Source organism: Methylophaga pinxianii, assembly GCF_020447225.1.
GTDB lineage: Bacteria > Pseudomonadota > Gammaproteobacteria > Nitrosococcales > Methylophagaceae > Methylophaga > Methylophaga pinxianii.
This window is the reverse complement of the sequence record NZ_JAJAEO010000181.1, coordinates 1-81,472: the sequence shown is the minus strand read 5'-3', so window position 1 is coordinate 81,472 and position 81,472 is coordinate 1. Positions and strand designations below refer to the sequence as shown.

Genomic DNA, 81,472 nt, shown 5'->3' with positions numbered 1-81,472 from the left:
GAACCGTCAAAATGGCAGTCGCACGATTGTGCATTACCGGGATTGTCCGGAAGTGGACTTAGCAACCTTTCAGCAAATCGATTTATCCTCATTTGACTGGCTGCACTTTGAAGGGCGCAACGTCCCAGAATTAGAAAAAATACTGCAACATTGTCGGCAAAATAATCAAAATGTGCCTATCTCCCTTGAAATTGAAAAACCTCGAGAAGGGATTGAACATTTATTCGAATTCGCCGACTGGTTACTTTTTTCCAAGCATTACGCTCAGGCCAAAGGATTTAGCTCAGCAGAAGAGATGCTGACCATCCTTCCCGCAAACTATCAAGCGACGCTCACCTGGGGTGCAGAAGGCGCTTATGGCTGGCACAATGGTGAAATAATTTATTCAGCCGCTCCACAACTCGATCGGGTAGTAGATAGTCTGGGCGCTGGTGATACCTTTAATGCCGGCATGATTCATCGTCTGGTAGCAAACCGTTCGCTTAATGAAAGTCTGCAGTTTGCCAGCCAGCTCGCCGCCAGAAAATGCCAACAATATGGTTTTGAAAATCTCGTTTAATTATGATGAAAAAATTTGTTTGCCATACCAAAGACCTGAAAGACCATCAAAGCTATGGTTTTCAAATTCCCTTAGCAGAAGGTGAGCTGGATATTGTGGTGCTTCGTCAAGGCAAGCAAATTCGTACCTATCTGAATCACTGTCCGCATTTAGGCATTCCACTGAACTGGCAACCGGACAAATTTCTATCGCTGGAAGAGACGCATATTCAATGCTCAACTCATGGTGCGTTGTTTACTCTGGAAGAGGGTTACTGTATTTCTGGCCCCTGTCGTGGACAAAGTCTGACAGCCCTGAACACAGAAACAGATGAAAAAGGCGATCTTTACCTGGTATCAGAGCAATAAAATGCGTATAGCTTCGCGTAATTGACCCAGCAGATCCTGTTTACCTTTTAGATGTAGCTGTCTACAGACGTTGGATATGGGCTGTTGCTGCAGTACAAACATCAGACAAATACCTTGCAGTAATATAGATAACGATAAAAATCGCTGCTGCGCAACGCAATTCAAAACAAACTTTCTAAGTGCAATCTGACAGGCATCGTAGTGCCGCTTTTGAAAAGCAAAAGCGGTGATTTCCTCTTCATCAATCGCGCTTAACGCTAGTTCGGACTCAGGTAACAGCTGTGTTAATAACGGAATCAGGCTTGCTTCAAGCTGAGATAACTGACTATGTAATAAATCCGGCCATTGTTGCATCAGGCGTTGCTGGGTTTGTTCTATGAGCTGCCGCCCAGCAGGACTGATTGGTTTACCGAGAATCACCGCATGACGTCCACTGATATGATCACTATGAGCGCCGACTCGCATCAATCGAAAATCATTGTTTTGCCAGAAGCGCACCAGTGCTTCACTGGCCGCAAAGCTGCAACCTAATATATCGGTATTTTTCGGTAAATAACTATTCAAAGCATTTACTAAATACTGTCCTATGCCACGATTCTGCAGGGCAGGATGTACAGCAATCCGCACGATTCTCTGATAATGATATTCACCGGCAATACTCATGCCTGAATGAGCTAATAAGGTCTGCGGTAACAAATGACCATTTAGCCGACGTTCACCTGCAAATACTGCAGCAGCCAATCGAGGATTAATCGGGCCTTCGGCGACTAACCACGCACTGGCAACCAGTTGCTGCTGATTAAATACCCCAAGTAACCACATATCATCACGATCCAGCAGCATTTGCAGATCAGATGGCCGGGTACGGTAATGCGCCGTCACCATCAGGCCAAAGCATTGTCGTAATAGCGCTTTGTCCTGTAATAATTCTGCTGCAGTAAGCTTTTTAACCTGAAGCTTTTCTATACCCAGATCCACAATCAATTGTTCTGCGACCGGTTCGGCATCCAGCAAACAGAGCTCAAAACTGAACTGTTCCAATATATCACCTAAATTCCAGCGAACCGGTTGCATTAATTCAATTTGTCGCCAATCTGGTGTTTGCTGATCAAGGACTTGCTGGAACTGCAATTTAAATCCACGGCCACTGCCCTCGTAACCATGCAGTGTCGTCGCAAAAATAATACGTGAATAGCGCTGTAGCATCAGTTTGAGCATCGGCAAGGTCAGAGCTGCGGCTTCATCGACCAGCAATACATCGGCTTCCAGCTCATTCTCCAGCAGGGCATCCGGTGCAACAAACTGAATCTCGCTGCCATCGCTGAATAACTGCCCATGTCCAAGCTGAGCATTTTTTAATTCGCTGGCAGCGTGTTTAAACAAGGTTTCGACACTGGCATAGCTGGGTGCTGTGACTAAAATCTTTTGCTTTCCCTGACGAATCAGCTCCGCTGCCGCAACTCCCAGCAAGGCTGTTTTGCCACGACCTCTGTCAGAAGTAATTAATAAGGGTCGGCGCCGATGACCAAAGGCTGTTTTATGGATAAGACTTAATGCATTTTGTTGATCTGGGGTTAGTTGAAATGCTTTATCCGGGTTATGTTCCGGACGAAAGTCACCTGGCAGTATTCTGCCTGGCAGCCATTGATGAAACTCTGCAAAGTCAGCTTGATAACGCTCAATAATCTGCTCAAACCGTTGATACCAGTTGGAAGTATGGCTTTTTTCAGGTAGCAGCATAAGCAACAAACCACCCGCGCGGATAGTGCCAATAACGGCGGCAAAGCTATCAGCATTGAATTCCTGAGTCGCATCAAACACCACTACATCGAATTCTTGTCCGAGGAATTGACGTGCCTGTTGTTGAGTTTTTTTATCCGCTGATGCCTGTGAAGCATCGGTGAGCCAAATATGAGAGTCAGGCTGCCAGAATGCCAGCAAGGCTTCCGCAGTTTGATGAACAAGCTCAACTTCTTCTTTAATCAGCAAACATCGCCTGGGCGGCTTATTTAACTTCATCGACGCTGGACAGAATTAATAATGCGGTGGTGGCGGTTCATTCGCCTGCTGGATTAATTGATCTGCCTGCATGGCTTCCACCTGACCAAGCAGTTTTTCCATCCGCCGTTCCAGTCGATCTATCTGCTGTTGCTGATCGGTGACCACCTGATTCAGTTGTTCAATCACACCATCCTGAAACGCCATGCGCGTTTGAATATCTACGATATCTTCATGCATCGCTAAACCTCCCCTTTCTTATAATTAATGGGTTAAACACTGTTTTAAGAACGGGCTTTTTGGGTCATTCATTCATCAATCATCGCCATCATAGGATAATGCCGGCGCCAACCAACGTTCGGCATAGTCTAGTGACCAGTTTTTACGTTTTGCATAATCCTTGACCTGATCTTCACTGATTTTACCTAATCCAAAATAGCGGGATTCCGGATGGGCAAAATAGAAGCCGCTGACCGCAGCCGTTGGCAACATGGCAAAACTTTCTGTCAGGGTCATGCCGATACGTTTTTCAACATCCAACAACTCCCATAACAGGCCTTTTTCAGTATGATCAGGGCAAGCAGGGTAACCTGGAGCTGGACGGATCCCCTGGTATTTCTCATCAATCAGATCTTCATTTTCCAGCTGTTCGTCTTTTTTATAGCCCCAGAATTCCTTGCGTACCCGTTCATGCATACGCTCGGCTAAGGCTTCTGCCAGCCGGTCGGCCAGCGCTTTGACCATAATGCTGTGATAGTCATCATGATCGGCCTCAAAACGTTCAATATGCTCATCAATGCCAATTCCGGCGGTAACTGCAAAGGCGCCGATATAGTCCTCGACGCCACTTTCTTTCGGAGCCAGAAAGTCAGCTAATGCAGCATTAGGTCGGCCAGGCGGTTTCTCGGCTTGTTGACGCAATGAATGCAATTTCATTAATACCTGCTGACGACTGTCATCGGTATAAATTTCGATATCATCATCACCCACACTGTTGGCCGGGAATAAACCGATTACTGCGCGTGCTTTAAGCCATTTTTCATCAACAATCTGTTTAAGCATTTTTTTCGCATCTTCAAACAAATGCGTCGCATGTTCACCGACAATTTCATCGGTCAAAATACGGGGATATCTGCCGGCTAATTCCCATGACTGGAAAAATGGTGTCCAGTCGATACGATCCACCAGTTCCTGCAATGGATAGTCATCAAACACCTGAATTCCGATCTGGGCCGGTTTTACCGGTTGATAAGCCGGCCAATCGATTTTGGTTTTATTGGCGCGCGCCTGTTTCAAGGTCAGTAATCGGCGGGTGGATTTACGGCCTTTATGCTGATCGCGTTTGCTTTGATAATCGGTTTTGATTTTGTCAACAAAGTCATCGCGGGTGATTTTACTGACCAGATTCTGTGCCACACCGACCGCACGCGATGCATCTTTTACATAAATCACCGGGCCGTGATAATTCGGATCAATCTTGACCGCGGTATGAATCAGTGACGTGGTGGCCCCACCAATCATTAAGGGGATTTCAAAACCCAGGCGTTCCATTTCCTTGGCCATATGCGCCATTTCTTCCAGTGAAGGTGTAATCAAACCCGACAGACCGATAATATCGACATTTTCCTTGCGTGCCGTTTCCAGAATGGTTGCGGCAGGTACCATTACACCTAGATCAATGATCTCGAAGTTATTACACTGCAACACCACACCGACAATATTCTTGCCGATATCGTGGACATCGCCTTTCACCGTCGCCATCAGAATCTTACCGTTACTGCTACTGACGGTGCTGTCGTCTTTTTCCAGTTCGATAAACGGCATCAGATAGGCAACGGCTTTTTTCATTACCCTGGCGGACTTGACCACTTGCGGCAAAAACATTTTGCCTTCACCAAATAGATCACCGACCACATTCATGCCGTCCATTAATGGCCCTTCAATGACCTCCAATGGCTTGGCATATTCCTGACGCGCCAGCTCGGTATCTTCTTCAACAAAATCAGCAATACCTTTAACTAACGCATATTCCAGCCGTTTAACCACCGGCAGGCTGCGCCACTGCATATCTTCTTTTTTCTCAACGCTGCCATCACCTTTGTATTTATCGGCAATTTCCAGCAAGCGATCAGTAGCATCATTACGGCGGTTTAAGATGACATCTTCGACGCGCTCACGTAATTCTTCCGGTAAATCGTCATAAATCGCCAGCTGCCCGGCATTGACAATACCCATATCCATTCCGGCTTTGATAGTGTGATAGAGAAACACCGCATGGATTGCTTCACGTACCGGGTTATTGCCACGGAACGAAAACGACACGTTGGAAACACCACCACTGACCATGGCATGGGGCAGACTTTGCTTGATATCACGAGTGGCTTCAATAAAATCCACCGCATAATTGTTATGTTCATCAATGCCGGTCGCCACAGCAAAAATATTCGGATCAAAAATGATATCTTCGGCAGGAAAATGCACTTTTTCCGTGAGGATCTCGTAACTGCGGGTACAGATTTCCCGTTTACGCTCGCGAGTATCGGCCTGGCCATCTTCATCAAACGCCATAACAATAACGGCTGCGCCATAACGACGGACCAGTTTGGCCTGTTCAATAAACTTGGCTTCGCCTTCTTTTAAGCTGATGGAGTTCACAATGCCTTTGCCCTGAATACATTTCAGACCGGCTTCAATGATTTCCCATTTGGAAGAGTCAATCATAATGGGAACGCGACTGATATCAGGTTCTGCTGCGACCAGATTGAGGAAAGTCACCATCGCATCCTGCGAGTCGAGCATGCCTTCATCCATATTGATATCGATGATTTGCGCACCATTTTCAACTTGCTGGCGAGCAACTTCCAGAGCGGTGTCGTAATCTCCTTCCTTGATCAGTTTGGCAAACCTAAGAGAACCGGTCACATTGGTACGTTCACCTATATTTACAAACAGGCTTTCCGGTGTGATAGTCAATGGTTCCAGACCACTGAGACGACAATAATGTTTATTTTCAACCCGCTGGCGAGGTTTGATCCCTTCGACTGCCTCAGCAATCGCTTTGATATGTGCTGGCGTCGTGCCACAACAACCACCGATAATATTCAGAAAACCGGCTTCAGCCCATTCTCTGATGTGAATCGCCATCGCTTCAGGTGATTCATCATATTCACCAAACTCATTTGGCAGTCCGGCATTGGGATGGGCACTGACATAACTGGTGGAGATAGTGGACAGCTCTTCAACATACTGACGTAATTGCTCGGCACCCAATGCACAATTCAAACCGATGGATAACGGCTGCACATGTGATAATGAGTTCCAGAAAGCTTCAGCAGTCTGGCCGGAGAGCGTACGGCCACTGGCATCAGTAATGGTGCCGGATATCATCACCGGTAAATGTACATCGTGCTCTTCAAAATATTGTTCGATAGCAAATAACGCGGCTTTGGCATTTAACGTATCAAACACGGTTTCTACTAACAGCAGATCACTGCCGCCATCCACCAGCCCGCGAATTGCTTCCCGATAGGCTTCTACCAGCTGGTCAAAACTCACATTACGAAAACCGGGATTATTTACATCCGGTGAAATACTGGCAGTACGATTGGTAGGGCCTAATACGCCGGTGACAAAACGTGGTTTGTCGGGATTGCTGGCCGTAAATTCATCGGCCACTTCACGGGCAAGTTGTGCCGAGACTTTGTTTAACTCATACACCAGATCTTCCATCTGGTAATCCGCCATGGCGATTGATGTGCCGTTAAAGGTATTAGTTTCAACAATATCAGCACCGGCCTCAAAATACGCCCGATGAATATCGCGGATGATCTGCGGCTGAGTCAATGACAATAAATCGTTATTACCTTTAACATCACAAGGATGATTGGCAAAGCGTTCTCCGCGAAAATCCGCTTCGCTCAATTTATAACTTTGCAGCATAGTCCCCATGCCACCATCAAGGATCAGGATCTTTTGTTCAAGCAGACTGCGGATTTGATGAGAAGCTGTGGTCAAAACGATTTTCCTGTCAGAGAGTTATAAGGTCTGTTTTGTCGTATAGAGCCTCCAATACTGAAGGCACATTTTTTATCATAAGGGAGATAATGCGATGTCACTGTGCTATCAATTTCACTTACAACGCATTTGAGCTTAAAAATACCAGCCCCTGTTAGATAAAACGTCTGATTATAACAGATCATGTTGATGCTTCTGCCATGTTCAACTTCTATTAAGTAAGAGAAACTGATGCCAAATATTTTCGGCCTGGTAACTTTACTTGATCCATTATTTTATGACATTTAGTAATAAACAAGGCACTATAAAATTAAATTATCAAACTGCCCCCCAGCACCACGGGTATTGAAGGTATTTTCAACCAGATTATCTGAAGTAAGCTGATGAATTTATTATGAATGACAGAGTAAATTCTTTTCGATAAACAACCATTCCCAATGGAGTATTTATAAATGAATTTTCGGTATTAATAGCTGTCCAGATTAAACCTTGCTTAATAAAAGGATGATCTATGTCTGATAGCAACTCCCTGCCTCTATCTATACCACGTGACACATCCTTTGACAGTACTCTAGCTTTAAAACGAGAAGGTTATGACTTCATCCGCAACCGTTGTCAGCAGATGAATAGCGATCTGTTTGAAACGCGCTTACTGATGAAACCCACTATATGCATACTGGGTCATGAAGCCGCAAAAATGTTTTATGACGAAAATAAATTCCAGCGCGGTGGAGCAGCCCCTACCCGACTCAAAAAGACGCTGTTTGGTCAACAGGGGGTACAAGGCCTGGACGGGGAAGAGCATCGGCATCGTAAAGCCATGTTTATGAACTTAATGACCAAAGACTCATTGGATGAACTGGTGCAAATTACACATTCGTACTGGCGAGCCGCGATTAACGACTGGCATTTAAGTGATTCACCGGTAATGTTAAAAGAGGCTGTGGCAGAGTTATTGACCCAGTCAATCTGCCATTGGGCAGGTGTGCCCTTAGATGATGATAAGGTTAAGCAGCGTAGTCATCAGTTTATTCATATGATTGAAGGGGCCAGCAAAGTCGGTTTTCGTCATTGGCAAGGCCGCCATGCTCGGCGTTTAACGGAAAGATGGTGTCGAAATTTAATTCATCAAACCCGAACCAATCAAATAACTGCCGAACCGGAAAAAGCGCTTTATAAAATTGCCATGCACCAACAGCTGGACACATCGCTGCTATCTGAACAGGTCGCCGCGGTAGAGTTACTCAATGTGCTGCGTCCAACTGTGGCCATTACCTATTATGTAGTGTTAACGGCTCTGGCCTTACATCAGTTTCCCCATGAAACCGAACGATTAGATAGTCATATGGCACGACATCGTTTTGTGCAGGAAGTCAGACGATTTTATCCTTTTTTTCCAGCAGCTGTGGCTGAGGTAAAGCAAACATTTGAATGGCAAGGTTATACTTTCCCACAGGGCCGCCGGGTGATGCTCGACCTGTATGGAACAAATCATGATCATCGGTTATGGCAAAATCCTGAGCAGTTCTGGCCTGATCGTTTTCTGTCTAACAACAGCGATGAGTTCAGTTTGATCCCTCAGGGAGGAGGCGATTATTGGCAGCATCATCGTTGTGCTGGAGAATGGCTGACACTGGCAATGATGGAACTCGCATTAAAAGTACTCACTCAGGAAATCCAGTATGAAGTGAATAGTCAGAATCTGTTTGTGCCCCATAACAAAATGCCAACCCTGCCAGAGAGTGGTTTTAAGTTATATAAAGTCAGGCAGGTTTCAACAGTCAGTTAAGCCGCATCACTGGGGAGGAATGTTTCACATTCATCCCCAGAATCATTTTAAGCGTGAGACAACTGATATATCCAGCGTGAGATGGTTTCCAGCTGTCTGCTGTCTTCTTCAAGTGCCTGGTTAAATTCTTCCGCCAAATCTAACAATCCCAACGTGGTGAATAATCCATGCAAGGTATGCCACTCAGCGTTATCGTTTGTCGCGAAGATCAGGACGGACTCCAGACATGATAAAACACTGCTACTTTTTTGGGTGAATACTTTTGGAATCTGCAAGCTTGAAAGCAGACTGGAATCAGCATCAGGAAGCCATTCGTCTGGATCAAACCCTAAAGTTTCGATGGCTGTCTTGAGTAACCGACTGTGCTCTACTTCTTCATCACGAAATTGTCGCAGTTGATCAACGGAAACCGTTGTTTTCTTGCCATTACGACTGGCTAAACATTTAAAGATCAATGCTTCATAAAGTCTGACACTGGCACGTTCAAACGCCAGCCGTTGACCCAATTTGTGCAGCAGCAACTCGGTATTATGCTGATGCACTTTTTTAATATTGCCCACTTTCCCATCGGGAAGCGATTTGCTTAAGGCTTTCATCGCCGTTTCATCAATCGTAAATTCGGGATGAAGCATAATTTTTGCTTTACTGTTTGAGGCAGAATGAGTAATCAATTCATCCGCCTTGGCGGATTTAGCAAATTGGTGAGTACGGTTTTCAACCGTATGAGTATCTAGTTTTCTAGCATGTGGCATGGCAGTGTCCTTTTATCTGATTAACCTTGATAGAAGTTTCATTTATGACGCCAGTCTGTATGGAACAAAAATTCACTGCGTCAGCTGTTTTACCTGAAGTTTTAAAGCTTTCTTTATCATCCTTCATCTACATTACGGTGATGTTGAATCCGGATAGGCATCCTCCGGATATGTGGTATCAGGGTATGAAGGTGTTGTGGTCGATGGTCCCAGACTCCCCGGCGAGTCAGGATCTGTTGATCGGGGTGTTTGTGGAATATTACGTGTTGGTGGTGGCGGTGGTTCAGGTGTCATCACCGAACGTGAAGGCGGATTCGCCGGCAAAGGCTGTGTAGCGGGTGGATTGACTATGGTAGCTGAATCGTTTTGTTTAATCTGGCTATCAATCCGATTATCTATGGGCTGACCAACCTGATTATGTTGTTGCTGATTAATCGTAGAACGATGATCTTGTGGCTGGTTTAAATCCTCGGCCAAAGCCGGTGTTGTTGCAAATACCGCCGAGACAATTGCAGAAAGAAATAATTTATTAAACATTTCTTTTTCCTTATTTAAAATAGTTATCAAAAAGACAACTTGTTATAAATCTTTGTTTCAAATCTTCCTTGAAAACCACCTGTTTTTTTTCATTCAATTTGTTCGATTGCTGACTCAATCCAGACACGGTGATGGCGAACATCACCTAATGCCTGTTTCAATTTAAGCTGGATATAGCCTGGGAAAATTTCGTCATTGGCATTTTCGTACAATCTATTGGTCAGGCTTTCGTTGAGTAACATCGCCTGCAAAATGGCTTTATCTCCACCGATACCCGCCAGTACAACTGGCCCTTTCGTCAAAAACTGTTTGTAATCGCCACCGTCAGGTGGTGTACCGCCCTCCTCGATAATGGCATCACATAATTCCATCAAATGACGTTCATGCTCACCGAGAAATTCCGTGATTTTTGCTCGATAATCCAGATCTTCCAGCCGTTCAATCGCTGCTTCATAGGTTTCAATGGCATTAAACTCCAAGGCCACCAAATCTCTCAGTTTGCTAATTACATCAGCAGAGTTCATGACATCATTCTCATTAATAATTTGCATCATATGCTCATCACTTTTCTCAAGTGTTAGTTTCATTTGGTTATCTCATTACTTTATAAACAGCTATTCACTTTAATTCAGGCCGCCATTTTTCGACATTCGTTGGCACAGGCCTCACAGGCGGTTGCACATTGCTGACAGTGATCGTGGTCATGTTGGGCACATTCTCGTGCACACGCTTCACAAATATCCGCACACAATTGGCAAATTGCTTTGGAAAACTCACTGTCACGAACCATGGCACTGACTGCCAAACGACACATAGCTGCACAATCGATATCCAGCCGAATACAGTTCGCCATAGCGGCGACATTATCTTCCTGCAGACAGGCGACCGAACAGGTATCACAGGCATCAGCACAATCCTTACAGGCTTCTATACATTCTTTATATTTCTCATTTAACATGACCATCACCTTACGCTAAGCTGTATGTCTTTTTTCAGTTACGCCTTTGAGCATTTCTCCCACCAGCTCGGGATTGAGGTATTGTGCCAAATCACCAATACTGACAATTCCCAGTAATTGTTTTTCATGATTGACCACCGGCATTCGGCGAACCTGCTCATCACTCATATGCCTGGCAACCTCATCGACATGCTGAGTATCTTCGCAACATAAAACTTCGGAATTTAAAATATCGCCTACTTTAGTTGCCTGCATATCCATGCCTTGACTTACTGCTTTAATAACAATATCTCTATCGGTTAACGTGCCTTGCAAATTCCTGCCCTGCCCCACGAGCAGGAACCCAATTCTGTCGCGCTCCATTCTGGCGGCAGCTTCTTTCAAACTGGTTGAAGCACTGACCATTTCAATTTCTGCATTCATGATTTTTCTGATATTCATAATTTTCTCCTGAAAACAGATTTTCCTATGGTGATAACGATATATGACAATTAATGCCGTAGATCGTCGCGTGCATTGATCTCAATTGAACAGTTACATCGCAAACTCTGTGCCAGAGAGTGATTGAAGATGGGAAGCTGCGCTTTTGCTGATATTGGCAAAACACTTTCGGGTTTTAACCTTTCATTACTGTATATCTGCACATATAAAAAATTCCTGGCCTCGGTAATTTTTACTTGGAATAAAGATATTTCATAGCATCAATACTTCGGGATTGATGAGCGTAACAACCGTTTTAGAGCCATCAATTCCAAGGAATAGCTTTTGCATTATTGGTTAATCACCCGATCGCACTGCGCGTATTTACTGTTTAGTCACCGTCGAGGAGTTCAAAATGACACATTCATCAGCGAACAGATTTACCGATCCCAGAAGTCGTTATCCCCGCCCCGAGCTCGACATCCAGCCCCAAAAACTACCTGGGGAGGAAAGCAAAATGAAACCAATGCCAGATCATGGGGAAAAGACTTATCAGGGATATAACCGATTGAACGGAAAAGTTGCTTTGATTACTGGCGCCGACAGTGGCATCGGAATGGCGGTTGCTCTGGCTTATGCCCGGGAGGGAGCCAATATCGTGTTTACTTATTTGAGTGAAGAAGACGATGCACACGAAACTGAACGCCTGGTTCGTGAAGCGGGAAAAGAAGTCATTTCAATTAAAATGGATCAATCCAATAATCGCAAAGCTTGTGATCGAGCAGTTGAGGTGTGTATTGAAGAGTTTGGGCGGCTGGATATTCTGGTCAATAATGCGGCATTTCAGCAAACCTATAACTCGATACAGGATATCCCGGACGACGAAATCAGCTATGCGTTTCAAACCAATATTGAGGCTTTTTTTCATTTTTCCCGGGCAGCGTTAAACTACATTCCGCCGGGTGGGTCGATTATCAACACCACCTCCATTCAAGCATTTGAACCGAGTAGCAACCTGGCCCCCTACGCTGCAACTAAGGCGGCAATCGCCAACTTTACCTTGTCACTAGCCTCAGAAGCGATTAACCAGGGTGTCAGAGTAAACGGCGTTGCACCTGGCCCGGTCTGGACACCACTCATTCCCACCACAATGCCCGATGAAAAGGTCAAAAACTTTGGTGCCAATACTTTATTTGGACGCCCTGCACAGCCTGCTGAGCTGGCTCCCGTCTATGTCTTTCTGGCTTCAGCAGACGCCAGTTATATTACTGGTGAAATATACGGTGTGACTGGTGGTCGCATACAAATGTAACAACCAGACCATGCCGGAGGTGAGTGAAGCTTATTGCGGCTCCGGCATGGCCAGTTTTCCACTCTCTTCAATATGAATAAATGGCATTAGGCTGCCTACGTCGAGTTTAGCCTTAAACGTGTAATCGAGGCTTTTTGCCTGGCTGTTTAATAACCGGTTGAGCAGTCGTGCACTACCCAGTAAATCCGGACTTGCTTCAATAGTAAAGTCTGCCATCCCATATCCCGGCACACGCGGTAAATCCGGTGTGGCACCGCTTAAAACACGATTATTATCGACTTCGACCGAATAACTCATCCCTTTTAAAGGTAAGGCATTGCGATTGGGATTTATCACCTGCAAACCAATGAGAAATCGTGGAGCAATGCCTGCGGTTTCAGGTGCCAGTGAGAATGAAGTGATATTAACTTGTGGTGTTTCGTAATTGGGCGACCAACCGGCACACCCGGATAAAGAAACGATGGTGATTAGACAGAAGAGTAAAAAGCGCATGTTATTCCAGCCAATTTTTTACATTCAGTCTAAACCAAATGGTGGAAATAGTTTCAAGCAAAATGCGACAGAACCTGAGAGCTGGTGAGTTCGCTGCCTCATAGATCTGTCGCAATCTATTTACTGATGGAAATGGATTGGCTTATTGACCACGTTTTTGAACAGGTTCCACTTCATCCATTTCATGAGCGGGATGCATAGAATTACCCGCTTCTTCCGCATTTAAACGGTTTTGCTGATAATTCTCTTTTGAGTCTTTATTGATACGTTCAGCAGACTCGCCCATCTCATGGGCAGGATGATTACCATCTGATTTATCTGCCGCCTTCTCTTTCTGCCACTGATAGTCTGCTTGTTGATCTATTTCAGCGGCTTTGGGTGAAACCGATTCATCCATTTCATGGGCTGGGTGTTTACTCGTATCCTCCTGAGCCGCAAAGGCAGGGCCAGAAAGCAATAAGGATGTCAGGGCTACGCTGTAAAAACATTGTTTTAACATAGTGGCCTCCTTGATAATCATTAGAAAAACAGTTTTTAACGAACTCGCTATCAACTGTTTTTCTACCATAACGAATTTGAATTACTTCTTCAAATCAGTCAGAAACCCATAAAAACCTTTTAAATCAAAATGTTAACCATACAAGCCGGTCAAACTCAGTATTATCACCAAACAGAATGTGAAAGAATTCCTTTAGGTTTATTGTCTCGTCAGCAGTACCGAAGGCATATGCCTTAAGCCGCTTCTGACTGTACAGAAAGAAAACGGTTGACCCCATTGATAATGGCTTTAATCGCTGCCCGGCTAATATTTTTATCTTGTCCCACACCAAAAACCGGTTGTGCATTTCCCACTTTCATTTCAACGTAACTCACTGCCAAGGCATCCGAACCACTACCAACACCATGCTCATGATAATCAACGATAGCAATCGGTTGATTAATGTGTTCGGCCAAAGCTGTCGCCACAGCATCTATTGGTCCCGTTCCTTTTGCCTTAAGAGTAAATGAGGTGTTGCCATGTTCCAATTGCAATTCAGCCATCGCAGAGTCCTGAGATTCATCCACTACGCTGCTGCTTTCGAAGCGATATGGTGTATTCACACTGAGATAGGCTTTATCAAATAACTGCACAATGTCGGCCGCATTGACTTCCTTTCCACTGCTGTCACTTTGCTGCTGAATAAGTTTACTGAACTCAATCTGTAACCGCCGCGGCAATTCAAACCCCGCATGCTGTTGTAACAGAAAACTCACCCCGCCTTTACCAGATTGGCTGTTAACACGAACAACGGCGTCATAACTGCGATTCAAATCGGCAGGATCGATCGGCAAATATGGCACTTCCCATACACCCTGAGGATCCTGTTTGGCCAATCCTTTTTTGATTGCGTCCTGATGTGAACCCGAAAATGCGGTAAATACTAATTCACCAGCATAAGGATGTCTTGGGTGTACCGGTAACTGAGTACATTCTTCAGCCAATTGACGGATCTGGTCTATCTGACTGAAGTCCAGACCGGGATCGATCCCCTGAGAATATAAATTCAGTGCCAGTGTCACTAAATCCACATTGCCGGTACGTTCACCATTACCAAACAAACAGCCTTCAACTCGATCAGCACCAGCCATCACCGCCAATTCTGCTGCAGCTACGGCAGTGCCGCGATCGTTGTGCGGATGCACACTCAAAATAATGCTGTCCCGATGATTTAAATGGCGATGCATCCATTCAATCTGGTCAGCATAGGTATTAGGTGTCGACATCTCGACCGTTGCCGGTAAATTAAAAATCATTTTGCGTTGTGGCGTAGGCTTCCAGATAGCGGATACGGCATCGCACACCTCTTTGGCAAACTCCACTTCGGTACTGGAAAAGACTTCTGGCGAGTATTGATAAACCCATTCGGTTTCCGGATGCTTTTCAGTCAATTCTTTAACCCAGCGCGTGCCGCGTTCTGCGATTTCTTTCACACCGGCTTTATCGGTGTTATAGACGATTTTGCGGAATGTCGGCGCAATCGGATTGTACATATGCAGAATGGCCCGGCGCGCCCCTTTCAATGAGTCGACTGTGCGTGCGATCAGATCCTGGCGGGCCTGGGTTAACACTTCAATCGTCACGTCTTCAGGGATAACATCTTCTTCGATTAACCGACGTACCAGATTAAAATCGGTCTCCGAAGCTGAAGGAAATCCTACCTCTATTTCCTTGAACCCCATTTCCATCAACGCCTTGAAATAACGCATTTTGGTATCGACCGACATCGGATCAATCAAAGCCTGATTGCCGTCACGCAAATCGGTACTCATCCAGATTGGCGGCTTTTCAATCACCTGATTTGGCCATTGGCGATCCGGCAACTTGATAGGCTCAAAGCGGCGGTATTTTTGAGCGGGATGGGCAATCATGATCTGGCTCCTAAACTCTTTAAAGATATATAAAGTTGCCTGATCATCACTCTATTTAATGATATGTCCGCTAAATTTATCCAGCTAGGATTGGAGGGTTACCAATCTTTTTTCAGTCACCGCCACCCACTTTTGATGAGTTTGGGATAACTGCGTTGAATAAAGCTTTTGACTCACAACTCAGCGTTTCAGGCATGTGAAATAGTATAGAGGCTCAGCAGTAGAATTAAATTGCTAAAGTTGCATTAAATCGCCACAAATACAAATATAATTGCTGATAAAGTTAAATTTTAAGCATAAAATGCTTTTAATATAACTTTTCGGAGTCAATCATGACTGAAAAACTGGATCGCTATGATCAAATGATTCTCGATATTCTGCAAAAACAGGGGCGTATCTCTAATCAGGAACTGGCCGAAGCCATTAACCTCTCTCCATCTCCGACTTTGCGCAGGGTCAAACAAATGGAAGAAATCGGTCTAATAGATGGCTATGTCGCCCTATTAAATGCACGTAAACTGGGATTAACTCTGATGGCATTTATCGGCATCAGCATGGATAAACATACGCCGGAACGCTTCAGTGGCCTGGAAGAGAAGCTTGCCGGTTATCCAGAAGTATTGGAATGTCATTTAATCACCGGACAGACGGCTGACTATTTATTGAAAGTCATCGTTAAAGATATGGATGCCTATCAACAGTTTTTGTTGCAGAAACTCACCCGCATTGAGGGTGTGACGGGAGTGCATACCTCGTTTGTAATGAAGTCACCGATAAAATCGACGGCTTTACCATTAACCTAAGAGGACAAATTTCAAAAATATAACGTTAGGATTCCGGAAAATCTTTATTGACCCGCCACAGACCATCCGCAAAATAACCTTGCGAATCTTGCCAGTTGTTCAAGACAGTAAAGCCGGTCTGATCGGCCAGTTGCTGCATATCGGATAATAAGTATTTATGCGAAAGCTCCAAATGGATTGCTTCGTAGGGTTTAAATTCAAAAGTTTTTTCCAGTGCGCCGATATGGACTTCCTGATGTTCCAGAGAAATCAGATAACTTTCCATCGCTCCGTGGCGCGGGTTATACATACCATGATGGGAAAACCTGCTGACGTCAAAGTCTCCAGCCAATTCGTTATTAATGCGGGTTAACACATTCAAATTAAAGTCGCGGGTGACCCCTCTTTTATCGTTATAGGCTTTGGTAAGCACTTCAATATCTTTTTTCAGATCGAAGCCTATCAGGAAAAGATCGTTATGGTTTAAGCATTTCCAGATACTGTGTAAAAAACGTTTGGCACTGGGAAAATCAAAATTTCCAATATTAGACCCCAACAGTAATACTAACTTCCGGCTATCAGAGGTATTTTCCAGATGGCGAATACTGGCAAAGTAATCACCAACAATGCCATGAGTTGTCAGAGAAGGATGAGATTGATTCAATGACTCAACCAGATTTGCTATTGCAGTCTCGCAGATATCGATGGGGATATAGGAAAACTGCTTTGTTGTCTCCAATAACTGCGTTAGTAACACTTTGGTTTTTCGACCATCCCCCGCCCCCAGCTCAACAATTTCAAAAGGTTCATCCTCTAAGAATTCCGCCAGCTCACCACCAACTCTGTTAAGGATCTCAAATTCACAACGGGTAGGATAATATTCCTCCAGCTCTGTTATCTGTTCAAAGAGCCGGCTGCCTTTGGCATCATAAAAATATTTACTGGGCAGATATTTGGCAGGGGCAGAAAACCCCATCAAAACATCAAACGCAAACTGTTCGTTCAGCGCATCTTCTGTTTGGTGACGTAAAGAATCTAAAACCAGATAAGTCATTACAAATCCTTCGCCAGACGAATGCCAGTAAATGCCCAACGATCAGACGGACGATAGAAATTCCGATAACTTGCGCGCATATGATGCTTTGGTGTGGCCACGCAACCGCCTTTCAAGACATATTGGTTGGCCATAAACTTGCCGTTATATTCGCCCAATGCTGTATTAGTGGTTCTAAAACCGGGATATGGTGAATAGGCACTGTTAGTCCACTGCCATAATAAACCGGTATCAAATTCATCACAGGCTCGACGTGGAGAGGGATAAACCGCTTCAGAGGGATCCCAGAAAGCCGTTTCTTTTTCAAAAAGCGCTTTATCCTTTGAACAATAAGCCTCTATTTCAAACTCGGTAGGCAATCGAGCATCCATCCAGCGGGCAAAAGCATCGGCTTCATAAAAACTGATATGACTAACCGGTAAATTCGGATTTAACGGTTCCAAGCCTCGCAGCTGATACTCTTCCCAATGATGATTTTGTTTACGCCAATAAAGCGGATGACCCATTTGATTTTTCTGCACCCAATCCCAGCCATCACTTAACCAAAGCTCTGGCCGTCGATAACCGCCATCGGTCATAAAATCCATGTACTCACCATTATTTATTAATCTATCCGCAAGTTGAAAACCGCTTATCCAGCGTCTGTGGCGAGGCCGTTCATTGTCATAGGAGAATGCATTTAAATTCGCACCAAACAACGAAATATTTTCTGTCGATTCCAGCCATCCCAGCGCTCTGGCAGGAAGCAGATTTTTATCTAAATCAGCTACCGATTCGTATGCTGCTGGCCAGGGTTGATGGCCTAGGATAAATTTGATATCCATCAACAACAGTTCCTGATGCTGTTGCTCATGCTGAATTCCTGTGGCGATAACTTCTATCTGTTTTTTTGAAAGTGAGTTCGATTCAAACAAATCGACAATAGCCCCGGTAATCTGCTGGCGATAAAGCATGATTTCCTTAACCGTAGGCCGTGACAGTTGACCACGCTCGGATTGCAGCCAATGCTCACCCTGACTTTTATAGTACGAATTAAATAAGTAATGATATTTAGGAGACTGGCTTGTTTGAGCCAGATTGAGAGGTTCGAGTACAAAACAATCAAAAAACCACGACGTGTGCGCCAGGTGCCATTTAGGCGGGCTAACATAAGCGGCGGGTTGCACCACCAAATCTTCAATTTCCAGATGAGCACATATTTGTTCTGTTTGTCGGCGGACTTCTGTAAATGCTTCGAGTAAAGAGGTTTTTTGTTCTGTGTTTTTTTGCCCCAAGTTGGTTGGGTCTAAGGATCTATTATTACTTGTCATTGATTCAACTCCATTCTTGGGGTTTATCAACTACCTGACCTGTTCGAAGTCGCGATAAGCTGGTTAACTTTTTAGCCAAGAGCTCATTAACAAATGTCTGCGGCTTGCAGCGGCGTGAAAGTGAGATTATTAAGAAGTATTAACGAGGTCGTTTTACCGACCCCGTTAATGTTTGGTTGCTAAATCTAAAGCAAAATAGCCAATAAAATAATGATGGGAATTGGCACACCTAAGAACCATAAAAGAATGGATCGCATGTTTTTCTCCTTAAAAAATGATAGATATCAGCTGTAAATTACTGAACGATGGAGTCACGCTGACGACCACCAACTGTCGCCATGAAACTGGCGATATAGGCCCCAATCAGTAGCGCTATAAATATCCATAAAGAAGCAAAGGTTGCACCTTCCAATGCGGTGTCAGCGGCTTCACGAGCTGTCTGTTCAGCATCTGTAGCGGCCTGCTGTGCACTTTCAATCACCTCATTCACACGCTGTTCGGCTCCAGCCTGATCGAGTTCGGTGTAGTTCGCTACTAATCCCACTACATATTGTTTGTCGTTTTCATTTAGCTCACCGTCACGGAGTGCCTGTACTAAAATATTGGACAGTTCGTCACGTACATTACCATCTGCCCGTTGCGCAATTTCGGCACCCGGTTCTGTACGTAAAAGAGCATCGGTAAAATAATCCGATGATTCGGAGACCGCTTCGCTAAGAGTCGGAACGGCAGAGGTTGCCCCCTGGGCTACCGAAGCTCCCGCTTTGGCAGTCCCACTGATGACCGCTCCCACACTTGAAAGTATTAACAGCGCGACCAATAGCGTAGCGACGGCCCAACTGATCAAACCATGTGCAGTGTCACGAAAATAGACTTCATCAATATTAATGTCGGTCCATCGAGTTCTTAACCGCCCGGCGATATAGCCCCCCAAACCGGCGGCAACCAATTGTGTTACCGTCAGCCAGATAATCGTCGACCATCCTATGGTTTCCATACTGACGCCTTCATTCTGCCAGGGCGATATCACTGAAAAACCTAATCCAAAACCGAGGATTAACATGAGTAATGTCATGGCTGCTGCACTGACAGCTCCAGCGAAGATGGCTGCCCATGACACGCTGCTGTTGTTTGCTGAGAGAGTTTCCATATTGCGTTCCTTATAATTTGCTTTCAAATCCGGATTTGCTTTGTATAAGTAGATTGACTTTGGCATGACTGCTAAAAAAGTATCTTTTGCATGAGCCCGATTATTTACTCAGGCCAAATGAATAAAACAGAATGTCAACAGATGCACTCAGTCATAATAAATATGCCAAAGGCACCGTAGTGCCTGTATTGACGACACCACGGGTTTAAGGTAGCAAGGTAATATGTACGCAGATATTACATAGGTTAAAGTTCACTGAAATATTCAACCCGATAGCCTGTCATTCAAATAAGGATTGAGATAATTCAATCAATAACCCGTCATCAACAGGTGTCCGGTCAGGGCCAGGCAAAAACCCAGCACAGCACCTAATGGGGGAGCCCAATGTTTTTCCAATCTGGATTGCGGTGCTATATCCTGAAAAATGAGATATAAAATGCCTCCAGACGCAAACAACATAATGGCACCTAGCAAACTTTGATTTTCTGATAAAAACCAATACCCCAACAATCCTGCCACCGGCCCAAGCAAAACAATTGCTGTCATTTTGGAAATGACATGACCGTGTTGGTTATGTTGTTTAAGCTCTCGGTATGCATTGAACCCTTCTGGTAAATTTTGCATTCCAATCAACAGTGCCAGTAAAGGCCCCGTCTCTGGATTTAATGCGATCAAACCGCCCAGTGCAATTGCCTCCGGCACATAATCCAGAATCATGCCCATCAGTTGGGGTGACTCATTTTTATGCACTCCCAGCAGTCGCTCGATATAGAAAAAAACCAGACCACCCGATACCAGGACGGGAATACTCCAGAGAGATTGATTCATGTTTTCTATGCCTTTGGGAACCAGCACTATGGTCACCGCACCCAATAATATTCCACCCCCAAAAGCAATAATGAAATGTCTTAATTCCTTTTCTAACCACTGTGAGTGGACCCGTTCAAAACTGGCGACAAAACCGCCAATCGGTATACAAATACCTGCCGCGCCAGTCAGTAGAACAATCTTCAATACAGCGTCAATATCCATTTAATTCCTGTTGCGTTATGAGTTAAATTCATTTGGCTGGAATGAATGGTGAATTTTTCAGCACTTTTCCTTCACCCTACGGTCAACATCTTACATAATCTCAAACGCAAATTTGGAGAGTGACCATGTTCCCCATCCAACAACTCACCTTTAATGTTTTTTCTCTGACGGGTTCTATTGCAATACTTCTGTGCATGTTAACCAGTGGTCATGTCATGGCCAATGAAAATTTACAAAAACATCTTCTGCCGGCAGAACAAAGAATCTCTCTCGATTTCACCGAATGGCAGGTGAGTTGGAAAAACAGCCGACCTCGCGATCCGTATGTGAGTCCTAATGGTGATGTCTGGTTTGTAGGTCAGATTGGTGATTATGTTGCAAGGCTGGATCCCCTGTCGGGAGAAATGCAGCGTTATGAGATTCCTCAGGCCGGCCCGCATACTGTGATTGTCGATGGGCAAGGTTATCCTTGGTATGCCGGTAATAAAGATCAACATATTGGCCGCTTGGATCCTGAAACTGGTCAGGTAACCCGTTTTGACATGCCTGAGGGGGTCAATGATCCCCACACTATGGCATGGTCATCCGACGGTAATATCTGGTTTACCGTGCAACGATCAGGTAAGGCCGGTTTTATTGGGAAATTACGGGTGGAAACAGGAGATGTCGAACTTATTGAAGTCCCTGGGACGCATATGCGCCCTTATGGACTTGTAGTGGATAGCCAAGATCGCCCTTGGGTAGCCTTTATGGGAAGTAACGCGATTGGCAAAGTTAATCCCGACTCAATGCAATTAGAGATTATCGCCACACCCCATGAAGAGAGTATTATTCGACGAATTGGTCTGACGTCGGATGATAGAGTCTGGTGGGTGGACGCAGGCATGGGCTACGTCGGTGTTTATAACCCCCAAGATAAATCGATGCGACAATGGCAAACACCTGGCGGAGAAGCCGCAGGTTTATATGCCATGGCTGTCGATAATCAGGATAGAATCTGGTATGTCGAAACCGGTCTGCAACCGAATCGTTTTATCGGTTTTGACAGTCAAACAGAACATTTTATTTCGATAAACGAGGTTCCTTCAGGAGGCCAGACCGTAAGAAATATGGTGTTTGATGAAGCGAGTAATGCGTTGTGGTTTGGTACAGATGCAAATACGATTGGTCGAGCTGTGGTTCCGGACTAGGCCGACGGTAAACTGATGAGGACTCTACCGTCTTTTCGACATAACAGAGAGTGATATCCCTTTAAACTGTTTGTCGTCAAAATAGGTTGGCGATGATAAGCCAGACAGTAAGCCCAGTCAGGATAAATGAAAATAATGCCAAAAGCCCATCTCGGGCGATCAAGGCCAAACCAAAAGCCACCAGTGCGAGTCCACCCGCATTGGCACTGAAGGGAATAACCTCCATAAACGGCAACATTAAGGCAATTAAAATACAGACCACCGCGATAAGATATTTCGCTATTCCATTCACAAATAACGGCAAACGGGGGCGTATCAATTTATCGATATAGTGTGCCGGCTTTCGCAACCATTCAACCGCTTTAATCAGCTTGTCAGCAGGAACCGCACGTTGTAATAACCAATTTGGCAGCCAGAAATGTTCCTGACCAATTAACAGCTGAATGGCCACCAAAAAGATGAACATACCCATGATACTTGGCACGCCGGGTATATCCCCAATAACCGGAGCCAAGATGATCAGTCCGGCCAGCAATAACAACGGTCCAAAAGAACGACGGCCTATCATATCCATAATGCTGTCTATCGAGACTTTTTCGTGAGTGTTTTGTGCAGCAGCTTCACCGATGCAATCGAACAATTCTTCAAGATCGGTGACAGGTTGCTCCTTACTCATAAATATTCACTTTTCTCTGCAAATAACCGCTTGGGCACCCACCATAAAAACATCATCATGCCGATCAATTCGACAAGCGATTGAAATACAATCACCACCACAGTCATTTCATAACCCGTTGGTAATGCCAATGCCAGGGGCAGCATCACAAAAGAATTGCGGGTGCCAAAACTGAAAACCAATACTCTACCTTGTCGATATGACAGTTGTAATAACCTCGATAAACATTTGGCCAGCCAGCCAACAATCACCAAAAATAAAACAAATATCAGCAATAAAACGGGTAGTAATGAGAGTGAATCAAGTACTACAGGCACTTGTGACAGCGCAATAATAAACATGACGGTTGCCAACAGAATCACCGGAAACCAGCCCAGCTGATTGATGAACGTTTTAACCAGACGCTGTTGTTCAGCTATTTTCTGCGTTAGCCACGCTAAAATTAATGGTGTAATGATTAATCCGACAAAGGCCCAGACCATCTTGTCTTGTGCCGAATTGAAGCTGAATTCATCGCCCAAGAATAACCACAGATAGAGCGGCAATAATACGATTTGCATTAGCAAACTTACGGGAGCAAAGAGTATGGCCTGCCGGGTATCTCCCCCAGCAAGCTGAGTAAAGCTAATAAACCAGTCGGTACAAGGCACCAAAAGCACTAATAATATGCCTAGACGTACCGCAGGATCATTTGGCGCAATAAATAATAGTCCTGCCACAACAACAGGAATAAGCACAAAATTCCCAGCCACAGCGGCCAAAAAAAATCGTGGCTGGCAAAGACCTTCGCGCAGATGGGTCAACGGTACCTGACTAAATGTGGAATATAACAGCAAACCCAGTAATGGCCAGACAGCAATGTCCAGATAGCTTCCTGCCGTGGGATACTTCATTCCTAACAGCAATCCCAGTGATATGGCCAGCAGATAAACAAATAGTTGATTTTTTTCCAGACTGAGACGTATCAAAACGATGTTTTCCCTAACCGTCTGTTAAGAAATCGCATTTTCTTCGTTTTCTTCATCCGTGCTTTTTCCTTTGCCGGAGAAATCTTCGGTAAAGACTTCCGAGAGGATCAGTTGCTCAATATAACTGCGCTGAGATGATCGCACCGGAAAACGCACCACTAAATGAATCTCAGCCGCTGTGGGTATTTGGATAGTCACTCGCGGATCGACAGAACTCGCGTCGAGACCTCGTTCATCACTGAGTTTCTGCATGTAAATTCGCGCATTTTCCAGATAGGGTTTGCAATGTTTTGAAGCAGCCGCCAATAGCGCTTGTTGTGCAGCCTGCCATTTATCCGTACGTTTAAAGGGCACAGTGAATACATGCAGCACATACTGACGGGTGTAGCTCTCATTAATCACCGGTTCAGACACAAATAATGCGTTGGGAATGACGGTCATCCGCCCTGTACGCTGATGTGTCAACTTGCCGGGACCGACTTCCAGAATCGTAGTCGCAAGCAAGGTTTGATCGATAACGTCACCACGAAAGTCTTTAATTTGAATACGATCCCCAATATCAAACGAGCCAGCGCCGGTTTTCAATAATGACCCTGTGACACACAAAATCAATTCTTTCGTAGCAACCACAAAAGCCACGGCTATCGCCACCACCGAAAGTGCCAGGGTTCTGAGCTCTTCGCCCCAGATTAAAATCAGGCCAAGAAGGAAGATCAGAATAATACCATTACGGCTTTGTACCAGCCATTTTCGGCGTAACTCTGAGGAATCAATCGATCGACGAATAAACCGTGAAACCAGCGAATTTAATAACAGTACCACCATGAACAGTATAAAAGTGCTACCAAATAAACTGATAATCGGTAAAAAAAACGCAAAGGTTTCGGGGGAAACCCCAACTTTTTCAAGCATTTAAAGCCCTATAAATAAACCATAATTATTGAATTCTATCCCAGTGGCTCACTATGCTACAGCATGAAAATAGACAATGGGTCGTGATTATTCTGAAAGAGAGATTGCCAGTGGGCATGGTTCGGCCTTCCTTTTCTTTGCAGAACAAATCAAATAACGACGCCGCAATTTGGTAAAAAAAGCGGTTTTAAACAATAATTTTTATCAGTTTCAATGACCTATTTGATATGGCTGACCAAAACCTGTGAAACACCCTTTGCAGATGCCGATTCTTCGATCATAATCAAACACAGGCACGTCAATACAACAAGAGGATCTACTCCGAATGATTAAACGACCCGACGCGACAAAACGTCTGTTTGTGCTTGATACCAATGTGCTGATGCACGATCCCACTGCTCTCTTCCGCTTTGATGAACACGATATTTTCCTGCCGATGGTGGTATTGGAAGAACTCGATAAAGGCAAAAAAGGTTTATCCGAAGTCTCTCGTAATGTGCGGCAGGTCAGTCGTTTTCTCGATGACTTGCTGGAACAGGCAGAAGATAATGACGCTATCAACTCTGGCATTCCACTACCGAGTGTGACCAATAGCGATGTACCTCAGGCAAGTGGTCGTTTATTTTTCCAAACCCGGCAAATGGCGGGTGAGTTACCCAAAGAGTTACCAGGACATCAGGCTGATAATGCCATACTGGCTGTTGCCATTAATCTGCAACAAGCGCAGGTGGATACCAATGTAATTCTGGTTTCCAAAGACATTAATCTGCGTATTAAAGCCACGGTTCTAGGCATCTGTGCTGAAGATTATTACAACGATAAAGTGCTGGACGATGTCGACTTGTTATATCGCGGATCCAGTGAACTCAAAGCCGATTTCTGGGAAGACTTGAACCGGCTCGAATCCTGGACGGAAGATGGACGTACGTTCTATCAGGTTGAAGGCGACGTTGTTAAAGACTGGTATCCCAACCAGTTGATCTATTCACCTGGCGAAGAACGGGCGATTGAAGCAGTGGTTCGTAACAGTAATGAGACGACTGCGGATATTGAGTTAATTCATGATTATCGTCGTGAAAATCATAGTGTTTGGGGCATCACTGCACGTAATCGGGAACAGAATTTTGCACTGAATCTGTTAATGGATTCCAATATCGATTTTGTCACCCTGCTTGGTCAGGCCGGTACCGGTAAAACCCTGCTGACACTGGCAGCGGCATTAACGCAGTGTATTGAACATAAACGTTATGGTGAGATCATCATGACACGTGTCACGGTTCCAGTCGGTGAAGACATCGGTTTTCTGCCAGGCACTGAAGAAGAAAAAATGACACCATGGATGGGCGCACTGATGGATAACCTGGAAGTGCTCAATAAAACAGATGGTGGAGATTGGGGCCGTCAGGCAACAAATGATCTGTTGCAACGCTGGATTAAAATTCGCTCTTTGAATTTTATGCGAGGTCGTACCTTCCTGAACCGTTTCATTATTATAGATGAGGCCCAAAACCTTACTTCCAAACAAATGAAAACCCTGATTACCCGTGCAGGTCCAGGCACCAAAATTGTCTGTCTGGGAAATATTTCACAGATTGATACGCCCTACTTGAGTGAGACCACATCAGGCCTGACCTATGTCGTGGATCATTTTAAAAACTGGCCTCATAGTGGTCACATCACTTTATTGAGAGGTGAACGCTCACGTCTGGCTGACTTTGCCTCAGAAAACTTGTAATCTGTTGCGACTAACTGTAATTGAACGGCGCAAATACCATGTTTGTGCCGTTCTCACTTTTTTATTTTTTTAGCTCTAAACAGCATTGATTCATCAAGTGGATCATGGGCAGACAGGAAGGCATACAATGAACGATACCACCCTAACCGGCTCTGACCGCCGGGCTTTTTTTCGTATTAACGATCGTCTGGTTATGTCTTTCGTCCCCCTTACCGGGGTTGAAGCTGAACAAATCGGTAATGCGATTATCGATGCCACGCCTGAAGCAGGCCAGCTAACTCAACAAATGTCGTCAATTCAGAAAAGCTTTAATCATCTGGTTGATCAAATTGGCCACAGTGACAGAGATATCGCCAGGGCATTACGGATGCTGGATGAAAAAGTCAATTTGCTGGCACAGAATGTTCAGTTATTACACACCCCGCTTAATCCCGAATCGGCAATTGAAGTTAACCTTAGTGCCGGAGGATTGGCATTCATGACAGATATTGCATTTGCTGCTCGTTCCCCGATGGAGATCAGAATGCAATTGCTACCTGGTGGTTTACATATCCGGGCAATTGCCAAAGTGATTGCCTGCGATCAGTTAATAGAGAGTATTCAAGGTAAAAGTTTCTATTTACGTATGGCGTTTACTCATATGAGTGACATAGACCGCAACATTCTGGTTAAACACACCCTGAACCGCCAGGCAGAAGAACTGCGTAACAGTAAACAGATTTAATCGCACCGAGGGTCTAACAAACTTACGTTGTTCTTCTGATTTTATGGCACACCATCAGCATAATCATGAAGGACTTACTATGTCAGCTAATTACCCGATTTTTTATAGCTTCCGGCGCTGCCCTTATGCCATGCGTGCCAGGCTGGCGCTTGTCATGGCCGAGCGTGAAGTCGAACTACGCGAGGTTGTGTTAAAAGACAAACCGGCTGAATTACTGAAAATATCCCCCAAGGGCACGGTTCCGGTGTTGTTTGATACTGACCAGAATGTCATTGAAGAAAGTTTGGATATCATGCTTTGGGCAGCTGAACACCATGCCATTTGGCAATCGCTGGATGAACAACAACGTAAAGAAGCGTTTATCCTGATTGAAGAGAATGATGTCAGTTTCAAGCAAGCGCTGGATCGTTATAAATATGCTGATCGTTATCCTGAGCATAGCGAACAGTATTATCGCCAGCAAGGAGAGCAATTCTTATCCAAACTGGAATATCGTCTCAATCAGCAGATTGGTTTAATGAGCGATACCCTGACCTTAGTGGACTTTGCCATATTACCTTTTGTCAGACAGTTTGCTTTGGTCAATTGGGACTGGTTCAGCAACGCGGATTACCCAAGGCTGCAAAACTGGTTAAATGGTTTTCTTCAGTCAGATCTATTCACCCAAATCATGCATAAATATCCCCAGTGGCATTCAGGCGATGAAATCATCCTTTTTCCGGCTGCACCGAATCAGTAGACAACGTTAAATTCAGATAGGCACTGGCGTCTTCGCCATCTTTCAGCTTGGGTACAACTCCCAGACAGGGCGAGTCTATACGTTGTGTCAGACTGCGAATAATAGCGGTTGACTGATCATCCTGTAAAAAATCATTGGCAACCCAGCCAGCCAGCATCAAGCCTGAATTCGCAATCGCCTGAACAGTCAATAAAGCATGATTAATACACCCCAGCTTTATTGCGACCACCAGCACCACGGGTAACTGTAATGTTTTTGCCAGATCAGCCAGGGTTTCTTTCTCATTCAGTGGCACCAGCCAGCCACCTGCGCCTTCCACTACGACGGCATCCGCTTGTGATTTTATCGCGGCAAAATGAGCATGAATTACGTCAATATTAATGGTTTTTTTGGCCTGCTCAGCCGCCAGATGTGGCGCAATCGCCGGTTCAAATGCGTAAGGATTAATCTGTGAATAAGGTAATTTAATATCGGCCTGTTGGCTGAGCGCCAGCGCATCTTCGTTCTGCCATTGCCGCTCCAGCCATTCACAACCACTGGCGACCGGCTTCATTGCTGCAACCTTCAAACCTTGCTGCTGTAGTACTTTGATTAATCCTACACTGATCCGAGTCTTGCCTACTTCGGTATCAGTACCGGTGACAAAGAGCGATTTTTCCATCAGCGGTTGCGCCTCAATTGATCGAGGTTGATGGGCACACACTCCTCATCCATTCTTTGTCTAGAATACTCGCCAGCCCAGGCATGACCATAAATCACTTCATATGTCGCTGGTAGTTGCCCATTTACCCGAAATTGCTCACTGGCTGCCTTCACTTGGTTCAATGTGCGTTTGCCAGTCAAACCACGTCGCCGCCCCTGGTTGACGTTACGGGCTCCTAATTGTTGTAAATCACGCATCATGCTAATCAGTTCTGAATACCACAGTGTATGGCGGTCGCTATCCAAAACCGGATCGCTCAAACCTGCAGCAAACATCGCTTCTGCCACATCATGCATATCCAGAAAAACATTAATATGTGCAAAACTATCTACTGCCGCCCAGCTTTGCCGAAGTTCTTGCAGGGTATCAGGCCCCAGCGTGCTGAACATCAGTAATCCACCAGGACGCAGTATGCGTTGTATTTCCTGAAATGCCGGTCTCAAATCACACCATTGCAATGCCAAATTGGCATAGACCAAATCCACACTATTATCCGCCAAGGGTAATTGTTCAGCATCGCCAGTTATAAACAGGGGAGATTTCTGCCCGGGCAACCAGCGGCGCACTCCCTGATCTTGGCGATAACGTTGTCTTGCATGTTTGAGCATAGCTGGCGCAATATCCACAGCGACTTGTTGGGCACCGGGATAACGCTGCTGCAATAAACTCAGATTGCGTCCGGTCCCCGTACCCAGATCAAGGATCTGTTGCGGTTTGATTTTGACCAACTCCAGACGATCCAGCATTTCATCAGCAGTATCACGTTGCAGTATCGCCACATCATCGTAGCTGTTAGCTGCATTGCCAAAGCTTCGTGCGACACGCTTTTTTTCCGGGCCTGATGCTTGTTCAGTCATTCAGAAATCCGCAAATATGGTTGGCACAAAGTTGAGGCTGCGAGATAAAAGGTGCATGGCCTGCACCCGCAATTCTATCAATAACAACTTGGGGCTTTAACGTTGGCAGACTTTCAGCCAATGAAATGGGAACCAGCTGATCCCGCTCTCCCATAATGCACTGTACCGGTTGCTCCAATTGACTTAAAGCCGAGCGTAAATCCAGTGTTTCCAATAAGTTCAGACCGGCTTGTAACGCTTCTGGGTGTGCGACCTGATCGGCGGTTTGTTCAGCCAGCAACTGGATGGTTTCGCGACTGCCTTCAGCACCTCGTGCCTGTAACATCACGAACCGTTTCAGCGTTTCCCGTTGACTGGTGCTGAGCTGACCAGCAAAAACGGTAAACACCGCTTCATCCATCGCATCAGGCCAGTCCTCCGCTGTTACAAATTTTGGATTGGCGGCTATCAGAATCAGTTTGCTTACTCGCCCTGGATAGCGCGAAGCGAATGCCAGAGCTAACTGCCCTCCCAATGACCAGCCCATCCAATGCGCCGTGGCTGGAACACGTTGTTCCAGTTGTTGGAGAAGATTGTCGATTTGCAGTGCATCAGAATGCCAGGCAGATTTACCGTGTCCTGGTAGGTCGACCAGATGTAATGTGAATTGTTCAGCCAGTATCTCGGCTAAGGGTTGCCAGACCCCACTGTGCATACTCCAGCCATGTAAAATGACCAGGTCCGGTCCTTGTCCCATTTGTCTAATGAACATAACTGCGCTCCAGTGCATGGAGTAACTGATCAATATGAACAGCCTCGTGAGACGCTGACAAAGTGATGCGTAACCTGGCAGTGTTCTTTGGCACTGTCGGTGGTCGAATAATACCCACTAAAATGCCATGCTTTTCCAGATCCTGTCCCAATTTGAGTGCCTTTTTATCATCGCCGATTAACAGCGGTTGAATCGCTGTTTGTGAGGGCATTAATGGCAATCCCAGTTGGGCCGCCCCATCGCGCAGCTGTTTGATACGTTGCTGTAACGTTTCACGTCGCCAGTTTTCTGCTTTGACCAGCTTTAAACTCGCTAATGTCGCGGCGGCAATGGCCGGAGGTTGAGCTGTGGTATAAATAAAGCTGCGTGCCTGCTGGATCAGTGTTTCAATCACCATATCATCAGCTGCGACAAAAGCGCCTGCCGTGCCAAAGGCTTTACCAAAGGTGCCGACGAGTATTGGCTTTTGTCGGGATAACGCATAATGCTCGATAACACCGCCGCCGTGTTGACCTAAAACACCAAGACCATGGGCATCATCAATCAACACGCCAGCTTTGTGCTGTTCAGCCAAGTCCATGATTTCTGGTAATGGCGCAATATCTCCGTCCATACTGAATACACCATCACTGACAATCAATTTATTTCGGGAACCCGCGGCGGTGTGCATCCTTTGATGCAACAAACTCATATCAGCATGAGGATAACGTATTTGTTGTGCATCACTAAGACGTCCGCCATCCAGTAATGAGGCATGATTCAATTTGTCTTGTATCACCACATCCGTTTTGCTCAATAACCCATCAATTACACCGATATTCGCCATATAGCCAGTCGAAAACAGGAGAACTCGCTGTTGACCGGTAAACTCTGCCAGAGCTTCTTCAAGCTGGTGATGATATCTGCTGTGCCCGGTCAGTAAATGTGCTGCTCCACTACCGACGCCTTCACGTTCCAAGGCATCAATAAAGGCTTTCTTTATGAGTGGATGGGCTGCCAAACCAAGATAGTCATTGCTACTGAATGACAGCATTTTTTGACCGTCCAGCACAACTTCCACACCCTGCTCTCCATCACGCAACCGTGAACGACGGTATAAACCCGCAGCTTTTCGTTCATTTAGTGCATGTTGAAGTTGGGATTGCCAGGGAAGTTGTGACACGAAAGCGCCTCGATAAATCAGCTACGTGAAAGAAGTGAAAAGACGATTGCCTTTAACTGAAATGCTCTGTGCAGGCTGGCTGCACAGAGCATCCGGTTTTTTATAAAAAGTTTTAGGCGGCAGAACAGTGTTTGTCTTCCTGTTGTGGCTGCCCCACCTGTAAAGGTGTGATACCCAGGCGATTGAATAAGCGCTGATCATGATCAGTATCCGGATTATCAGTGGTCAGCAGTTTTTCACCATAGAAAATCGAATTGGCACCGGCCAGGAAGCTCATCGCCTGCAATTCATCAGTCATGTTTTCCCGACCAGCAGAGAGTCTGACAAACGATTGCGGCATCATAATGCGCGCGACTGCGATGGTGCGAACAAATTCAAACGGATCCAGATTATTGATACCATCAAGCGGCGTACCTTCAACTTTCACCAATAAGTTGATGGGAACACTTTCCGGATGACTTGGCAGATTCGCCAGGCTGATTAACAAACCAGCGCGATCTTTACGGCTCTCGCCCATCCCGACAATACCACCACTACACACATGAATACCGGCTTCACGAACGTGACTTAAGGTATCGAGACGATCCTGATAAGTACGCGTTGAAATGATTTCACCATAAAATTCCGGTGAGGTATCGAGGTTATGATTGTAATAATCCAGACCAGCGTCTTTCAGACGTTTGGCCTGATGATTTTCCAGCATACCCAATGTGACACAGGTTTCCAGTCCCATATCTTTCACGCCTTCAATCATCGCCACAACCCGATCGACATCGCGGTCTTTCAGGTTACGCCATGCGGCCCCCATACAAAAACGGCTGGCACCGGTTGATTTGGCCTGAGCAGCAGACTCAAGCACTTTATCCAGCGGCATTAATGGTTCCGCTTTTACTGCGGATTCATGATGTGCACTTTGTGGGCAGTAACCACAATCCTCGGCACAACCACCCGTTTTGATACTCAGCAAGGTACTGATTTGTACAGCATTGGCATCAAAATTCTGCCGGTGAATGGTTTGAGCTTTGTACATCAGATCCGCAAATGGCAAATCAAACAAGGCTTCAATTTCCGCCTGCTGCCAGTCATGGCGAAGCGGTGCGGTCTTTTCTGCTATATTTTCAGTCATGGGCTTCTTCATCAGATTTAATGGATTAATAACATGATGGCCAGAAACTTTGGTGCCGTATTGACGCATCGTTTGGCAGAATTATACAGCAAACTCTTGCCGATTCCCTGCTTCCTCTGTGGGGAGTTTAGTTTTCAGGATGCACTTTGCAAAGCCTGTACCGAGGAATTGCCATGGCTGGGAGCGCATTGCCGGCAATGTGCCATGCCGTTAAATGTCAGTGGCATTTGCGGCCAATGTCTGCAACATCCCCCTCCTCAGCAAGCCAGTTTGGCGTTATTCCGTTATGAAACCCCGATTAATCACTGCATAGCCGCCTTCAAATTTCACCAACAGTTGGTATTTACACATTTGTTTGCCAAATTACTGGTAGATAAGATTGAGCAGCGACAGCAACCACTGCCGGAAGTCATTATCCCTATTCCTTTACATTCCAGCCGTTTGCGTCAACGGGGTTACAATCAGTCCGCTCAATTAGCCGATAACCTGGCGAAACGTCTGGGAGTGACAGCCGATAAATATAGTTTGATCCGGCAGCGCAACACCAGTCCGCAGGCAGGACTCAGTCGTAAGCAACGTAAACGTAATTTAAAACAGGCGTTTGCCGTCATCAAACCCTTGCCATACAAACGTGTAGCATTGATTGATGATGTGTATACCACAGGCCATACGGTCGCCGAAGCAAGTCGGTGTTTACAGCAAAATGGTGTGGAAGAGGTAGAAGTGTGGACAATTGCCCGCGCAATACGCCATTATTAGGCAATGTTGGTCTATCAAAGGCAGTAATGTAAAGATCAACTTACCCTAGGCTCCATAACACTTATTTCAGGGCTCAAGGCTGTTGCATGCCTCAAAAAGACGTGACGACGCTCCAAGATCGATTGGATGATCTGATTCGTATTGCCAAAAGCAATGAGCGAAAACAGCTCAACTTTCAGCAATACGAATTAAGCTTACTAAATAGCAGCGGCCTGGAGCCGTTACTGAAACTTATTCTTGAAGAACACAAACAACGGTTTCAGCTGACAGCCGTGACACTGATGTTGCATGACCCTGAATATGAATTTCAACGTTTGCTGGAATCATTACCGGACACACGGCACTGGCAGAATGATCTCTTGTTTACCGAATCTGTGCAGCGTCTTGAACAGTTTTTCAGTTTGCGACGCATTCCTCGTCTGGTCAGCTTTTCGCCGCATCAACATCAACAACTTTTTCCTGATTATCCTGAATTAGGTTCGGTTGCTTTATTGCCATTGATAAGACAAAATCAACTGATTGGCAGCCTGAATCTAGGTAGCCGCAACCCCAACAGATTTCAATCCAATATCGGTACACAATTTCTTCAGCATCTAGCTGCTGTTGTCTCTGCCTGTATCGAAAATGCCCGTTTGCATGAAGAAGTCAAACTGGTAGGGCTGCGTGATCCTCTGACAGGAGTGAATAATCGCCGATTTTTTGATCAACGCATAACCGAAGAATTCAGTCGCTCCAACCGGAATAAAACTGCCCTGTCCTGTTTATTTATTGATTTGGATTACTTCAAACGCATCAATGACGGACATGGTCACCAAACCGGCGATCAGGTACTCAAGCATGTTGCGCAACTCCTTAACGACAGCTTACGCCAAGGTGATGTGCTGGCCCGGTATGGTGGCGAGGAGTTTGTCGTTTTATTGGCTGATGCCAGTCGTATGATTGCCGCAGACATTGCCGAACGGATGCGAAAAACTGTGGCAGAAACACATTTCATGGCCTCTTCCGGTAAAACGTTACGTGTCACCTTATCGGTCGGCGTGTCGACTTTCCAACCCGGCAGTAATATGACAATAAAACGCTTATTACAGTCGGCTGATCAAGCGGTGTATGCTGCAAAATTATCGGGCCGCAACCAGGTAAAGGTCAGTGCTGAAATGTGAGAGCGGCTTGTATGCGGGGCTGTAGTCCGTACAATCAATTTTAAACCACAGTAAAGAGGATACGGTGAATCAACTTAAAGCGTTTTCGGATGCGTTCATTCATGCATTGAAAAATCTGTTGCCCATCGTTGTTGTGGTCGTTATTTTTCAAACCTTTGTAATGCAAAGCCTGCCGAAAGATACTCTGTCGATCAGTATTGGTCTGTTTGTTGTTGCTATCGGTGTAGCTTTATTTCTGCGCGGTCTGGAACTGAGTATTTTTCCGGTAGGCAAAAGCCTTTCCAATCAATTTACCAAACGTGGTTCATTGTGGATTCTGCTGTCTTTCGGTTTTGCCTTGGGATTTTCTGCGGTGATTGCCGAACCGGCTTTAATCGCTGTAGCCGAACAGGCTCAGGAGATCAGCCAAGGTCGTATTGATGCACTGATTCTCCGTTTTCTGGTGGCGACTTCTGTGGGCTTTGTCGTTGCGCTGGGAGTATTTCGAATTCTCTTTGGTTACCCACTGCATTGGTTCATGATTATTGGCTACCTGGTTGTAGTTCTCATCACTTTTTTTACGCCAGCGGAAATTGTCGGTCTGGCTTACGATTCAGGCGGTGTGACCACAAATATTGTCACGGTGCCATTGATCGCTGCATTAGGTATTGGACTAGCCTCTTCCATTCGTGGACGTAATCCACTGATCGATGGGTTTGGCATCGTAGCTATGGCGGTGATGGTGCCAATGATAACAGTGCAGTTGTATGGAATCGTCGTGTTTCGCAATACGGAAGCTACACCGTCAACCGATTTCAGTATTGATACCGCTCAGCAAGAAGCGATTTCCGGCCCGATGACGATGTTAATGGATTTGCTGGGCATGGTGGGCGATGTATTGCCTATCATTATCACTATTCTCTTTTTCCAATATCTGGTACTAAAACGCCCGTTAAATAATCCACGTAAAGTGATTCTTGGGTTTGCCATGGTGTTGTTTGGTTTATATGCCTTTGTTGTCGGTCTAAAGATGGGCTTGTTTCCTATTGGCAGTAGCATGGCTGAACAGCTGATTAAGAATCAACATATTGTCTATGTTTATCTGTTTGCTTTTGCCATTGGTTTTGCTACCACTATGGCGGAACCGGCTCTGATTGCTATTGGGCAACAAGCCGAGGAAGCAGCCTCAAGCAAGATAAATGGCAATGTCATTCGGATTTTAGTGGCTTTCGGGGTAGCGATTGGCATCACTATCGGCGTACACCGGATTATCGCGGGTGATTCGATCCATCATTATATTATTGGCGGTTATTTTATCGTCATTATGCTCACTTTGATTGCACCGAAATATATTGTCCCTCTGGCTTATGACTTAGGAGGGGTCACGACTTCAGAAGTCACTGTGCCATTAGTTACGGCACTGGGTATCGGCCTGGCAACAAATATTGAAGGTCGTAACATTCTGATGGATGGCTTTGGTTTGATTGCCTTTGCCTCTATCTTTCCAATCATAACGGTCATGCTCTATGCTATTGCAATGCATTTCATGACGACATTGAAAAAGGTAAACGCATGAAATTTTCTGTTCTAGTCGCTATTGTTCCCGAAGAGAGCGAACAAGCTGCCATTGACGCAGCCAGAGATTTGGGAGCGGGAGGTATTACGTTGATGTCGGCCCGTGGTATTAGCAATAACGCTAAAAAAACCTTCTTTGGCCTCAGCTATGACGGCAGCCAAAGTGTTTTATTGATGGTGCTGGAGAAAGGCTTGTCACTGCAAGTACTCAAAGCCATTCAAAAAATTCTGATGCCGGATAATCGAGATTCAAATGGTCTGGTTTTTACTTTGCCGTTGGAACACCTGGCAGGCATTGATACGTCTCAGGTTGAAAAATTCCAGCAGCATTTATTACGAGAAACTTCTTAATCATTAAGGATTGCGCGAGATGCGATTAGTTAAAGATATTATGATTACGCAGGTAATAACCATTTCACCATTTGCCAAAATGCGTGAAGCGCTCAGCCTGATGAAACGGCACAAAATCAAATCTCTGGTAGTGGATAAACAAAATCATCATGATGCTTTTGGTTTGATTACCTACAGCGATATTTTGAAAACCGTAATTGCTGAGGAAGGTGACATTGATTTACTGAATGTTTACGATATCTGCGCCAAACCGGTTATTACCGTCGGTGAAGATTTATCCATCAAACATGTTGCAACGTTGATGACCACCCATCGTGTAAAACGATTATTGGTCGTAAATAATAACGATTTGATCGGCTTAGTCGCCATGAATGACATTATGGAACAGTTACTGAGCGAAATTGAGTAACGTCTGGTTCAATCCTGACTATCGAACTGGGATGATGCACAAACAGATGGTAATTTTCACCGCGTTTCGACATCCAGCCCCGGACTTCGAGCGGTTGGTTCAAATAGTCCTCTAAAGGCGAAAACAGTGCCTGATGTTTTTTAGCAATTCGCAGACTTATTTTGTCGTTGACCTTTAAAACCCAATAATCCCGGGTTTGCGAACGGGATTTAGCGGTTAATCGCCAACGCTGCCATCCACGGTAGGCATTTTCATTAATCGTTGTAGCCTTGCGTGGCTGATAATGTGGTTCTGCCCATAGACCTTTATTGGCTTCTATGGCCTGTTGCTGGGCGGCTATCAATTGATCGGCATACTGTAAATTGGGCGGCTGCAAGCTGAGAGCAGCCAATCCTTGTTGCAGTAATTCTTCATTAATAAAGTCACCGTCCGGGGTCCAGGCATAAGCTAAAAGACGATCATATCGATCATGCTTTTCGGCGTCATATTGCAAATACACCTGCCCCTTTTTTAGGCGTTTTTTTAACCAATCCCGTGCTTCATTACCACCGGGCTCTGCTTCACGATGCCGCGAATTGATTTCCGGAGTGTTGACGCTGAGTAATCTGACCCGTTCATTATTTTCCAATACCAATGTATCGCCGTCATAGATACGTTTTACATTAAATAAATATCGATTCGAATTGGGTGTGACATCAAGAATTTCTGCTGCAGGATCGGCCGGCTGATCGGAAAATATCTGTTTTCCATGATCATCCGTCCATTGATAAATTTCAGTTGCACTGGCATGTGAGACCAGTAAAAAGCTGAACCAAAACAAAGTAACAATACGCAACATCAAATCCGTCAACCCAGCTGGTAATGCAGCACAATCCCTAAAAATACCACCGCACCAACCCAATTATTATTGAGAAATGCTTGTAAACAGGCATTTCGCTCCCGTTGTCTGCTTAAGCGTAACTGGTAAATAAATAGCATGGCAGCCATAACCAAGCTGACATAAAACACCATACTAAACTGCAACTGCAGCGCTACCAGAATCATAATCAGCAAATAACCAAGTTGTAATAAAGCCTGTAAAACCAAGTCATAGCGGCCGAATAATATTGCTGTTGATTTCACCCCGGCTTGCAAATCATCTTCACGATCAGCCATCGCGTAAAAGGTGTCATACATGGTGGTCCAAATAATATTGGCGACAAAAAGCCACCAGACAATCACCGGTAACGTATTGGTTTGAGCAGCAAATGCCATCGGAATTGCCCAGCCAAACGCCATACCTAACACCAATTGGGGAAGATAGGTAAAACGTTTCATAAAGGGATAGATCGCTGCCAAAACAGCTGCAACCAAGGAAAGTGCAATTGTAAATGCATTCAGCTGCAACACCAGAATAAAAGCCAGTAACACTAGAACAGCAAATGTCATTAGCGCCTGCTTTGCCGTTAGTGCGCCAGTGGCCAACGGCCGGTTTTCAGTTCGCCAGACCTGCCCATCAATATGTCGATCGGCGTAATCATTAATGGCACACCCTGCTGCACGCATCAGCACAACACCAGCGACAAAAATCACTAAAACCGGCATATCCGGCACACCGCCTGCAGCAATCCATAAAGCGCTTAACGTTGGCCATAACAGCAATAAAATGCCAATAGGCCTATTCATTCTGGTCAATTGCCAATACGGCTGAATGCGTTGATATAAGCTTGTCATACAGCCCAATCCTGATCGGGTAAAAACATTTCACAAACCAATAAGCTGTTTTCTGCAAAATAAAAACAGGAACGTCTGGCCCACATAACGGCGTTGTCGTCTAATGCAATATCATGCTTTTTTGCCAATTCAAACAAATGATTTCCAGAACGTAAGCTGGCGACTTCCAATGGTCCGCGTTTAATTGCAGGGTCCGTAAACAGAATTTCCCCTAACGAACGGTTGCCCAGATGATGAATCTGCAGGTGTGCCTGCAATGCCTGATAACTCACTCGCGGCACAACGGTACGCGCAAAAACGCGTGCCTGTTCGCCATCTTTCAATATGACTTCACGGCAATAAGCGCGTTGAGCTAAAGGCTGTTCAAGCTTCAAAGCCTCTTCTGTTAATGGTTTTTGCCAGCCGGTTTGCAACAAATCTACGTGAAACTGCTGCAAGCTGGTTTGTTGCAATCGTAAGGTCAACGAGTTTTTATCAGTTAACCAAGCGGCTAATTCACCGGGCAACTTTAGTTTATTTGCAGGATACCAGTGTGCCTGACCGTTTATCATATTCAATCTGGAACTCATACTTGTCCGAAGTTCAGTTTGGTACCAAACCAGCGATGAATTAAGGGCGCGACATTTTCCGGATGATGATTTATTAAAGTTTCAGCCGCCTTGCTTACGGCTGGCAATAAATCCTGATCAGCCAATAAATCCGCCACCCGGAATTGAGGTAAACCGGTTTGTCTGGTGCCCAGAACTTCTCCGGGACCACGAATCTCCAGATCGCGCTGGGCAATCACAAACCCATCATTACTCTCACGCAAGCAAGCCAGTCTGGCCAGACCATTTTCCGACAAAGGCGGATGATACATCAGTACACAATGACTCTGTACCGTACCACGACCTACTCGGCCACGTAATTGATGTAATTGCGCCAGGCCCAACCGTTCGGCATTCTCAATCACCATGAGACTCGCATTGGGGACATCGACCCCCACTTCAATTACCGTCGTCGCCACCAGCAAGTCAACGTCACCCTGTTTGAATGCCTGCATCACCTGTTCTTTGTCGACTGACTTCATTCGGCCATGTACCAGCGCAATGCGTAAATCAGGTAATGCCTGTTGCAATTGCTCTGCGGTATCTTCTGCTGCCTGACATTGTAAATGCTCAGATTCTTCAATCAAGGTACAGACCCAGTAAACCTGACGTTTTTGCTGACAGGCTACATGAATGCGTTCGATCACTTTCTGACGTCGATTATCCGCTACCACTACGGTGGTGACAGGCTGTCTGCCGGGCGGTAACTCATCAATAATTGATACGTTTAAATCAGCATATGCCGTCATGGCCAAAGTACGGGGAATAGGTGTGGCTGTCATCACCAATTGATGAGGCAACACATCGACTGCTTTACCTTTATCACGTAACGCCATACGCTGGTGTACACCAAATCGGTGCTGTTCATCAATAATCACTAATCCCAGACGATTAAAGGTTACTTCATCCTGAAACAAAGCATGAGTTCCGACAGCGATGTTGATGGAGCCTTCAGCCAATGCAGCAATTATCTGCCGTCGTTGCGCGGCGGTTTGCTTACCGGCACACCATCCCACCTCAATGCCCAATGGCTCAAGCCAATTACGAAAGGTCTGATAATGCTGTTCAGCCAGTAATTCTGTTGGTGCCATCATTACCGCTTGATAGCCACTCGAAACCGCCATCAATGCTGATAAAGCAGCCACCACCGTTTTGCCCGAGCCGACATCTCCCTGTACCAATCGCTGCATCGGAATATGTCGTTGCAGATCGTCACGAATTTCTTTGATAACACGTTGTTGAGCACCGGTTAACGGAAACGGCAGTTGCTGTAAAAACTTTTCACTAAAGCTGTCCGTGTTAAACACAGGAGCTTGATGTTGCTGGGTGCGATAACGGATTTGCCGCATACTGAGCTGCTGGGCCAACAGTTCTTCAAATGCCAGTCGTTTCTGAGCGGGATGTTCGCGAGACATTAACTGCCCAATGTCACTGTCCGGCGGCGGTAAATGCACATATTTCAATGCCTCCGTCAGATCAAACCGGGCCACGCGTGGATCTAACAATGCTTCCGGCAAATAGGACGACATGGTTTGCTGTTCGAGCAATTTGAGTGCTTGATTCAACAGTTTCCGCCATGACAATTGATGCAGTCCTTCGGTAGTGGGATACACTGGCGTTAAGGCTTCATCAACCGCGAATGGCATATCGCCATGGATTAGCTGATATTCCGGATGCACCATTTCCAGGGCGGACGGACCACTTCGTACTTCCCCAAAGCAACGTATACGTTGGCCTCGAGCTAATTGCTGTTGCTGGGTTTTGGAAAAATGAAAAAACCGTAACACCAGAGCCCCAGTCCCGTCACTGATATGACAAAGCAAGGAACGCCGACGGCCAAACTTGACCTGGCTGAGCTGAATCACCCCTTCGACCAGTTTTTCCTGTTGCGGCCGCAAACTGCCAATCGGCATTAAACGTGTGCGGTCCTGATAACGAAGTGGTAGATGAAACAGGAGATCCTGAATATATCGGATCCCCAGCTTCTCCAGCTTTTCAGCCAACTTTTCTCCGACCCCTTTCAACGAGGTGACCGGGTCGGTTATGGCCAGTTCAGTCACCTGTTCGGCCACTTAAAGTTAAATTTATGCGCCCAGATGCAAAATAGCATCCATTTCAACCGGCACATCTTTAGGCAATGAAGCCACACCAATTGCTGCACGGGCCGGATAAGGTTGCTGGAAATAATCCGCCATGATTTCATTGACAGTACCGAAATAGGCTAAATCAGTAAGATAAATATTCAGTTTGACGACATCCTGCAAACTGCCTCCAGCAGCCGTTGCAACTGCTGATAAGTTATCAAATACACGTCGTACCTGAGTGGCAAAATCGCCCTCAACCACTGTCATCGTTTCGGGTACCAGGGGGATTTGACCGGAAAGATAGACAACATCACCAACTTTGACAGCTTGTGAATAAGTACCAATGGCTTCTGGCGCATTGCTGGTATGGATAATTTCTCGGGACATAAAAGCTCCAGCTAAGTCGTTATGATAGACGACAGATTAAACAAATCAGTTATTAATACGGTTAATGCGTTCCACCATTTCAAGTTGGCGTAAACGGCGGATAATGCGGGCCAGATGTTGACGGTTAGTCACTTCAATCGTTAATCGTAGATGGGTATATCCACCATCGCGCTCATCTACAACAACATTGTCAATATTAGACTCTGCTTCCGAAATCACTGATGCAATGGTTGCCAAGGCACCTCTCTGATTACGCAAATGCATCATTAAATCGACGGGGAAATCACGATTGATCTCTTTCGCCCAGGCAACATCCAGCCATTTTTCATTCTGTTCACGAAGATGGGTGGTATTTTTACAGCTGCGTTGATGCACGATAATGCCACGACCAGCACTGACAAAACCATGGATAGGATCACCGGGAATCGGATGACAACAGCGGGCAAAATTGACCACCATGCCTTCGGTCCCGGCTATCAGCAATGCCTGTGGTTCTTTATTCGGGGTTTCTTCTTGCAGTAATTTCTGTGCCACCAGTAAGGCTGACATATTGCCCAGCCCCAAATCCGTCAATAACTGGTCAAAACTTTCCAGCTCATATTCTTTCAGCAAGGCAGTAATGCGTTTGGTCGGAATGTTTTCCAACGCCGTCGAAAATGCTGTCAGATGTTTATTTAATAAGCGCTGACCCAGTTGAATTGCCTCTTCTCCCTGAAGATGTTTGAGATAATTCCGAATATTAGTGCGCGCTTTAGGCGTGACAACAAAATTCATCCATGCTGGATTGGGATGCGAGGTGGGTGAGGTAATGATTTCAACGGACTGGCCCGTTTCCAGCTGCGAGCTAAGCGGTACCAGATGGCGACCAACACGTGCCGCAACACAGCTATTGCCAACATCAGAATGAACGGCATAGGCAAAGTCCACCGCTGTAGAGCCTCTAGGCAAAGTCAGAATCTCGCCTTTCGGGGTGGAAACATAAATCTCGTCAGGAAATAAATCAATGCGCAGATTTTCCAGAAATTCCATTGAGTCGCCAGAACCTTTCTGCATTTCCAGAATACCGTGCAACCATTGTCGGGCTTTGCGATGCGCCAACGTATTACCCACGGCTTCACCGGTTTTATAAAGCCAGTGTGCGGCCACACCGGCTTCGGCCAGTTGATCCATATCACGTGAACGGATCTGAACCTCTATCGGTACCCCAAAGGGCCCAAATAACACCGTATGCAATGATTGATAGCCATTGGCCTTGGGGATTGCAATGTAGTCTTTGAATTTGCCCTGAACCGGTTTGTACAGGTTATGCACCACACCCAGCATGCGATAACAGGCATCCACATCATCCACAATAATGCGAAAAGCATACACATCCATCACTTCGGAAAATGACAGCTGTTTACTGACCATTTTTTTGTAAATGCTGTAAAGATTTTTCTCACGGCCCTGGATATCGGCACTGAGGCCTTCCTGCTCCATACGATTAAGAATCGAAGCCGTGATCTGGCTGACAATTTCTTTACGATTACCGCGAGCTTTGCGCACCGCGTCAGCTAGCACCCGATAACGAATCGGATAGAGAACATGAAATCCCAGATCTTCCAGCTCGCAGCGCATCAGATTCATCCCCAGCCGCTGGGCGATGGGAGCATAAATTTCCAAGGTTTCATGGGCAATGCGGCGACGTTTTTCGGGCCGTAAATGTCCCAAAGTTCGCATATTGTGTAAGCGATCAGCAAGTTTGACGATGATGACCCGAATGTCACGCGACATCGCCAACAGCATTTTTCGCAGATTTTCTGCCTGTGCATGCTGACGGGTTTCAAATGCCGCTTGAGCCAGTTTGGTGACACCTTCTACCAGTTCGGCAACCGGTTCACCAAACTCTGCTATCACATCACGTTTGGACATTTCCGTGTCTTCGATTACATCGTGCAGTAACCCTGCCATGATGCACTCATAATCCATATGCATCATGGCTAAAACATGTGCTACGGCCAATGGATGCGTAATATAGCGCTCACCACTGCGTCGGGTCTGTCCCTCGTGACATTGTTCGGCAAAATGATAAGCACGTCGAATTGAATCGACCTGACTGCTTTCTAAGTAATTGGAGGTCGCAAAACAGAGATCATCTATGGTGAGCTTGGGCTCAGACTCCTGAATGAAGTCGAGCTCAGAGGCAACAGAGGGTTTTGCGCTCACGATAATTAAATTTCGCTTTGCAGCTCTTCATCACTAACGATGCTGGTTTCAGCATGCTGACGAGCTGAGGTTTTGCTTAAAATGCTGCGATCAACCAAGCCAGCCGCGATTTCACGCAAAGCCAGAACGGTTGGTTTATCGTTATCAACTGGCACCATCGCATCATCACCCATGGCGATTTGGCGAGCGCGCTTGGCTGCTACCAGCACCAATTGAAAACGGTTATCTACATTTTCGAGGCAATCTTCAACTGTTGTACGTGCCATGATAATTTGTCCTGTGGTTAAAACATGTAATTTTACGAGAGATACGCAGCTTAAGCCAGTAAGTCAGCCAACAAGGTACTGTAATTAGACTGCTGAACGATCAATTTGTGCCGACTGGCGACCACGATCGCAGTCAGACTGGCAAGTGCGTGATCGAAGTCATCATTTACAATCAGATAATCAAACTCAACGTAATGTGACATTTCGCTTTCTGCATCGCGCATTCTGCGCGAAATAGTGGCTTCATCATCTTGTCCCCGGCCTCTTAACCGTTGCTCAAGCGCTTGTTTTGAGGGAGGCAAAATAAATATGCTGCTGCTCTCTGGGAAATTTTTTCTGACTTGCTGAGCACCCTGCCAATCGATTTCCAAAATCACATCATTACCGGCATGCAGTTGATGATGCACTGCCGCAGCGGAGGTACCGTAACTGTTATCAAAAACCGTTGCTGACTCCAGAAAATCGCCAGCATCACGCATTTTGCTGAAAATATCCTGACTGACAAAAAAATAATCCTCACCATCCGTCTCACCAGCTCTTGCCGCGCGGGTGGTATGAGATACTGATAAGCGGACATGTGGATCCTGTTTCACCAAGGCCCGCACCAGACTGGTTTTACCTGCACCTGATGGTGCCGCCACAATAAATAGACTTCCGGACATTTTTATACCTTGAAATTGCGCAGTTTCCATTTTGAAAACTGCATTTTGTTTATCAAAACAATACTGGTTTACGCTTTTTTGTGCCAGTTTTTTGCAACGCTAAAAGCAGGCTCTGTGCGAGCTAACTGTCGCCATCAAAGCTTTGCGGTTCATATTAGTCAAAGAAAAATTTATTACTGCTATTTCAAACAAAAATAAATCTCATTATCATTAGGTTAGTTTTTAACCACGGAGTGTTCTATGCGCAAAGCAGGTATTTTTCTGAGTATTTGGCTGGGTCTATCTGTCACGCTCATCACTGGGTGCAGTGATAATGGGAAAGACGAAGTACAAGAGGTCAATCTTTATTCAGCGCGAATTGAGTCTTTGATTAAACCTTTATTGGATGAGTTCACCGAAGAAACCGGAATCAAAGTCAATCTGGTCACTGGTAACGCAGATGAATTATTACAGCGGCTGCAAAATGAAGGGCGTAACACTCCGGCAGATATGTTGTTAACCACTGATGCAGGACGGTTGCACCGAGCCATGGAAGTGGACCTGGTTGAACCGGTTGAATCGGAAATCCTGCAAGAGCGAATCCCATCTTCGTATCGGCACCCTGAAGGTTACTGGTTTGGATTATCTCTGCGTGCCCGTCCGATCATGTACGTAAAAGATCGTGTTGATCCTGCTGAGCTTTCAACTTATGAAGCCTTGGTCGATCCGCGTTGGAAAAACAGAATCTGTGTTCGTTCATCAAGCAATATTTATAACCAGTCTATGGTGGCCTCCATGATTGTAGCCAATGGCGAAGCGGCGACAGAAGAGTGGGCAAAAGGACTGGTTGCCAATTTCGCTCGTTCCCCCCAAGGTGGCGATCGTGATCAGATTAGTGCCGCCGCAGCAGGTCAATGCGATATCGTTATTGCTAATACTTATTATCTTGCTGGCATGTTGACCAGTAACGATCCTTCCGAGCGTGAAGCAGCGGAAAAATTGGCAATTTTCTGGCCTAACCAGGATGGTCGTGGCGTGCATATTAATGTTTCTGGAGCCGCCATCATCAAAGATGCCAAACACCGTGATAATGCGATCAAACTGCTGGAGTTTCTAACCAGTGACACTGCTCAGCACTGGTACGCAGAAGCAAACGGCGAATTCCCGGTGCGAGCCGATATCGAAAAAGGAGAATTGCTGGAACAATGGGGAGAGTTCCGTGCCGATCCACTGGATATGGATAAATTAGGTGAATATAACGCCGACGCCTTGCGCCTGATGGATCGTGCAGGTTGGCAATAAGCAATTCGATGCGTAAAGTTGGCGGTTTTGCCAGTACAAACGCCAACTTTACAATTTCATGTCAAGCTTAAACCCCTACCGTCCCTACCCACTGTTTATTCTGGTATTGGCAGTCATACTGTCAATGCCGGTAGTGGTGGTCCTGGCTCATGTCTTTGTTCCCAGTGGTGATATTTGGCAACATTTAAGCTCGACAGTCCTACCCGACTATATCCGTAATTCATTATTACTGATGTTGGGTGTCGCCATAGGCACGTTATTGATTGGTGTCACCGCAGCCTGGCTGACTACAATGTGCCAATTTCCTGGTCGCGGCCTGTTTGAATGGGCGCTGCTGCTGCCAATGGCAATGCCAGCCTACATTATTGCCTATACCTATACCGGTATGCTGGATTTTGCCGGACCGGTGCAAATGACGTTACGTGAATGGTTTGGCTGGCAATATGGTGATTACTGGTTCCCTCAGATCCGTTCATTGAATGGCGCAGTCGTCATGTTGACACTGGTACTTTATCCTTACGTTTATTTGCTCAGTCGGGCAGCATTTCTTAATCAGTCCATCTGTGTTCTGGATGTCAGCCGTACTCTGGGTAATGGACCATGGAAAACATTTTGGCGAGTGGCGCTGCCATTGGCGCGGCCTGCCATCATTGCCGGCTTATCACTTGCATTGATGGAAACCTTAGCCGATTACGGGACCGTACAATTCTTTGGTATCAGTACGTTTACAACCGGTATTTTCCGCACCTGGTTTGGTATGGGTAGTGCGGCGGCAGCGGCGCAATTGGCTGCAGGGCTGATGGTGTTTGTTTTTGCCCTGGTTATTATCGAACGTTATTCGCGTCGTCAGGCGCGCTATCACCACACCAGCCGACGTCATCAGGATCTCCGTCGTTTTCAATTAACCGGTGGTCGTGCTTTTCTCGCATTCATTTTCTGTTTGATTGTGCTCTGTCTTGGTTTTTTATTGCCCGCATTACAATTACTCAGCTGGACCATTCATGTGGCTGATACCGTAATTGATGCCGAGTTTATGAGATTACTGGTTAACAGTCTTTCGCTTGCTGCCGCCGCTGCGGTATTGGCATTGGTTTTAGCCATTGTCATGGCTTACGCCCAACGACTTTATCCTGGCAAATTGGTTAGCGGAGCTGTTCGGGTGGCCGGAATGGGCTATGCGGTTCCTGGTGCCGTGATTGCTGTGGGGGTGATGATCCCGTTTGCCTGGATTGACAATACGATTGACGATCTGGCCCGTAGTCATTTTAATTATTCTACCGGCCTGTTGTTGAGCGGCACCTTGGTGGCCGTCACGTTTGCTTATTTGACCAGGTTTCTCGCGGTGTCATTGCAAACCGTCGATAGTGGTCTGACACGCATTACCCACTCAATGGATGAAGCCGGCCGTTCTTTTGGTTTTCGTCCATTGCAAATCCTTCGACAGATTCATATCCCGATGCTGAGTGCTTCATTAATGACTGCACTGCTACTGGTCTTTGTCGATGTGTTGAAGGAATTACCTGCAACATTAATATTACGCCCCTTCAACTTTAATACGCTTGCCGTCAAAGCGTATGAACTGGCATCAGATGAACGTCTGGCTGAAGCCGCCCCCGCTGCGTTGGCTATTGTGATTGCCGGTATTATTCCAGTAATTTTGTTGAGTAAAACGATTACCCGATCCCGCAAGCTAAAATTGGCTCATGATGAACATTGATACCTCCATACCAACGCCTCAATTACTCGTCGACAATATCAGCATTGGTTATGCTGGCAGGCCAGTTGTAGAAGGAATTTCCTTTCAGTTAAATGACGGTGAAATTGCTTGTTTACTTGGCCCATCCGGGTGTGGAAAAACCTCTGTTTTACGAGCTATTGCAGGGTTTGAGCCCCTAATGCAGGGCAGTATCGTATTACATGATCAAACCGTCAGTTCTGCTGATTTTTTTCTCCCTCCCGAAAAACGCCATATTGGTATGGTGTTTCAGGATTTTGCCTTATTCCCACATCTGACAGTGGCCAAAAACATAGGGTTTGGGCTACAAAAACTGCCGCGTAAGCAACAGCAACAACGGGTAGATGATTTACTCGAACTGGTTGAATTAACCGAGTCCAGAAATCAATATCCACATCAGCTTTCCGGGGGGCAGCAGCAACGTGTTGCGTTGGCTCGAGCAATGGCACCAAGACCTGATATTCTGCTGCTCGACGAACCTTTTTCCAGTATGGATTCGGAATTACGTGAACAACTTGCCAGGGAAGTGCGACATTTATTGCGACGTGATGGTATCACCGCAATCATGGTCACTCATGATCAACATGAAGCTTTTGCCATGGCCGATCAGATTGGCGTGCTGGGAAATGGCAAGTTATTGCAATGGGGTAATGGGTATGATTTATACCACCGCCCCAGCAGTCGTTTTGTCGCTGATTTTATCGGACAAGGTGTGCTGATACCTGGTGAAATTATTGATGATAATAAAATCAGCACGGAACTGGGTATTGTCAGTGGCAAAATGACTTCAGACGCGACAACGGGTCATAAGGTTAATTTACTGCTCAGACCGGACGATATTATTCATGATGACAACAGTCCGTTAAAAGCCGAGATTGTAGCCAGAGTATTTCGCGGTGCAGTTTATCTTTACACTCTCAAATTGCAGAGCGGCCAAAAGATCCTCTGTCTGGTTCAAAGTCATCACCAACATGACATCGGTGAGTATCTTGGAATACGGCTTGAAGCTGATCATCTGGCGGTATTTTCAAATTCGCCTGACAATGCTCTGGCATGATTACATCAATCAGCGCCTATCGGCAGGTTTCTCTGTTTGCTGTTTTGCATGACCAACATACAATGTCATTCAGGCTATAATTGACCTATGTTACCTAGGAATTTTTCACATTAAAAACCGGGAATTAGTACCAAGGTACAATATAAATGTTATGTACGGCCCCTTAAATTATAGGGTGTAGTTCACAACAATAACAAAATCCCTGGGGGGCACAACTTATGAAAATTATATTAAAACATTACTTTTGGTCGGTTTGATGCCATTTTGTGCGAGTGTAAATGCAGCATCATTAATATTAACCGGAACCGTCTCGTATGATGCGAATGGCTATAAAGGGAAAATCTCTGAGGTGCAAAATATCAATGATTTTTTGCCAGGAGCAACTGAAGGATTCTATGTTTCAAAACCCAATCCAACGGCAATGAATGCGGCACATTTACAAACTGCAATATCAGCAGCAGGTTCCAGTTTTCTGGTAACGGATTTTTTCAAGATAGAGAATCCAACGACCAATACTTTAAATACGACTGCCTTGAACCTGACCTTTTCCGGTTTTTTAATGAAGTATGGAACAACCACCCTAATCGGTTTATTCGACACTCCGATATCAAACCTGGACTTTCTGACGCATGATGGTAAAGATGTTTCACACTTCGCTTATTTTAATACTGCCCCCGTTTCAGAAGTACCACTTCCAGCAGCGTTATGGTTATTTGCACCAGCCCTGATGGGATTATTAGGCATAAGACGCCGCCTGATAATTTAACTTAATACTTATTCAAGAATTTTAGCCGTGCATTGCGCGGCTTTTTTTTGTCTGATTTTTTTATCTCCAACACCTTTTACAGTGCTATTACCCGCTTCCAGTTATCAATGCTGTCTCAGTCGCTTGCTCAGAATTTTTTAATTTAAGTTAAAGCTGGCCAATTTTATCCAAGGTAATGTTGTCAAAAAATTCAAATCAGACTGCCCTTAAAGCCCATATCTTTTCCTGCTCATTTAGCACGTCAGCAAGAACAAATAGCGGATGCACAGGCGTCTTCTTAGGAGTGATTGATGCTTAAAACTGTTAGTCGAAAGCCGCTGTATGTCGGTCTGGCAGCTTCAGCGGGTGGACTAGAAGCGTTGACTAGTTTGCTAAAAAACACCGAAAAGCATGACAGCCTCTGCATTGTGATTGCACAACATCTCTCACCTGATCATGAAAGCTTACTGGCAAATTTATTAGCCAGAGAAAGTAACTTCCCTATTCTGACAGCCAAAAATGGTATGCCCTTAACACCCGGAACCGCTGTGGTTATTCCGCCGGGATATAACGGCACGGTAAGCGCTGATAAAATATTTTTACAATCCACTCATCAACATGGCGTTCCCAAACCATCAGCCAACGATTTGTTTGTTTCCATGGCTGAGACCTACCATGAAAGAGCTGTTGCTGTTGCCGTTGTGTTGTCTGGTACAGGCACTGATGGCGCGCGTGGCTGCCGGGAGATTAAAGCGCGAGATGGTTTTGTGTTTGCTCAGCTGCTTAGTGAAGCCAAATATGAAGGCATGCCAAAATCCGCAATTGATACAGGCTGTGTGGATCGGGTTTTAAGTGCGGCACAAATTGCGAAAGAGCTAATTCGTCTGTGCAATTATGAAGAAATAAGTAAACCACCCAAAACAACAGATAATCAGTTTGACTCGTTTGACAGCATACTGGGGCTATTGGCCAAACATACTGGGGTGAGCTTTTATAACTATAAAGACAATACCTTACGCAGGCGCATTCACCGCCGATTGATGGCTACAGATACGGCCAGCTGGATCGAATATGAACAATATGTTCAAGCTCATCCAGATGAGTTGAATAATCTCTATCAAGATCTGCTGATCTCGGTAACAGCTTTTTTCCGCGATGAAACCGCTTTTAATGAATTGGAAAAATTGTTGCGCCGAATTATTGAACGCAAACAAAAAGGCGACGAAATTCGCATCTGGGTGGCTGGCTGTGCTACCGGCGAAGAAGCATACAGTATCGCCATCCTATTACGCGAAATACTGGGGCACGAACTGGATGACTATCGGGCACAGATATTTGCCACAGATATTGATATGAAAGCGCTGGCTATTGCTCGTAAAGGAAAATATGAACAGGCGGCAATAAAGGGTTTGTCACAGCAGCGTTTAGACCGTCATTTCACGCATATGAGTGATGGTTATGTGGTCAAAAAACCATTACGGGATATGGTATTGTTTGCCAAACAAAACCTGGTAGAAGATCCGGCTTTTTTAAGACTCGATATGGTGACCTGCCGGAATGTTCTAATCTACATGAAATCCCAGTTACAGAAACAAGTTCAAGCGACCTTTCATTATGCTTTGAATAGTGATGGTTTTCTGTTTTTAGGTAAATCGGAATCCTTACCTAACAATGAATTATTTGAGATCGACTCCAACGAGGGTCGGACTTTTTCACGCAGAAATGTAAACAGCCTGGAAGTTTATCGCAGACATCAGGTAAAACAGCAGCCGTCCAACAACTTAAAAAGCCAGCCCGTAAATACAGCTTCAAGACATATTGAAACGTTGGACGAGAGAGTTTTCAAAGCAGTTACCCAATTCATTATCTCCAATGCATTTGTGGTAGATGATCATATGGAGATCCGGTTTATCTATGGCGATATTTCACCCATTACTCAAATTGGACGAGGCCGCGCCAGTCTGAATGTACAAAGCATGGTTCGAAGTGAGTTCCAGATGGAGATCAAAGGACTGGTTTATCGTGCAAAAAAACAACCACAATCCTACCGTAGTCATATTATTCGTCTTGGCAGTGATGCCTTTATGTTTGAAGTGATGCCACTGCAAATTACTGAGTTAAATGATGCGTTATATCTGATCCGTTTTGAACAAACCGCGCTGGATAATGACCTTGAGGCGGAAACAGAATCCGCCAATTACGAACGTATCATCCAGTTGCAGCAAGAATTATCCTCCACCAAAGAACATCTGCAAACCGTCATTGAAGAATTAGAAACATCCAATGAAGAACTGCAATCGGTTAATGAAGAAATGCAGTCCGCCAATGAAGAATTGCAATCCACCAATGAAGAGTTGGAAACCTCAAATGAAGAACTGCAATCCACCAATGAAGAACTGACGACTGTTAATGAGGAAATGCAGGTAAAGAGTAATGAAATTATTTCTCTCAATACCGATCTGCAAAACATGCAGAACAGCTTGTCACATCCGTTTATGGTGGTGGATGACAATTTATTGCTGACTCATTTCAATCCCGCTGCAAAACAACTGTTTAATCTGCAAAGTGAAAATGTAGGTCTTCGCCTGACCCAATTACGCAGTAATTATCGTCTGCCTGATTTGGTCAAACTCATTGAAACAGCCCACGAAACAGGTGAAACCGTTACATTTCAAATTACCGGAGAGCAACATTATCTGCTTTCCGTAAATTCTTATCTCGATAATCAGGGCAATATCAATGGCGCCGTTTTATTGTTTTGGGAAAACACTGAGCTCATTCAAACCTATGAGCGCCTGAAACAATCCCTGATAGAAAATAATCTGCAAGCCCGAGCAATGGAAGCTGCCCAGCAAGGCATTATCATAGTTGATGCCCTCACTAAAGATATGCCCATTCTTTATACCAATGAAGCCTTTACCCGAATGACGGGCTATAAAAGCGAAGAAGTCATCGGTCATAACTGCCGTTTTTTGCAAGGTGAAGAGACTCAGGCAAGCGCTGTCGACTCTATCAAACAAGCGATAAATGAGGGTATACCACTGCAAACCACTCTATTAAATTACCGTAAAGATGGCACTTCCTTCTGGAACCAACTGAGTATTGCGCCAGTGTACGATAATAATCAGGTCACGCATTTTATTGGGCTGCAATCAGATATCACCCAGTCAATAAACGATAACCGTCAAATGTCGCTGGCACAATCGGTGTTTGATAATACTCAGGATAATATTCTGGTCATTAATCATAAGCAGCATATTCTCTATGCAAATCAAGCCATGTTGAACACCTTGAATATTGAGAATGATGAAATCCTGGCCACCAATATCAATGACTTTCTCAGGTGTAATGAAGAAAGTGGACTCACCTTAGCTCAATTATGGAAAACACTTTCGCTGATTGGCTCATGGCGAGGTGAACTCAATTTCTATTTCCAGGGCAAATTAAAACCGCAAATGGTCTCCATCAGTCGCGTTGAAGACCAGCATGATGGAGAAGTCTGTTATGTATTGCTGGCCAGCGATATTGCAGAACTAAAACGCCGCGAACAACAATTGCATCAATTGGCCCTGTTTGATGAATTGACCGGCTTACCGAATCGCATGCATCTGAATCAGATCATGAAAGATACCGTTGCACGTAGTCACCGCAAACAGGGTAAATTTGCAGTATTGTTTTTGGATTTGGATAACTTCAAACGTATCAACGATTCTCTGGGACATGCAGTAGGCGATGATGTCCTGCAATACTTTACCCATGTCATATCCGAGCTGGTGCGTGAAAGTGATACCTTTGCACGAATCAGTGGCGATGAATTTGTTATTTTGCTGGAAGAAATCGACTCGGAAGTCGATGCACAAGTTTTTGCCCAACGCATTATTGAAAGCCTGAAACAGCCTTATCTTGCCAATGGCCAAAATCTGTTTATTTCATCCAGTATCGGTATTGCGATTTATCCTGAAGATGGTGACTTACCCGATATTTTGTTGCGAAACGCCGATATTGCAATGTATCGGGCCAAGGAAAATGGTAAGGGTTATTTTGGCTTTGTCGATCCAGAGCGCTCTGATGAACTGCGAAAACAGCTGCAAATTGAAGCCGAGCTACAACGAGGATTAGTTGATGGGGAGGATGTGGGGTTACATCTGGTCTACCAGCCGATTTTTCATTGTAGCAATCCCGATATCGAAGCCTCACTGGAAGCATTAATCCGCTGGCATCATCCACAGTTGGGACATATTATGCCTAAAGAGCTGATCCCGATTGTGCAAATGTCTAAACTCACTGCAGAACTGGATGAGTGGGTTATCAATCAAGTTATTCAGCAGCGACAACAATGGTTAGAGGAGCATCCGGAAAAGGCAGAAAAGCTGTGTATTTCCATTAATATGCATCCCTCTCATTTAAATCGATTACATGATGCTGAGACGAGCGAACTGTTACTGAAGCTGCAACAACACGCTCCGCTCAATTGGCTGACCATTGAAGTCACCGAAGTAGCCCTATTGGCACATTTTGAAAATGCCAAACAGGCGTTAAAAAATCTCACCGAGCTTGGTGTTTCTATTGCCATTGATGACTTTGGTTCGGGATATTCCAATTTTGGTTATATCACCGAACTCAGTGAGATCAAGGTGGTAAAACTGGATCGTTCGGTGATTTATCAATTTGAAGAGGATCAACATAAACGCCGCAAGGTCAAAGCGCTGCTGACTATGCTGCATGAGATGGGTTATGAAACCGTGATAGAAGGAATTGAAAATCACGCTGCCATGCAGACCCTTTCTGACATTGGCTGCCAGAGCGTTCAGGGATTTTATCTCAGCAAACCGCTATCGGTCGCACAGCTAGACAAGCAATCAATGGATATTCAAAGAAACTGAGTCTGCTCAGTTTGCTTCACCCATCACAACACACAAAGCCATATTTCCTCCAATTGTGTTGCCATTTGACCAGGTTCACTGGTGACAGGGAGCTGATGACCAAATCAGCGACATCCGGCTCACACATCATTTTTATGGTTTAAATCATTCAAACAAAATACATACGTTTTTCTCAATCTGTTCCCACCGGCCAGTCATATCGGCTATCGCTTTGTTACATTCACATTTGAATTGTGGTAAATTCCTTAAAGTTTACATTCAATAAAAATAATAGCTAAACATATGAATAAATTGACATTTCATGGACTTGTGAATAGCGAAGCATGATGCGGTTTCAGCAATTTGGCGCGGGTCAATCTCAGTATTTATTCATAACAGCGTTATGGCTACTGCTTTTTTTGTTCCCTGCGACCAGCTTTGCGCAACAACAACTCACTGGTCAGTGGTATGAAGTCAAATCGGATTGGCAATTTCCCGAGCCACCTGTCGATAACATTGAGACGCCCTATTTAACCGGAGGACATTTTGTCTTTCGAGCGTCATTTGATATCACTAATGGCAATGAAACTATTGTCATTGATTTTAAAAATGCCAGCGTTTTAGGCCGCTTTCATCATTACATTTCCGATTCAACCGGTAACCTTGTTGCAGAGGCGCGCGGTGGCATCGAGTCAGATGCAGAAAATACTTTTTTTCTACGCCATGGGCGTGAATTCAAATTGCCTCCTGGCGAATATCAGCTCACTACCGAGCTGGTTTCCACCTATTTTATTGCTGAACCGCAACCCTACATGGATACACTTTCGCATTACCGAAAAGCGATTAAGTGGGGCACTGTTATCACTTTGGTCAGCATTGGCATATTGATTAGTTTGGGGGTGTATTACACGATTCTTGCCTATGTTCGAAAGCGCATCACCGAAACCATGTATGCCATTTTTATCTGGATGAATGTGCTCTTCAATGGCACCAGTCTACTTATCACCCCTGATTTGTTTGGTATTCATTGGTTCTTCCTCGCGGGCGCTCCAATATTAATCAGCAACATTGCTTATCTTTTATTTGCCAAGCACTTATTACAAATCAGGGCCAATACCCATCCCATACTGAATAATCTGGCTAAACTGATTTTAGCCATGCTCGGTGTATTGCTCGTGGTAGCGCTTTTCAACAAACATTTAATACTGGAATGTGCTCGCTATGGCGTTGGCTTGATGATGCTCTATGGTCTGATTGCCGCACTAGTACGTGCTTTTGAAGGTTACAAAATCGCCTATTTTTACCTGGTGGCGATCGCGGCATTTTTTATCATCGGTTCTATTGCTATATCGAGCAAAGATCTGGTGGGTGTTTATACCATCTATATCGAGCATATCGGCTTGCTGGCCGTCACGGTTGAGGTGTTACTAATCGGTCTGGTATTAGGCTATCAATTCGCCGAAATTTATCAGGAAAAAGAAAGTAACTTATCTTTGATCCAGCACAGTTTGCAAATCGCTCATCATGATGCATTAACCGGTTTGCCAAATCGTTATGCATTAGATCTTACTCTGGAAAAACTGCCGGCTAACGGCATGATAACGTTGTTAGATATGGATAATTTGAAAATCTACAATGACACCTATGGTCACCAGAAAGGAGATGAGATGTTACAGATGTTTGCCAATATACTCTCATCAAAACTCGGCGAACTGGGTGTGCTGCATCGCATGGGTGGAGATGAATTTGCCATCACCAGTGAAAGTATTGATCATGCCAAAAAAATCGAACAGGTCATCACGGAAACCATCAGCTACATGCAACAAAACGGGTTTGAAAAAGCCGGCGTCAGTCATGGATCAGCTTACATGATAGAAACCCTGAATGTCGATGATCTGCGGATGCTGGCGGATGAACGGATGTATCAACACAAGCGTAGAAACAATACTCCTCAATGGGCCTAACATCACATTAAAAAAGGACGGTTAATGAAAAGACTTGTTTTTCCTGTTTTGCTCGCATTATTGCTGCCACTTATCGCCAGTTGGTTTGCTTATCCTGACACGCATTTGCCTCCCGATTTCGGCGTATTTCCCCCTCAATATGTCGCCGACGCGCCTGGATTTAACCTTCTCGTGTTTTGTATTATCGCCTTGGCTGAGATACTTGTTATCACACTTTATTTAATACCTGCTTTATTCGGTTTTAAGAAAGTTGCTCCTGAACCACGCTCGCAAACCGTTGCTCTACCGATCTGGTTTTGGATAGGTTTAGTAGTGACGCTTTTTTTCTGGTGGCTGATGTGGAGTCGGGTAACGATATTTGGCGATCTGGTTTATTATGCGTTCACCCCGATGTGGTGGGGGTTTATTTTTGTATTGGATGGTCTGGTCTATCGTTACTCCAACCGACAATCCCTGTTTGCCAGCAAGCCCAAAACCTTTTTGATGACGGCGATTGTCTCTCTGGCTGGCTGGTATCTATTTGAATATTTTAATTATTTTGCGCTCGGCAACTGGTATTACCCTAACAGCACCATGCCAGAGCTGTCGCATCAGACTATTGTCATTATTTTCTTATTAGCTTACACCACCGTCTGGCCAGCTATTTTTCAGTGGTACACATTATTAAATACCTGTCCCCGGCTAGTCAGTCGGTTTAGTCAGGGACCCAAGATCAGCTTGAATGGCAACCTGCTAATCTGGCTAGGTCTGATCATCCTGGTATTGATGGTGTTCTGGCCCTATCCCTTTTTCTGGGCATTATGGATTGGCCCGTTATTAGTGTTTGCCGGTGTATTGATCCGCTCTAACATCTGGTCCCCCTTCTCAGCAATGGCAGATGGCAATTGGTCCCCTGCATTGCTGATGGCACTTTCCGCTATGTTAAACGGCTTCTTCTGGGAGTTTTGGAATTACGGCAGCGCTCATCCCGCCGAGCCTGTGACCAACCCGAATTATTGGGTCTACGATATTCCCTATATTAATGTCATCCATATTTTTTCAGAGATGCCACTGCTAGGGTATATGGGCTATATGCCGTTTGGTGTTCTCGCCTGGGTTATCTTTATCTGGGCGGGTAAGGTGTTTGGTTTTAACACTGATTTAATCAAGAAATAATGCAGTTTGTATGATGGTCAGTAGCTTACCATTGTCTACTGACCATCATATGTAACCATACGGCTTCATTGCGTAATTGCGCATCTGTCCCAAACGGTAATTCAGGATTGGTGTAATCCACTTTTTTACGAAAATCATACTCAATACCGCTGTACAAGGTCCATTCTTTGTTGAGCTGATAACTGCCACCAAAGGTTAGATGGTGATCAAAGATCCCTGCAACAGCCGGATTGATATGCTCGTCTGGAATTGGGTTTTTGCCGTAGTTGTAACCTGCATACAAGGTGGTTTTATCGTTGTAACGATAGGCCAAGCCGGTAGCAATCACGATTTGATTGTCCCAGTTCATGGTAGAAGTACTATTAATGTTCGGTAATGCAGGATTACTTGGTTTACTGGCACTTAATACACTTTGTTTCATCGCATCTGACCAGTTTATCCAGTTTACTTTTAGCGATAACAACAATTTATCATTCATTTGATAAGCAGCACCTACACCAATTTCCTCGGGTAAAGCCAATCCTTTCAACGTGACATCATCGTATTTCACTACGCCCAAACCGGATCCGCTCATATTAAGTTTTAGCTGCCCATCCGTTAATGGCAGCTCAGTCTTACCAGTGTAGGTTGCCGCTAATGTGAGTTTGGGTGTTGCCTGATATTGGATCCCTAATTTAAAACTGGTGCGTAAGCTGCTGGCATCTTCGATTTCGATACCGGAGAAAGTTGGCGGTACAGATGTATCAGCAAAAATCTTTTGTTCAGCCTGTGCGTAAACCAGACCAAAACTTCCGCCGATCGACCACTTGTCATTTACTTTACAACCTAAACCCGCCGTGAGTTTGCCGACTGCAAATAAGCCGGAATACTCATCCTCAGTGCCAAAGGCTGTGTTCATGTCTTCAAACACGCCACCCGAACCACCTTGGGCAAAAAGTCCCAGCCCGGCAGTACATGGTGTATTTTGCAGATTTTGTGCATAGCCCATCCCACCTAATCCCGTGTAGAGATTACTGGCATGCCTATCATTACCGAATTGATCTTCGTGTGAAAGATCCGTAATTCGTAATAAAGAACCATACAGGTCAAACCGTTTATTTTGGATTTGCGTCAGCCCGGCAGGATTGGTATTCAACGCACTGGTGTCGCGTGCAACTGCAATATCAGCGCCTGCCATTAAGGTAGACTCAGCTCCAAAGCCAATCAGATTGATACCATTTGTCGCGTGACTCGCCCCAGCAAAAAGTCCTAAGGAACATATTATTATTTTTTGCATTCGCCGCTCATCAATTAGGTGCTCGTTTATATATCCGTTTTGAGCCCTTTTAAAGGCAGAACCTCTTCATGAGCGTTCCGATGACTTCAGTCAGTAACGGCCACAATTGAAGAGTCTTTAATACTTATTCAAACAATTGCATCGCCTCAAAAATCAGCAGATATAAGGCTTTGATTAAAAATATTTTTTAACAGACACCATTAACAGGTAAAAATTACTCAATATTCTGGATCTGCTCTCGCATCTGCTCAATCAGGACTTTCAGGTCCACCGAATATCTTGTGGTGTCTGTATCAATTGATTTTGATCCCAAAGTATTGGCTTCACGGTTCAACTCTTGCATCAGGAAATCCAGCCGTCGACCAATCGGTTCATCTCGTTGCAGGACACGTTTCACTTCATCAACATGACTTTGTAACCGATCCAGCTCTTCCGCAACATCACTTTTTTGTGCGATCAGCACGATTTCCTGCTCAAGCCGCTCAGGTTCCAATGTAACTTCCAGTTCGGTGGCTTTTTGCAGCAAACGTTGCCGTTGTTGCTCCAAAATCTCTGGCATGCGATTTTTGACTGCAGCAGCGATTTGCAGAATTTCCTCACAACGCTGCAAAATCATTTCAGTCAAGGCTTGCCCTTCACGTTCTCTGCCACTGATAAAGTCTGACAATACCGTTTGTAAAGTATCCATCGCCTCTTGTTTCAAGGCAGCTAAATCTACTTGTTCCGTATCAGCTACGCCGGGCCATTGTAATAATCGTAAGGGATCAACAGATAAGGTTTGATTGGCCATTTGTGTCAGCTGCTCGCAGGCATTGATCACAGATTGCGCCAGATTTGTATTAATGCGTAAGGCGGTTTGTTGTTGAGAAGGTTGATATCGCAGACTTGCTTCAATTTTTCCGCGAGCCATGCGCTCGGCAAAAATCTTGCGGATATCCATTTCCAGCGGTCGAAACGAGTCTTCCAGCCGCAAAGCAAGTTCTAAATAGCGATGATTGACTGATCGGACTTCCCAAATCAAGGTACCCAGTTCAGTTACTTGCTCATGGCGGGCAAAGGCGGTCATGCTTCGTATCACAGTGATTATCCTATAGCGGTTGAGCGCCTATGGTAACGAAAACCGAACGTAAAAAGCACGCGGGACTTCGGTTGCATCAGTATAATCACCATATTTAATGTAAAGGATAAAGCAGATGCGTCCAAGTGGCCGACAACCCAATCAACTTCGTGAGATCACAATTACCCGCAATTACACAAAGCACGCGGAAGGCTCCGTATTGGTCGAGTTTGGTGACACCAAAGTCTTATGTACTGCTTCTGTTGAAGAACGTATTCCGCCATTTTTACGTGGTATGGGCGAAGGTTGGATTACCGCTGAATACGGTATGTTGCCTCGTTCTACGGGTACTCGCATGCAACGTGAGTCGGCTCGTGGTAAACAAGGTGGACGTACTATGGAAATCCAGCGTTTAATTGGTCGCTCATTACGAGCAGCCATTGATTTAAAAGCACTGGGCGAGCGCACAATTACAATTGACTGTGATGTTATTCAGGCGGACGGCGGCACCCGCACAGCGTCAATTACCGGTGCCTTTGTCGCATTACATGATGCAGTTGAACACCTTATCAAAACGCGTAAAATCAAAAAAAGTCCATTACATGGTCAAGTCGCTTCTGTCTCAGTGGGTATTCACAATGGCACAGCAGTATTAGATCTGGATTATGCGGAAGATTCCAACGCTGAAACAGACATGAATGTTGTGATGAATGATGCCGGAGCCTATATCGAATTACAGGGCACAGCTGAAGGTCATGCCTTCCGTGCCGATGAATTACAATCCATGTTGGATCTGGCGGCTAAGGGGATTGAACAGCTGATGATTAAACAACGCGAAGTATTGGCAAACTGATGTCGAAAATCGTTCTGGCCAGTGGCAATATCGGTAAGCTACGCGAGTTATCGCAAATTCTGAGCCCCCTTGGTCTTAAGCTTATCGCCCAATCGGATTTAAATGTTCCTGAGGCCGAGGAAACCGGCCTTAGTTTCGTTGAAAATGCCATCATCAAAGCCCGTAACGCGGCTCTATTTACCGGTTTACCCGCTATTGCTGATGATTCAGGAATAGAGGTCGATGCTTTACATGGTGCGCCTGGTATTTACTCTTCACGTTATGCCGGACCGGCTGCCTCCGACACCGACAATATCAACGCTTTACTCGATGCAATGAAGGCGGTACCGGAAACTGAGCGTACCGCACGCTTTCAATGTGTTGTCGTGTTTATGCGTCATGCTGAGGATCCAACGCCATTGATTTGTCAGGGTAGTTGGCAAGGACAAATTCTGCAATCACCTCTCGGTGATGAAGGTTTTGGTTATGACCCCATATTCTGGGTCTCTGAAACCGATTGCACAGCGGCGGAACTGAGTCCAGAACAAAAGCATGCTATTAGCCATCGTGGTAAAGCGATGCGACAGTTCATGGAAGAATTTAAATATACCCGCCATCAACCTTAAGTTACTCAGTGTTTGTTCTTCCTTTGATAAACGAGTTATTCAGTCTTGCAGAATAAAATTATTCCGGCTGACACAGTCAAGTTCGGCTTTAGCTCCCTGCCTCCTCTCAGCCTGTATATCCATGTTCCATGGTGTGTGCGTAAATGTCCTTATTGTGACTTTAATTCGCATCAGGCTGGGGCAGAGATCCCTGAAAAAGCTTATATTGATGCATTAATCCGCGATCTTGAGCAGGATCTGCCGCTGGTGTGGGGACGCACTATCCAAACAATCTTTATCGGTGGCGGTACACCCAGCCTGTTTAGTGCCGAAGCTTATGACCGTTTATTTTCAGCTTTGCGCGCCTTACTGCCTATCCGAGCCGATGCTGAAATCACACTGGAAGCGAATCCGGGCACCTTCGAAGCGGCTAGATTCACCGACTATCGAGCTGTAGGCATTAATCGCCTATCCATTGGCATACAAAGCTTTAATGGCGATTCCTTAACCGCTTTGGGCCGTATTCATGATGGCAAACAAGCCATTCGGGCTGCCGAAATTGCACACCAGGCCGGTTTTGATAATTTCAATCTGGATCTGATGTTTGGCCTGCCAAAACAGACAGAAAAGCTCGCCAGAGCAGATGTTGAAACCGCAATAGCATTGGAACCAACGCACATTTCCTACTACCAGCTGACAATTGAACCCAATACTTTTTTTCACCAGTCTCCGCCTCAGTTGCCCGATGATGAGCCGATTTATGATTGGCAGATTGCGAATCAGCAATATCTCGCTGAAGCGGGTTACGCTCAGTATGAAGTGTCGGCTTATGCAAAGAAAGGTTGTCAAAGCCGTCATAATCTCAACTACTGGCAGTTTGGCGATTATTTAGGAATTGGGGCAGGTGCGCATGGCAAAGTCTCCAGTGCCGCGTCACAGTCAATTGAACGGCTAGTAAAACAAAAGCAGCCTCAAGCCTATTTGGATAAGGTCGACAGCCCGCAACGCATTCTGAAACGGGAACAGGTTGGCATTGATGAAATTGGTTTTGAATTTATGCTTAACGCACTTCGTCTAACGGATGGCTTTGCCACCCCGTTGTTTATGCAACATTGTGGCGTGCCATTAGCCATCATTCAAAAGCAGCTGGCTGAAGCCGAAGCACGAGGACTGATTGAGTATTCAGTAGAATGGATCCGCCCAACAGTGTTAGGCCAACGTTATTTAAACAGTTTAATTGAACTATTTTTGCCGGAATAATATGCTTTGGCAGGACGTTAAGGGAATTATCATCATGTTGAAACGCTATCTTATAGCTTCTGGACTCGCCATATTTTCCGTGATGCCATTGCACGCTGATGTATTGTCTATCGCTGAGCCCACTTACAATACACCCAACTCTGAGTCAGGCGTTATGCGCCCTACACGTGGCATGACAATGCAACAGGTTGAACAAAAGTTTGGTGTAGCAGAGCAACAATATGCTCCAAAAGGCACACCTGCCATTACGCGCTGGCAATATTCTCGATTTGATGTCTATTTTGAAAATCAGTTGGTGATTCATTCGGTGGTTCATCGCGAACCGACACCATAAAAGAGAGACCTAGAGACCTTTATGACTCACCCAGAAACCGTCGCTTAGCCCAGGGGGGTAATGTGCCGACCCGTGCGTGATTGAGTGAGTCCATTTCAATGACTATCAATATCAATACGCTGACCAAAGTAGGTAAAAAGCTCAGCCCGCCAACCAGACCAAAAGCGGCTTCTTTCATCAAACCCAGATAGGTATAACTTATCCAGCCCAATGTGGCGACCGTCACCACTACAGATAATACGATGGCAAAGAAAAAGCTCCAGCGCCGGGCAATCTGCCAATGAATATAAACAAATTCGCTGTCTTCCCGTTTAATTCGACTCGAACGAATAAACGTATAGCCTAGAAACGAAAAAGATAACAACGGCACCAATACGATAAACTCAAAATAACTCTTACCCGTCGCAGCAATCGCTGTGAACAGTAAGATATGATTCGCAATCAGGTTCGTCAAAAAGATATCGTGCGGCGTTCTTGCCGCGGTTCTCTCGTGATCCTGTGGTGCCGCCATTTCAGTCATATTATCTGGCCAAGTTGTTGATGATTGCCTCGCGTACTGAGTCCAATGTAGCACTTACTGTAATGACTGGTGAACTACTTTGTTTAATAGCAATGTCGGGATCTTTCAAACCATGACCGGTCAGTGTACAAACAACCGTGCTACCTTCAGGGATTTTACCGTTTTTTATATCACGTAATGCGCCTGCAACGGATGTGGCAGAAGCCGGTTCACAAAAAATACCTTCTTTTTCTGCCAGTAATTTCTGAGCGGCCAAAATTTCTTCATCAGTACATTCGTCAAACCAGCCCTGAGATTCTTCTTTGACCTTCCAGGCCATATTCCAGCTTTGTGGATGACCAATGCGGATCGCAGTAGCCACTGTTTCAGGATCATCGACCATGGCACCACGCATAAAGGGAGCGCTTCCAGCAGCTTGATAACCGACCATTTTCGGGCGATTACCTACAATCGCGCCACCAGCATATTTACAATGACCATTGCAGTATGCACAAGCTTCGGTGACATGATCGCCAGAAGCAGATGAATATTCACAATAACCAATCCAGTGTGCCGTAATATTCCCGGCGTTACCCACTGGCAGGCAGTGATAATCCGGCGCACGACCTAATTCTTCAATAATCTCAAAAGCAGCAGTTTTCTGACCTTGCAGACGGTATGGGTTGATTGAATTTACAATGGTGACCGGAGCATGCTCAGCCACTTCTTTAACCAGTTGCATACCTTCATCAAAGTTACCTTTGATCTGGATAACCACGGCATTATGCATCATCGCCTGGGCAAGTTTACCCTGGGCAATTTTGCCATCCGGAATAATAACAAAGGCGGTGATACCAGCCCGGGCAGCATAAGCCGCAGCAGCAGCAGAAGTGTTACCGGTAGAAGCACAGATAATCGCTTTACTTCCCTCTTCTACAGCTTTGGTCACGGCCATGGTCATGCCACGATCCTTGAAGGAGCCGGTTGGGTTCAAGCCTTCGTATTTAACGTAGATATCAACATCTTTACCCATCAATTTAGGGATATTATTCAACTTCAATAATGGGGTATTCCCCTCACCCAGGCTGATCAGTCTGGTGTCATCATTAACGGGCAGGCGGTCACGGTAACGATCGATAAGGCCGGTGTAACGTGGACGAAATGACATAAATAGTTCCTCTTTAATTCTTTAACGGGCGTTTCACTCAGCCCAGCGATTCCATGCGAATTCGCATGATCGCATCTTTAACAGTATCCAATGCTTCGATTTGGGCAATCGCTTCATCCATATTTTTTTCAACCACCGGCTGCGTCAGCATAATGATAGGCACTGTGCCCTCTTCTTCTTCCGGTTGTTTTTGCAGGATAGCTTCGATATTGATGTCCTGCTCACTGAAAATTCGCGTAATGTCGGCTAACACGCCCGGCTTATCTTCTGTATTGATCCGCAAGTAATAAGATGTAATGACTTCAGACATCGGTAAAATTGGCGTGTCTTTTAATGAGTCAGGTTGGAAAGCCAAATGCGGTACCCGGTTTTCCGGATCGGTGGTCAACGCGCGAACAATATCAACAATATCAGCCACTACTGCAGAAGCAGTTGGCTCAGCTCCGGCACCAGCGCCGTAATATAAGGTTGGGCCGACAGCATCACCTTTCACCACTACGGCGTTCATCACGCCATTCACATTGGCTATCAAACGACGTTTTGGAATTAAGGTCGGATGTACACGCAATTCAACGCCTTGCACTGTTTTCTTGGCAATACCGAGATGCTTGATGTGATAACCCAGTTCTTCAGCATACTGCACATCTTCCTGGGAAATTTTGCTAATACCTTCGGTATAAGCTTTATAAAACTGTAATGGAATACCAAACGCAATGGAGGCCATGATGGTCAATTTATGCGCCGCATCAATCCCTTCGACATCAAACGTTGGATCTGCTTCGGCATAGCCCAACGCCTGGGCTTCGGCCAGTACATCGGCAAAGTTGCGACCTTTATCACGCATCTCGGTCAGGATGAAGTTGCCGGTACCATTGATAATACCTGCCAGCCACTCAATCCGGTTTGCTGCCAGACCTTCGCGGATCGCTTTGATAATTGGAATACCGCCCGCGACCGCTGCTTCAAACGCAATGGTAACGCCTTTTTCCTGTGCTTTGGCAAACAGTTCATTGCCATGCATCGCAATCAAAGCTTTGTTGGCGGTCACCACATGTTTGCCGTTTTCAATCGCCTGCATGACTAAATCACGCGCGATCCCTGTGCCACCAATCAATTCGACGACAATCTGAATTTCCGGATCATTGACCACAGAAAAAGCATCATCCGTTAAATCAATACCAGATAGATCACAGGTTTTAGGAGTGTCCAGATTTTTATCCGCTGCGCGCATAATTTCAATACCACGGCCAGCGCGACGGCTAATTTCTTTTGAATTTCGCTTTAAAACACTGACAGTACCACTACCAACAGTGCCTAAGCCAAGAATACCAATTTTGACTGATTGCACTTTTTGCCCCCTACCCTTTTTTCATCATGTCACGGATACCACGGATTGCTTGCCGGGTACGGTGCTGATTTTCAATCAGTCCGAAACGAACATATTCATCGCCATACTCTCCAAAGCCAATACCGGGAGAGACCGCGACTTTTGCTTCTTTAAGCAGCTTTTTACTAAATTCCAACGATCCCATTTCACGGAACTGTTCCGGAATTTTGGCCCAGACAAACATCGTTGCTTTGGGTTTTTCAACCGGCCAGCCGATTGCATTCAAGCCATCACATAAAACATCACGACGTTGTTTGTACGTTTCAACAATTTCCGCCACACATTCCTGTGGGCCATCCAGTGCGGTAATGGCAGCGACCTGAATGGGTGTAAACATGCCATAATCCAGATAGGACTTCATTCGTGCCAATGCGGCAACTAATGTCGGGTTTCCGGACATAAAACCAACCCGCCAGCCCGGCATATTGTATGTTTTGGATAGGGTATAAAACTCAACCGCAACATCTATTGCACCAGGGATCTGCAGAATTGACGGTGCTTTATAACCATCAAAAGTGATTTCACCATACGCCAAATCATGAACAACCCAAATCTGATGTTCTTTGGCAAAGTCCACCACGCGCTGAAAAAAATCCAGGTCAACACATTGCGTTGTTGGATTACCCGGGAAATTCAGCACCAGCATTTTGGGTTTCGGCCAGGAATCTTTGACCGACTTTTCCAGTTCAGCAAAAAAATCCACATCCGGGGTTAATGGTACATGACGGATATCGGCACCCGCGATAACAAAACCATATGGATGAATTGGATAAGCCGGATTCGGTACCAAAACAGCATCGCCCGGCCCTACGGTCGCCATCGCTAAATGCGCCAAACCTTCTTTAGAACCAATCGTAACAATCGTTTCTGAATCAGGATCCAATGTCACATCATATTTACGCTGATACCAGTCACAAATAGCTTTACGCAGACGGGGAATACCTCTGGAAACAGAGTATCGATGCGTATCAGGACGCTGGGCGGCTTCGACGAGTTTTTCCACAATGTGCGCGGGGGCGGGCTTATCCGGATTCCCCATACCAAAGTCGATAATATCTTCGCCGCGCGCACGCGCTTTTGCCTTCAAATCATTTACAATGTTGAATACGTATGGCGGAAGACGTTTGATTCTAGGAAATTCGTCGTTCAACTGAGCACCTGCTATTAGCTAAAACGGTTGGCAAACCAAGCAAAATAACTGAAAATCATTCACACTTCAAATTGATTTAATACCGTGGATTAATATGACCCAACAAGACCAATTGTACACGACGATTATTAATGATCTCCAAAAGGGGAAACTGGTGTTACCTACACTGCCTGAGGTTGCCCTCAAGGTTCGTGAAGTTGCCAATAACCCGGATGTCTCTGCGACGCAACTTGCAGAGGTCATTACGACCGATGCCGCGTTGTCAGCCAGGCTGATAAAAGTCGCAAACAGTCCTTTATATAGAGGCAGGGTAGAAGTTGAATCGGTGCAGACTGCGGTCTCCCGACTCGGGATTCCCATGGTTCGTAATCTGGTCACCAGTCTGGTGATGGAACAAATGTTCCGTCCCACCAATAAAAAGCTGGAAAAAAGGATGCGTGATTTATGGCAACACAGTATTGAGGTCGCTGCAGCCAGTCAGGTTATTGCCTCCAAACAACCCAATATCGCTAACGATGAAGCCATGTTAGCCGGTTTAATCCATCAAATCGGTGCACTGCCTATTCTGATGAAAGCAGCAGATATGCCTGAGTTGCTTGAAGATCCCCGTCGTCTTGATACATTAATTGACAATCTCTATCCGAAAATCGGCGAAGCCATTCTGCGTAGCTGGGAATTTCCGGAAAATCTGATTACGGTTGCGGCAGAACATGCCAATCTCAATCGTAATAGCCAAAACGGCCCGGATTTAACTGATGTAGTACAGGTCGCCCATTTACAAAGTTATTTCAATACCACTAAAGCACTGGACCCCAATACCCGTGATAAAGTCATGGCATTTCAAAAGCTGGGCATTGATACAGGGATCAGTGTGGTTGAACTGGATGAGAACAGTGAAGAATATGCCGCAGCATTGGCATTATTTCAAAATATGTAACTCAAGTGATTCAGCCAAAAGCTGAAAGCGAAGCGTAAAAAAAGCCCGTTGTGAAGACAACGGGCTTTTTATTACACGCAAATTATCCTGCTATGAATGATTATGATTGACGTTTAATCACGTTATCAACACTCCACGCGCCACCACCAGCTACAAATAAATACAAAAAGATAAAGCTGAACAGGGCAGCTAATTCGCCATTATTTAACAATGGCCAGAATGCTTGAGGGGCATGAGCGATAAAATAGGCAACTGCCATCTGGCCTGACAAAATAAAAGCGACCGGTCGAGTAAACAACCCAATCAGAATCAGAAAACCACCCACCAGTTCCAGTACACCGGCCACACCAGATAGTGTGAACAGATCAAACTCATATCGTTGGGCAGCGGGATAGCCAAATAGCTTTTGTCCACCATGCTGCATAAACATAAATGCTGTCACGATTCGCAAAATACTTAAGACCCGGGGCTGCCATGTCACGAAAAAACTTTCCATTTCTCTCTCCTTGTAAACTGATATTTTCAATAAAAACCTGATTACAAACGGTTATTTTATTAATTGAGATCGCTGTAATCCTTCAACACGCTCTAATAAAGAGCTCTGGTGATGTTAGCAGTAATCCCAACAAAATACACAGTCGGCCAACCATCGCCGAACTATTGTCAATTAAAGGGAGGAGGAAGTTTTATTTGCATTAATTAATGCTGTTAGCAGCTTCATTGTGGCCTTTTCATCCAGGCTGAGATATTTGCCGCGATAACGTTTGAATTGACGTCGAAAATAATCCAGTGTGCGGCCGCTTTCATATTGCAATATCACTTGCGGATGTATGTAATTGCTCCGACAAACGGCAGGCGTATTTCCCAGCTGTTCAGCCACATTTTTTACTGCTTCAACAATGTTGCTTTTATTCAGCTTTTCATCTTTTGCTGGCCCCAGTTTGTCGAGTGCAACTGCCATTAATACCGTTCCGGCCCAGGTGCGGAAGTCCTTAGCACTAAAATCCTCCCCCATCACGTCGGAAATATAATGATTCAAATCCTGGGCCGTGATTTTTTTACGACTTTTATCGGGCAAGGTGATATCAAATAATTCATAGCCTGACATTTTTTCCAGCGCTATCAACACTTCGCGTACCTGTTCATCCGTCACAGTACGAAATTGTTGCTGATGGCTTTTACCTTCATAGTCAAACTCAACATGGTCCTCCTTGATGGTCATATGTTTCGCCCGCAAAGTGGTGAGACCATAAGTGTGATTTTGACGGGTATAACTGGCACTGCCGGGTCGAAAAAAAGCATCATCCAGCATTCTTGTCATACAGGCGAGTACAGTAGTTTGATCAATGGGTCTTCGTTGAATATGTTGGCCGGTCACTCGCCGCATGGTTTCCAATTGCTCTGCAAATCGCAAGATACGTTTGAATTTCTGTTCACTGGCGGTTTCAACCCAGTCAGGGTTATAGATATATTGTTTCCGGCCTTGCTTATCACGACCAGTAACCAATACTTTGGCATCACGATCCTGCTGAATTTCTACTTCCTGCCATGCAGGTGGAATAACCAGACTTTTTATCCAGCGCTTAAGAGCAGCATTCTTAACCGTTTTGCCATTGGCATAACGATAACTGAACGTTTTGCCGTGGGGTTTCCTGTAGATCACTGGGTTGCTCATGGTCACTCCAAATCCGTAATCCCAAATTTGGCGCTATCATGGCACGGGAAGATAACGACTGACTTTAATGCAGATTATGTCTGCTGACGAAACTGCAGTGAATTATTCCGCCACCAGCACTTCAGACTTGTAAAAGGCACCACTATCGATGGCCAATCTGTTCACCAGTTTGGGTAATAACTGGCTCATGGTGTCCATGAGTTGCCAGGGTGGATTAATCACTATCATGCCTGAAGAGGTCATGCCGCGCTCATCCGAATCGGCAGTAACAGCCAACTCAAAGCGTTGAATATTTTTGATACCACTCTTGATAAATTGTTTTTCCAGCCGCGTAATCCTGCTGCGTTCTACCACCGGATACCACACCGCATAGGTGCCGGTAGGAAATTTGGCATAGGCTTTTTCAACCGTCTGAAACACCAGGTCATAATCTGATTTAATTTCATACGATGGATCGATCAATACCAGTCCACGACGTGATACAGGTGGCAGCAGAGACAATAGTCCTTTCAAACCATCTTCTCGCATCACTCTGGCACGTTTTATATTTTGGGTATTTTGTAACAGTAAACCTGCATCCTCAGGATGTAACTCATATAACCAGGCCCGGTCCTGACGCCGCATAAAATGCAAGGCAATAAATGGAGAGCCAGGGTAGTACAACAGCGACTTATCCGTATTTACAGAATTGATAACCGAAAAATAAGCACTTAACTCAGGCCAATCAGCAGCATCCAGCTTAGCAATACCGTTTTGGTATTCCTGTAATTTTTCGGCATGAACCGATGCCAGATGATAAAGCCCGGCCCCAGAATGCGTATCAATATAATCAAACGCTTTATCTTTTTTACCCAAATGCTGTAAAACTTCAATTAACACAATATGTTTCAGCACATCGGCAAAATTGCCGGCATGAAATGAGTGGCGGTAGCTTAGCAAGGGAAATCCTGATTATTTGATGAAAGACACTGAATTCGCTAGCAGCAAATTACGCTGCGCTGGCTGATTTGGCAAAACTAACTTTACCCATATTAAATTTTACGCTTCCCGATCCGAAATATGATTGATGCCGTCATTTACTCTGACATCACCCAACTCAAATGGGTTTACGCCATCCAGACAGGCCAGATTAAAACCATATAATTCTGGATTTGCTCGGGTTTGATGGTGTGTATAAATGCCACAAATCGAACAAAAATAGTGCTTCGCCGTCATGGTGTTGAACTGGTAAAGCATGAGCTTATCTATTCCTTTGGTGATTTCCAGGTCAGACAAGGCAACATATGCTGCAATAGCGCCCCTTCTTCGGCACATAGAGCAATCACAACGCCGTGGATCTTCAATCCCATTTGGCAAATGCACCACAAATTCAACTTCACCACAATGACATCTGCCTATGTGGTAAGTCTGTAACACAGTTCTACCAATCTTTTTGATCATCTCATCAGAACTAAAATCTTTATTCAAAAGTAGTCATTCTGTTATTCCAGCATCATAAGCATACTCACTAAAAAAGGCCCGAGAATAAGCAGGAAACCACCCAGAGGCACCAGAATTTTTAATTGCAGTTTTTTCATACTTTCTGCCATCTGTATGGCATCAAGCTCTCGTGCATCCTCAAATTCCTCGACACCCGCTGTGTTGGTGCGGTCCATTTTGGCCAGCTGCAACTGTTTGCCAATTCGAAAAGCTTTAACCAGACACCAAACGCCTAAAATGATGCTGGCGACCATACCGCCAAGCCAGAAAATGGCAAACCAGATCGTGTCACGGGTGGCCTGTTGCTGCTCGGCGATTTGTGTTTTATAGGCCGCCTGACTGGCTTCTTTTATTTGCAATTGTTTTTGATAAACCTCAAGAACGCTAGGTTTGAATAGCTTGGCTAAAGCAGCATCTGGCACAGAAGGACTGACGCGTCTTCCCGTATTATCTACACGACTGCCATCGGCACCACAGACTAAAGTGAATTCGCGGGCATTTTCGGCATCCTCAAGAGACTTCACTTCCCTGTCATAACGTTGCCGAACGTTTGCTATCGCCTGACGATACGTGTTTTTCAATTCGCTAACCAGAACCTGCGCCTCTGCTGGAGGCGCTATGCTATAACTTGCCGGCAAGTGTTTACCGGTCATCAGATTACTGTAAACAGCACATTGCCAGCCCAGCGTCTGTTCGAGGTTTTCGCCTTGAATTGTTGCCTCAACATCAGCAACGGTGGGCATATCTTTGATCCATTGCCAATCGTTGACTGCGGCATAAGATGGCCATGTTGATATTGAGCAAAAAACCAAAAAAATAACTGCTCTAAAACTGTTGATTAACGTTTGCATGACCATGGTCAATTCCTTGTGAAAAGGTTAACAACATCATCTTTATTAAGACATTTTCACAGACTTGTCCATTAATTCAGCAATCAGCAACACATATTTAACGTTAAGGACATCCCTGTCACTTAACTGATAGTTGTATCAGCGTTTAATTTTCAGGAGCATGATAACGGGATAACCAGTGGGCATAAGGTGCGGGCAACACCCAGGCAGGGTCGGCAATTTTTAATGTCTTGGCGGCATGGTAAGGCCAATGAGGATTGGCTAAATGCGCCCGGCCAACCATTACTAAATCCATCTGCTGATCGGTGATAACCTGATTTATCAGGTTAGGTTCATCAATACCCCAGGCAGAAGCAACGGGTAAACCCACTTCACGGCGCACGCGTTCAGCAATGGGCGCCAATAATGCAGGGCCCCATGGAATATTTGAATCCGGTGTGGAAAATCCAATACTGACATTGAGTAAATCCAGACCTGAAGCTTTGAATTGATGAGTTAATTCAATAGACTCGCTCACTGTTTCTTCATCTCGACCATCATATTCAATTACCCCAAAGCGCGCTGTCAGGGGCAGATTTTCCGGCCAGACTTCCCGCACAGCCTGCATGGTTTCAAGCAAGAATCGGCTGCGCCCCGCCAAGTCTCCACCATACTGATCGTCACGCTGATTGGCATGTACTGAAAAAAAGCTTTGTGCCAGATAACCATGGGCGAAATGCAACTCCAGCCATTCAAATCCTGCCGCTTTCGCCCGTTTGGCTGCAGCGACAAAGTCAGCTTTAACCCGCTCAATATCTTCCAGCGTCATTGCCTTGGGCACCTTGGGTAAATTGGCACCAAATGCCACTGCTGAGGGTGAAAGTGTCTGCCAGCCTTGTGGGTCATCTTCGGCTAAATGATCATCGCCTTCCCATGGCCGATTGGCACTGGCTTTACGCCCTGCATGGGCAAGCTGAATACCAGGACAGGCACCGGCTTTCTTTATCGCTGCTGCAATGGTTGCCATACCTTGCGCCTGAGCATCATTCCATAAACCGGTGCATCCCGGCGTGATTCGTCCTTCAGGGCTGACGGCGGTCGCTTCAACAATCACCAGCCCGGCACCACCCCGCGCTAGTTGGCTGTAATGCACCAGATGCCAGTCATTGGTCAGCCCATCTTGGGCACTGTATTGGCACATCGGTGGCACAGCAATACGATTACGTAATGTCACATCTTTAAGTGAAAACTCAGTGAATAAGGCGGTCATAAAAATCTCTTGTTTAAAATTAGGAACGCAAAAAACTTCGGATAAATTGTCCGGTTAGATATAAAACGGCTAAAGGTTTAAAAAGCGCTTTTGATTACACCACCATCGACTCGAACAGCTGCACCCGTTGTGGCTGATGCCAGTGGACTGGAGAGGTAACAGACAATAGAAGCCACTTCTTCGGTGGTCGCAAAGCGCTTGATCAATGATGTCGGCCGGACGTTTTCAAAAAAGTCTTTTTCAAAGGCTTCAATGCTTTGTCCTTCTTTGCTCGCCAGATCATTCACAAAGGTTTCCACGCCACGTGAACGGGTCGGTCCGGGCAAGACTGAATTCACCGTAATATTGGTTCCGGCAACATCCTCTGCCAGGCCCCGTGCAATGGCAATCTGGGCGGCTTTTGTCATACCGTAGTGAATCATTTCCTGTGGGATCTGCACACCGCTTTCACTGGAGATAAAAATGACCCGGCCCCAATTCTGCTTTTTCATCGCAGGCAGATAGGCCCGCGTTAAACGCACACCACTGAGCACATTTATATCAAAAAAACGAAGCCAGTCTTCATCCGGAATGTCTTCAAACGGCACTGGCTCAAAAATGCCCAGGTTATTAATCAGAATATCCACCTCCGGATACTGTGTGGTCAGTTTCTCCGCTTCGGCAGCCAGCGACAAATCACCAGCAAAGCCGTAGACATCGCCTTTAGCGGTCTTTTTTAATATTGCTATCGCTTGTTTTACCGAAGATTCAGAACGGCCGTTGATGATCACATTTGCTCCTTCATCGGCCAGGGCTTTAGCAATGGAAAAACCAATACCTGCCGTACTGCCGCTGACTAGCGCTGTTCTATTATTAAGTTGTAAATCCATAAAAACTCCTTTAAAAACTTACATTAAATAACATGATTATGACCTGCTGATTATCGGGAAAGCTGTTTTAATGTCGCGCTTAACGATGCTGCTGACACTTCTCCCATATGGCTTTCAACCAAATTCCCCTGCCCGTCAAAAAAGAGTGTGACTGGCAGCCCATAGGCGTCAAATATCTCTGCGACATCACCCGTTTTATCAAGAAGAACATGCTCAAATGTCAGATCATTGTCAGCCAGAAAATCTTTCACTGTTTCAGCTGACTCCTGCTGATTGAGCATCACAAAGCGAATATCCGGATGTTGTTGCTGTGACTTGGCAAAAGCCGGCATTTCACGTTGGCATGGTGGACACCAACTGGCCCATAAGTTAACCACTGTTATATGGTTTTCAGCGAGCTGATTCAGTGAGATTTTTTCACCATCTAATTGAGTTAAAGCGGTATCCGGTATGGTGTGCTGCCCAGGTCCGGTGTTGAGCAATACAGAAGCGACCGAAAAAAACAGTAAAATGGACAAGGCACCGCCAGACAGCGCAATACGCTGCTCAGGAAGACGCTTGATTTGCCATAACAGAAACGATGCCATCGCTATCATGCCGGAAACCCAATCCACTCCCCGATCACGAAAATCCAGCATTTTCCAGACAGAGTCATATTGATCTGCAAATCTGATGACAAACATAATACGCCCAATCACCAGCCCGAATAACAACATCATTAATAGCGGATCGGTCACTGAGCCAGCCCGCTTTGTCGACAGAACAGAAGACACTAAAATTCCAAACAAGCCACTACCAAACAGCAGCAAGGGTTCCAGCGGCAAGGCAAAGGGTCCCAGGCTAATCGACATCACGGTTGTTCAAACATCTTATTGATATCATCACGCATCGGCATACCCTCTATCAGACGCACATGGCCTTTTTCATCTTTATAGATACTGGTAGGCGTTGCCATAAAACCCAATTGCTCCATCAGTAAATTATTTTTTTCTACTAATAGTGCGCCATTTTTAGCTGTGTCTTCATTCCCGTTTTCAGCGGATTTATCAGTCTGTTGGATATGTTGTTGCAAGGCCTTTTCGGGAGACTCAGCACCCAGAATAGCTGCGGCTTTTTTTAAGCTGTTTTCCTGCAAAATACCCACCACAATATGCCGTAACTGTACGTCACCTTTTGCAATATAAGGATCGGCTATTTCACGTAGCTTTTGACAATAAGGACAATATGGGTCGGTAAAGGTATAAATGATTTTCTCGGCACTATTCTGGCCATCCTGAACCCAATCCGCCCGTTCCAACTGCTGCCAGACCTTTTCATTCTGAGGGGCACTGACCAGCTCGTACAAAGCCTCTTCGCCAAGATCTTCTCCTTCAGCATTTATCAGGTTTCCTATCACCGCATATTTTTTGTCTTCCGTCAGGTAAATACTTATTGGCTGGCCTTGAACACTTGCAGCATAGCCACGCAAACCGGCTGGTGTTTCAAAGCTATCGATGACAGTGACTCCTTGCTCTTTGATATAGCGGATCACCTCAGGTTCCTGTTGTTCGGCAAGTGCAAAATAACTGCCAAACCCAATAAGCAGGATGACCAGTGGGATAATAATTTTTTTCATTAATAACTCCGGGAAGCATTTACTGTGGGACAGTAACTTAGCAGGATTAAGTGGGGATTAATAAAGTGAATAGCAATGCCCAACTTGGTAACGTTGTGTGCAATAAATATCTTCAGAGACTGGACTCTGACGCACATCGTGTGAACACTTGTGGTAAAAGTTAGTTCAGCAACCCTATTCAAATGACAATTCACTTTATGATCACACCCTGGTTTTCGCTCTCCCCTCGCCAACGAGTCATTCTGGCCGGCATCTGTGCTTTGATTCTGACCGTTGGTATTGCACGTTTTGCCTATACCCCCTTTCTACCCATCATGTTAAATGAAACTTCTTTGGATAAATTGAGTGGCGGTTGGTTAGCGACCTTTAACTATATCGGCTATTTATCTGGTGTTGTGCTGATCTCTTTTTTATCCAGTTTGAAAACCAAGTTTCTGTTTTATCGGGTAAACCTCGTACTGGCGGTGTTAAGCACGGTGTTAATGGCGGTGACCACTGATATGGTTTTGTGGAGCATTCTTCGCTTTATTGGTGGTCTATCAAGCACTGCAGGAATTATTCTGGCTGCCGGATTTGTGATGGGCTGGTTGAAGCAAAATGGCTATAAATCAGCATTGGGAATTCACTTTTCCGGTTTAGGCCTGGGAATTGCCATACCCGGGCTGGTCATCGTACTCATAACACCCTATTTCAATTGGGCTGAACAATGGCTGATCATGGGGCTTTTCGGGATTTTGTTTTTCCTGCCCGCCTGGTATCTGATGCCGGCACCAGCCGTGCAACCCCCATCTGCAACGAAATTGGAAGCGCCCAATCACATATGGATGCGTTTAATGATCGCCGCTTATGCCTGCGCAGGGGTAGGTTATGTTATCAGTGCGACTTTTATTGTGGCGATTCTGGAAGAAATGCCCAGCTTAACGGGACATGGCAATCTTATCTGGGTCATGCTGGGTGTCGCGGCCATTCCCTCCTGCATTCTCTGGGACAAAGTGGCTGAACAGCTTGGTGAAACAAGTGCCATCCTCACAGCTTATTCAATTATCCTGCTGTCTATCCTGATTCCACTGTTTAGTGAATCTTTGCTGTTTAATGTCATCGGCGCCTTATTATTTGGTGCAACCTTTGCGGGTATTGTCAGCCTGATGCTGGTGTATGTGGGACATAAATTTCCCCACAACCCTGCTAAGGCCATGGCAAAACTGACCATCAGTTACGGTATTGCCCAACTTATCGCTCCCGCCCTGGCCGGATATCTCTCTACCCTTACCGGTAATTACCTTTCGGCATTGTGGATGGCTGCAACCATAATGATCATCGGCATTGTCTTAGTCTGGCGGATTCAGCAATTTGAAGGTAAAAAGCTGACATAAGTCAGAAAATGCATAGTTCTATACTCACTGCAGCGTTTCTTCTTTTAAGATCAGCCGAGTACCATCAGGCCGTTCCAGTGTTTTATCATCTATACGTTTGAAGGTCAGGTTAATATCCCCCGAGGTAATTACTTCATTGCTATCCACCTCATACGTAAAGTTATATGAGCCTGGGACACCACCAATCAACTGGCCCTGACCATCAGCGTTAAACTCATAGCCTGTTCCATATTGTGGATCAACATAGGCACCTTCCTGAAAATCGGATCCGCATGCGGTCAATGTAACCACCAGCATCAGCGGCAGAAAACGTGACAGACGGAGAGGTAGTGTGGTCTGAAGCAGCGATTTTATTTGCATTGTAGTGACCTCGTTTTTATTGATTAATCGAAAAGCTCAAGGCTTATCGGTTTGAGAAAATCGTTCCCGCAGAGGTTTGAAAGCCAGGATGGCTTCTTCCTTCAGATGATGTCTATCGATCATGCGTCCCAGCCGGAAACTGTTAAAGCCGATGTAGTACACCACCAGCTGCAGCAGAGCGACCAGCAGAAACAGAACGCTGCCGAGTGTAAGAGACAAAAGTAATGTCGCGATCAGATACACCAGACTGAGTGAAGCAAGATGATTTTTGTCGAGCAAAGTCAACTGGTGGGGAAACACAAAATATCCCAGCACAGCCAGGACAAATCCTGCCAGCGCCGCTACCGCCAGTGGCGGCAGCAATAATCCCCCTGCTGCACCAACCAGAAAAAGCACATAGGCATAATATGTGTATTTATCTTTGGCAATAAACCTCAGTAACGATTCGCCACCACTCGACTCGCCTGTTTTTTTGGACACATTCGGGGCTGACGCTGGCTGTTTATTCAACGCAAAAAATACCAGCACACCCGCCAACAGTAATATCAATCCCAGCCAGAAAACTACCGGGCTATAAGACGGGCTATCGCTTAAAAATGCAGCACCCTGACAGATAGGTGGTGAAGAATAGATACATGCAACCATTTGCATCATGACATCATCATCACCATATTGACTCATCGTATCCAGCGTGGACGCATAGGCGACATAAAACCAGACAATGGAAAGCAGCAATAACACTACCCCCGCCAGCATCAACAGCAGGCTGAGTTTTCTAACGCTCATTGATTGAACTCCTGTTCATGGATAGGGAAAACATGGATAGATAAGTAGGCCAGGCAAAAAGACAAGTCCCGCCAGCAGAGGGCTGAGAACTGGAAAGCAAGGTAAGGTTTCCGGGCGACTGGTGATAGCTGTTGATGCTTAGCTCATCATAAGTTGAATAAAGCTGAATCGGCACGTTACGTCTCCGAGAAACATTTTTGTGAAATATTTCACAATTTTCTTTTTGCCGCAAGCATTATTTTCACGGGTATTTACTATGAAAATTTTCAGCCTTAACAGGGATTTAGCAATTCATTAAACCAAATGGTTGACAATATTGTTTCATGAGCGGATATTAAACCTTATGGTTAAATATAACGCGACAAATTTAGATAATTTATTTCATGCTCTGGCTGATCCAACACGGCGTTCAATGTTGCAGGCCTTGGCTTTGCAAAATCTGTCGATCGGGGAGCTTGCCGAGCCGTTTGAGATGTCGCTGACAGCGGCTTCGAAACATATTCGGGTATTGGAACAAGCAGGATTAATTAATCGTCAGGTACAGGGCAGGAATCATATCTGCGAACTGAATGCAGCCCCGATGCATGGCGGTCTTGAATGGATACAACATTACCAGCGATTTTGGAATCTACAACTGGATACGCTGGAACAGTTGCTTCAAAAACCAGATTCGGATTCATGAACAACCATACTAGGGGTAAATGTCATGTCCCTGTATCTAACAGTTGCTGTATTCGTCCTGATTGCTAAGCCCAGACTCACTCACGAATCATAGAGCAGAGTTTTGATCAAACATACTGCCCGGCAGCATGACCGGAAGCCCAGGCCCATTGGAAGTTATGCCCTCCCAGGTGTCCAGTGACATCAACTACTTCGCCAATGAAATACAAGCCAGGATGATCCTTGCATTCCATGGTTTTCGAGGATAACGCATTGGTATCAATACCGCCGAGAGTCACCTCAGCGGTTCGATAACCTTCGGTACCCGAAGGTTTAACCGTCCAGGATTGGCATTGGGATACAATCTGTTCGATATCCGCATCGGAAAGCTGGCCGACAGGTTTATCATCAATCCATTGTTCACACCAAAGCTGTGCAACCCGGCGGGTCAGTTTTTCGGCAAGCAGCGTTTTCAAAGCAGTCTTGGGTTTTTCTCGGCGCATATCAGCTAAATATGCGGTGAGATCTATTTCTGGAAACATATCAATTTTCAGCGATTCTCCCGGTTGCCAATAACTCGATGCTTGCAGGATAGCCGGACCACTGAGCCCCCGATGGGTAAACAGAATATTTTCACGAAATGAACAGGTATCCGTTTCGGTAATGCTATCTAATGAAATACCGCTTAACTCAGTCAGTGGTTTAAGTTTGTGGTCATCCAGAACCACAGGTACTAAACCCGCCCGAGTTGGCAACACTGGAATATTCAGCTTGCGGGCCAGATCAAAACCAAAACCGGTCGCCCCCATTTTCGGAATAGACAAGCCACCGGTGGCAATCACCAACGAATCACATTGCAATTTGCCTTGTGGTGTTTGCACCACTTTGTATTCACCTGTTTCTATTACTTGAACCGGTGTATCCGTGCGGATGGTGACTCCCGCTAACGCACACTCTGCAAGTAACATTTGCAGAATATCCTTTGATGATTCGTCACAAAATAACTGGCCCAGCTTTTTTTCGTGATGCGCGATCTGATGTTTTTCGACCAGCTCGATAAAATGCCATGGGGTATAACGGCTTAACGCAGATTTGACGAAATGCGGATTGCTGCAAATAAAGTTTTCCGGTCCGCTATACATATTGGTGAAGTTGCAGCGTCCTCCACCGGACATCAGGATCTTTTTCCCCACCTTATTGGCATGGTCCAGCACCAGCACCCGTCGACCACGTTGGCCGGCTGCTATAGCACACATCAATCCTGCCGCACCGGCACCGATAATAATAACGTCAAATTCTTTGGAAGAGGTATCTAGGCTTATCATGCCAGGCATTTTACGTAAATTTGTTCGTGTCAGTTAACTGTTCTGTTATGTCAACGGCGGAAGGCCCAGCCAGCCTCTCCGTTTTCCCGTGGCCTTAGATGGGTAAAATATCTTTTCTTATCGGAACGAATAGTTTTTAATTTGTCTCAGATTATTTATAAAGCCAGTACCCCAACGCTCATGACAGAAATCGATAAATTATGTTTCAGCAAATCTGGTTGGCAACTGCGCTGGCTGATAACAATAGGTTTTCTGTTTCTTGCCGGCTGTCAAACCAGTCCGGTTTTACCTCCTCAAACCGATAATAAAGTGCAGATAACCAGTCCGGCCGATGGAATGGTTTATTACGATGAAATCCAAGCTATGATGCTGCTTTATCAGCAACATCAAGCCTGGCATGGCACCCCTTATCGTATTGGGGGTGTCAGCCGTTCAGGCATTGATTGTTCCGGTTTTGTACAAGTCACTTTCCGGGACTTGTTTGGCATGGATTTACCGCGCACCACCGATCAGCAATTACGGGTCGGCCAGCCTATTAATAGGGCACAACTGCAGCCCGGCGACTTGGTATTTTTTCGCAACGGTCGTCATGTGGGGATTTATTTAGAAGATCATAAATTTCTGCATGCCTCCACGACTCGTGGTGTGATGATTTCCAGCCTGAAAAATACCTACTGGTCCCGAAACTTCTGGCAAGCAGTCAAAGTACGTCGTTGAGATTTTCTCAGACAAAAACCACTTGCTGGTATCATGTGGATAATTTCGCATGACAGGTCGAATTTTCAGTAGATTCCAATCTGCTTGCACCATCAAACTGCCATTGTTAACTGGAAAAACAACTGTGACAAAGACTGCACCATTATCTCAACAAGCATATTTGGAAAAATGTAAAACGGCTGCCAGTAAGGGCAATGTTATTGCACAAAATACCCTCGGGTTTCTCTATTTAAATGGTCAAAGTGTCACTCAGGATTATCAGCTTGCTGCTAAGTGGTTTCGCCATGCGGCAGACAATCACTACGCTCCGGCACAATTTAATCTCGCCATCATGTACAAACTGGGTCAGGGTGTTGAACAAAATCACTCAGAATCCATTAAGTGGATGCAGCTGGCTGCCAATCAAGATTATGCCGAAGCGCAAAGTCACCTCGGTAACATGTATTATCAGGGACTGGCTGTTATGCAGGATTATCAGATGGCTTATATGTGGTGGTCATTAGCAGAACAAAATGGGGTAGAAGATCTGCAGCATATCAAAGCGGTATTGCTGGAGAAAATGACAGAAAGCGAAATCGATCAGGCCGAGCAATCCATCAAACAATGGCAAAAAA

General features: G+C 45.4%; 79 protein-coding genes. 30 read left to right on the top strand and 49 right to left on the bottom strand.

All coding sequences use genetic code 11. From position 1 onward, the window contains the following. Both LGT40_RS12130 and LGT40_RS12125 read left to right on the top strand, forming a co-directional pair. On the top strand, positions 1 to 559 hold a 559-nt coding region (locus tag LGT40_RS12130), incomplete at its 5' end, for a PfkB family carbohydrate kinase (RefSeq protein WP_226343209.1). A gap of 2 nt (positions 560 to 561) precedes the next feature. After that, complete coding sequence (locus LGT40_RS12125; protein WP_226075266.1) at positions 562 to 906, top strand: Rieske (2Fe-2S) protein; 345 nt, start codon at positions 562 to 564, stop codon at positions 904 to 906. Here LGT40_RS12125 and LGT40_RS12120 read toward each other — a convergent pair. The 3 genes from LGT40_RS12120 to metH form a co-directional block, all read right to left on the bottom strand. Next, entirely contained in the window at positions 895 to 2,895 is a 2,001-nt protein-coding gene (locus LGT40_RS12120) for a tRNA(Met) cytidine acetyltransferase TmcA (RefSeq protein WP_226075264.1), read from the bottom strand. The genes LGT40_RS12125 and LGT40_RS12120 overlap by 12 nt on opposite strands. Before the next feature lie 45 nt (positions 2,896 to 2,940). Beyond that, positions 2,941 to 3,144, bottom strand: coding sequence for a SlyX family protein (locus tag LGT40_RS12115; RefSeq protein ID WP_226075262.1), 204 nt, complete (start codon positions 3,142 to 3,144; stop codon positions 2,941 to 2,943). 75 nt (positions 3,145 to 3,219) lie between these two features. Continuing rightward, positions 3,220 to 6,918, bottom strand: coding sequence for a methionine synthase (metH, locus tag LGT40_RS12110; protein WP_226075260.1), 3,699 nt, complete (start codon positions 6,916 to 6,918; stop codon positions 3,220 to 3,222). Between the two features lie 511 nt (positions 6,919 to 7,429). Between metH and LGT40_RS12105 the strand changes: the two genes are divergently transcribed. Next, positions 7,430 to 8,707 carry a cytochrome P450 gene (locus LGT40_RS12105; RefSeq protein ID WP_226075258.1) on the top strand — a complete coding sequence of 426 codons (1,278 nt, stop codon included), beginning with the start codon at positions 7,430 to 7,432 and terminating at the stop codon, positions 8,705 to 8,707. 47 nt (positions 8,708 to 8,754) lie between these two features. On the opposite strand, the gene LGT40_RS12100 is transcribed toward LGT40_RS12105, so the two are convergent. From LGT40_RS12100 to LGT40_RS12080, 5 genes are all read right to left on the bottom strand, one after another. Beyond that, a complete protein-coding gene (locus tag LGT40_RS12100) occupies positions 8,755 to 9,459 on the bottom strand; it encodes a hypothetical protein (RefSeq protein ID WP_226075256.1) in 705 nt (234 codons plus the stop codon). Positions 9,460 to 9,591: 132 nt separating this feature from the next. Further along, positions 9,592 to 9,996: a hypothetical protein gene (locus tag LGT40_RS12095; RefSeq protein WP_226075254.1), complete on the bottom strand. Its 405-nt coding sequence runs from the start codon at positions 9,994 to 9,996 to the stop codon at positions 9,592 to 9,594. Positions 9,997 to 10,085: 89 nt separating this feature from the next. Beyond that, a complete protein-coding gene (locus LGT40_RS12090) occupies positions 10,086 to 10,583 on the bottom strand; it encodes a DUF2383 domain-containing protein (protein ID WP_226075252.1) in 498 nt (165 codons plus the stop codon). A gap of 41 nt (positions 10,584 to 10,624) precedes the next feature. Continuing rightward, positions 10,625 to 10,954: a four-helix bundle copper-binding protein gene (locus LGT40_RS12085; protein ID WP_226075244.1), complete on the bottom strand. Its 330-nt coding sequence runs from the start codon at positions 10,952 to 10,954 to the stop codon at positions 10,625 to 10,627. 15 nt (positions 10,955 to 10,969) lie between these two features. After that, the gene (locus LGT40_RS12080; protein WP_226075242.1) at positions 10,970 to 11,395 is read right to left on the bottom strand and encodes a CBS domain-containing protein; all 426 of its coding nucleotides are present in this window, start codon (positions 11,393 to 11,395) and stop codon (positions 10,970 to 10,972) included. A 394-nt stretch (positions 11,396 to 11,789) separates the two neighbouring features. Here LGT40_RS12080 and LGT40_RS12075 point away from each other — a divergent pair, with 394 nt between their 5' ends. After that, complete coding sequence (locus LGT40_RS12075) at positions 11,790 to 12,686, top strand: SDR family oxidoreductase (RefSeq protein ID WP_226075240.1); 897 nt, start codon at positions 11,790 to 11,792, stop codon at positions 12,684 to 12,686. A 30-nt stretch (positions 12,687 to 12,716) separates the two neighbouring features. Here LGT40_RS12075 and LGT40_RS12070 read toward each other — a convergent pair whose 3' ends face one another. The 3 genes from LGT40_RS12070 to leuA all read right to left on the bottom strand — a co-directional run bounded on the left by LGT40_RS12070 (position 12,717) and on the right by leuA (position 15,587). Then, positions 12,717 to 13,178, bottom strand: a complete 462-nt coding sequence (locus LGT40_RS12070; protein WP_226075233.1) for an LEA/WHy family protein — start codon at positions 13,176 to 13,178, stop codon at positions 12,717 to 12,719. Positions 13,179 to 13,320: 142 nt separating this feature from the next. Then, complete coding sequence (locus LGT40_RS12065; protein WP_226075231.1) at positions 13,321 to 13,677, bottom strand: hypothetical protein; 357 nt, start codon at positions 13,675 to 13,677, stop codon at positions 13,321 to 13,323. A 233-nt stretch (positions 13,678 to 13,910) separates the two neighbouring features. Then, entirely contained in the window at positions 13,911 to 15,587 is a 1,677-nt protein-coding gene (leuA, locus tag LGT40_RS12060) for a 2-isopropylmalate synthase (protein WP_226075229.1), read from the bottom strand. Positions 15,588 to 15,919: 332 nt separating this feature from the next. On the opposite strand from leuA, the gene LGT40_RS12055 reads away from it, so the two are divergent. Beyond that, entirely contained in the window at positions 15,920 to 16,390 is a 471-nt protein-coding gene (locus LGT40_RS12055) for an Lrp/AsnC family transcriptional regulator (protein WP_226075227.1), read from the top strand. A 25-nt stretch (positions 16,391 to 16,415) separates the two neighbouring features. On the opposite strand, the gene egtD is transcribed toward LGT40_RS12055, so the two are convergent. The 4 genes from egtD to LGT40_RS12035 form a co-directional block, all read right to left on the bottom strand. Continuing rightward, complete coding sequence (gene egtD / locus LGT40_RS12050; RefSeq protein ID WP_226075225.1) at positions 16,416 to 17,423, bottom strand: L-histidine N(alpha)-methyltransferase; 1,008 nt, start codon at positions 17,421 to 17,423, stop codon at positions 16,416 to 16,418. Further along, positions 17,423 to 18,733: an ergothioneine biosynthesis protein EgtB gene (gene egtB, locus LGT40_RS12045; protein ID WP_226075223.1), complete on the bottom strand. Its 1,311-nt coding sequence runs from the start codon at positions 18,731 to 18,733 to the stop codon at positions 17,423 to 17,425. The genes egtD and egtB overlap by 1 nt, the downstream gene beginning before the upstream one ends. Before the next feature lie 295 nt (positions 18,734 to 19,028). Next, positions 19,029 to 19,883, bottom strand: a complete 855-nt coding sequence (locus tag LGT40_RS12040) for a hypothetical protein (protein ID WP_226075221.1) — start codon at positions 19,881 to 19,883, stop codon at positions 19,029 to 19,031. 309 nt (positions 19,884 to 20,192) lie between these two features. Further along, positions 20,193 to 20,915, bottom strand: coding sequence for a ZIP family metal transporter (locus tag LGT40_RS12035; RefSeq protein WP_226075219.1), 723 nt, complete (start codon positions 20,913 to 20,915; stop codon positions 20,193 to 20,195). A gap of 125 nt (positions 20,916 to 21,040) precedes the next feature. Here LGT40_RS12035 and LGT40_RS12030 point away from each other — a divergent pair, with 125 nt between their 5' ends. Then, positions 21,041 to 22,105, top strand: coding sequence for a Vgb family protein (locus LGT40_RS12030; RefSeq protein ID WP_226075217.1), 1,065 nt, complete (start codon positions 21,041 to 21,043; stop codon positions 22,103 to 22,105). 76 nt (positions 22,106 to 22,181) lie between these two features. Here the strand turns inward: LGT40_RS12030 and LGT40_RS12025 are convergent, their stop codons facing one another. From LGT40_RS12025 to LGT40_RS12015, 3 genes are read right to left on the bottom strand one after another with little or no spacing between them, the layout of a single operon-like run. After that, positions 22,182 to 22,781: an exopolysaccharide biosynthesis protein gene (locus LGT40_RS12025; RefSeq protein WP_226075215.1), complete on the bottom strand. Its 600-nt coding sequence runs from the start codon at positions 22,779 to 22,781 to the stop codon at positions 22,182 to 22,184. After that, a complete protein-coding gene (locus LGT40_RS12020; protein ID WP_226075212.1) occupies positions 22,778 to 23,749 on the bottom strand; it encodes a bile acid:sodium symporter in 972 nt (323 codons plus the stop codon). Before LGT40_RS12020 ends, LGT40_RS12025 begins: the two co-directional genes overlap by 4 nt. Positions 23,750 to 23,773: 24 nt before the next feature. Then, positions 23,774 to 24,661, bottom strand: coding sequence for a mechanosensitive ion channel domain-containing protein (locus tag LGT40_RS12015; protein ID WP_226075210.1), 888 nt, complete (start codon positions 24,659 to 24,661; stop codon positions 23,774 to 23,776). A 325-nt stretch (positions 24,662 to 24,986) separates the two neighbouring features. Between LGT40_RS12015 and LGT40_RS12010 the strand changes: the two genes are divergently transcribed. The 3 genes from LGT40_RS12010 to LGT40_RS12000 all read left to right on the top strand — a co-directional run bounded on the left by LGT40_RS12010 (position 24,987) and on the right by LGT40_RS12000 (position 27,859). Then, a complete protein-coding gene (locus tag LGT40_RS12010; RefSeq protein ID WP_226075201.1) occupies positions 24,987 to 26,396 on the top strand; it encodes a PhoH family protein in 1,410 nt (469 codons plus the stop codon). Positions 26,397 to 26,523: 127 nt separating this feature from the next. Continuing rightward, the gene (locus LGT40_RS12005) at positions 26,524 to 27,120 is read left to right on the top strand and encodes a PilZ domain-containing protein (protein WP_226075199.1); all 597 of its coding nucleotides are present in this window, start codon (positions 26,524 to 26,526) and stop codon (positions 27,118 to 27,120) included. A 79-nt stretch (positions 27,121 to 27,199) separates the two neighbouring features. Further along, a complete protein-coding gene (locus tag LGT40_RS12000; protein ID WP_226075197.1) occupies positions 27,200 to 27,859 on the top strand; it encodes a glutathione S-transferase in 660 nt (219 codons plus the stop codon). Here the strand turns inward: LGT40_RS12000 and bioD are convergent. From bioD to bioB, 5 genes are all read right to left on the bottom strand, one after another. Then, complete coding sequence (bioD, locus tag LGT40_RS11995; RefSeq protein WP_226075189.1) at positions 27,828 to 28,520, bottom strand: dethiobiotin synthase; 693 nt, start codon at positions 28,518 to 28,520, stop codon at positions 27,828 to 27,830. The genes LGT40_RS12000 and bioD overlap by 32 nt on opposite strands. After that, complete coding sequence (bioC, locus tag LGT40_RS11990; RefSeq protein WP_226075187.1) at positions 28,520 to 29,419, bottom strand: malonyl-ACP O-methyltransferase BioC; 900 nt, start codon at positions 29,417 to 29,419, stop codon at positions 28,520 to 28,522. Before bioC ends, bioD begins: the two co-directional genes overlap by 1 nt. After that, the gene (gene bioH, locus LGT40_RS11985; protein WP_226075185.1) at positions 29,412 to 30,170 is read right to left on the bottom strand and encodes a pimeloyl-ACP methyl ester esterase BioH; all 759 of its coding nucleotides are present in this window, start codon (positions 30,168 to 30,170) and stop codon (positions 29,412 to 29,414) included. The genes bioC and bioH overlap by 8 nt, the downstream gene beginning before the upstream one ends. Beyond that, on the bottom strand, positions 30,160 to 31,332 hold the full coding sequence (gene bioF, locus LGT40_RS11980; RefSeq protein ID WP_226075182.1) for an 8-amino-7-oxononanoate synthase: 1,173 nt from the start codon (positions 31,330 to 31,332) through the stop codon (positions 30,160 to 30,162). The genes bioH and bioF overlap by 11 nt, the downstream gene beginning before the upstream one ends. Positions 31,333 to 31,444: 112 nt before the next feature. Then, entirely contained in the window at positions 31,445 to 32,458 is a 1,014-nt protein-coding gene (gene bioB, locus LGT40_RS11975; RefSeq protein ID WP_226075180.1) for a biotin synthase BioB, read from the bottom strand. Positions 32,459 to 32,491: 33 nt separating this feature from the next. Here bioB and LGT40_RS11970 point away from each other — a divergent pair, with 33 nt between their 5' ends. The 5 genes from LGT40_RS11970 to LGT40_RS11950 all read left to right on the top strand — a co-directional run bounded on the left by LGT40_RS11970 (position 32,492) and on the right by LGT40_RS11950 (position 36,691). Further along, positions 32,492 to 33,217, top strand: a complete 726-nt coding sequence (locus tag LGT40_RS11970) for a ComF family protein (protein WP_226075178.1) — start codon at positions 32,492 to 32,494, stop codon at positions 33,215 to 33,217. Positions 33,218 to 33,303: 86 nt separating this feature from the next. Next, entirely contained in the window at positions 33,304 to 34,377 is a 1,074-nt protein-coding gene (locus LGT40_RS11965) for a DUF484 family protein (RefSeq protein WP_226075176.1), read from the top strand. 64 nt (positions 34,378 to 34,441) lie between these two features. Continuing rightward, entirely contained in the window at positions 34,442 to 35,932 is a 1,491-nt protein-coding gene (locus tag LGT40_RS11960) for a DUF1538 domain-containing protein (protein WP_226075174.1), read from the top strand. Then, complete coding sequence (locus LGT40_RS11955) at positions 35,929 to 36,282, top strand: transcriptional regulator (protein WP_226075172.1); 354 nt, start codon at positions 35,929 to 35,931, stop codon at positions 36,280 to 36,282. The genes LGT40_RS11960 and LGT40_RS11955 overlap by 4 nt, the downstream gene beginning before the upstream one ends. A gap of 19 nt (positions 36,283 to 36,301) precedes the next feature. Then, the gene (locus LGT40_RS11950; RefSeq protein ID WP_226075170.1) at positions 36,302 to 36,691 is read left to right on the top strand and encodes a CBS domain-containing protein; all 390 of its coding nucleotides are present in this window, start codon (positions 36,302 to 36,304) and stop codon (positions 36,689 to 36,691) included. Here the strand turns inward: LGT40_RS11950 and LGT40_RS11945 are convergent. Genes LGT40_RS11945 through gmk form a run of 8 tightly spaced genes read right to left on the bottom strand, consistent with a single transcriptional unit; the run spans position 36,660 to position 44,595 of the window. Beyond that, a complete protein-coding gene (locus LGT40_RS11945) occupies positions 36,660 to 37,529 on the bottom strand; it encodes a thermonuclease family protein (protein WP_226075162.1) in 870 nt (289 codons plus the stop codon). The two genes, LGT40_RS11950 and LGT40_RS11945, sit on opposite strands and share 32 nt — an antisense overlap. A gap of 8 nt (positions 37,530 to 37,537) precedes the next feature. Next, the gene (ubiA, locus tag LGT40_RS11940) at positions 37,538 to 38,404 is read right to left on the bottom strand and encodes a 4-hydroxybenzoate octaprenyltransferase (protein ID WP_226075155.1); all 867 of its coding nucleotides are present in this window, start codon (positions 38,402 to 38,404) and stop codon (positions 37,538 to 37,540) included. Continuing rightward, the gene (locus LGT40_RS11935) at positions 38,401 to 38,973 is read right to left on the bottom strand and encodes a chorismate--pyruvate lyase family protein (protein WP_226075147.1); all 573 of its coding nucleotides are present in this window, start codon (positions 38,971 to 38,973) and stop codon (positions 38,401 to 38,403) included. The genes ubiA and LGT40_RS11935 overlap by 4 nt, the downstream gene beginning before the upstream one ends. Further along, on the bottom strand, positions 38,970 to 41,051 hold the full coding sequence (gene recG / locus LGT40_RS11930; protein ID WP_226075145.1) for an ATP-dependent DNA helicase RecG: 2,082 nt from the start codon (positions 41,049 to 41,051) through the stop codon (positions 38,970 to 38,972). The genes LGT40_RS11935 and recG overlap by 4 nt, the downstream gene beginning before the upstream one ends. Before the next feature lie 24 nt (positions 41,052 to 41,075). Further along, positions 41,076 to 41,462, bottom strand: a complete 387-nt coding sequence (locus tag LGT40_RS11925; protein WP_226075137.1) for a RidA family protein — start codon at positions 41,460 to 41,462, stop codon at positions 41,076 to 41,078. Positions 41,463 to 41,507: 45 nt separating this feature from the next. Then, positions 41,508 to 43,667 carry a RelA/SpoT family protein gene (locus tag LGT40_RS11920; RefSeq protein WP_226075135.1) on the bottom strand — a complete coding sequence of 720 codons (2,160 nt, stop codon included), beginning with the start codon at positions 43,665 to 43,667 and terminating at the stop codon, positions 41,508 to 41,510. A 5-nt stretch (positions 43,668 to 43,672) separates the two neighbouring features. Then, entirely contained in the window at positions 43,673 to 43,933 is a 261-nt protein-coding gene (gene rpoZ, locus LGT40_RS11915) for a DNA-directed RNA polymerase subunit omega (RefSeq protein ID WP_226075133.1), read from the bottom strand. A 50-nt stretch (positions 43,934 to 43,983) separates the two neighbouring features. Further along, positions 43,984 to 44,595 carry a guanylate kinase gene (gene gmk / locus LGT40_RS11910; RefSeq protein ID WP_226075524.1) on the bottom strand — a complete coding sequence of 204 codons (612 nt, stop codon included), beginning with the start codon at positions 44,593 to 44,595 and terminating at the stop codon, positions 43,984 to 43,986. 240 nt (positions 44,596 to 44,835) lie between these two features. Between gmk and LGT40_RS11905 the strand changes: the two genes are divergently transcribed. The 7 genes from LGT40_RS11905 to LGT40_RS11875 all read left to right on the top strand — a co-directional run bounded on the left by LGT40_RS11905 (position 44,836) and on the right by LGT40_RS11875 (position 57,394). Continuing rightward, complete coding sequence (locus LGT40_RS11905; protein WP_226075132.1) at positions 44,836 to 45,876, top strand: Fe(3+) ABC transporter substrate-binding protein; 1,041 nt, start codon at positions 44,836 to 44,838, stop codon at positions 45,874 to 45,876. Between the two features lie 58 nt (positions 45,877 to 45,934). Next, entirely contained in the window at positions 45,935 to 47,593 is a 1,659-nt protein-coding gene (locus LGT40_RS11900) for an ABC transporter permease (RefSeq protein ID WP_226075130.1), read from the top strand. Continuing rightward, a complete protein-coding gene (locus tag LGT40_RS11895) occupies positions 47,580 to 48,668 on the top strand; it encodes an ABC transporter ATP-binding protein (RefSeq protein ID WP_226075128.1) in 1,089 nt (362 codons plus the stop codon). Before LGT40_RS11900 ends, LGT40_RS11895 begins: the two co-directional genes overlap by 14 nt. Before the next feature lie 349 nt (positions 48,669 to 49,017). After that, entirely contained in the window at positions 49,018 to 49,434 is a 417-nt protein-coding gene (locus LGT40_RS11890; protein ID WP_226075126.1) for a VPLPA-CTERM sorting domain-containing protein, read from the top strand. Between the two features lie 290 nt (positions 49,435 to 49,724). Then, a complete protein-coding gene (locus LGT40_RS11885; protein ID WP_226075124.1) occupies positions 49,725 to 54,296 on the top strand; it encodes an EAL domain-containing protein in 4,572 nt (1,523 codons plus the stop codon). A gap of 323 nt (positions 54,297 to 54,619) precedes the next feature. Continuing rightward, positions 54,620 to 56,239 carry a diguanylate cyclase domain-containing protein gene (locus LGT40_RS11880; protein ID WP_226075122.1) on the top strand — a complete coding sequence of 540 codons (1,620 nt, stop codon included), beginning with the start codon at positions 54,620 to 54,622 and terminating at the stop codon, positions 56,237 to 56,239. 24 nt (positions 56,240 to 56,263) lie between these two features. Then, positions 56,264 to 57,394: a hypothetical protein gene (locus tag LGT40_RS11875; RefSeq protein ID WP_226075120.1), complete on the top strand. Its 1,131-nt coding sequence runs from the start codon at positions 56,264 to 56,266 to the stop codon at positions 57,392 to 57,394. Between the two features lie 25 nt (positions 57,395 to 57,419). Here the strand turns inward: LGT40_RS11875 and LGT40_RS11870 are convergent, their stop codons facing one another. Next, on the bottom strand, positions 57,420 to 58,670 hold the full coding sequence (locus tag LGT40_RS11870) for an OmpP1/FadL family transporter (RefSeq protein ID WP_226075117.1): 1,251 nt from the start codon (positions 58,668 to 58,670) through the stop codon (positions 57,420 to 57,422). Positions 58,671 to 58,884: 214 nt separating this feature from the next. Beyond that, positions 58,885 to 59,748 (bottom strand): YicC/YloC family endoribonuclease, encoded by an 864-nt coding sequence (locus tag LGT40_RS11865; RefSeq protein ID WP_319000268.1) that lies wholly within the window; start codon positions 59,746 to 59,748, stop codon positions 58,885 to 58,887. A 115-nt stretch (positions 59,749 to 59,863) separates the two neighbouring features. On the opposite strand from LGT40_RS11865, the gene rph reads away from it, so the two are divergent. Genes rph through LGT40_RS11845 form a run of 4 tightly spaced genes read left to right on the top strand, consistent with a single transcriptional unit; the run spans position 59,864 to position 62,758 of the window. Next, the gene (rph, locus tag LGT40_RS11860; protein ID WP_226075115.1) at positions 59,864 to 60,580 is read left to right on the top strand and encodes a ribonuclease PH; all 717 of its coding nucleotides are present in this window, start codon (positions 59,864 to 59,866) and stop codon (positions 60,578 to 60,580) included. Next, positions 60,580 to 61,185, top strand: a complete 606-nt coding sequence (rdgB, locus tag LGT40_RS11855; RefSeq protein WP_226075113.1) for an RdgB/HAM1 family non-canonical purine NTP pyrophosphatase — start codon at positions 60,580 to 60,582, stop codon at positions 61,183 to 61,185. Before rph ends, rdgB begins: the two co-directional genes overlap by 1 nt. 45 nt (positions 61,186 to 61,230) lie before the next feature. Further along, entirely contained in the window at positions 61,231 to 62,424 is a 1,194-nt protein-coding gene (hemW, locus tag LGT40_RS11850) for a radical SAM family heme chaperone HemW (RefSeq protein WP_226075111.1), read from the top strand. Between the two features lie 34 nt (positions 62,425 to 62,458). After that, positions 62,459 to 62,758, top strand: a complete 300-nt coding sequence (locus LGT40_RS11845) for a hypothetical protein (RefSeq protein ID WP_226075109.1) — start codon at positions 62,459 to 62,461, stop codon at positions 62,756 to 62,758. A 19-nt stretch (positions 62,759 to 62,777) separates the two neighbouring features. On the opposite strand, the gene LGT40_RS11840 is transcribed toward LGT40_RS11845, so the two are convergent. From LGT40_RS11840 to alaC, 4 genes are read right to left on the bottom strand one after another with little or no spacing between them, the layout of a single operon-like run. Next, positions 62,778 to 63,278: a hypothetical protein gene (locus LGT40_RS11840; protein WP_226075107.1), complete on the bottom strand. Its 501-nt coding sequence runs from the start codon at positions 63,276 to 63,278 to the stop codon at positions 62,778 to 62,780. Between the two features lies 1 nt (position 63,279). Continuing rightward, a complete protein-coding gene (gene thrC / locus LGT40_RS11835; RefSeq protein ID WP_226075098.1) occupies positions 63,280 to 64,425 on the bottom strand; it encodes a threonine synthase in 1,146 nt (381 codons plus the stop codon). 37 nt (positions 64,426 to 64,462) lie between these two features. Then, a complete protein-coding gene (locus LGT40_RS11830) occupies positions 64,463 to 65,773 on the bottom strand; it encodes a homoserine dehydrogenase (protein WP_226075096.1) in 1,311 nt (436 codons plus the stop codon). Between the two features lie 10 nt (positions 65,774 to 65,783). Continuing rightward, a complete protein-coding gene (alaC, locus tag LGT40_RS11825) occupies positions 65,784 to 66,962 on the bottom strand; it encodes an alanine transaminase (RefSeq protein WP_226075094.1) in 1,179 nt (392 codons plus the stop codon). Positions 66,963 to 67,056: 94 nt separating this feature from the next. On the opposite strand from alaC, the gene LGT40_RS11820 reads away from it, so the two are divergent. Further along, positions 67,057 to 67,899 carry an HDOD domain-containing protein gene (locus LGT40_RS11820; RefSeq protein ID WP_226075092.1) on the top strand — a complete coding sequence of 281 codons (843 nt, stop codon included), beginning with the start codon at positions 67,057 to 67,059 and terminating at the stop codon, positions 67,897 to 67,899. A gap of 100 nt (positions 67,900 to 67,999) precedes the next feature. On the opposite strand, the gene LGT40_RS11815 is transcribed toward LGT40_RS11820, so the two are convergent. From LGT40_RS11815 to dsbG, 9 genes are all read right to left on the bottom strand, one after another. Further along, positions 68,000 to 68,395, bottom strand: a complete 396-nt coding sequence (locus LGT40_RS11815) for a DoxX family protein (RefSeq protein ID WP_226075091.1) — start codon at positions 68,393 to 68,395, stop codon at positions 68,000 to 68,002. A 171-nt stretch (positions 68,396 to 68,566) separates the two neighbouring features. Further along, positions 68,567 to 69,574 carry a DNA topoisomerase IB gene (locus tag LGT40_RS11810; protein ID WP_226075081.1) on the bottom strand — a complete coding sequence of 336 codons (1,008 nt, stop codon included), beginning with the start codon at positions 69,572 to 69,574 and terminating at the stop codon, positions 68,567 to 68,569. A gap of 102 nt (positions 69,575 to 69,676) precedes the next feature. Continuing rightward, complete coding sequence (locus tag LGT40_RS11805; protein ID WP_226075079.1) at positions 69,677 to 70,513, bottom strand: 23S rRNA (adenine(2030)-N(6))-methyltransferase RlmJ; 837 nt, start codon at positions 70,511 to 70,513, stop codon at positions 69,677 to 69,679. Positions 70,514 to 70,612: 99 nt separating this feature from the next. Beyond that, entirely contained in the window at positions 70,613 to 71,041 is a 429-nt protein-coding gene (locus LGT40_RS11800) for a GFA family protein (protein WP_226343208.1), read from the bottom strand. A gap of 14 nt (positions 71,042 to 71,055) precedes the next feature. Further along, the gene (locus LGT40_RS11795; protein WP_226075075.1) at positions 71,056 to 71,910 is read right to left on the bottom strand and encodes a hypothetical protein; all 855 of its coding nucleotides are present in this window, start codon (positions 71,908 to 71,910) and stop codon (positions 71,056 to 71,058) included. A 139-nt stretch (positions 71,911 to 72,049) separates the two neighbouring features. Further along, on the bottom strand, positions 72,050 to 73,153 hold the full coding sequence (locus LGT40_RS11790) for an NADH:flavin oxidoreductase/NADH oxidase (RefSeq protein ID WP_226075074.1): 1,104 nt from the start codon (positions 73,151 to 73,153) through the stop codon (positions 72,050 to 72,052). Positions 73,154 to 73,230: 77 nt separating this feature from the next. Beyond that, a complete protein-coding gene (locus tag LGT40_RS11785) occupies positions 73,231 to 74,022 on the bottom strand; it encodes an SDR family NAD(P)-dependent oxidoreductase (RefSeq protein ID WP_226075072.1) in 792 nt (263 codons plus the stop codon). A 50-nt stretch (positions 74,023 to 74,072) separates the two neighbouring features. Then, the gene (locus LGT40_RS11780; RefSeq protein ID WP_226075070.1) at positions 74,073 to 74,873 is read right to left on the bottom strand and encodes a TlpA family protein disulfide reductase; all 801 of its coding nucleotides are present in this window, start codon (positions 74,871 to 74,873) and stop codon (positions 74,073 to 74,075) included. Then, entirely contained in the window at positions 74,873 to 75,637 is a 765-nt protein-coding gene (gene dsbG, locus LGT40_RS11775) for a thiol:disulfide interchange protein DsbG (RefSeq protein ID WP_226075062.1), read from the bottom strand. Before dsbG ends, LGT40_RS11780 begins: the two co-directional genes overlap by 1 nt. A 182-nt stretch (positions 75,638 to 75,819) precedes the next feature. Here dsbG and LGT40_RS11770 point away from each other — a divergent pair, with 182 nt between their 5' ends. Further along, a complete protein-coding gene (locus tag LGT40_RS11770) occupies positions 75,820 to 77,010 on the top strand; it encodes a YbfB/YjiJ family MFS transporter (RefSeq protein ID WP_226075060.1) in 1,191 nt (396 codons plus the stop codon). Between the two features lie 24 nt (positions 77,011 to 77,034). Here LGT40_RS11770 and LGT40_RS11765 read toward each other — a convergent pair whose 3' ends face one another. Both LGT40_RS11765 and LGT40_RS11760 read right to left on the bottom strand, forming a co-directional pair. After that, positions 77,035 to 77,370, bottom strand: a complete 336-nt coding sequence (locus LGT40_RS11765) for a hypothetical protein (protein WP_226075058.1) — start codon at positions 77,368 to 77,370, stop codon at positions 77,035 to 77,037. 36 nt (positions 77,371 to 77,406) lie between these two features. Then, positions 77,407 to 78,156, bottom strand: coding sequence for a hypothetical protein (locus LGT40_RS11760; protein ID WP_226075056.1), 750 nt, complete (start codon positions 78,154 to 78,156; stop codon positions 77,407 to 77,409). A 343-nt stretch (positions 78,157 to 78,499) separates the two neighbouring features. Here LGT40_RS11760 and LGT40_RS11755 point away from each other — a divergent pair, with 343 nt between their 5' ends. Beyond that, positions 78,500 to 78,838, top strand: coding sequence for an ArsR/SmtB family transcription factor (locus LGT40_RS11755; RefSeq protein ID WP_226075054.1), 339 nt, complete (start codon positions 78,500 to 78,502; stop codon positions 78,836 to 78,838). A 106-nt stretch (positions 78,839 to 78,944) separates the two neighbouring features. Here the strand turns inward: LGT40_RS11755 and LGT40_RS11750 are convergent, their stop codons facing one another. Then, positions 78,945 to 80,141, bottom strand: a complete 1,197-nt coding sequence (locus LGT40_RS11750; protein WP_226075052.1) for a BaiN/RdsA family NAD(P)/FAD-dependent oxidoreductase — start codon at positions 80,139 to 80,141, stop codon at positions 78,945 to 78,947. Between the two features lie 180 nt (positions 80,142 to 80,321). On the opposite strand from LGT40_RS11750, the gene LGT40_RS11745 reads away from it, so the two are divergent. Next, on the top strand, positions 80,322 to 80,858 hold the full coding sequence (locus LGT40_RS11745) for an NlpC/P60 family protein (protein ID WP_226343207.1): 537 nt from the start codon (positions 80,322 to 80,324) through the stop codon (positions 80,856 to 80,858). 124 nt (positions 80,859 to 80,982) lie between these two features. Beyond that, on the top strand, positions 80,983 to 81,472 hold a 490-nt coding region (locus LGT40_RS11740; RefSeq protein WP_226343206.1), incomplete at its 3' end, for a tetratricopeptide repeat protein.

What these genes read in the sequence shown, in the direction of transcription:
- LGT40_RS12125 (WP_226075266.1), top strand. Translation starts at nt 562, where the DNA reads ATGATGAAAAAATTTGTTTGCCATACCAAAGACCTGAAAGACCATCAA.
- LGT40_RS12115 (WP_226075262.1), bottom strand. Translation starts at nt 3,144, where the DNA reads ATGCATGAAGATATCGTAGATATTCAAACGCGCATGGCGTTTCAGGAT.
- LGT40_RS12105 (WP_226075258.1), top strand. Translation starts at nt 7,430, where the DNA reads ATGTCTGATAGCAACTCCCTGCCTCTATCTATACCACGTGACACATCC.
- LGT40_RS12100 (WP_226075256.1), bottom strand. Translation starts at nt 9,459, where the DNA reads ATGCCACATGCTAGAAAACTAGATACTCATACGGTTGAAAACCGTACT.
- LGT40_RS12095 (WP_226075254.1), bottom strand. Translation starts at nt 9,996, where the DNA reads ATGTTTAATAAATTATTTCTTTCTGCAATTGTCTCGGCGGTATTTGCA.
- LGT40_RS12090 (WP_226075252.1), bottom strand. Translation starts at nt 10,583, where the DNA reads ATGAAACTAACACTTGAGAAAAGTGATGAGCATATGATGCAAATTATT.
- LGT40_RS12085 (WP_226075244.1), bottom strand. Translation starts at nt 10,954, where the DNA reads ATGTTAAATGAGAAATATAAAGAATGTATAGAAGCCTGTAAGGATTGT.
- LGT40_RS12080 (WP_226075242.1), bottom strand. Translation starts at nt 11,395, where the DNA reads ATGAATATCAGAAAAATCATGAATGCAGAAATTGAAATGGTCAGTGCT.
- LGT40_RS12075 (WP_226075240.1), top strand. Translation starts at nt 11,790, where the DNA reads ATGACACATTCATCAGCGAACAGATTTACCGATCCCAGAAGTCGTTAT.
- LGT40_RS12070 (WP_226075233.1), bottom strand. Translation starts at nt 13,178, where the DNA reads ATGCGCTTTTTACTCTTCTGTCTAATCACCATCGTTTCTTTATCCGGG.
- LGT40_RS12065 (WP_226075231.1), bottom strand. Translation starts at nt 13,677, where the DNA reads ATGTTAAAACAATGTTTTTACAGCGTAGCCCTGACATCCTTATTGCTT.
- leuA (WP_226075229.1), bottom strand. Translation starts at nt 15,587, where the DNA reads ATGATTGCCCATCCCGCTCAAAAATACCGCCGCTTTGAGCCTATCAAG.
- LGT40_RS12055 (WP_226075227.1), top strand. Translation starts at nt 15,920, where the DNA reads ATGACTGAAAAACTGGATCGCTATGATCAAATGATTCTCGATATTCTG.
- egtD (WP_226075225.1), bottom strand. Translation starts at nt 17,423, where the DNA reads ATGACTTATCTGGTTTTAGATTCTTTACGTCACCAAACAGAAGATGCG.
- egtB (WP_226075223.1), bottom strand. Translation starts at nt 18,733, where the DNA reads ATGACAAGTAATAATAGATCCTTAGACCCAACCAACTTGGGGCAAAAA.
- LGT40_RS12040 (WP_226075221.1), bottom strand. Translation starts at nt 19,883, where the DNA reads ATGGAAACTCTCTCAGCAAACAACAGCAGCGTGTCATGGGCAGCCATC.
- LGT40_RS12035 (WP_226075219.1), bottom strand. Translation starts at nt 20,915, where the DNA reads ATGGATATTGACGCTGTATTGAAGATTGTTCTACTGACTGGCGCGGCA.
- LGT40_RS12030 (WP_226075217.1), top strand. Translation starts at nt 21,041, where the DNA reads ATGTTCCCCATCCAACAACTCACCTTTAATGTTTTTTCTCTGACGGGT.
- LGT40_RS12025 (WP_226075215.1), bottom strand. Translation starts at nt 22,781, where the DNA reads ATGAGTAAGGAGCAACCTGTCACCGATCTTGAAGAATTGTTCGATTGC.
- LGT40_RS12015 (WP_226075210.1), bottom strand. Translation starts at nt 24,661, where the DNA reads ATGCTTGAAAAAGTTGGGGTTTCCCCCGAAACCTTTGCGTTTTTTTTA.
- LGT40_RS12010 (WP_226075201.1), top strand. Translation starts at nt 24,987, where the DNA reads ATGATTAAACGACCCGACGCGACAAAACGTCTGTTTGTGCTTGATACC.
- LGT40_RS12005 (WP_226075199.1), top strand. Translation starts at nt 26,524, where the DNA reads ATGAACGATACCACCCTAACCGGCTCTGACCGCCGGGCTTTTTTTCGT.
- LGT40_RS12000 (WP_226075197.1), top strand. Translation starts at nt 27,200, where the DNA reads ATGTCAGCTAATTACCCGATTTTTTATAGCTTCCGGCGCTGCCCTTAT.
- bioD (WP_226075189.1), bottom strand. Translation starts at nt 28,520, where the DNA reads ATGGAAAAATCGCTCTTTGTCACCGGTACTGATACCGAAGTAGGCAAG.
- bioC (WP_226075187.1), bottom strand. Translation starts at nt 29,419, where the DNA reads ATGACTGAACAAGCATCAGGCCCGGAAAAAAAGCGTGTCGCACGAAGC.
- bioH (WP_226075185.1), bottom strand. Translation starts at nt 30,170, where the DNA reads ATGTTCATTAGACAAATGGGACAAGGACCGGACCTGGTCATTTTACAT.
- bioB (WP_226075180.1), bottom strand. Translation starts at nt 32,458, where the DNA reads ATGACTGAAAATATAGCAGAAAAGACCGCACCGCTTCGCCATGACTGG.
- LGT40_RS11970 (WP_226075178.1), top strand. Translation starts at nt 32,492, where the DNA reads ATGATGGCCAGAAACTTTGGTGCCGTATTGACGCATCGTTTGGCAGAA.
- LGT40_RS11965 (WP_226075176.1), top strand. Translation starts at nt 33,304, where the DNA reads ATGCCTCAAAAAGACGTGACGACGCTCCAAGATCGATTGGATGATCTG.
- LGT40_RS11955 (WP_226075172.1), top strand. Translation starts at nt 35,929, where the DNA reads ATGAAATTTTCTGTTCTAGTCGCTATTGTTCCCGAAGAGAGCGAACAA.
- LGT40_RS11950 (WP_226075170.1), top strand. Translation starts at nt 36,302, where the DNA reads ATGCGATTAGTTAAAGATATTATGATTACGCAGGTAATAACCATTTCA.
- LGT40_RS11945 (WP_226075162.1), bottom strand. Translation starts at nt 37,529, where the DNA reads ATGTTGCGTATTGTTACTTTGTTTTGGTTCAGCTTTTTACTGGTCTCA.
- ubiA (WP_226075155.1), bottom strand. Translation starts at nt 38,404, where the DNA reads ATGACAAGCTTATATCAACGCATTCAGCCGTATTGGCAATTGACCAGA.
- LGT40_RS11935 (WP_226075147.1), bottom strand. Translation starts at nt 38,973, where the DNA reads ATGAGTTCCAGATTGAATATGATAAACGGTCAGGCACACTGGTATCCT.
- LGT40_RS11925 (WP_226075137.1), bottom strand. Translation starts at nt 41,462, where the DNA reads ATGTCCCGAGAAATTATCCATACCAGCAATGCGCCAGAAGCCATTGGT.
- rpoZ (WP_226075133.1), bottom strand. Translation starts at nt 43,933, where the DNA reads ATGGCACGTACAACAGTTGAAGATTGCCTCGAAAATGTAGATAACCGT.
- gmk (WP_226075524.1), bottom strand. Translation starts at nt 44,595, where the DNA reads ATGTCCGGAAGTCTATTTATTGTGGCGGCACCATCAGGTGCAGGTAAA.
- LGT40_RS11905 (WP_226075132.1), top strand. Translation starts at nt 44,836, where the DNA reads ATGCGCAAAGCAGGTATTTTTCTGAGTATTTGGCTGGGTCTATCTGTC.
- LGT40_RS11900 (WP_226075130.1), top strand. Translation starts at nt 45,935, where the DNA reads ATGTCAAGCTTAAACCCCTACCGTCCCTACCCACTGTTTATTCTGGTA.
- LGT40_RS11895 (WP_226075128.1), top strand. Translation starts at nt 47,580, where the DNA reads ATGATGAACATTGATACCTCCATACCAACGCCTCAATTACTCGTCGAC.
- LGT40_RS11885 (WP_226075124.1), top strand. Translation starts at nt 49,725, where the DNA reads ATGCTTAAAACTGTTAGTCGAAAGCCGCTGTATGTCGGTCTGGCAGCT.
- LGT40_RS11880 (WP_226075122.1), top strand. Translation starts at nt 54,620, where the DNA reads ATGATGCGGTTTCAGCAATTTGGCGCGGGTCAATCTCAGTATTTATTC.
- LGT40_RS11875 (WP_226075120.1), top strand. Translation starts at nt 56,264, where the DNA reads ATGAAAAGACTTGTTTTTCCTGTTTTGCTCGCATTATTGCTGCCACTT.
- LGT40_RS11870 (WP_226075117.1), bottom strand. Translation starts at nt 58,670, where the DNA reads ATGCAAAAAATAATAATATGTTCCTTAGGACTTTTTGCTGGGGCGAGT.
- rph (WP_226075115.1), top strand. Translation starts at nt 59,864, where the DNA reads ATGCGTCCAAGTGGCCGACAACCCAATCAACTTCGTGAGATCACAATT.
- rdgB (WP_226075113.1), top strand. Translation starts at nt 60,580, where the DNA reads ATGTCGAAAATCGTTCTGGCCAGTGGCAATATCGGTAAGCTACGCGAG.
- LGT40_RS11845 (WP_226075109.1), top strand. Translation starts at nt 62,459, where the DNA reads ATGTTGAAACGCTATCTTATAGCTTCTGGACTCGCCATATTTTCCGTG.
- LGT40_RS11840 (WP_226075107.1), bottom strand. Translation starts at nt 63,278, where the DNA reads ATGACTGAAATGGCGGCACCACAGGATCACGAGAGAACCGCGGCAAGA.
- thrC (WP_226075098.1), bottom strand. Translation starts at nt 64,425, where the DNA reads ATGTCATTTCGTCCACGTTACACCGGCCTTATCGATCGTTACCGTGAC.
- LGT40_RS11820 (WP_226075092.1), top strand. Translation starts at nt 67,057, where the DNA reads ATGACCCAACAAGACCAATTGTACACGACGATTATTAATGATCTCCAA.
- LGT40_RS11815 (WP_226075091.1), bottom strand. Translation starts at nt 68,395, where the DNA reads ATGGAAAGTTTTTTCGTGACATGGCAGCCCCGGGTCTTAAGTATTTTG.
- LGT40_RS11810 (WP_226075081.1), bottom strand. Translation starts at nt 69,574, where the DNA reads ATGAGCAACCCAGTGATCTACAGGAAACCCCACGGCAAAACGTTCAGT.
- LGT40_RS11795 (WP_226075075.1), bottom strand. Translation starts at nt 71,910, where the DNA reads ATGGTCATGCAAACGTTAATCAACAGTTTTAGAGCAGTTATTTTTTTG.
- LGT40_RS11790 (WP_226075074.1), bottom strand. Translation starts at nt 73,153, where the DNA reads ATGACCGCCTTATTCACTGAGTTTTCACTTAAAGATGTGACATTACGT.
- LGT40_RS11785 (WP_226075072.1), bottom strand. Translation starts at nt 74,022, where the DNA reads ATGGATTTACAACTTAATAATAGAACAGCGCTAGTCAGCGGCAGTACG.
- LGT40_RS11780 (WP_226075070.1), bottom strand. Translation starts at nt 74,873, where the DNA reads ATGTCGATTAGCCTGGGACCCTTTGCCTTGCCGCTGGAACCCTTGCTG.
- dsbG (WP_226075062.1), bottom strand. Translation starts at nt 75,637, where the DNA reads ATGAAAAAAATTATTATCCCACTGGTCATCCTGCTTATTGGGTTTGGC.
- LGT40_RS11770 (WP_226075060.1), top strand. Translation starts at nt 75,820, where the DNA reads ATGACAATTCACTTTATGATCACACCCTGGTTTTCGCTCTCCCCTCGC.
- LGT40_RS11765 (WP_226075058.1), bottom strand. Translation starts at nt 77,370, where the DNA reads ATGCAAATAAAATCGCTGCTTCAGACCACACTACCTCTCCGTCTGTCA.
- LGT40_RS11760 (WP_226075056.1), bottom strand. Translation starts at nt 78,156, where the DNA reads ATGAGCGTTAGAAAACTCAGCCTGCTGTTGATGCTGGCGGGGGTAGTG.
- LGT40_RS11755 (WP_226075054.1), top strand. Translation starts at nt 78,500, where the DNA reads ATGGTTAAATATAACGCGACAAATTTAGATAATTTATTTCATGCTCTG.
- LGT40_RS11750 (WP_226075052.1), bottom strand. Translation starts at nt 80,141, where the DNA reads ATGATAAGCCTAGATACCTCTTCCAAAGAATTTGACGTTATTATTATC.
- LGT40_RS11745 (WP_226343207.1), top strand. Translation starts at nt 80,322, where the DNA reads ATGACAGAAATCGATAAATTATGTTTCAGCAAATCTGGTTGGCAACTG.